This is a genomic window from Deinococcus cellulosilyticus NBRC 106333 = KACC 11606 (assembly GCF_007990775.1).
GTDB classification, from domain to species: Bacteria; Deinococcota; Deinococci; order Deinococcales; family Deinococcaceae; genus Deinococcus_C; species Deinococcus_C cellulosilyticus.
The window spans coordinates 57109-172451 of sequence record NZ_BJXB01000007.1; the positions used below are offsets into that span (position 1 = coordinate 57109).

Sequence of the window (115343 nt, forward strand, 5' to 3'; positions counted from 1 at the left end):
GAAAAGGGCCTGGGTGATGCGTTTCAGGGGCTGATTCATGCTTCCTCCATAAGAAAAAGAACATTGGTGATTGGGGGTTTTCAGGTGGTGCTGCGCTCAATGAGCCGGATGGGCAAAGTCACCTGCTGCACGGGAAGATTGGGGTGCTCGATGCGGTCCAGCAGGAGTTTTGCAGCCACCTGTCCGGAGTCGTAGAGGGATTGACTGATGGTGGTGAGGCCCAGAAAATCTGCAAATTCCATGTCATCGAAGCCGATCACTGCGAGGTCCTCTGGGACTTTCACGCCCAGGGCTTTTGCGGCTTTCAGGACACCTGCGGCCTGGTGGTCGCTGTAGCAGAAGATGGCATCTGGAGCCTCAGGCAATTGAAGCAGTTCAAAAGCCTGTTTCATGGCCTCACGAACCCCGAACTGTCCAAGTGAGATGTACTTTTCAGGAAGTCCAATGCCTGCCGCTTCCAATGCCTCACGGTAGCCTTTCAGTCGCTGGCTGCTGAGAATGATGTTGGATTCTGCAAATTGCTGCTCCCCCAGAAAGGCCAGTCTTCTGCGGCCTTTTGAGAGCAGGTGTTCTGCGGCCAGCCATCCTGCTTTTTCGTTGTCCACCTCCACACTGCAGAAATCCGGGTGGTGGGTCTCGAGCAGGATGGTGTGCAGGTGGCGGTCTTTTAAACGGTCTGCGACCTGTTGACTCAGTGGGAGGGACATCACGATCAGGCCATCGAGGTGTCCGGTGATCGGAAGTTTTGCGAGGTGCTCCCCTTCCCGCTGGGGGTCCTTCTGGTCGTACAGCACGGTCTTGAAGTGGTGCTGCCTGAGCACATCGAGCACTCCGGCAAGGCGTGTGTAGAAAGAGGCATAGGTGGTGAACATCCCGACCACGCCAATGCTGTTGTAACTTTTGCGGCTGCGGGTGTGGCTGTCTAGCGGCGTGTAGTGCAACTGGTCGATGGCCTCCATCACCCGCTTGCGGGTGTTCTCGTTCACTTTGGTGGGCGTGTTGATGACATTGGAGACAGTGGCAGCACTGACCCCAGCCTGTTGAGCCACGTCATAGATGGTGGGCCTGGTCATGGGGAATCCATTCGGTCTCGGTTTGTTTTCTGGGTTTCAGTATGTGCCCACAAGCCCAAATTGTCAATCCCTTTTTTTGAAGCAGTTTAAGTATCAACTGAATTCAATTTTGTCTGTGAACTCTCATGCCAGATTCACAAAATATGCTGTTCTGATCATTGTTTGAAAGGGTAACAAACAAAGAAATCTGCTGCATGTTCTTGCGATTGCAGAAGATAAAGATACAGGACTGATGATTCTGAGCTCAAAAACCATTGAAAATTGAACTGCTTCAAGTAATCTGTTGACAAGCAGAGCGGTGAGGTGCATACTGATGGCACCCAGGTGAAATCAGACGACCAGCATTCCGAATGCATTTTGCTCAGCACTGGAAGGTTGAATTTTGCCTGGGTCTGGACCCCTGACCCAACAATCCATCATGCATCCCCAGAGCTTTTTGCTGGTCAGGGACTGCAGAGCCATACACCCCTTTCGATCCATTCCATTTCCTTTCTTCCGAAATCCACCTGGGCAGGGTGGATTTCTTCTTTGTCCCTCTGTGTGGTGCCTGTGCTCTTGTGCTGGCCCCCGGGGCCAGGATTACCATGCTTTCAGGAGAAGCAAGAGCATGCGTGACCTGATCCCCAGTGGGCGCTTTGCCCAGATTGCCCGCCTGACCCGCAAGGCCCTGCGCATCTATGCCGAAATGGGCCTCCTGAGACCCGTCCACACCGATCCTGGCAGTGGTTACCACTACTACAGCCTGAGCCAGCTGGAAGAAGCGCGGCGCATTTCGCGCCTCAGGGATTTCAACATGCCTTTGGAGGAGATCAGAGAGGCCCTCAGGTCCTGGCATGCTCCTGAGCTGTCCAGCCTGCTGCAGGAACAGCAGCGCAAACTTCAGGCCCAGCAGGAGCACATCCAGAACCTGCTCAAAGACCTGCATGCCTTCATGCAGACCGAACAGAGCCTGTACCCGGTCAGCACCAAAAGTGTGCTTCCCCAGCGCTGCATCTCCAAACGGGCCAGATGTGCACCTGAGCATTCCTGCGCTTTCATTGATGCCACCCACGCCGAGTTGATGCAGGCCCTGAAAGCTGCAGATGCCCATGCTGCCGGGGCCAGCATCGTGCGCTACCACGACTCGGGACCGGAAGACATGTGGGATGTGGAGGTCTGTCAGCCCTTCACGGTGGATGGCCCCATGCTGCTGCCTGAAGGTCTGGACGTGCAGACCCTGCCTGGAGGTACAGCCGCCTACACCCTGCACGCCGGGGAATGTGGTGGAGACTTTGGCATGCAAGGCGCATACGAAGCGGTCTGGAACTGGATTCGGACCCACGGGCATGAAACGGTGGGTCCCCCTTACGAGGTCTACCTGTTCGAACAGGGCAACACCGAAAATGCGGCAGATTACCGCACCGAAATTGCCTGGCTGATCCGTTAGAACGCTTCACGTCAGTTTTCACACCACACGCATTCACACACTGCACCGCCTGATCTGCAACATCAGGTGGAAGGAGGTTTTCATGTTCACAAGACAGCTGGGAAGAAGTGGCATTCAGGTGAGCGCACTGGGTCTGGGCGGATGGGCCATTGGTGGCCCCTTCAAAGGCGGGCAGGAGGAGTGGGGGTATGGTCCCACAGACGATCAGGAATCCCTGAAAGCCATCCAGGCAGGAATGGACCACGGGGTCACCCTGCTTGACACTGCAGCAAACTATGGCGCAGGACACAGCGAGAAGCTGATTGGGCAGGCGATCAAAGGCCGGCGGGACAGGGTGGTGATCTCTACCAAGTTTGGTTACCGGGTGCTTGAGGACCAGAAACTGGTGGATGGTCTGGAAGTCTATCCAGAGGCCATCCGGGCATCCTGCGAGGCGAGCCTCAGGCGACTGGGCACAGATTACATTGACCTGTTCTTCTTTCATGTGGGGGACCACCCGGCAGATCAGGTGGATGATGTGCTGGAAGTTCTGGAAACGCTGGTTCATGAAGGAAAAATCCGCTCTTACGGCTGGAGCACCGATGATCTGACCCGTGCTCAGGCTTTCGCAGGGGGAAAGCACTGCACTGCCATCCAGCACCAGCTCAACCTCTTTGAGGACAACCCGGAGATGCTTGCCCTTTGTGAAACGGAAAACCTGTCCAGCCTGAACAGAGGCCCTCTCGCAATGGGGCTGCTGACGGGAAAATACAATTCTGGAGCACATTTTCCTGCCACCGACCTCAGGTCCAGAAACCACCCCTGGATGCATTACTTCAAGGACGGGCAGCCCAACCCTGAATGGTTGAAACGCCTTGCAGATGTGCGGGACATCCTCACCTCCGGTGGCCGCACCCTCTCCCAGGGGGCACTGGCATGGTTGTGGGCCAGAAGTCCTGCCACCCTCCCCATTCCAGGGTTCCGCACGGTGGCACAGGCCATCGAAAATGCCCGTGCGCTGGAGTTTGGTCCCCTCACAGCGCAGCAGATGAAGGAGATTCAGCACATTCTGGAAGGGGCATCAGAACCGTGGCCCAGTGAATTTGCATCCGTCAGGTCATTTCTGAGCTGAAGATTTAAAAAGTGTAACCTTTCTTACCAGATCAGAGGGATGAACTCACAGAAGCTCTGCACAATGAGAGCCGAAATGAAAATCATCCCTCATGTGTTTTTGACTGGCGTTTTTTCACTTTCCGCTGCTGTTGCCACCCCCTATCAGGATGCCCTCTCGGCCTACAACCAGGGCAAGACCGATCAAGCCCTCAAACTCGCACTGAACCTGAAATCTGCCGAAGGGTACACCCTGGCAGCCCGTTCTTTGCTTACCGAAGTGACGTTCAAGAAACTGGACCCAGAGCAGTCCGGCCCGCACCTGGAACAGGCAGAGGCTTACATTGCAAAAGCACTGGACATGAATCCGAATTCTGCCCTGGCCTATTACCAGCTTTCAGGGATCAAGGGCACCCAGTTGTTGCAGGGCGGCCTGCTGGATCAACTCGGTGGAGCCAGAGAGGTGAAGCGCCTGCTGCTGAAGGCCCTGGAACTCGATCCCAACCTTGCCCAGGCCCACAGCATGCTGGGCGTCTGGCATGCCACAGGGTCCATGGCTGGACTCATCGCCAGCACCGCCCTCGGGGCCAGTGAACAGGAAGCCCTCTCTGCTTCACAAAAAGCAGTGGATCTGGCCCCCACAAGCATTTCCATGCGACTGAACCATGCAAGTGTTCTGTTGATGCTGGCCCAGAAAAACAAACGCCTGACCAAAAAATACCAGGTGCAGGCTAAAGCAGAACTGCAACAGGTGGCAAAGCTCAGGCCCGAGAGTGTTTACGAGGAAGCCAGCCAGAAAACCGCCCAGACCCTGCTGCAAAGCCTGAAGTGATTCTGGAGCAAACCAGCACCAACCCCTGCAAGATGCCTTGCAGGGGTGAGGAAGAGGAAGCCTGCCATTCAGGCAGAACGTGGAAGGTGTGTTTAAGCGTTCCGCACAGACTGAACCCACTCGGAGGCCAGCGTCACACTGAGCTGGACTGTGAGGTTTGCACTGCTCTGGCCGATCAGGAGGTGGAATTCACCTGCATCTGCAACCCAGGCATCGCGGGTGTCATCGAAGTAAGCAAAGGAACGCATGTCGATGGGCAGGGTCACGGTCTGGGATTCACCTGCATCCAGCGTGACCTTCTGAAAGGCTTTAAGTTCTTTTTCTGGACGTTCCAGCGAGGTCTCCACATCATGCACGTACAGTTGCAGGACCGTCTGGCCTCTGCGCTGACCGGTGTTTCTGACCTCCACAGTGACGTTGACAGTTTCTCCAGGCTGCACTTCTTCCGTGCTCACCTGTACAGAGCCAATTTCAAAGGTGGTGTAACTGAGTCCATGCCCGAAGGGAAAAAGTGGGGTCAGGCTGTGACGGTCCACATGGCGGTACCCGATGAACAGGCCTTCCTGATACTCCACATGGCCGTTCTCTCCGGGGTACTGGAGGTCCGGGGTTTCAGGATGGGTGGGATCGTCTTCAAGGCGGGCAGGGAACGTCTGGGGGAGGCGTCCTCCAGGCTCTGCCTGACCGAGCAGCACGTCGGTGATGGCAAAGCCTGCTTCCTGGCCGGGAAACCACGCCTGCAGGACCGCAGGAACGTCAGCGAGCCAGGGCATCAGAACAGGGCCTCCGGTCTGCAGCACCACGATGGTGTTGGGGTTGGCTTTTGCCACTTCCCGGACCAGTTCGTCCTGGCGTCCGGGGAGTTCCAGGCCCCAGCGGTCCACCCCTTCGGTTTCCCACTCGCCGTTGGTGCCAATGCAGACCACGGCGTAGTCGGCCTCTGAGGCAAGTTGTGCGGCTTCCTGAACGCTGGTTTCCGGAAGGGGTTTGCGGAAGCCAAAACGCACGGCGCTCATTCCAAAACCGTGGGGCACATCAGCGGTGCGGTACTCAATGAGGACCTGATGCTCCCCTTCGGTCAGGTGGATTTCGCCACGCACCTCATCGCTGCCAAAGCCGAAGTAGGTGTCTCCCTGACGGAAGTCTTCCCAGTTGTTGACCACAGCTTCACCGTTCACATGCAGTCGGGTGAGGCCGGCACTGGCGAGGCTCAGTTCATAGGTGCCTGCTTCGGTGATGTTCAGGGTGGTGGTGAGGGTCGCCTGGAACGCCCTGGGGATTCCAGCAGGCAGCTCAAACCACATGATTTCCCCCAGCGGACGGTGTTCACGGGCAAGCACCTCTTCTCCGCCGAGTGCCCTGTATTCAATGTTGAAGCCACCCGCAAAGATGGGCAGGAATTTGTCGTTGTAGCAGCCAATGTGGTACGTGACCTGTTCTTCTGCAAGTGCAGCCTGCAGGCCTTCAAGGGGAGAAACCTGACGGTGGGCATTCATCTGGGCACTGCCTCCGCCCATCACCTGACCTTTTGCCCCGTTGGGTCCGATCACTGCAACTTTTGCCCCTGCGGGAAAAGGCAGCAGGTCACCCTCGTTTTTGAGCAGCACAATGCTTTCTGCCCCTGCACGGCGAATGAGTTCACGGGTGTCTGCGTATTCTTCATCCCGTTCGTTTTCATCCCTGACATCCAGAGGGCTGTCCAGCACGCCTGTGCGGACAAGCAGGTTCAGGACATTGCGGGCTGCTGTTTTGACGGCCTCTCTGGTGGCTTCATCGTTCTGGGCTTCTTCCAGCAGACTGGCACGAGCACGGGCAGGTCCGGGCATCTCCAGGTCGAGCCCTGCACGAACCGACTCACCCGCACTGTGGCTGCCGAACCAGTCGCTCATCACCAGACCGTTAAAACCCCATTCTGTTCTCAGGATGTCGGTCAGCAGGCGTTTGTTTTCGCTGGCAAAAATACCGTTCAGTTTGTTGTAGGCACTCATCACCGCAAGGGTCTTGCCCTCCTTGACGGTCATTTCGAAAGGGACCAGATACAGTTCCCGGAGGGCACGCTCAGGGATGTCACTGGAGATGGTGTTGCGCTGGTACTCAGATTCGTTGCCCACAAAGTGTTTGACGGTGGCTGCCACACCCCGTTCCTGCAGCCCCTGCACGTAGGCCACCCCGAGTTTCCCGGTCAGGAAGGGGTCTTCGGAGTAGCTCTCGAAGTTGCGCCCGTTGAGGGTGCTGCGGAACAGGTTCATGGTGGGGGCAAGCAGCACCGCAGCGCCTTTGTCTTTTGCTTCTCGAGCAAGGTGCTGCCCGATTTCACGCAGCAATTCCACGTTCCAGGTGGACCCAAGTGCGATCCCAACAGGGAATGCGGCGGTTTTCTTGCCGCCCACCAGGGGGCCACCACCCCGGACTCCTGCAGGTCCGTCACTGACTTTGAGTTGAGGGATGTTCAGGCGCTCTACAGCGACAGTGCGCCAGAAGTCGGCACCGGAGAGCAGCGACACCTGTTCTTCAAGGGTGAGTTGTTCGAGGAGGGTTTCAACGGTTCTCGTCTGGGTCATGGGTGCCTCACAGGGGTCAGGGGACAGGGCTATTTTTTAAAGGTAGATTTATTAAATCAAGCCTAGTAAAATAGGGTGAGATTGTCAAGGGCATGAAATCCATCTAGAATTCCTGAGAAAGCTGCGAGACCTCCCCCATCCTGAAAGGAAGGCCATGACCACCCCACCAGAAACCAGATCTGCCAGAGAACGGGTTTTTGACGCCCTCAAACAGGGGTCTGCCACCCGGCCAGAACTGGCCCAGCGCACAGGTCTCAGTGTGGTCTCGGTCATTGCAGCGACAGATGAATTGATCGAAACGGGCCTGGTTGCCCTCGACGATACCCCTCCCCCAACTGGACGGGGCCGACCTGCAGCGAAGGTCAGGCTCAGGCTGGACGCCCACACCATCACCACCATCGACCTGGGCACCCCCGAGGTGATCGCCGGGCGCTACAACCTGCTCGGGCAGCGCCTTTTCACAGATGCTCCCAGGGCACATGGATCACCTTTCACCCTGTACGATCAGAGCCCAGAAAAGAATGTGGACCGGCTGTACCAGTGGCTTGCCGACCAGGGACCTGCCCAGCTTTCGGTGATCAGTGTGCTGGGCGCAGTTCATCCCCGAACCCGCAGGATTCACAGTTACCCTTTGAACCTGAAAGACCACCCGCTGGAACACGAACTGTCACAGCGGCTCGGCTGGCCTGTGCTGGTGGAAAACGACGCGAACCTGTCGGCATGGCAGATGTGGCACACCCTGAAACTCTCAAAAGATGATCCCCTGGTGTTCCTGAATTTCAGTGCAGGCATCGGGCTGGGCATGGTGCTCGGAGGCCAGATCTATTACGGCTCCACAGGTGCTGCTGGAGAGGTGTCCTATGCTGCTGACCCTGAAAAACGGGGCCGCCATGACATCCTGGCCCGAAAGCTGCTGAAACACCTGCACAGCGTCCTGCCCCACAGCAACACCTCCCAGGTGGCCGCTCTGGCCGCAGAAGGAAACAAAGCCGCATTGAGGGCCCTGAAACGCTTCAATCAGGACCTTGCCAACCACCTGACCGCTGTGGCCGCCGTGCTGGACCCCACGGTGATGGTGCTGCAGGACCTGCCCCATGCCGCCGGACCCCTGCTCGAAGAAGTGAGGCGGGCACTGACAGACCTGGACCTGCCCACAAAAGTGATCATCAGCCCTCTGGGACCTTATGGAGGGCTGGACAGTGCCGGAGCCTACGGCGCAGCGTGGCTGGAAAGGGTGCGGCTGGGTCTGGCTGAAGGGCCTGTGACCCGCCCAGAACCCCTGTGATGCCCAGCCTCAAACCCCTTGTGCCTCCATCCCCGGAGGTTTTCCAGGGATGGAGGCACCACCCATCTCAGGGCATGTCCCTGAAGATGTCGGGCTGGGTGCTCTCCCCTTCCCAGTCCTGGCGCATCCACTTGAGGGTGGGATCATCCACCGCCTGACTGCTGGCGCGGGATTCTCCAGCCAGATAATTCAGGTAGTAGGCCCAGTTGCCAGGGGGGGCAACCACCGGATGGTATCCTCTGGGCACCAGCACGGTGTCGTCGTGGCGCACCAGCATCACCTCGTCCAGTGAGCCATCATCGGTGTAGACCCGCTGGATGGCGTAACCGTCTTGCGGTTCGATGCGGTAATAGTAGACCTCCTCCAGATATGGGCTGTCCAGGGCGTGGTCGTGCCTGTGGGGGGGCCAGCTGCTCCAGTTGCCGCTCGGGGTGTACACCTCGAAGAGGACGAGCCTTTCTGCCGGGAGGTCCTCCCCGAGGATGTGGGCAATTTTGCGGGTGGCATTGGCCCCTCCGCGAATCTCCACCCGGATTTCCTCAGGCTGGATCAACCTTGCAGGGTGGTGGCCTTCTGCTGGTGCGAGCCCAATGGCAAATTCAGCCGTTTCCAGTGCTTGCACCTCTAGGTGCTGTGCTGGAGGGAGGTAAAGCACATGGGGCACCTCGGCGAAAACACTGGCTCTTTTGAGGGTGAATTCCCCCAGCGTGCAATTCACCTGCAATGCACCTGACAGTGGAACGAGGGCAAGTTCCTGGCCTCCGGTGTCACAGGTCCAGTTTTCTTCAGGCTGCAGTTTGACCGTGTGGAATTCCAGGTATTTCCAGCCTGCACTCTGCGGGGTGACGTGGGTTCCCTCTGTGGAAGAGGGAAGGTGCAGTTTCATGCCGGGACCCCCTCCTGAATCTCCATGATCTTGACCGGGCGGTTTTCACGGTAACTGCGGGTCGCGGCAATTCCCACCTTCAGGGACTCCAGCGCATCAAACGTTCCAGGGAGGGTTTCACTGCTGCCCTGCATCACCCGGAAGAAGGCAGCAAGTTCTGCACGGTAGGCAGGAGCGAAGCGGTCCATGAAGAAGTGGTAGTGGTCCATGTGGATGCCGTGCGTTCCGTAGTGCTGCACAGGCGTTTTGGGGAGGGCTTCAATCACGTATTTGCCCTGAGATCCAAACACTTCGGTGCGGATGTCGTAGCCGTACACGGCGCGTCTGGAGTTCTCGATCACCCCGAGGGTTCCGTTCTTGAATTTGAGCAGGGTGGTCACGGTGTCCGCGTCTCCCAGCGCACCAATTTCAGGGTTCACGCGCACGGCACCCCAGGCCAGCACCTCCTCCACCTCTCCGACCAGAAAGCGGGCCGCATCGAAATCATGGATGGCCTGGTCCAGAAAAATGCCGCCCGAGACCTTCAGGTACTCGATGGGGGGTGGGGCAGGGTCACGGCCCACGGCACGGAACTGCTCCAGATCTCCAAGTGTTCCCTGCTGGATGGCTTCACGGGCTGCCATGAATCCCACGTCAAAGCGGCGCTGGAAGCCAATCTGGAAAAGCACCCCTTTTTCCTCCACCACCCTGAGCACCCGGGCGGTTTCGGTGAGGTCGAGGGCGACAGGCTTCTCGCAGAAGATGGCCTTGCCACTGCGGGCAGCATGTTCGATCAGACGGGCGTGGGTGCTGGTGGGGGTCACGATCACCACGGCGTCCACATCCTGGCGCTCAATGGCTTCCTCAGGGGATGACAGCACATGTTTTGCCCCAACCAGATCCGCCACCTTCTCGGCAGAGGGGGTGTGGGGGGCAGCGACCACCAGGGTCTGCACACCAGGGAAAGAGCGCATGTTGAGGGCGTGTTCACTGCCCATGCGGCCTGCGCCGAGCAGGGCGACATTGATGGTCTTCATCGGGTTTTCTCCAGTCGGGCCACCTGAATTTTTTCTTTTGCGACACTGCGGATGGCCTCCCTCGCAGTGGCGTAGACATTTCTGTGGTTTGGGTGATCCCTGTGGCTGTCCCACACCCCTCTGAGGGCACGGTACAGGCTGGAACCAATGTTGATCTTGACCACCCCGAGGTTGCGGGCTGCAGCCAGATCATCGGGGCTGACCCCACTTCCACCGTGCAGGACCAGGGGGAGGTTCACCCGGCTCTGGATCTCGGAAAGCAGTTGCAGGTCCAGTTTTGAGGCCTGCCCGTGCTCACTGCCCACACTGACCGCAAGGGTGTCTGCTCCAGCGTGTTTGAGCTGCAAGGCCCGCTCGGGGGTGGTTTTGACACTGAAACCCTGGTTGAAGCTTTCAGCACTGACTTCCAGAGCGGCCCCCATCTGGGAAGTGATGCGGTGCAGGTACTGGGAAGCTTCCAGGGTGTCTTCGAACTGCAAGGCCTCCCCATCGAACATCACGCTGGAAAATCCTGCACGCAGGCATTCCAGCACCATTTCCACACTTTTTCCGTGGTCCAGGTGGGTGAGGACGGTGGCACTCGAATCCCAGGCCATGCTCTCCACGAGTTTCTGGAAGTGCTCTGCCGGGAACTGCTCCAGATCCGTGGGGTAGGCTTGCAGGATGATGGTGGCTTTGGTTTCCTCTGCGGCCTCGATGCACCCGCGAACCATCTCAATGCTGCACACGTTGAAGGCAGGGATGAGTTCATGGCGCTCAAAAGCCTGCCGGTACACCTCGCGACCATCAGGAACAAACGGCATGGAGGCCTCCCTGGCGTTCTGCAAGGTCCTGCACTTCTTCCCAGGTGGGATTGAAGTTGGCGCACCCGTGGCGGGTCACCACCAGAGCACCGCAGGCGTTCCCGATGCGGGCGGAGGTGTACCAGTCAAATCCCTTCACCCGGCCATAGATCAGGCCACCGGCAAAGGCGTCTCCTGCACCCAGCACGTTTTGCACCTCCACCTGAAAGCCAGGAACGGAAAGGGGAAGCTGGCCCCTCTGGTGGATCACACAGCCTGTTGCACCACGTTTCACCACCACCACCGGAACGAGTTTCAGCAGGACCTCAATGTTCTCCGCAATGTTCCCACGGATTTCGGGGGCAGAGATCTGCTGGTCCCGGATCACGATGTCTGCAGGGTGTTGCAGCATGGCCGCATTGATTTCCTCTTCGGTGCCAATCGCCACATCCACATTCGGCAAAAGTGCCCGCACCGTGAGCCCGAAAGCCCGGGGGTCATGCCACTGGTCCGCCCGGAAATCCAGGTCCAGATAAACATGGGTTCCGTGCTTTCTGGCCTGCTCCACAGCGAAGAAATGGGCACTTCTGGAGGGTTCTACCGCAAGTCCTGTCCCGGAGAGTTCCAGCGCTGTGAACTTTCCCCACGGCAGTTTCAGGACATCATCAATGCTGATCTGCTTGTCGGAAGCGTTGTCCCGGTAATACACCAGCGGGAAACGGTCCTGCTCGATTCCGAGCACCACTGCACTGGATCGGGTGCCAGGTTTGATGGGGGTGTACCGGGTGTCCACTCCCTCTTTGTGCAGAAAATTCAGGATGAAGTCTCCCACCTGGTCCTGCCCAACTGCGGTCAGGAGGGCGGTTTTCAGGCCCAGACGCTGGGCTCCCACCGCGATGTTGAGAGGGCTTCCTCCCACGTAGGCGGCGAACTTCGTGATGTCGATGAAAGGTGCCCCGAGGTCCAGCGAGTACAGGTCGATGCTGGACCGTCCAAGGGTGATCAGGTCGAAGTCCATCTCAGAACACCCGGCTCCATTCCTTGGGCCAGCGCTCCACCACCACTTTGGTTTCGGTGTAGAACTCCACGGCGTGCTTCCCCTGGGCGTGCAGGTCCCCGAAGAAGCTGTCCTTCCATCCACTGAACGGGAAAAAGGCCATTGGCGCAGCGATCCCCACATTGATGCCGATGTTCCCTGCCCTGGCCCGGTGGCGGAAAGCCCGCGCGGTGGCCCCGGAGGAGGTGAACAGGCAGGCCTGATTGCCGTATCTGGAGCGGTTCACCAGATCAATGGCGTCTTCCAGGGTGCTGGCCCGCATCACCGAGAGCACCGGGCCAAAAATCTCGGTTTCGGCCAGTTCGCTGCCAGGAGTGACATTTTCAATCACGGTGGGCCGGATGAAGTACCCGTTTTCATGGCCTTCCACCGTGGAGTAAGGGTCGCGGGTCAGGCACTCTGCACCAGCACTCAGGCCCCGGTCCAGCAGGCCCTTGATGCGGTCCTGGCTTTCCTTGCTGATCACGGGCCCCATGTCCACCCCCTGATCTGAACCAAAGCCCAGTTTGCGGGAGTCGGCAGCATCGGTGATCAGGGGCTTGAAGGTGTGGTACGCCTCTCCCACCGTGACGGCAATGCTGGCAGCGAGGCAGCGCTGTCCTGCGCACCCGAAGGCACTGTCTGCCAGGATGCGGGTGGTCATGTCAGGGTCGGCGTCTGGCATGATGATCACCGGGTTTTTGGCTCCCCCCTGACACTGGGCACGTTTGCCGTTGGCACTGGCACGGCTGTAAATGTACTTCGCCACCGGAGTGGACCCCACGAAAGACACTGCCCGCACGTCTTCATGGTCCAGCAGGGCATCCACAGTTTCCTTGCTGCCGTTCAGGAGTTGCAAGACCCCTGCTGGAAATCCAGCTTTCTCAATCAGTTCAAAGATCTTCTGGCTGGTGAGGGGCACTTTCTCGCTGGGTTTCAGGATGAAGCAGTTTCCAGTGGCGACCGCATAAGGCAAAAACCACAGGGGAATCATGCCCGGGAAATTGAAGGGCGTGATGGCCGTGACCACCCCCAGAGGCTGCCGGAACAGGTGCTCGTCGATGCCGCGCGCAATGTCCTCGTTGTTGTACCCCTGGATCATGGTCGGCATGCCGCAGGCGGTTTCCACGTTCTCGATGCCGCGCCGCATCTCCCCCACCGCCTCTGCGTGGGTTTTGCCACACTCCAGGGTGATGGTGCGGGCCAGATCCTGAATGTTCTCTTCAAGCAGGAATTTCAGTTTGAAGAGGGGTTGCACCCGATCCACCACCGGAGTGGAGCGCCAGTCCCACCAGGCGTCCACCGCGTGTTGCACGATGCGGTTCACCTCAGCCTGTGGGGTCACGGGGGTCTGGCCGATCACCTCGGCGGTGGCGGGGTTGTATATGGGGAGGGTCTGCTGGGTGGAGGCATCCTCCCACTGTCCATTCACGAAATTGCGCACACGGTCTTTCACCAGGGTCATCTTGTTACCTCTTCTTCTGCTGTTTCTGAACGTCCTGCTCGTACTTTTTGCGGGCTTCCTGCACTGAAGGTCTGGAACTGACCTCCGCTGGAGGCACATCCCACCACGAGTCATGCTCGGGAAGGCGTTTGTAGGGATCGACCTCTGCCACAATGGCGGTCACGCCCTGATGGGCTCTGGCGGCAAGCAGGGCCTCTGTGAGTTCGGCATGACTGGTGACACGGGTGGATTTCGCCCCCATGCTCTCCAGATGCTTCACGTAATCGACCTTTACAAAGTCACCGGAGAGCCTGCCTGTTTCATCCCGGTGTCTCAGTTCATTGGTGAAACTGGGCACCCCCACGCTCTTTTGCAGCCCGTGGATGCTCTGGTACCCGTGGTTGTCGAGCAGCACCACGGTCAGTTGCAGACCTTCCATGCAGGCGGTGACGATTTCACTGTTCATCATCAGGTAAGTGCCGTCTCCGACCAGCACCACCACTTCCCTTTCAGGCTCTGCCAGTTTGACCCCGATTCCTGCTGGAATCTCGTAACCCATGCAGGAAAATCCGTATTCCAGGTGGTAGGCTTTTGGGTCTTCGGGACGCCAGATCTTGTGCAGCTCTCCGGGCATGCTTCCTGCTGCGTTGATCACCGTGGCTTGGCCGCCAAGGGTTTTGTTGATGGTCCCGAGCACCTCGGCCTGAATGAGGGTTTCACTGTCGGATGCAGAAGTGGCCCTGTCCACGTAATCGTCCCACTGGTGCCTGAGTTCCGAGACCTGGGCTTTCCATTCCGGGCTGCTCCCTTTCCAGTGGACCAGGGCTCCCTGCAGGGCCTGCAGGGTCACCCTGGCATCTCCGACCACTGGGAGCCCCTGCAATTTGATGGCGTCCATCGGGGAAACGTTGATGCCAATGATCTGCGCCTCACTGTTGAAGGCACTCTTGGAGGCCGTGATGAAATCTCCAAGGCGGGTTCCAACCGCCAGAATCACATCTGCCTCAGAGAGAGCACGGTTGGAGGCGAAGGTTCCAGTGGCCCCTCCTGCTCCAGTCACATAAGGGTGTTTCCAGCTGAGGGCTCCTTTTCCAGCCTGGGTTTCCACCACGGGAATGCCGAAACTCTCACTGAAGTCCGCAAGTTCCTGCCAGGCCTGGCTGTACTTGACCCCTCCTCCACACACAATCACTGGTTTTTTTGATCCAGCGAGGATTCTGGCCGCTTCTGCAACCTCCATCAGGTCCGGCTGGGCACGGCGGATGCGCCACACCCGCTTCTCGAAAAAGCTTTCCGGGAAATCCCAGGACCAGGACTGCAGATCCTGTGGCAGGGCAATGGTCACGGCTCCGGTTTCTGCCGGGTCGGTCAGCACCCGCATGGCCTCGGGAAGAATCGACAGCAGTTGCTGGGGGTTCTGGGGCCGGGCAAAGAAGCGGCTCACCGGGCGCAGGGCGTCGTTCACGCTCACGTCATGCTCGGTGGGGTGTTCGAGTTGCTGCAGCACCGGGTCAGGAATGCGGCTGGAAAAGTAGTCTCCTGGGAGAAGCAGCACGGGCAGGCGGTTCACGGTGGCGAGGGCTGCAGCCGTCACCAGATTGGTGGCCCCCGGTCCGATGCTGGTGGTCACAGCCATCGTGCTGGTGCGCAGCCTGTGCTTTGCGTAGGCAATGGCAGCATGGCCCATCGCCTGCTCGTTCTGGCCCCGGTGGGTTCTGAGGCCCACCTCATCCCCGAGTTCCTCCAGGGCCTGCCCGAGTCCGTGCACGTTCCCGTGCCCAAAAATCGCCCACACTCCGGCAATCAGGCGTTCCTGCTGCCCATCTTTTTCGCTGTACTGGTTGGCCAGAAAGCGAACGATGGCCTGCGCAACGGTCATGCGGGGCATGGTGGCCTCCGCCCTGAAATGGATTCAAAAGTCTCTGTCATGGTCTTCCTCAGATGCCTGTCACAGACCGCAGGTGCTCGCGGTTGCGTCTGGCGCTTTCTTTCGGGGCACCCATGCCGGGCAGCACGTCCTGCTCGACCGTCACCCAGCCTGAATACCCGAGGTCCTGCAAGGTCTGGTGGACGGCAGCAAAATCAATGCAGCCCCTGCCCAGTTCGCAGAACACCCCACGTCCGATGGCCTCCTGGTAATGGAAGCCCCGCACCCGCACTTCTGCGGCCACTTCGGGTTGCAGGTCCTTGTAATGCACGTACCACAGGCGGTCCCTGAAGCGCCTGAGTCCTTCTTGCACCTGATCAGCGACGTTCGTTCCGGTGCCAAACAGGTAGTGTCCGGTGTCAAAGACCAGACCCAGGATGTCTGCTGGTGTGCCTGCCAGGAAACGATCCATCTCTTCAGGGGTTTCCACGTAACCCGCGCTGTGATGGTGAAACACCGTTTTGAGTCCCGTCTCGTTCCAGACAGCACGGGCGATTTGCTCTGCGCCAGCGCAGAACACCTGCCACTGTGCTTCTGAAAGGCTGGAATCTTGATTCTGGTGCCCGGCGTTCTGGAAGCGTTCAGGGTCTTTGCTGTGCTCATCGGCCAGCACCACGAAGGGTTGCCAGGCGGGGTCCCCCAGGTCGGCCACGCTTTTCAGCAGCCTTGCTGTGCGAAGCACACGGGTTTCTCCTTCTGCGTGGGCAGTTCTGTCTTTCAGGAACACCCCTTCGTAGGCCCCGAGCATGGTGAGGTTTCGGTTCGAAAGCTCCGTCCAGAGTTTTTCGGGATCAGTGGGCATGTAGCCGTAATCGCCGAGTTCAGTTCCGGTGTATCCAGCCTCCACCAGTTCATCGAGCATGGTGGAGAAGGGAATCCCCTGTCCCCAGCCTTCAATGGTGCCCCAGGAACATGGGGCGTTGCCGTAAGTGATGGTCATGCGCGTCCTCCAGTGGTTGCGACCCTGACGGGGTCTGCGGTTTCGAGGGCCTGTTGTGCTGCGAAAGCAAGGCGTGATCTGTGTCAGGAAGCAGGGCTTGATCGTTCAAAATCCTGTGGACGAAAGTCTGTTTTTTCTGAGCATAAGGCACAAGACAGGATTTCGCAGCATTACGTCCGTGCGTGGTTGCTTCACGACACCACACCCCGCTGGTCCACCCGCGCAATTTCCGAAAGTTCCACTTCCAGACGGCTGAGTTCTTCGCCCCCGGCCATCATGGAAAGCAGCTTTTCACAGGTGATGTCCTCTTTGCGGAAGGTTCCGTAGCTCTTTCCGCGCTTCAGCACCGTGAAGGTGTTCCCGACAGCCCAGGCGTGATGCACGTTGTGGGTGATGAAAATGACCCCGAGGCCCTTTGCTCCCGACTGGGCCACGTACTTGAGCACCACGCTGGCCTGATTGACTCCAAGGGCAGAGGTCGGTTCGTCCAGAATCAGCACACGGGCACCAAAATACACCGCCCTGGAAATCGCCACGCACTGCCGTTCACCACCGGAGAGCGTTCCAACAGGCTGGTTGGGGTCCCTCACGTCGATGCCCATTTTCTTCATTTCCTCACGGGCCACCCGCTCAGCGAAATGGTGGTCGAAGACCTTCAGGGGCCCCACCTGCCTGCGGGGTTCGCGGCCCAGAAAGAAGTTGCGGGTGATGCTCATCAGGGGCAGCATGGCGAGGTCCTGAAAGACCGTGGCAATCCCCCGGTCCAGCGCGTCACGGGGACCTTTGAAGGTCACAGGCTGACCATCGAGCAGGAACTCCCCTTCACTGGGTGCGTGCACGCCCGAAAGGATCTTGATCAGGGTGCTCTTCCCTGCCCCGTTGTCTCCGAGCAGGCAGTGCACCTCTCCAGGGTACACCTTCAGGTCGATGCCACTGAGGGCAACCACCGGACCGAAGTGCTTTGCAACCTGTTTCAATTCAATGATGGGCTCTGTCCCCTGACCTTTCATCACTTCACCCCTTTCATCACTTGACCTCTGTGGCTTTCTTGCGCAGGTGGTTGTTCAGCAGCACCGCCCCGAGCAGCATGCTGCCCATGATGGCCTTGAACCAGTCGGTGTCGATGCCGGTGAAGAAGATGCCCTGCTGGACCATCCCGAGGATCAGTGCCCCGATGGCTGCACCGATCACACTGCCGAAGCCTCCGGTGAGCAGGGTCCCGCCGATCACCGCAGCGGCAACAGCTTCAAGTTCCTTGAGTTCGCCGCGCAGCACGTCTGCCGACCCGGTGTTGAGGATCTGGATCACGGCAAGCAGGGTGGCACTTGCAGCGGTGAGCATGAACAGACTGATTTTCACGCGGGCCACCGGAACCCCCACGTTGCGGGACGCATTTGCATCTCCCCCCACCCCGAAAATCCAGTTGCCGTAACGGGTCTGCAACAGCACCCAGCTGAGGATGAGGGTGAGCAGCACCCACCACCACACCGACACCGGAAGCCCGAGCAGGCTGCCACTGAAAAGCAGGGCCAGAGGGTCTCCAGCTGCAGCATCTTTCAGGCCAGACACGCGGGTGGAGCCTGAAACCATGCGGGTGAGGGCCAGGGTGAGGCCCCGCAAAATGAACATGCTGGCCAGGGTGACGATGAAAGACGGCAGTTTTGTGCGCATCACCAGGAAACCGTTGAGCCATCCAAACAGCAGCGCGAACACGAAGGCCAGCACGATCCCCAGCCACACGGGAAGCCCGAACTGGGTCACAGAGATGGCCATCACCATGCCTGCTGCTCCGATCATGGAGCCGATGGACAGGTCAAATTCGCCTGCAATCATCAGCAGGCTGACCGTCACGGCCAGAATGCCGAGTTGTGCTGCAACTTCCAGGTAATTGACCGTGCCAGAAACCGTCAGAAAGCCCTGGTTCCCTGCCGTCAATGCAAAAAACGAAAAGACCAGGATCAGACCTGCCACCGAGCCCAGTTCCGGGCGGGACAGCAGTTTCTTCAGTGGACTGATTTTTTTCAGCCGTTCATCTTGAGGTTTTGACATGCTCGGGTTCATGCATCTCCTGAATGGGTTTTGATTGAGGTCTGGCCCTGTAGCGCTCAGAGACAGGATGGGGTGAAGGGCAGCTGACTGCCCTTCACCCCCTGAACATCAGCGAATGCCTTTTTTGGAGAGGTCCATGACCTGTTTTGCATTTTTGGGGGTGACAAAACCGGGTCCGGTCAGCAGGGTGTCGTTGGCGACCAGGGTGCCGTATTTCTTGAACAGGGACAGGGTGACCACGGGCAGGTAACCTTGCAGGTACTGCTGCTGGTCAATGGCGAAATCCATCTGGTTCTTGTCCAGTGCACCCAGCACGGTGGGGGAAAGGTCAAAGGTGCCGAGTTTCAGCTGGTTGCGCAGTTTGCCCTGTTCGACGGCCTGCAGCATGGGTTCTGCCCCCACAGGTCCAAGGGCGAGCATGCCGTCCACGTTCTTGTTGCGTTGCAGGTAATTGCTGATGGCGTTGCGGGCCTCGGTGAAGTCGGTTTTGACATTCAGGATGCTGACTTTGCTGCCCAGACCGTCCTGGAAGCCCTTGCAGCGCTGTTCCAGTCCGCCGTTTCCGGCCTCGTGGTTGATGCACACCCCGTTTTTGACCCCCATGGATTTCATGCGCTCCCCGGCTTTTTTCCCTGCGAGGTATTCTTCCTGTCCCACATGCACCAGCACCCCGAGTTTCTGGTAGACATCCGCTCCGGAGTTGATGCTGACCACGGGAATTCCGGCTTTCACGGCTTTCTCAATGCTGTTGCCCAGTGCGTCGGCGTCAGGGATCGACACGATGATGCCGTCGGGTTTTGACGCCACGGCTGCATCAATGAGCTGTCCCATCTTGACCATGTCAAAGGTTTCCGGGGCACGGTATTCCACCTTGACCTTGAGGTCCTTTGCAGCCTGATCTGCACCGCGTTTCACCACACTCCAGAAGGGGTCGCTGGCCTGACCGTGGGTCACCATCACGAATCGGGGGGTCTGGGCGTGGGCCAGAGAAGCAAAAGCAAATGTGAGCGCAACAAAAGCCAGGGATTTTTTCATGGTCTCCTCGAATGGCCTGCGGTCTGGGCAGGCGACTGGATTGTTTCAGATGCCTGAAGTATAAGCCCATCTTCTTTCGAATGTCAACAGATTCGCAAGGTTTTCTTTTGATTATCTTACGTTTAAAGCCAGTCCAAATTTCTTCATGTTTCGGACCACCTTCAAAATGCTAGACTGGAGTCCAGATCTTTCATTTGAAAGGTTTGCTGGAATACTTCTGGCTTCCAGCGTCCCCTTCTTTCCACCCTCTGGCCTGGTGTGACCCTTCTCCTCTTTCAGGCCACAGTGCAACCACCTTCAGGGCTATAATCAACAAGTGTGAACGGGAGAGCCAACATGAGCACGGCAGAGCGTCGCGGAAAAATCATCGAACTGCTAGAGGTGCAGGGCAGTGTCAAAGTCGAAGAACTCGCAACCCGCTTTCAGGTTTCAAGTGTAACCATTCGTAAGGACCTTGATGAACTGGAGCGCCGGGGGCTGGTGCGCCGAAGCCACGGCAGTGCCGAAGCCACCAGCAAGAGCCTCTACAACCCCAGCATGGGTGAAAAAATCGCAATCCACAACGAAGACAAGTTTCACATTGCCCTCGCTGCCGCCGAACTGGTGGAAGAGGGGGACACCGTGCTGCTCGACTCTGGAAGCACCACCCTCACCCTGGCAAAAGTGCTGAAAAACCGCTTCCAGAAGCTCTACATCATCACCAACTCCATCCCCATATCGCTGGAGTTCTCCGACAGGAACTGGGAGGTGGTGCTGCTCGGAGGCACCCTCAGGCCCCACAGTGGAGCCGCAATTGGCCCCACCACAGTGGACAACCTGCAAAAATACTACGCAGACAAGGTGTTCCTGGGAACCACCTCCATCTCGGTGGATCGGGGGTACGCCACCCCCAACATCATTGAAGCCCAGACCAAAGAAGCCATGATCCGGGCCGCCAGAATGCGGGTGGTGGTCTCGGATTCCAGCAAGATCGGGCGGCACACCCTGGCTTCCTTTGCCGCCCTGCAGGACATTGATGTGCTGGTCACCGATCCCCAGGCCCCTCCAGGGTTTCTGGACAAGATGAAAGACCTTCAGCTGAAAGTGGTCTTCTCCAGTCCCATTGACCCTGCCAACCATGACTCCCCTCAGGCCAGCCTCCCCAGACAGAATTGACTGAGGATTTTCACGTCCTGCAAAGAAGACCATCCTCCTCTCAGGCCCTGAAAAGACAACCATCTTTCAATCATGGTGGTCCCTGTACAGTGCCAACAGGTCAGCAGAGAACTCCGGAATGGAAATCAACTTCCCTGCAAGAAACCTGAAGGACCCCCATGAAAAGAAACCTTTCAAAACTGATGGCCCTCACCCTGATCTCCCTGCCCCTTGTTGCCCACACCAGCACCGCTTTTGCTGCATCAGGGGCGGTCACTGCCCAGCAGAAAGTCAAAAAAGGCTTTGTCACCGGAAAAGTGGTCAATGCTGCAGGTCAGCCCATCGTGCACGCCACCATCTACGCCGACAACACCCTGTATTACAACACCAACGTGATCGGGTACACCAACGAGAAAGGCGAATACAGCCTGGACATCCGTCAGCCTGCCGGGACCTGGAACATCACCGCAAAAATGATGCTGAAATACAACGGGGAATCCATCGAAATCGACCTGATTCCCCAGAATGAAGATGTGGTGGCAGGTGCAGCAGGTGGCGTGCGCAACTTCGTGTACAAACCCTCTGAAACAACGTACGGCAACCTCGGGGTGGTGAATGTGCGGACCGCGCTGGGCTTCTTTCCCGACATCAACAAAGTGAAAGTCACCCTGAAACCCGTGGGCAAACTCGCAGACGGTACAGCAGGAAAAACCTTCACCTCTGGCCTCACCAACACCGCCGATGGATACATCATCAAAAATGTCATGTATGGGACGTATGACGTGACGGTCACGCTCGATGGCAAGCCCCTCTTTGTCAAGAAAGCAGCCAGTGGAGGACCGGACACCCCTTTCCAGAAGAGCTTCAGAGGGGGGTTCTGGAAGGACTTCTATTCCATCAGGCCTGTGATGTGGCTGGAAATCAGCGACGACGACTGCCCGGACATCCTGCAATCCTGCCAGGGGAAATGAATGGCTGAACACAATCCATCAGTGAACCTTGCACCTCCCTGGCTTGCATGGTCCTGGGCCAATTGGCACAACTACTGGATTCAGCCTTGCTCTCCAATCAGTGCACCTGTTTCCTCATCGAAGATCAAGGTTCGAAGCTCTTCAGGATTTGTTCTGGAAGACACTTTCACCAGCAAAGTCTTCTGGGGTTCTTCTGACGCAGCCTTCACCAGCGGGTTCACTCCTGTGGCATTGTATTTTGGCTTCCTCTCTGTCTGATGTGCAATAAAATCAGCACGGATCTCGGTTTCTGGTGTGGTCTCCACGACTTCAAATCCAGGCTTTGCTGCACTGACCAGTTGTTGCAGTTCTTCAAGTGTTTTTTTCGTCATGCTCTCCCCTTTCCCTGAAGCGCTCCAACCAGCAGGGCACTGGCTGAACGTCTGAAGTCGTAAAACGCAACACATTGCAGCCTGAAGGGATAAAAATCCGTCATCTCTTCAGGCATTTTCATTTGCATTTCACCATCCTAGCCCCAAGCATGAGTATTGCCACATGCACTTGCGGTAAATGTTTCTACGCATGGGATCAAATCTGAATTGCTCTACAAACTCCTGCTGGTACTTTTGTTTGGCACGAAACAGTGCCACTGCAGGCACTTCTCCTTGTTGGAAGTAAGTCCAAAAATAGTGGTGGATAGGAATGGCAAAATCAAAAACATCAGCCCGATCTGATGAATAGTGGGTTCCTGAACAGCCAACAAAAGCCCTGGCACCCTCCATCAGGAATTTTAAACCAATCAATTCGTCGGGTGTACGGTCGATGATGGGTGAGTCGACCCTCGCCTTTTTTCCACTGAGCAGTGATCCCCAGCAGCAACCTGTAAATACCACCTGTCCAGCTGAACCCTGGATGTTCATCAGGGCAACGGTCTTTTTCTGGGACCCATCAGTCATTTCTCCCAGGTAAAGCTTCCCATCAAAATCGGTGCCATGAAGCATGATGTAGACCCTTTGGGCCTGAAATCTGTCATAAGGTATTTGAGAATGGAAAATGGGACCAGAAGCTTCCAGCTGGGCATTCGGATCGATCAATTTGAAGACCTTGTGAGCAAATGGGCGGTGCATGTTGTAAATCCCAAAAGGGATCTGGGTCATTTGTGTGTCTGGAGTTGCCAGGGCTTTCAACACCAGTTCACTGGATTTGCCATCTGGGATGCGGGACACGGGAAGGCCCAGAGGGCCTTTACCATCTGGATCTGCATAGACATCATCAGACCAGACAATAAAATGGTCTATGTCGCTTTTTCGCTGTCCATCTGGGTCTTGCACACCAGTGTGATCAAAGGTGTCCACCCTGGCAAAGGGCACAACCATGTGACCACCAATCAACACCACCCCCTGGTAGAGCCCTGGATGGTTTTGTAAAGCAGCCAGAATCTCGCCAGAACAACTCTGATAATCACTTCCCTGCACATCCAGCAGCTCCTGTCCAGCAGCTGCAATCATTTGAACCACCTGTGCCATGCCATCAGCACCTATTCTGTTTTGCAATCGTGCTTTGCTGGTCACAAACAGCAGATGTGGCAGTTGTCTTCCGTTCGCAAGCACGAAGCTCTCTTCCATGGCTGCCAAATCACTCTTTTTTCCTTGTTTTGTTGTCGTCCCGAGACGCACAGCGGTATGATGGCTGAAAACCTTCTGGTCTATGTCCAGACCACCTGCATCTGAAGTCGCCCGGAAAAGGGTCCGGTCGTTGAGGTTGCCTCTAGAGGTTTGCAGCTGAACCCCAGATCCAACCTGTTTTGTGGCAGTCACCCAGCCGTTGCAAGACGTTCTGGCCCAACGGACAGCGGGTTGCTGGCTGAGCCATTCCAGCACTTCTGCATCTGGCAGTTCTCCCCTTCCCAGACCTCCAGAAATCAGAAAGGTTGTGCAATTCAGCGCCTCACCAACCTCCTGGTTCAAGGCGGTTTTGCTGCCGTGGTGACCCAGTTTGACCAGATCAAAAGGTCCATGTTGTCTGATGTTGTCCAGAAGTGCAGCCATGGAATTCTCCAGGCTGCCCACACCAGGCTCAGCAAATTGCATGTCTCCTGAAAGCAACACCTTGAAATCAGGATGGTGCAGGACCATCACAATACTCTGGTTGTTCACCGCAGCGCCAGGCCGATCTGCGGTTCCAGCTGCCAGCAAAGAAAAACCTGCCGGGCCCGAATCTGCATCCAGAGCTGGTAGGACCTGACGTTTTAAACGGTCAATACGATCTGCACAGATCTGAAGCTGGTGCCCATCTGGACCAAGTATTTTCAGGTAATGCTGTTCGAGGATGTCTACAAGTTGCTCCAGCTTTGCTGAGTCTTCTGGTCTTCCATAATGCACCATGATCTCCGTCTGGCTTCTGAGGGCAGTAAGCATGGTTTCATAACGTTCCCTGTCTTGCAGTGACTTTCTGGCCATGGCTGTCATTTCTGCTGCATCTGCCACAAGCATGTCATCGTTCACTTCTTCTCGAAAACTGAACCGCAGGAGGTCGGCATGGTCCACCACGGAAATAGAGCCTGCATCTGTTGTCAGGGCAGATGGAGTCCAGGCAGGCCATCCGAGCTCAGGATCACTAACCAGGGCATACTTCACCTGTATCGTTGAGTGAGCCACCAGTTCTGGAAGACAACCTATGTGGTCACTGTGGGTATGGGTGACGATCAGACAATCAATCCGAACTGGAGCAGGCTCTCCCAGCAGTTTCTCAAGCTGTTCTGGAATGGAGACGTCCGAGGATGAAGCAAAGTTGTGCTGGTGTCCTCCATCTATCAGTACTCGAAACGACCCGATTTCACACAGCAGACAATCTCCATATCGGGTGGACCCCACATCCAGCATGTGAATTTTAATGTCTTGCACAGGGATGATCATTGGTCTTCCTCACTTTCCTCTTCCTGCAATAGAGAGACTGCCGATGGTCTGTCCTGTCAACTGGGCACCAGCACCTGCCAGAAACAGTGCAAGATAGTCGCGATAATCTGCACCGAAAACAGGATTTGAGTCGTAATTGTTGGCAAAGACCACCATGCTCAGCAGGCAAACAAAAACCAAATACAACAAGAAACGCATCCAGAGTTTGGGGGTACTGTAAGGCACCACAAGGAGGTTCGCCATCACTCTGGTGAGGAAGATGCCCATGGAATTGGGCGGCTGGAGCTGTTTCCCTGCCTGCTCACCTTGCACAGCTCCGTCTGCTTGGAGGATGGGGCGTGTCATCAGGTGGTCGATCATGTTGTTAATGTCATTCTTGATAAGCACCTGGTCAGAAAGCAGAAGGTTTAGAATCTTGTTGAGCTCTGTAGGGTAATCTGTGATCTTGTCGCTGCTCTGATGAACTTTAACCAGTCTTGAGAACATTTCAATGCGCAGTGCGATCTGCTCAATCAGTGGGTCCACCGTTGTCCTATCATGTTCTTCAACCAGCATTCGGGCAAACTTGAGGCGGTCCAAAAGAGTTGCAAGCATTTCAGGTGCCCTCAATTCTTGAGGCAGATCCTGGGAGAAAAGCGCAGTCATCTGGCGCTCCAGTTGATTGATTTTCAGATCACGTTCAGCTGCAGGCGAAGCATCATATGCCTTGAGATGACTTGCCACAATGGCGATGAGAATTCCAAGAGCCAGAATCAGGCGGGCAAGGCCAGGACCATCTTTGATCGAGGCTTCAAAAGGCAGGGTGACCAGCGAACTGGATCCTACCACCCGAAACTGCATTTCACCTTTGTACAGCCCTGCCAGAAGATGCTCACCCTGATTTGAATCGAACAACAGGTGGGCAGCTCCCATCTGGCTGCACACTTGACCACTCGCACAAGCTGCTGTTTCATCTGGCAATGCGGCCACTTTGATCTCTGGAGGAGGCTGAGGCCCTTCCGAATGGGACCTCGCAGTGGTGGTTTCTTGGGTCAACGGTGAACGAGTTGTGGATTGTTGAGCCAGAGCACAGGCATCCTGAGAGGCTTTGTCCTCAATTTCTGCGAGACAACCGCGCAAAACCACATGTTTCAAAGACTGCTGGTGCATCAGAGACAGGGCAAGTGCAGTGACTTTGAAGTCCTGGCCAGTACTGCTGGTCAAAGGGAGACGCAACTGGAAATCCTCCCCTTCTTTGAACTGGTACTTGACCTGCGATTCAGAATTCACCAGCAGCTTCAAGTTGTTCTGCGAAAGCAGACGAACAGGTAAATTTACTGTCTCTGTACCCTGGGTGAAAGTAAGTAGTCCACAATAAAGCCCCGCAGTCGGGAAAACACCTGTGATTCGGTAAATGGTATGTTCTGAAGTGTTCTGGCCTGGATCAAGCATCAATTTGACTTTATCCAGTGCTGCGCCTGCTTTGCTTTCCGATACCGCGAGGCAATCAAAAGGTTCCAGGGTTTCCATCCTCTGCAGAGCAAAAGTGCTCTTGATCTTCATGGGATTGGCTACACCGCTGATCTCGATTGAGACATCAAGGTTTTCACCCACACCACCTCGGATGCTTAAAGAGTGGGTCTGGAGAGCTAGTTTCTGCGCAACTGTACTGGAAAAACCCAACAGAAACAACATGCAAAAAAAGAGCTTCTTCAAGTCTACCAACACTTCAAATCCTCCCGATTTTAGTTGGCATTCAAAGTGTCAGTGTAAGGTGCCTTTCTCAGGCTACCCCAAAAAAAAGAGCTTTTACTAAGGGAAAAGCTTTGAAGAAGATCAGGAAAGCACCCTATTGAATTTTAAGGGCTGATCTTTTCAAAGTCCAAATGCAAGCCTTCAAATGTCGATTTCATTTCGAAATCCCTTCCATCTGGTGGTTGCTCTGTGTACAGCAAGGCCTGAAAAGTGCCTATTCGTATGGAAATCGATTCGATGCTGGAGGTCCCAGATCGTACACTCATGGTGTTTTTATCGCTAAAACCAGGTCAATTGTGGCCTGTGCTGAAAGGAACCCATGACACACCCCACCCCGCAGGACCTGATTTCCCGCATTGACCGCCTGAATGTGCCAGAAGGGCAGCTTGCCCTGTGGTCGCTGGGGCAGTCGGGTTTTGTGATCAAAGGTGGCAACACCATTTTTTACATTGACCCCTACCTCTCCGACTCCATTGAAGACATTGGAGGCCCCAGAAGGCGTTTCCCGATCCCTGCCGACCCTTCACAGATTCACCATGCCAGTGCGGTGTTTGCCACCCACGAGCACATGGACCATGCAGACGGTCCCACCCTTGGGCCCCTGATGCAGGCCTCACCGCAAGCCACCCTGGTGACCTCCTGGGAAGGTCGGGACGTGGCCTTGCAAGCTGGAGTCCCTGAAGACCGCATTGTGGTTCCCGTTCTGGGCGAAGCCCTGAAGCTGGGAGACCTGACCTACACCGCAATTCCTGCCGCCCATTACCAGCACGAATTGCGTGAAACAGGGCACGCCCGCTGGATGGGGTTTCTGATTGAGTGTGGTGGCGTGACAGTGTACCACTCGGGGGACACCATCGTGATTCCCGAGTTGCTGGATGCCCTGAAAGGCAAACACATTGATCTTGCCCTGCTGCCCATCAATGGACGGGACTTTCACCGGGAAAGCCAGGGACTGGTCGGCAACCTGTGGCCCGGAGAGGCCATTGAACTGGCCGTGCTGATCGGAGCAAAAGTGCTGATCGGTACCCACAATGACCTGTTCGATGGAAACCGGGTGAATCCGGGCATGCTCTTTGATGAACTCGACAGACGCGCTCCTTTTCAGCGCTGTCATCTGCTGCAACCCGGAGAACTCTACCTGTTCGCAGAGTGAGGCTTCAGAGGGCCTGGCACAAACTGGTCTTTCCAGTGCGGGTCAGGCCCACCACCACCCCACCGTCTGGGAGGTGCCGGACATCCAGTTTCAGGGACCCGATGTTCTTCTGGCGGGGAATGTCATGCTGGATCAGCCAGAACTTCAGGAAGGCCCCCAGCTCACCCTGTTGATCTGCGCCCAGCTGGTAGCAGGTGCGCGCCACCCCGGACAGCAAACCACTGATGCGAATGGCCTGCTGGTGGGTCATCTTGCGTCCAGCAAAATAAAACTTCATGACCTGGATGCGTGCAGCCCCCGTGGGAATCCCCAGACTCAGTGAAAAATCCCGGTTGTCGAAAACAAAGCGGGCCTTCTGCGCTTCCACATCAAAGTAAGCCGCCTGTTGCCTGCGCAGCACCTGACTGAGGGGCAGTTCGGCAGCGTGGGACAGCATCAGGCCCCCCGCCAGGGTCAGGATCAGGGTCCTCAACACAAAGAAGAATTTTGATGCGGGTCCATCAAACATAGAGTGACTGAATTATTACAGAAATGACCCTCTGGTGTTGTGATGGTGCCGTCAACCGCCAGAATGCTTATCTGGGATGAGAGAAAACAAAGACACTGGCAAAGGTGCTGTCTTCTGACTGCACCCTCTGGATGGGCCACCCGAAACGCTCCTCGGGCGGCCCACTGAGAAAACTTACCCTCTGGTCATCCAGCGTTCCAGCACCAGTTGACGCTCAGGATGTGGATCTGAGAACACCTGTGGAGGAAGATTCAATTCCATCAGGGTCCCCTGGCCTCCCTCCAGCCGAGGCCACACTGGAAGTCCTTCATGGTTGGGATCATGGTTTCTGGCGAAATGCACGTAAACCCGCTGCATGAGTTTAGAGAGTTCGAAGTCTTTTTCCGTCCAGGCGTACACCGGGTTTGAGTCCAGATTCCCCATGAAGTACTCGATGTCCGCAGAGTGCACCGCCCCTTTTGCAGGAGGGACCATTTCGGCTGCTGTGGCCTCACGGGTTCCTCCGGCAAGACCTGGCACCTGGCCTGCAAAAGATTCGGTCATGTGGGGTCGGGGATGGCTGTACAGGTAACGGAAAACAGGGTGTCCTGCCAGACTGTGCAGCTCTGCCCATTTCCCAGTGCTGTACCCGATGAAGAGGTCTCCGGAGAGGGCAGTGGCAGCGTCATCCACCTCCTGGTCCGTCTGGGCGGGATACACCCTGAAAAGGTCATCTGCAAGCTCCCCGAATCTGCTCTGCAGGGTCTTCTGGTACTGTTCCACCGTGTAGGGTGGAGGTCCAAGCAAGAAACCGGCGTCCATCTCCTGGCTGTTCCAGCCCACCAGCAAGGGCACCGGGGCCTGCTGTTTCTGTGCAAACGTCTGCAGAGGCACTTCCCTGAAGAAATGCCCATCCACAACCGCAGGGAAGCCTGGGATGCCAAAAGGTTCTGCGTGTTTCAGCAGGACCTCTGCAGGAAGCTGGCGCAGGTCTTCAAGGGTTGCCCCTCCTGCGGCCTCCATGAATTTCTGTCCTGTTCGCTGTCCCTCCTCAAGGGGCATGGCGGAGAGGGTCCCCAGCAGGGAACCGCTCGATCCGATGGCCGCAGAGAACAGATCCCTGGACAGAGGGGATGCCATGTGCGCACTGACCGAGACCGATCCGGCGGATTCTCCTGCAATGGTCACCCGTTCCGGGTTGCCCCCGAAATATCGGATGTGCTCCTGCACCCACCTTAGGGCCAGGTTCTGGTCCAGGTAACCGAAGTTTCCCCCTTCAAGCTCAGGGTGACTGAGGAACCCAAACACCCCCAGGCGGTAATTCACCGTCACCACCAGCAGTCCCTGCTGTGCCAGTGCCTCACCATCGTAGCGGGGTTCGGAGCCATCTCCAGCCACATGCCCTCCGCCATGGAAGTACACCAGTACGGGCAGGTTGGCCTGTGGCTGGGGGTCAGGGGTCCAGACGTTCAGGTAGAGGCAATCTTCGGACACTGCAGGGGAACGAAACTGCATGTCTCCAAAAACCGGGAGCTGCATGGCCCTGGGGCCAAACTGGGTGGCGTCCCTGGTGCCCTCCCAGGGAAGTGCGGGCTCAGGTGCCCTCCAGCGCAAAGGCCCCACCGGAGGCTGCGCGTAAGGAATGCCCAGATAAGCATGAATGCCTGACTCTTCGTGATACAGGCCCTTCAGGGCGCCCTGTTTCGGGAGGTTGAAGTGAGAACGTGGATTTTGCATGTGGACCTCCTGGATTTGGACTGCATCCTGATTGTATTCCTCTGATGAGGAGGAACACAGGGTCAGGATTCACCCGAGCTCAGCAGGGCCAGACATGCCCGTTGGAGCACTTCAGGAAGCCATCCAAAAGCATGTCCCTCATGCACCCTTTCCCATTTCTGATGGTAATCCCTGCCCCAGGGACCGATGTTGACCACCGGACAATTCAGGGGAACATCTGGAACAGTCCAGCGTTCTGGAACAGCGGCGTTTTGTGCCCAGGTCTCCAGGTCCTGAGGTCCAAGCCGTGGCGCAATGAAACTCATGTCCGAGATTCCAGGGTAGAAAGAGCGCACCTTGAGGGAAAGTCCGTCCTTTTGAAGACCTCCCACCACCTCTTGCATGCAGGAGCGCACATGGATCTCCTGTTCGCTGTCGCCCAGCAGGGTGCTGGGGTAGAAAGGTGGGGCGAAACCCACCACATACGCTGGCCCGGAAATTCGGGCCAGTGCGGCAAGGGAGGTGCAGCATTCCCGTGAAGCTGCCCTCGCGTCCAGTTTTGGATTCTGTGACAGGGCGTCACGGGTCCCTTCAGGGTCGCACTGGGATGCCCTTTCCACCAGTTCCTGAAAAGTCAGCACTGTGGCCTGATGGTCTGGCACGAACTGGAACTGGCGTCGGTGCAGCGTCTGGAGCGCATCTGCAAAGGACTGTATGCAGGCCTCCTTCAGAGAATTCAAAACATCGGCAGGCCTCCGGTGGTGGGTGAGCACGTTGAACACCGTCCAGGCCTGTGCTGGTGTGGTCACGTCGTAGCGGGAGCGGATTTCACTCTGGTAGAGCACCGTGATGGGGGGTGCAGGGTCTTCTCCTCCTTCCCCGAATGCAGGGTTCCATTCCAGCAGGCGCACCAGTTCACTGGACAGGAAAGCTGCGTTGATGCCGTCGATGGGCGCTCCGCTGTGGGTAGGACAGCCCTGTATCCACACGAAGGGCAAGAGTTTTCCAACGCTGCCCAGAAAAATGGCCTGTCCATCTTCTCCTGTTTCCTGATCGGTGGTGGCATCCAGGTTGATGGCAGCCACCAGAGTCAGGTCATGCTGTTTCAGAACCTCTGGCAACATTTGCACGGCACTGCGCATGCCAAGTGAGGTTTCCTCTTCATCCGGGACAGCAATGAAAAGCAGGTTGCCCTGTGTGGAGGGGTCCCATTCGTGCAGGACGGTCAGTCCTGCTGCCAGACCACTTTTCATGTCCAGCATGCCCCTGCCTGGCAAAAAGCCCTGCTGCAAATCCTGTTCCACTTTTGCTGGAAGTGCGCCAGAAAGCAGGGCTTCTTTCAGGGCTTCAGGGTGAAAGGCAAGGCTGGACAGATGGCCGAAATTCTCGGTGCCCACCACATCGTAATGTCCAGTCAGAATCACCGTTTCTGGTCCCTGGCCCCGAACCAGCGCAAACAGAATTGGACGCTCGCAGGTGTCGTTCAGGGTGGGCATGAGCCACAGGTGGTGGGAGTGCCTCTGAAAACAGGTCCACTGGGACAGTTCCTGCATCAACCACGGTGCAAAACAGGCTTCTCCGGGCGTGCCTGTGATGCTGGGTTGCTCCACCATTTTGAGGGTGAGGTCACGGGCAAGGGAGAACCAATTTGAGGCACAGTCTTCTGCAGGCTGTCCAGAAGGGGCCGAAGTTGTTTTTGACATGGACCCATGCTAATGGGGGTGGGAATGCACGCTCAACCGAATGCGTTCATGGCGTGACATGTGGTATGAATGTTTTCGATGGCTTTCCAGCCCACCCTTGCACAGCTTCGTGCCTTCACTGCCGTGGTCGAGCACCAGGGCTTCAGCCGTGCGGCAGCTGCTCTGGGGGTCACCCAGTCCAGCCTGAGCCACAGTGTGTCCAGCCTGGAACAGGGGCTGAATGCTGTTTTGTTGACCCGTCACGCCAGAGGCATCACACTGACCCAGAAAGGGACGCTGGTTTTGATTCGTGCCAGGACCATCTTGCAGCTCACAATGCAGCTTGTGGAGGAGACTGCAGCTGAAGAGGTTCTGTCTGGAATGGTGAGCATTGCCTGTTACCGCAGTGTGGCCACGCACCTGCTTCCAGTGGTGATGCAGCACCTTTACAGCCAGCATCCCGGCATCAGGCTGGACATCTTTGATGGGTGCCTGAACCGCGAGGACGCCTCCAGAGAGGTGCTTGAAGGCCACTGCCAGCTTGGCATCGCGCACCTGCCTGCCGACTCCCGTTTGCAGGCTTTTCCGATCCTCACCGATCCTTATGTGCTGGTGCTGCCATCAAACACACCAGACATCCAGAACTGGGAAGACCTGAAAGACCTGCCTTTCATCCGTTTTGGCCGGGAAGCCCACGCAGATGAACCGTCCTGGACCCACCTGAAGCCGGTGCTCAGCCTGCAGGAAGAAAGCAGTGTTCTGGCGATGGTGGCCTCCAGAATGGGATTCTCGATCCTGCCCAGGCTCACCACCGAGCCTCATCCGGCAGGGGTGCGTTTGCAGGGCTTGCCTGTGTTTGCTGCACGCACCCTCGGGGTGGTGACCAGAGCGGAGACCCTCCTGCTGCCTCATGTGCGGGTGGTGCTGGATCTGCTGTGCAATCCGCAGGTCCTGAAGGCGTCCACCCTGCATCAGGGTCCGGTCCATCGGGTTTGAAGAGGTTCATTTGATGCATGGACTGTTCTGCACGTTCAGGCAGGACCCTCTTCTGAAAGTTTTCTGAGGAGGGTCTGCAGGAGTCTTCGCAGGTCCTCCAGTTCTTTTTCACCCAGAAGTTCGGACCAGTGGGCCTCCACCTTTTCACCTGCCTGCATGGCGGTGGGGCGCACCTGTTTGCCTTTTTCGGTGAGGAACACCAGACGGCCCCTTTTGTCACTGGGATCGGGGTGACGCTCAATGTAGCCGCGTTTTTCGAGCTCTTCCACGGCCTGTGCCATGGTCTGTTTGCGCACCCGGGCGAGCGTGGCAAGTTCACTGACCTGAATGCCCTCTTCGGGCACGAAGGTGAAGACATTGGAATGCATCTGGCCGAGGTCGCCAAATCCGGCCTCTGCGAGGGCCTGCCCAACGTGCATGGAGAAGTTCTGGTTGAGGAGCCTGAGGAGCACACCGATGGAACTGGGAAGGTCAGGGGATTCAGACATAAGTAGACAGGTACCTGTCTATCTAGTATATTGGACAGGTACCTGACCATCATAGCATGGTCGTGGCACAGGAGGTGTTTCATGCCCGAAATTCAGGTCCTTGATTCCACCCTTTTCTACCAGGATGCAGGTGCAGGGACCCCGGTGGTCTTTCTGCACGGCAGCCCCGTTTCCTCCCACCTGTGGCGCAATGTTCTGCCCCAGATCCAGAACGCGAGAACCCTTGCCCTGGACCTGATCGGCATGGGGAAATCTGGCAAACCCGACCTCCCCTACCGGTTTGCTGACCACGCCCGTTACCTGGATGCCTGGATGGATGCCCTGCAACTTGAAAACATCATTCTGGTGGGCATCGACTGGGGAGGGGCACTGGCTTTCGACTGGGCCAGGCGTCACAGTGAAAAAACCAGAGGCATCGTCTTCATGGAAACCATCCTGAAACCCATGACCTGGGAGGAATTCCCTCCTGCAGCGAAAACACGCTTTGAAGCCATCCGCACCCCTGGAAAGGGCGAAAAAATGATCATGGAGGACCTGCAGTATCTGGAGACCGCACTCACAGCAACGGTGCTCACCCCTCTTGCTCCAGAAGATTTTCAGGCGTACCTGCAGCCCTTCCTGACCCCGCCAAGCCGCCGTCCCCTGCTGGAATGGCCCAGAGCAATGCCTCTGGAAGGTGAACCCCAGGACGTGATCGAGCGCATTAAAGCCTACAACCACTGGCTGAAACACAGCATAGACGTACCCAAACTGCTGCTGACCTTTGAAGGCTCTCCCACCCTGATGGTGACTCCGCAACTGGTGGAATGGTGCAGAGAAAACATCAGCCATCTGGAAATCCAGCACTGTGGACCTGCAGGACACCTTGCCCCGGAAGACCAGCCTGAAGCCATTGCGGCTGCCATCAATGGATGGATGAAACGAAACTCCCTTTGGACCTGACCCCTCAAACAGAGTCACCTGCCAGAAAAGGCAGGTGACTCTGTTGCACTTCCAGCAGCAGTCAACTGGGACGCTCGGCCCCCCTGCGACCATAAAAATACCAGTTGAAAAAGATGTTGATGACGAAAAACAACGACATCAGGTAAAAAAACGCCACCGGGCTTCCTGAGAGGCTGTTGGAGAGGTTGATCAGCATGGAGACAATGAAAGGTCCATATGCAGCAATGGCAGCCGTCCACCCGATCACCCCTGCAGCCTGAGTGGGAGGAAAGATGACGGGCATCTGGCGGAACGTGGAGGCATTGCCAATCCCGGAGAAGAAGAAAATGGCCAGCATGCCACCCACAAAATAAGGGAATTCTGCCATGCTCTCAGGGGTCACGTAGAAACTGGTGAAAATTGCACTGGCCAGCATCCCTGTTCCCGAAATGGTGGTGAGGATGGCCCCACCTGTTCTGTCTGCAATCATCCCAAAAATCACCCGCACTGCACTGCCAATCAGGGGACCGTAAAAAGCATACGCAAGAGGAAGGGGAGGGTTCTCAAAACCACCATAAAGGGTTTTGATCATCAGGGGAAAAGCGCTCGACAGGCCCGAAAACACCCCGAAGGTCATCAGGTAGATGCTGGTCATCACCCAGGTGTGTTTCTCCTTGAAGATGGTGAAAAGCTGCGAGGCTCCAGCTTTCAGGGGCACGCTGCGAATCAGCATCCAGGCGAGCAGTGCACCGAACACAATGAAAGGAATGTAGACCCAGGCGGCATTCTGCAGCCAGATCGTCTCGGTTTTCCGGGCAAAAGTCCAGTTCTGGTATCCTCCAGGGGCAAACCAGAACAGGTTCACCCCGACCACCCAGGGGGTCAGGAACTGGGCCAGCGATACCCCGAAGTTGCCAATCCCGGCCTGAATGCCCAGCGCTGTCCCCTGCAGCCTTTTGGGAAAAAACAGGGTGGTGGAGGGCATGAAACTCGAAAAATTGCCTCCACCCAGACCCGCCAGGAAGGACAGCAACAGCAGCACCCAATATGGCGTTCCGGGGTCCTGCACGGCAATGCCCCAGCCCAGCACCGGAATGAGCAGGCTCAGGGTTGCCCAGGTGATGGTGTGCCTTGAACCGAAACGGGGAATCATGAAGGTGTGCACAATGCGCAGGGTGCCCGCAGCAAGGCCAGGCATGGCGGTGAGCCAGAACAGTTGTTCGGTGGTCAGGTTGAATCCAACCCCCTGCAAGCGGGTCACGATGGCCGACACCATGAACCAGGTGGCAAAGGCGAGCACCAGATTGAAGGTGGTGATCCACAGGGTGCGCCACGCCCTGGATTTGCCTTCGCCCTCCCAGAACTGCGGATCTTCAGGCGTCCAGGACTGCAGATAGGTGCTGGGGTTTCGGTTGGTGGTCTGCATGGCTCCTCCTTTCTACTGGCGCACCATGCTGACCAGTTTCACATTGATGAAAGCCAGCACCAGAGATGAAAGGGCAAGCGGCCACAGGATGTCGGTGTCCCCCCCCAGGTAAGCATCGAGAGCGGTGATCAGGAGGAAAAGCTGAATCGACCACAGCACCAGAATGAAAGACAGGGCAAGGTCCAGCATCACCCCTTTCTGCTGGCTGCGCCCCCTCATTCCCCACCTCCACCAATGGCGTAGATTTTGCCATCCTGAACTTCCAGGTCAATTCTGGAAAGGCCACGCTGGGGAGGCCCTGCAAGCACCTCTCCGGTTTTTGCATCAAAGAAGCCCTCATGGCACGGGCATTCCAGCTTCTTGCTGTGCTCTTCATAAAAAACATGGCAACCCAGGTGCGGGCACTTCTGGGAAAAGGCACTGAAACTCCCGTCCTCGTGCCGGACCAGCAACGCAGGCAAACCATCATCCGGGTATTTGAAAGCCATCTGACTCCCATGCTTGATCTGGTCCACCGACCCAAGTTCCTTGCGGACATGGTGCTCCTGGGGGCGCTTTCCCATCCCGGCCACAGCAATCAGGGTGGTTCCCACTCCCAGTGCCGCACTGGACAAGGTGAGGAATCGGGTGAATTCACGTCTGGTGATGTAACTGGTCTGGTCCCAGTCCACCGAGAAATCGGTCTTCCAGTGGGGTTGGGCTTTTTCGTTGTTCCAGTCGTCTTTCACACCCCGCCCCCTTGCATGGGAAGGGGCTCCAGGTGCCCGAAAGGATCGATGTGGTCAAAAGCGTCACTGTCAAAGCGGGCATCCATGTGGGCAATCACATCCATGCGCAAAGACACCTCTTCTTCAGGCAGCACCAGAAACACCCGGGTGGTGATCTCCTGCTCTCCGAACTGAAAGGAGTTCACCGGGCGGCCTTTGCGTCTGGACTCGAATTCCTCCAGAGTTCCATAAAAGAGGGCCTCACTGGGGCACACGGTGGCGCACATGGGTTTCAAGCCCACCGAGGTGCGGTCATAGCACATGTCGCACTTGAGCATCTGGTCAATTTCCGGGTAGTAGCGGGGCACCCCGAAAGGGCAGGCCAGCACGCAGTTCTTGCAGCCAATGCAGCGCTCTTTCAGGGAAGACTGCACAATCTGGTCTTCGGTGCGCTTGATGGCATCTGCAGGGCAGACTTTGGCGCAGGTGGGATTCTCACAGTGCATGCAGACCATCGGGACCGTCTGGGTGGAAAAACCCCGTTCCACGAATTCCAGGTGGATCATGGGTTTCCCACGGTGGGTGGCGCATTCGCTGCAGGCCTGCATGCAGCTCTTGCACCCGATGCAACGGATGGGATCAACAAAAAAACGCTGGTCAATGGCATTTCTCAAAGTCATTGGCAACACTCCTTGCCCGGCATCAGCGGGTCAGTTCGCTTCTGCGGTCATCGAGGCCGTAACGCTCCGGCAATCTTTCAATGTGGCTGGTCCAGCTTTCGGCCTCCACGGCCTCCCGGATTTCGTCTTCGGTGGCTTTGCGCACCTTGCAGGCACTCACCTTGAATTCGGGAATCTTGCTGGTGGGGTCCAGGGCACGCTGCGTGAGCATGTTGATGCTCTGCTTGCCGGCCCAGTGGTACGGCACGAACACCGTGTCGGGGCGGATGGTGTTGACCACCATGGACCTCAAGGTGATTTTGCCCCGCCTGGTTTCCAGCGTCACCCATTCTTTTTCGGCAATCCCGAGTTGCCGGGCCATGCGGGTGTGCATCTCGATTCTGGGATGGGGGTACTGGTCCACCAGAGGTCCGATTCTGCGGGTCTGGGTGCCAGAAAGGTACTGGCTGATCACCCGTCCGGTGGTGAGCCACACCGGGTATTCACTGTCCACCACTTCTGCCGACTCACTCCATTGGGTGGGCGTGAATCGGGCCTTTTTGTCCATGTGGTAGAACTGTCCCCCTTCAAAGAGCCTGGGAATGCCGGGGTGCAGGCTGTCCAGTTCAGAGGCGTCCAGGGTCTCCTTGCCTTTCTCGCTGACCTGCGGACACGGCCAGAACACCCCATTTTCCCTTTCCACCCGCTCCCAGGTGATGCCGGAGTAATCTGCAGTTCCCCCTCTGGAGGCGAGGCGCAACTCGTTGAAAATCTCCTGGGCGTTCTGGTACCTGAAGTATTTTCCTCTGCCCAGACGTTCTGCGATGTCCAGCAAAATGCGCCAATCCTGCCATGCTTCTCCTGGGGGGTCAATGGCCTGATTGATCTTGATGACCCGCCCCTCACAACTGGTGTTGGTGCCCTCGTCTTCCTCGTGGAGGCTGCCTGGAAGCACGATGTCGGCGTGCTGGGCGGTTTCGGAGAGGAAGAAATCAATCACGGTGTAGTGCTCCAGTTTGCCCAGCGCTTCACGGGTGAAGTTGGCATCAGGGAGGCTGACCAGCGGATTGAAGCAGATCGAGAGCAGCCCTTTGATGTTCCCGGCGTGGATTTCATTCATGATTTCCTGCGCAGAGAGGCCTTTTCTGGGAATTTCACTTTCATCGCAGCCCCAGACTTTTGCGATGTACGCGCGGTGCTCAGGGTTTTCGATGTCGCGGGCTCCGGGGAGCTGGTCACACTTGTGGCCGTGCTCCCGGCCGCCCTGACCGTTGCCCTGTCCGGTGATGGTGCTGTGACCGCAGCCTTCCCGACCAATTTTTCCCGTTGCCAGTGCGAGGTTGGCACAGCAGAGCACGTTCTTCACCCCGTTCACCTGATGCTCCAGTCCTCTGGCATGCAGGATCATGCCGGTTTCGGCCTCGCCGTACCACCGGGCGGCTTTCTCGATCTGCTCTGCCGGGACCCCGGTGATTTTTGCGGCCCACTCGGGGGTGGCGTCTTTGACCTCCGCTGCTGCCTTTTCGAAATCCACGGTGTGCTCTGAAATGAATTTCTGGTCGGTGAGGCCATCTCTGATGATCACATGCAGCATCGCCATCAAGAGCGCACTGTCACTGCCGGGTCTCAGGGGCAGGTAAAGGTCTGCCGTGCGAGCCATCGGGACCATGCGCGGATCGGCGTAGATCAGCTTTGCTCCGTTGTCTCTGGCCCGCCAGATGTAATCGGTGGTGATCGGGAAGCACTCGGCGATGTTGGTGCCGATCACGAAGATCACTTTGGCTTTTGCAATGTCCTCCCAGGAACTTGAAGCCCGGTCAATGCCGTAAGCTTTCTTGTTGGCCGCTCCAGCGCTCACCATGCAAAGCCTGCCGTTGTAGTCCAGATTGGCGGTCTGCAGGGCAAGGCGGGCAAATTTGCCAACCAGGTAGCTTTTTTCGTTGTTGAGGCTCACACCTGAAAGCATCGCAAAGCTGTCTCTGCCGTACCTGTCCTGAATCTCCCGGATTTTGCTTACAGTTTCTTCCAGGGCCTGGTCCCAGCTGATCCTGACAAAACCTTTTTCGGTGCGCTTCATGGGATGCAGCAGGCGGTCCGGGTGGGAACCTTGCAGGTAGCGTTTCACCCCTTTGGGGCAGAGTTTGCCTTTGTTGAAGGGAAAATCGGTGCGGGGTTCAAAGCCCACCACAGCATTGTCCTTGACTTTCAGGTGGATGCCACACTGCTGCCCGCAGAAACAGCAGTGGGTGGGAACCAGTTTTTCGTAATCGTCCTGCTGGTCGAAGCCTCCCGGGGGGCGGTAACGGAGGGTGGGACCGAATTGCTCCAGCAACTCTTGTCGGGACAGGGGAAGGTCAGACATGGGGAAGGTCCTCTCTTTCAGGTCACATGAATTCGCGTCCGGTCACCCGGAATTGATTGAGGGTCATCAGTTTTCTGCGGCAGGACGGGCACAGGTTCTGCCAGTTCTCGGCCTGTTCATGCTGATAATTGAAACCCAGAGGGGGCAGGATTTCCTTGAGGTCGTTTTGCTGCATCAGGCTGATGTATTCCTCACCACAACGGGCACATTTGCCTTTTTCTCCAGCTTCCCCGGCAGCCTTGTAGAACCACACGCCAACGTTGGCAATGCGCTGGAAGATGTGGAAGAACTTGCCGAAAGGGAGGTACAACAGCCACAGCATCACGGTCACGGCGTGGGTGGTGGTGATCCAGTAGTAAAACTTTCCCTCCATGAACATGTTGGAGACCGTCAGCATCATGCCGGTCACGCTGACTGCGAACAGCAGGATCAAGGGAATCATGTCGTTGTCGAAACGCTGGGTGGTGATTTCGGCCTCATCCCGCATGCGGCGACCCACCGCCAGAATGACTCCAGCAATGCACAGCACAGCGGCGATGTTGAGCATGTGAAAGTAAATCCAGCCGATGAAACTGCGGGCCGCAAAGGCGGTGAAGGTCAGGTCCATCCCGAACAAAACCATGTAGTAGTGATCGGGCCTCTCAGGAAGGCTTGCGAAGTGCAGCCAGCCAAAAGAAAGGGGGAAGGTCACCAGAATCGCCAGGACGCATCCCCAGAAAATGAGCTGGTGGGCCAGCCAGCGTTCTTTTGACCTTCTGCGAATGAAACGCTGTTCCAGCAGTTTCTCCCAGGCCAGGGCAAAGAAACGCCCGGTGTTTTGCAGGCGGTGACCCTTCTTCCAGAACAGTTCCCATCCGCGTTTCCAGTACTGCTGGGTTGCAGGCCGCTGAAGCCACACAGCATAACGGTAGACGATGCCGAACAGGGCAAAAACTGTGCAGAAGCAGTACCCGGCGAGGGCACCATCGAAGTTGCGGAGCTGGTTTGAACCAAAATACACCAGCACCAGCAGCACAACCGAGAAAATCACTCCAGCAACGACGCCACGTCGGTCCAGCGTGACATCCATCAGGGGAACGGTGATGGAGTCCTGCACCTGAATGGGGGTGGTCTGCATGCTCTCCTCCAGAAATCAAGATCAAAAATCCAGGGCTTTCCCAGAGGGTGCTCTGGGATACGGTTGGGGTTCATCTGATCTTGACTTTGTGCTCTGGGTGACACATGGAGATCAATTACAGTTGCAGCAGTTTCACCTTGAGCTGGGTTTAAGGCAGAACTCAGGTTTTATTCATGCAAAGGAAATGCACATTACAGCTTCCAGCATTTCACAGGCCATTTCAGATCATTTCAGATCCGTTCCATACCATGAAAGACGTTCAGCATCTTCACTTGCATCCGGAACCCCAGACGGCGGCTGGGGTGGGTTTTTCTCTTGACTCAACGAGGAGCACATGTCCAAGATCCGCACCCTGTCTCTGGGCCTCACCGCCCTGCTCAGCCTCGGGCTGGTGGCCTGCAACAGCACAGAAGTCCAGAACGCCACCCATCAGGTTCTCCGTCAGGCCGACCTCTACACTGCCCAGGTGGGCACCACCAACACCTGGCAGGGGGGTTATCAGGCTTTCGTTCGTTTCACCAACGTTTCGGGTGAGGCCGCAAAGTCCTTCAAGATCAAGTTCAAGCTGAATTCTGCAGTGACGCTGGGCTCGGTGTGGAACGGGACCATCACAGGTCCCGATGCCCAGGGGTATTACACCGCCACCTCGCCGGATTACCTGCTGTACAGTCCGGTGGGGGCTGGGGGCACCTATGAACTCGGGTTCACCGCAAACGGGTCTTTCACCGGAGCTGTGGCCTCTGTGTCCGAGGTGAACGGCAAACCCATCGGGCCTGTGGACAGCACCCCTCCAACCACACCCGGAACCCTGACCTCGGGTGCTGTGACCCACGACAGTGCCACCCTGACCTGGACGGCCTCCACGGACAATGTGGGTGTGGCAAAGTACGAGGTCTACAGGGGCAACACTTTGCTCACCTCGGTGGCCGGGAACCTCACCACCAGCAAACTCACCGGACTCACCCCTGAAACGGCCTACACCCTGAAACTCCGTGCAGTGGACGCTGCCGGAAACGCCTCTCCCTACAGCAACACCGTGACCTTCACCACCACCAAAGCCCCGGTGGACACCACGGCCCCCACCGTGCCTTCCAGCCTGAGGGCCACCGACGCCACCACCACGACCCTGACCGTGGCCTGGAATGCCTCCACGGACAATGTGGGCGTGAGCAAATACGAGGTGTACCTCAACAATGTGCTCGCTGGAACCGTCGGTGGCAGCACCCTCAGTTATCAGGTCACAGGGCTCACAAAAAACACCGCTTACAGTTTCAAGGTGCGTGCCCTGGACGCTGCAGGCAATGCCTCGGCGTTCAGCACGGTCCTGACGGCAAGCACCCTCGCCACCGATCCGCAGCCGGTGGTCGGCCAGAACCCCTGCGCAAGGTTCCCTCTCAGCAAGGTCTTCACTGGGCCCTCGGTGGGCACCCCCTCCACAGGGAAATTCAATTACGGTGAGGCCCTGCAGAAAGCCATCCTCTTTTATGAAGCCCAGCAGGCAGGGCCTCTGCCCACATGGAACCGGGTGTCCTGGCGTTCGGACAGCAGCATGCAAGACGCCATCACCGGAGGCTGGTACGACGCGGGAGACCATGTGAAATTTGGCTTCCCGATGGCCGCGAGTGCCACACTGCTCGCCTGGAGTGCCATTGACTTCAAGGCCGGGTATGAGAAAGTGGGCCAGAGTGGACACATCAAAAACAACCTGCGTTTCGTGATGGATTACTTCCTGCAGGCACATGTGGCCCCCAGCAAACTGGCCGGGCAGGTGGGGAACGGCAGCATCGACCACGCCTACTGGGCCGCCCCGGAAACCCTGGACACCCGGCAGGCCGGACAGCGGCCCACCTATTACATTGACGAGAGCAAACCGGGATCGGATCTGGCAGGCGAAACTGCTGCGGCCCTCGCTGCGGGAAGCATGGTCTTCAAGGACAGTGACCCCACCTACGCCGCCACCCTTTTGAACCACGCGAAACAGCTGTATGCCTTTGCTGACCAGTACCGGGGCAAGTACAGCAGTTCGATCACTGACGCCTCCGGGTATTACAACTCCTGGAGCGGTTATCAGGATGAACTGGTGTGGGGCGCAGCATGGCTCTACCGGGCCACCGGAGACACCACCTACCTGAACAAGGCAAAAACAGAGTACAACAACCTCGGAAAAGAAGGCCAGACCAGTTACCGCCCCTACAAGTGGACGCACGGCTGGGACGACAAAACTTACGGAAGCTACGTCCTGATGTACCAGCTCACCAGAGACCCCATCTACCAGGCGGATGCAGAGCGCTGGCTGGACTACTGGACCGTGGGCTTCAATGGCGAGAAGATCAGGTACGTGGGCAAACTCGCGTGGCTTGACCAATGGGGTTCCCTGCGCTACGCGGCCAACACTGCCATGGTCGCCATGATCTACAGCGACAGCATTTCGGATGCCACAAAGAAAGCCCGCTACAAGAATTTCGCCATCGACCAGATCAATTACATGCTTGGAGACAACCCCAACAGCCGTTCCTACGTGGTCGGGTTTGGCGTGAACCCCCCGAAAAATCCGCACCACCGGGGTGCACACGGCACCTGGGCCGACAACCTGCAAGGACCACCTGCACAGAGCCGACACACCCTCACCGGAGCCCTGGTCGGTGGACCGGACTCCAGCGGCAATTACACCGATGACCGGGGCAATTACATCACCAATGAGGTGGCCACCGATTACAACGCAGGTTTCACCGGAGCCCTGGCCCGCATGGCCCAGGAATTCGGCGGGCAGTCCCTGGCAAACTTCCCTGCCGTGGAACAACCCGATGGCCCGGAATTCTTTGTGGGCACCAAACTGAACGCCTCGGGAGACAGATTCACCGAGATCGCAGGGTGGGCCACCAACAAGTCCGCCTGGCCTGCCTGCCCGACCAGCAATGTGTCCTTCCGTTACTTCGTGAACCTCTCGGAAGGTTTTGCCAGAGGATTCAAGCTGTCGGATTACGTGGTCACCATCCGCGGAGGGACAGCATCCGGCCTGCAGCTCTGGAACAGCACCCAGAACATTTACTTCGTGGATGTGACGGTCCCCGGCACCATCTACCCTGGCGGGCAGCAGTATTTCCGCAAAGAAGTGCAGTTCCGCATTGGTCTGGCGGATTCCATCAACGCTCCAGCAGGCTCCTGGGACCCCACCAATGATCCCTCCTACGCGGGCGTCACCAGTGTGATGGGCTCAGAGGAGAAACCCAACGAGAACGTGCCCTTCTTCGAGAAAGGCGTGCTGGTCTACGGCAAGCAACCTGCGAAATAAAGTGTTTGCCAGAGGGCACTGAGGGATATGCAGTTCTGAGAAGTTTACAGTAGACAGTTCACAGTAGACAGTTCACAGCGAGATTTTGAGTGTTTACCCAGATCAAGGACAAATGTGTAAAGACCTCAAAGAGAAAGGGAGCGGTTGCCGCTCCCTTTCTTCTGTCTCAGGTCCCTGGCCTGATCCTGAGCCGCCCTCTGAAGGCAGGGCTTTGCAGCAGGACCACCGCCAGCAGGAAGAGCCCGCGAATGACGGTCTGCCAGTAGGAGTTGATGTTGATGTGCCCGAGGCCGTTCTCGAAATTCAGGACCGTGAAGATCATGCCCAGCAGAATCACTCCCACCAGAGTGTTGAGGACACTCCCCCGACCCCCCGTCAGCAGCGTTCCTCCCACCACCACAGAGGCAATGGCGGTGAGTTCCCAGCCGACCCCTTCGGTGGGTTGACCTGCACTGAACTGGGAAGCCAGGATCACTCCTGCAAGTCCCGCAAGAGCACCGGAGAGGGTGTAGACCAGCAGTTTCACTTTCTCGACGGGAATTCCCATCAGTCTGGCGGCTTCCTCGTTGCCTCCGATGGTCAGGGCATAACGGCCATAAGGGGCTTTTGCCAGAAAGAGCGCCCCCACGGCAAACAGCACGAGCAGCATCCAGGCTGGAATCGGGAGCCCCAGAAAATCCCCCTGTCCGAGGTTCCCCACCCCACCTTCGGTGTTCACCAGCACGGTCTGCTTCCCGGAGGCAATCAGGGCAAGACCCCTTGCGATCAGGAACATCCCGAGCGTCACCACGAAAGGCATCACTTTGAAACGGGAGATCACAAATCCATTCAGGAATCCCAGAGCGGCGCAGAGCAGCACCGGGACCAGCAGGGCCAGCCACACCCCATGTGGGCTGACCAGGGCCGCGATCACGCTGGCAAATGCAGCCATGGAACCCACCGAGAGGTCAATTCCTCCAGTGATGATCACGAAGGTCATGCCCAGTGCAATCAGGCCAAACATGGCGTTGTAGCGCAGGAAACTCTCCAGGTTGTATTCCCCGAGGAACCCCTGGTAACGCAGTCCTGCAAACAGGAGCAGCAGCACCAGGGCCACCAGGGCACCGTGTTGTCTCAGCAGGTTCTGCATTCAGCCCCTCCTTTCTTTCTGCAGGGCCACTGCGCCCACAATGATCAGGCCCTTGACCACCAGGGCCACCGCATCGGGCACCCCCTGGGCCAGCAGGGTGTAGCGGATGAGCTGGATGATGAGTGCCCCAATCAGCGTTCCGATGATGGTGGCTTTTCCACCTTCCAGCAAGGTGCCCCCCACCGCAACCGCTGCAATGGCGTCCAGTTCCATGTTCTGCCCCACCTGGTTGGCGTCACTGCTGGAGTTCACGGCAATGACAATCAGGCCAGCAAGTCCGGCCAGCAGTCCACTGAGGGTGTAGACCATCAGTTTCACTTTTGAGACCGGAATGCCTGCGAGCTCTGCAGCACGGGCATTTCCACCCACCGAGAGCACCTGACGCCCGAAAACGGTGGATTTGAGCAGGTATGCTGCAAGCACCACCACCAGCACCATCAGGTACACCTGGATGGGGAGGCCCAGCAGTTTGCCCTGCCCCAGCACCGTGAATCCAGGGTTGGTGAAGGTCTGCAGGTTGCCCCCACTCATCACCTGGGCAATGCCGCGCCCGGCAATGAAAAGAACCAGAGTGGCAATGATCGGCTGGATCTGGAAACGGGTGACCAGCATCCCATTGAACATCCCGAAGAGGCCTGCCAGCAGCACCGGAAAGACCATCGCCATCAGGTTGGCTGCTGCCGACCCACCCAGGGCAGGATGCATGAAGATGATGGGAGCCAGCGCACCACTGATCGCCATGAGGGACCCGACCGAGAGGTCAATGCCTCCGGTGGCAATGACCAGGGTCATGCCCACCCCCACAATCACGATGGTCGCCACCTGCGTCAAGTTGATGTTCAGGGTCTGCATCGACAGAAAATGCGGCGTAAAGATCGCATTGAACACGAACAGCACCAGCAGGGTGATCACCCCACCGTATTGCTGCAGAACCTGCTGCCAGTCCAGGCGGTTTTTCGGGCGGTTGTTTTTGGGTTTCATGGTGTTACTGCCCAGCATGCTGTGCTCCTTCCGTGCCCGCCATGGCATGCATGATCTGCTGCTCTGACAGGCTGCGGCCTTCGAGTTCTGCGGCGGTCTCCCCTTCCCGCAGAACCACCACCCGGTGGCAGCCCTCGGTGAGTTCCTCAAGTTCTGAAGAGATCATCAGGACACCCAGGCCGTCTTCGGCCAGTTCGCTGATGAGCTGCTGGATTTCGGCTTTCGCTCCCACATCGATCCCACGGGTGGGTTCATCCAGAATCAGCAGATCGGGATTCATGCAAAGCCAGCGGGCCAGCAGCACTTTCTGCTGGTTCCCTCCAGAGAGTTCGCGGATGGGTTGCTCGGGAGAGGAGCACTTGATGCCCAGCCTGGAGATGAACCTGTCCACCACCTGCTCCTGCTGTCTGCTGTCGATGATGCCGGCTCTGGAAATGCGGGGGAGCAGGGCCAGGGTGAGGTTTTCCCTCACCGATAGGTGCGGAATGATGCCCTCATGTTTGCGGTCCTCACTGCAGTACCCCATCCCCAGGCGGATGGTTTCACCGGGAGATCTGAACTCCACAGGCTGGTTTTTCCACTGAAATTGACCAGAGTCTTTTCGTTCGGCCCCGAACAGGGCACGGGCGGTTTCGGTGCGTCCAGAGCCCAGCAGTCCGGCCAGACCCACGATTTCGCCCTGCCTCACCTTCAGGCTGATGTCTTTCAGGCGCAGTCCCTGCCTGAGGCCCTGCACCTGCAGCACGTCCGGTCCAGCGGTGTAGGGTTTTTTGTGGAATCCGGTGCGGCCTTCCCTTTCCACCTCATCCAGTTCACGCCCGAGCATTTTGGCGACCAGTTCAAATTTGCCCAGTTTGTGGATCGGCCCTGTATGCACAGTGCGGCCATCTCTCATCACCGTGATCTGGTCTGAAATGGCGTAGAGCTCATCCAGATAATGCGACACAAAAATCACGGCGACATTTTCACTTTTCAGTTTGCGAATGACATCAAACAGGGTTTCCACTTCGGATTCATCCAGCGAACTGGTCGGTTCGTCCATCACCACCAGTTTTGCCTTCTGGGAGATGGCGCGGGCAATCGCCACCATCTGTTGTGTGGCAATGGGGAAGTTCCCGAGTTCCTCCCGGACATTCAACTTCAGGCCCATTGAGCGCACAATGTCTTCGGCCTGGCGGTGCATCTCTTTCCAGTCAATGAAACCAAAGCGTCGGGGTTCACGACCCAGCAGGATGTTCTCGCTGACACTGCGCTCCTGCACCAGGTTCACTTCCTGGTAGATGGTGGCTATGCCCCCTTGCTGGGCTTCGAGGGGAGAACGGAAATGCACCTCCTGCCCATCAAAGAGGATTCTTCCCCGGTCTTTGCGGTAGGCTCCGGTGAGGACTTTGAGGAGGGTTGATTTGCCTGCACCGTTCTGCCCGATCAGGGCGTGCACCTCTCCAGCACGCACCTGCAGGGACGCTTCACTGAGGGCGCGGGTGCCCGTGAATGTTTTGGTGATGCCTTCCATGCTGAGCAGCACGGCTTCCTGTTGGGTCACTGCATTCACCCCTTTCTGGGCACACACCCACCTGCCTTTCAGCAGGTGAGTGCATGGGTTGGGTGTTGGAGGAAAAAAGGTTCAGTACGCGTCTGCGAGGTACTTCTTGGCGTTGTTCTTGTCGTAGAACTTGTCGGGGTTGATGACCTTCAGAGGGATCTTCTTGCCCGCAGCAAAGTCTTTGAGGGTCTGGAAGGCTTTCACACCGAAGCGGGGATTGCATTCCACCGTTGCCCCGAGTTTCCCTTGCAGGATCAGGTTCAGGGCTTCTTTCTGCCCGTCGATGGACACGATGATCACGTCTTTGCCGGGTTTTCTGCCTGCAGCTTCCAGGGCAGTGATGGCCCCAATCGCCATTTCGTCGTTGTGGGCAAAAACGGCGGTCACTTCCGGGTGGGCCTGCAGCAGGGTTTCCATCACTTTGCGGCCCTCATCGCGGGTGAAGTTCCCGGTCTGGGCAGCAATCACCTGCATGCCAGGGAATTTTTTGATGTAGGTGTGAAAGCCGTTTTTGCGGTCGTTGGCCGGGGAGGAGCCAGTGCTTCCTTCGAGCTCGATGATCTTGGCGTTCTGTTTGGTCGCCTTGACCAGCCATTCTGCGGCCCGTTTGCCTTCCTCGACAAAGTCAGACCCGATGAAGGTGATGTAGTCCCGTCCTGCTTTGGCAATGGAGTCATCGACATTGCGGTCAATGATGATCACCGGGATGCCTGCTTTTTTGGCTTCGAGCACCACTGGAGCCAGGGGTTTTTCCTCTCTGGGTGAGATGAAGATGGCGTCCACCCGCTGGGCAATCAGGGACCTCACATCTGCCACCTGTTTGGCTGCAGAGCCGCCCGCGTTGGTTTCCACCAGGGTCCAGCCCAGGCGCTTGGCTTCATCCTGCATGCTCTTGCTGAAGGCCAGACGCCACGGGTTGTCCGATTCCGTCTGGGAGAAGCCAATGCGGTATTTGTCTTTGACGGCGAGTTTGGGGAGCTCCTGGGCCCCTGCAGTCACCAGAGAGGATGTGATCGCTAACACGGAAAAGCCCAGCACAAAAGACTTCATTTTCATAACAAGCTCCTTTGAAGCATGATTTCGATGCTGTCATTCGGACCTGCAAAGCCCTGAAAGACAACTCAGCCGCACATGATGTGAGCGTTCTCAAAATTGTGGGTACAGCCTTCGATAAATGCAGTAAAGCACGGATCACAATAATGTGTCAAGTCTGTTACAAAGAATCCCCTGTACTGGACACGAGACCAGGGGTGGGTCCGTTGATGACTTTGTCCATGCTGGAAGTCAAAATGCTGTATGCATGGAGGTCTAAATAAGGGATGAGCGCTCACATGCTGGATCAGGCTTTTGTCTGTTGAATGGGCTCGCAAAGACAGGACATCCTCAATGAAGGTTGATTTCACTGTTCAAAAAGGCCACCAGCGACTGGGGTTCTCACGCATGAGTCTCCTGGCCTCTTCACTGTCCAGTTTCAGAAGCCCTCCACAACCACATTCTGGGCATTCATCCACGTAACGTATGGGAAGTTCCACGTCGGCCAGAAGCCCAAAAACATCATATTCGCTGTACGTGAAGCGTTTCTCTTTCAGCCCTGAGACCTGCTTGCGAACCACCTCGGGTTCGACCTTTTTTTTGCAATGGCGGCAATACATGGGCATGATTCAGTTTACTGCTGGTGATGATCCTGTTTGAAGGTTCTTCCAGAGTGAAAAAGGGACCCTCGATCAGTTTCCAGGGTCCCAATCATTGGCAAAGTCAAACAGAGACAGGTCCAGTTGGTTTCTGTCATTCCCCGGACATCAGGTCCACAAAAATGTGGGCCAGTTCAGGATCAAAATGGCTCCCACTGGTGCGCAGGATCTCTGCCAGGGCCTCTGCTTTGCTCCACGCCCGCTTGTAGGGCCGCTCATCGGTGAGGGCGTCATACACGTCGATCAGGGCGAAAGCACGGGCAGCCAGGGGGATTTTGTCCCCTGCCAGGGCTCCGGGGTAACCGGTGCCATCCCAGCGCTCGTGGTGGTAAAGCACCACATCGAGGGTCAACTGCGGCAGGGTGGGGATGTTTTTCAGCAGCTCAAAACCGATCACGGTGTGACGCTTCATGATGGCCCACTCGTCTGCATCCAGCTTTGCGGGTTTGAGCAGAATGTGGTCCGGAATGGAGATCTTCCCGGTGTCGTGCAGGTAGGCCCCCCAGCGCAGGGCATCCAGTGCATCCCCATCGAATCCCAGCACACGCCCGAGGCGCTCGGAGAGTTGCACCACCCGGTCGGTGTGCCCTTTGGTTTCGTAATTGCGGTACTCCAGCATCACGCCCATGGCTTTCAGGGTCTCTTCACGGGAGGCCTGCAGGTCATGCAGGTGGGCGGTGCGCTGTTGTTCGATCAGGCGCTCGGTCTCGATGCGGGCCGTGACATCCCTGCTGTTGATCACCACACCATCAAGGTCGGCGTCAACATCAGAGAACATTCCTGAGGTTTCCAGCCACACCCAGTGCCCATCTTTGTGCCGGAAACGGTAGGTGGCCTGAACCATCTGTCCAGGGTTCATCAGGGCCTGCTGAAAAACCTGCACCATCGTGGCAAGGTCATCTGGATGCACGTCCTGAAAAGCACTTCGCTGGTTCAGGTCTTCAGGGCTGTACCCCAGAATCGACTCAATGGAGGGGCTGACAAATTGCATGTTTCCCTGCACATCCATGATGCCCACAATGTCATGGCTGTGCTCGGTGAGCTTGCGGTAACGCCTTTCCTGGCCTTCCAGCCTTGAATGCAGCATGGCGCGTTGCAGGGCTTCTGCACAGCGCAGGGCCATGTCCCTCAGGAATTGCCTTTCGGTTTCACTGAAAGCCTGATTGCCGTCATAAGACAGGGTGAGGGCACCCAGGGTCTGGCCTTCCACCTGAAGGGACAGCACGGCATGGCTGCTGGATTCTGCCCCTTCGATGTGCTGCATGTGGGGGTACTGGATGGCCCAGTCATCGGTGCTGAGAAAGAGGTCATGACCGTTGCGGATGGCGTCTCCTGCAGGTGTGGGTGCAGCCAGGGGGAAACGGCGCCAGGGTTTTTCCAGGTTCTCTGGATAACCCATGCTCCCCAGAATTTCGATCTGTCCTCTGGGCACATCTGTCCACATGACCGAGCCTGCTCTGGCGCCCATGGCCTCCATGCCCTGAATGAGCATCACCTGCACCACCTCTTCGGTGGTCTGCACTGAAGAAAGCGCATGGGTGAGTTGCAGCAGGGACCGGGTGCGCTGTTCCATCAGCACACGGTGGCTCACATCCCGCACGGTGAGCAGGATGCCCCGGATCTGGGGATCATTCAGCAGGTTGACGGTGGTGCCTTCAAACCACAACCATTTGCCTTCCCCATCCTGCACACGGAAGGGGGGCATGGGCATGGGAATTCCATGCAACTGTGGACGCAGGCCATATTGCTGGATCACCGTGTGGTCTTCAGGATGAACCATTTCAAGCACATTCATCTGGGTCAGGCCAGACCTGCCAGACCGTTGCAGGTGCTGTTCCACCACTGCATTGTGCTCCAGCAGACGGCCCTGCGCATCCATCAGCACGATGGCATCGGTGGTGTGGTGCATCAGGGCACGAAACAAGGACATCTGGTTGTGAATGGAAGCATCAGGCATGGTGACCTCTCCGGGCCTGAAACCCTTCCGGGTGGAATTGGTGCGGCAGGAGGCCCCTTGATGTCAGGATAGGGGATGGGCTGTCACGGCTTCCTGAAAACCTGTGTTAAGAAAGGCTCACAGCAAGATGAACAAAACACAAATGAAAAAGTCTGGCTTCTTCACCAGACTCTTTCATCACCTGTAAACGTTTTCGAACATCTCAAAGCAGGGTCTTCTACAGCTCCACCAGGTACAGCTGAACCCGACCACCCTGATCCGAGGCATACAGGATGCGCTTTCCATCCCAGCTGAACGTCGGATGGCAGTGGCTCTCCTGGGTGTGCCAGGAGGTGCCGTGTGAGAGCAGCACTTCCAGTTTTGCCTCCTCTGAAGCGATGTCGATCAGGACCAGGTGGTCCAGATCATCCCCGACCAGCAGGGTGTTGTCCGGGTTTGAATGGTAATGGTTGCAGTAAAAAGGCATGTCGATGCGGCGCACTTCCTGACCATCCGGGTGCATCAGGGCCACGAAAGGCCGCATGCTGTTCTCATTGATGGCGACATGCTGCGCCACCGCCTGCGTGCGGTCCGAGGTCACCGTCCCGTCGTGACCCGGTCCCCGGTTGTCCAGAAAGATCAGACCGTCCTGCGTCCAGAATTCATGCCCGATGGCATCATCAGCGTCCTGGCGGAAACAGGGCCTGACTTCACGGGACACAGCATCGAGCACCCAGACCCGCTGGTTCACCAGGTTCCAGGGGCCTTCATGGCAGTACATGGCCAGGGTGGGGTCCACGGGGCTGAACTGAAAATGCCCCACCCAGTGGGTGTCCTGCTTCACATCAAAGTGGCCTGAACCATCGATCTTCGCGAAGGTGATGCGTCCATCCTTGCTGCGGTAAAAACCGTCTTTGAAGCCCGAGTAGTTCGCCCCCACCCCCTTGATGACCTTCTCGTTGCGGCAGAACCCCACGTACCTGCGGTTGGCACTGATGGACGGGGCCAGCAGGCCATAATTTCCGTGCTCCTCGTACAGGGTGGTGATTTCTCCGGTGCGGGTGTCGAGCTTGCGCACTTTGTTTCCCGCCAGATACACCACCAGTTCACTGTCCGGGGTTTTGGTGACCCGGGTGACCGACTGCTCCTCGTCGGTCAGGCGCACGGTTTCTCCAGTCTCGTAATTCATGCGGTACAACTGGTAATGGGGATTTTCGTGCGGGGCAAGGTCATGACCAGAATCCCGATCTGAACGAAAGTAGATCTCCGGTTTGCTGGAATCAAAAGCATTTTCGGTGAAATAAAGGTGCACATTGTTGCCAGAGTCGGTCAGCTGACGGATGGTGCGCCCGGTGTCCGGGTCCTTGAATTCCCTCATGACCGTCCTTCCAGGGCATACAGGTGCACCTCGTCCAGCAGGTCCTTTCTGACCGGGGTGAACATGTCGAGCAGTTCGCCAGCCTCCAGGGCCAGCGCCTCGTGCTCGATGCCTCCCGGAATGTGCAGGCTGTCCCCTGTCCGCAGCTCATGCTTCTGGGAACCCAGCGTGAACACGAAGCGTCCAGAAAGCACCAGGGTCAGTTGCTCGTGGGGGTGGCTGTGGCGGTTGCCTTCAGCACCTGATTCAAAACGCACCTGCATGGCCATCATGTGGTCACCGAGGGCCACCAGTTTGCGGATCACGCCGGGTTCGGCGCTCTCCCAGTCTCCTCCAAGTTTCATTGTGGGCTCCTAGGGTGGGGAAAGAGGGGAAGTTGGTCTGCCGGGAGCAGGGGGCAGGGGGCCGGCGGCCCAGCGCGAAACGTGCCGCCACGTGAGCGCGTGGTGGGGCCAAGACAGACCCGAGAGCCGAGGACAGAAGGCAAAAGGCGGGCCGTCTTACTGCCCCGTCCAGAGGGAAAGCCCAAAGAAAAACCCATCACTGCACCTCCAGATGAAAGGCACCAAACAGGTCTTTCGGGGGAATGGCTCCTCTGAAAGCGAGCTTCCTGGCTGCCACCCGATGGGCGAATTGAATGGCTTCTGGAAGAGGGGTGCTTTGCAGAAAACGGGTCAGAAAAGCCCCGTTCCAGCAGTCCCCGGCTCCTGTGGTGTCCATGACCTGGTCCACGGGAAGTGCGGGGATGTGCCCTTCTGCTCCTGCATGGTGGTAGAAAGCCCCGTCCTCACCGCTTTTCAGCACCACGAAAGGATGCAGGGCAGAAAGGACGTCAAGGGCCTGATGCTGATTCTGGACGGATGGTTCCAGAAAGGTGAGGTCTGCCGGAAAACTGGGAAGCAGGAGGTCCACCATCGGCAGCACCTCCTCGAAAGCGGTCCTTGCTGCCTCTAATCCTCCCTGGCTTTCCCAGAGCCTGGGGCGAAAATTGGGGTCATAAACCACCTGCACCCCGAAAGACCTTGCCATTTTCACTGCTTCCAGCACGGTCTTTCGGGCACTTTCACTGATGGCCTGGGTGATTCCAGACACCAGCAGCATGCGTGCGGAGGCCAGATAAGAAGGGTCGAGATGCTCAGACTGGAGCTTGGAGGCAGCGCTCCCTGCGCGGCGGTAGGTGAATTCCCGTTCTCCACCTTCCAGCAAACTGATGAAGTAAATGCCGTTCTCACCGGGAACCAGGGGGGCATGTGTGGTATCGATGCCTTCTTCTTCCCAGGAGGCAATGAGCCCTGGGCCGAAAGGGTCATCCCCCACCCTGCTGACAAAACCGGTTCTGAGGCCCAGACGGCTTGCCGTGACCAGGGTGTTCAGCACATCTCCCCCAAAACTGCGCTTCAGAGTGGGGGTGGTTCCCAGAGGCTGGTCTGCGTGACACTCCACCATGCACTCCCCAATGCCGATCAGGTCCAGGGCTTTCATGCCAGACCTGCTGCCTGCAGGGCTTGACGGGTGGCGGCTGTGACCGCTGCAGCATCTCCGGTTTCCACAGCAACTTTCGGGAACAGGTTGGAGCCCAGTCCCACCGCCAGAGCCCCCACAGTGCGGTATTGCACGACATCTTCTGGTCCCACCCCACCCGTGACCATGCACTTCAGGTCAGGAAAAGGCCCGAGCAGGTCTTTGAGGTAACCGAGACCTCCACTTGATCCGATGGGAAAGAGTTTCACCACCTCCACCCCCAGGCGCATGGCCCGCTGGATTTCGGTCGGAGTGATGACCCCCGGAACATAAGGCACCCCATGCTCCAGGGCCACCTCCAGCACATCGGTTCCCAGGTGAGGGCTCACCAGAAACCGGGCTCCAGCGGAGGTGGCCTGCAACGCCTGCTCTGCGTCCATCACCGTGCCTGCCCCCAGCAGGAACCCCTGGGGCACCTGCTCACGAAGTTGCTGCAGGGCAGAAGCAGCATCTGGTGTGGTGAAGGTGACCTCGATGGCTTTCAGGCCCCCTTTTGCAGCTGCTAGGGTCGCATGAACTGCCCTGTCTGCAGAAGAGGCCCTGAGCACCCCCACCACCCCGGCCTGTTGCAGCAGGAGTGAAATGGACATGGGGTGATCAGCGACTGAGCCAGCCACCATCCACCACCAGCACATGACCGTTCACGTAATCTGCAGCACTCGAGGCCAGAAACACCGCCGCTCCACCCAGATCCGCAGGACTCCCCCACCTGCCCGCAGGAATCCGGTCCAGAATCGCCTTCGAGCGCTCCGGATCTGCCCTGAGGGCAGCGGTGTTGTTGGTCGCAATGTACCCGGGGGCAATGGCGTTCACATTGATGCCTTTTGAGCCCCACTCGTTGGCCAGGGCCTTGGTGATCCCGGCCACCGCATGCTTGGAGGCGGTGTAAGACGGAACCCGAATGCCCCCCTGAAAGGACAGCAAAGAAGCAATGCTGATGATCTTCCCGTAACCCCTCTGCAGCATGCCTGCCCCTGCTGCGCGGGTCATGCGCCAGGTGGCATTCAGGTTGATCTCAATCACCTCGTTCCAGTCATCCTCCCCGAACTTCTCGGCGTCCTCACGGCGAATGATTCCAGCGTTGTTCACCAGGATGTCGACTTTCCCGAGGTCCCGCTCCACATCACGCACCAGGTCCTGCATGCCCGACAGATCGAGTTTTGAGAGGTCACAGGAGATGGAAGCGAAATCCTGTCCAGCTTCTTTGACCTGTCTTGCCGTTTCCCCATCGGTGTTGCCGAAGGCCGTGATGGCGACATTGGCTCCTGCCTGCGCAAGTGCAACAGCGATGCCCTGACCGATGCCCACCGTGCCTCCGGTAACGAGGGCTGTTTTGCCTTCCAGCGAGAAAGGGTTTTTAAATTGGGTCTGCACGTGGGTCATGGGGTACCTCTTTTGGCCGAGGGCCGAGGGCCGAGAGCCGAGGGCGAAAAGCCATTGCTCAGGCCTTGCCGTGGGTTTGCTGACGGCTGATGGGTGATCGCTAACCGCTTCATACCATCCCCACGGTTTTCTGCACCCAGCCGACCTCGGGATCGAGTTTCACCCCTTGCACCCGGCCATCTCCAGCCAGGAACCACAGGTAGTAACTCTGGTAGCCGGGTGCGGAAGTGTAGGTGTGGTAGCCATGAGGGATGGAGAGCAGGGTGTCATCCCGCACCTGATACGTCTGGTCGTACCCCCGTTCCGGGCTGTAGTGGCGCGTCAAACCCCAGCCTTCAGGAGAAGACACCCGGAAGTAGTACATCTCCTCATGGAATTTCTCCGGGCCGTTTTCCTCTTCGTGCTTGTGGGGCGGGTAGGTGCTCCAGTTGCCAGAGGGGGTGATGGTCTCTCCCACCATCAGCTTGCTGGCCGGGCGGCCATCGGGCTTCACGAGGATTTCCCGGAAGTTTCTTTTGTAATTCAGGGTGCCCCAGGTTCCGGTGTTCACCTGATCAGGACGGATCTCGTAAGGGTCGGTGTCCAGATCACTGGGTGCAGATGGAAGGGCAACTTCTATGCGACTCAGGGCAGTGATGGTGTAGGGGCTGTGCCTGGGCAGGTACACGCTGTGGGGATTTCCAGCAAAAACATTGGGCCTTCCCCCAATGCCTGAAAAAGTGTGGTCTCCCACCTGCACGTCTGCTTTGCCTGACAGCATCACCAGCAGGATTTCACGGTCTGCGGTTTCCCCGCTGTAACTCTCACCAGGGTTCAGGGTGAGTTTGGCAAACCTCAGCAGCTCACAGGCCTGATCTTCCAGCGGATGGAAGCCTTCTTTTTTCTCGATGGTGTGGAAATACTGGGTCATTGGATTCCTTTCAGGTGGGGCGTTCAGGGTCTCTGGGTTTCTGGCCCTGGGCGAGGCATGTCTTGACCACAGGTGTCGACTGAATTTTCTTGCAAGGGGTGAGCCATCGGCCCACCCCTACTTGATAAATCCCGTCTTCTGCAGCACACTGCGGGCGTTTTGTTCGTACTGGTCAAATCCCACACCCCGCAGGCCATTCAGGAAGCTGGTCCAGTTGGCGTCATTGAGGGGGCGCTGGCCCAGCACGAACTGCACCATGCTCTCGGAAACGTAACGCTCAATGTCAGCCTGGTTGGGTGCAGACGGGACCGCAAGGTCTCCGGTGCGGTCAATCCAGGGGGATTTCCTTGCCACAGTCAGGAAATCGGAATACAGGTTGTAAGTTCTGCCATCTGCGGAGGTGATGGGACCGTAACGGCCTTTCAGTTCGGTGGTGTTGCCGTTCATGGCAAGCCAGCGCATCTGGGTGTACTGTCCGCGTTCGCTGGGGTTGTTGGTGGTGACGGTGGGGACGCCTTTCACCAGGTTATAGTGCACACCTTTCTTGCCCCAGGCCAGCTGGTTGTAACCCTCACCGGAGTTGGCCCATTCCAGGAACTTGGCGATGGCCGGGCCTTTTCCCTGGTCCAGGGCTTTTCTGGAGACTGCAAAGAGCCATCCTGCACTGGCGAAAGTGCCTGTGGCGTTCTTGCCTCCCGGACCTTTGGGGGCGAGGATGTAGCGCACTTCGGCCTTGGGGTTGTTGGCGTCGAAGTTGCGGTATCCAGCGAGCAGGCCCCCGACACTTTCGAAGAACATGCCGTATTTGCCCTGCTGCCAGCGGGTCCTGAGGTCGGAGCGTTTCATGGTGGCCCAGTCGGGGTCCATCACTTTCGCTTCCACCATCTTGCGGATGAATTCGGTTGCTTTGCGGTAGTTGGGGTCTTTCACGTTGGCCGCAAATTTGTTCCCGGCTTTGTAATTCCAGGTGCCTGCCACCCCGTAGGCCCCATAAACCCACTGGAAGTGGTTGCCAAGGCCCAGACCGGGCAGGATGCCTGCGGTGTCAAAATCAATCACACCACCAAAACCGTAGGTGTCCTTCTTGCCGTTGCCGTCCGGGTCACGTTCGGTGAAGGCTTTTGCCACCTCCAGGAACTCATCCAGGGTGGTGGGGGCTTTGAGCCCCAGTTTGTCCAGCCAGTCCTGCCGGATCAGGATGCCGTACTGGCGGCTGAGGTTCACGGGGTCCTGCAGGCCCATCACCTTGCCATTCACGGTGACCAGCACACTGCGTTTCTTGTCGCTGTAACGCGCCCTGGTGCGTTTGGGCATCAGGGAGAGGATCGATTCCACAGGGGCCAGCTGACCCTGCTCCTGCAGTTTGAAAAAGAGGCTGCGGTTGCGAATCTCGAACAGGTCGGGCAGGTCGTTGGCGGCAGCCAGAGAACCCAGTTTGTTGTCCCCATCCACCCCTGGAGGCAACATGGAAAAGGAAAGGTCGATGCCCAGCCGGTCCTTGACCATCTTGTAGGTGTCCCAGCTTGCGGTGGGTGCTGGCGCTTCGGGATTCGCCGCCACCAGCATCACCTCGATGGCGTTCCTGTTCTGGGCGAAGGCACTTGAAGCAACGAGGGCCAGCGAAATCAGTCCTAAAGTTCTTTTCATGACACGTCTCCTTATCAGGCTGTCTGCAGGGGCAGCAGCTGCTCTGGGTGGGTTTTTGGGGATTCTGGGGGTTTTTCACAGGGCGACCTGTGGCACGCCCCTAATCTGGCCTTCTGCCTTCTGCTTTTGGCTCTGGGCCCTCGGCCTTTATTCCTTCACCCCCCCGGTCAGCGTTCCCCTGGTGAAATACTTCTGAATCCAGGGGTAGATCAGCAGCATCGGGAGGGTGGTCAGGACCACTGCAGCCATCTTGAGCGCCTCGGGGTGGGAGGTGGTGTTCGAGGTGCTTTCGGCGTAATCAGCGCTGTTGAGCCCGGTGAGGATGTCGCGCAGGATCACGGGCAGGGGCATCATTTCGCGGTCCGAGAAGAACAGGATGGGATCAAAGAAGTTGTTCCAGCTGGTGACGGCGTAAAACAGTCCAATGGTGAGCAGGATGGGTTTGGAGAGGGGCATCACGATGTGCCACAAAATCTGCAGCTCTGAGGCCCCGTCGATCCGTGCGGCTTCTTCCAGGGAGTCTGGCAGGTTCTCGAAGAAGTTTTTCATCACGAAGAGGTTGTACACGCTGACTGCACCGTTCAGCAGCAAGGCCCAGTAGGAGTTGATCAGGCCCAGGTCGCGGATCACCAGGTAAAGCGGAATGAGGCCTGCGTTAAAGAGGAAGGTGAAGAGGATCAGGCCAGAGATGATCTTGCGTCCGGGGAGGTCCCGTCTGGAAAGGGGGTAGGCGGTCAGGACGGTGACGATCATGCTGACGAGCACCCCGCCCACCGTGATGATCACGCTGTTGAGCCCGGCCCTGAGCATGGCGGGTTGCTTGAGGAGTTCAATGTAGGCGCTGAAGGACCACTGGGTGGGAGGCAGAAACAGGCTGCTTTTTTCGCCCATCGGGGTGACGGACACCATCACCACGTAAACCAGGGGAATCAGGGTGACAATCAGCACGAACAGCAGGATGCCGTTGATCAGGCCGTCAAAGAGCAGGTCGTCGCGGGTGCGGGGTTTGCGGGAGGTCAGGGTGTCTTCCATGGGCTTACCTCAGTACAGTCCGCGCCCGCTGAATCGCTGGGCCATGCGGTTGGCGGTGAGAATGAGGGCGAGTCCGATCAGGCCTTTGAACAGGCCCACCGCTGTGGCCAGAGAGAACTGGAAGTTCTGGATGCCCTGGCGGTAGACCCAGGTGTCAATCACATCTGCCACCGAGTAGACAGGCAGGGAGTACAGCACGAAGATCTGTCCAAATCCGGCGTCCAGAATGTGCCCGAGGCGAAGCAGGGTCACCAGGATGATCACGTCCAGCATGCCGGGAATGGAGATGTGCCAGATGCGCTGCCAGCGGGTGGCTCCGTCCACTTCAGCGGCCTCGTAGAGGGTGGGGTTGATGGAAAGGAGCGCTGCGAGGTAGAGGATGGCCCCCCATCCGGTTTCCTTCCAGATGTCGGAAAGCACAATCACGCTGCGGAAGAACTCCGGTGAAGTGAGGAAGGGAATGGTGTCTCCACCAAGGGCGCCGATGGCCTGATTGACCAGACCTTCACTGGGAGACAGCAGGGCCAGCAGCACCCCGAACACGATCACCCAGGACAGGAAGTGTGGGAGGTAACTGACCGTCTGTGCCCCTCTGGCCAGCCATTTCAGCCTGGCTTCGTGAATGGCAATCGCCAGGATGATGGCAGGAGGAATGCCGAGCACCAGTTTGGCCACCGAAATGATCAGGGTGTTGGTCATGAGCTGGCTGAAGTAAAACGATTCGAAAAACTGAATGAAGTACTTGAAACCTGCCCAGGGACTGCCCTCCACCCCGAGGGTCGGGTTGAAGTCCTTGAAAGCAATCTGGGCATTCCACAGGGGCCAGTAGCGGAAAACCACGAAGTACAGCAAGCCTGGAATCAGCAGCACATACAGGGCCTGGTGCCGCATGAGGCGTTTGAGGGTGCTGGTTTTCGGCCTGGGCAGTGGGGTGTCCTGGGGGGGTTCGGCAGTCAGGTCAGGTTTCATCGTCTCTCTCCTGTGGGCGCAGTTGTCCCTGCTTTGCTGGGAGGCCCAGAAAGCACATGCAGATGGGGGTTCAATTCAGGCTTTGCGGGGTCCGGTGGACTCGCGGACCACCAGGCTGCTGGGGAATTCAATCAGGGTGTCTTTGTGGGATTCACCGTCAAGCATCTCGCAGATCAGGCGCACTGCGGTGCTGTTCATGTCTTCAATGGGGTGAGAGACGGTGGTGAGGGTGGGATGGATCTGGCTTGCGGCCAGCACATCGTCGAATCCGACCACGGAAATGTCGTCTGGAATGCGCAGCCCTCGGTCTTTGATGGCATCGATCACCCCGAATGCGGTGGCGTCACTGGCCGCAAAGATGGCGGTGGGGGGTAAAGCATGGTTCAGGAGGTCCTGTCCCGCCTCGAAACCTCTGCGCTGGGTGAAGTTGCCCTCTGCAATCAGGGTGGGATCGAGCAGGCCCCTGGCCCCGAGGGTGTCTTTGAAGGCGCGCAGGCGCTCCTGGGCCTGTGTGGATTCTTTTGCTCCGGTCACAAATCCGATCCGCTCATGACCGAGGGACAGCAGGTGCTCGACGGCAGCCCTGGCCCCGTGGTAATTGTCTGCGCACACGGTGGGCAGGTGGGTTTTTGCCCCGAAGTGGTTGATGAGCACCACCGGAATCTTGCTTTTTTCCAGCGAGACCAGAAAACTGGCGGAGTCGCTGGGGACCACGATCAAAAGCCCATCTGCGAGGCCACTTTGCAGCATGCCGATGCGTTCCTGTTCGCGTTTCTGGTCCCTGCTGGTGGTGAAGACCCCCACATCAAGCCCCACCCGGCTTGCTGCTTCTGCCGCTGCACGGGCCACATCGGTGAAATACGGACTAATGAGTTCAGGGACCACCATGCCGAGCAGGTTGGTGCGGCCACCACGCAGGCTGCGGGCGGCGTAATTCACGGTGTACCCGAGGTCTTTTGCGGCTTTCAGGACCCGTTCACGGGTTTCCTGGGAGATGCGCCCCGAGTTGTTGAGGGTCTTTGACACCGTGACTTTGGACACCCCGGCAAGGCGTGCGACGTCGGCAATGGTGACAGATGCTTGCTCCACTTGAGCTCCTTTGGCAAACGGCACGACCTGATCGGCTGGATCAGGGGAACCGTAAACCCAGTCTGATCTGCTGGATCATTTCGGGTGGATCTGGATTCTGGTTAATCGTTAACCCAATGTAGCACCGGATCTCTGGTTCGTCAAGAGAGGGTAACCGTTAACCCAAAGCCTGAATGGTTCTTTTTTGACCGATTTTTATGGATGGGTAACCGTTAACCCTTGCAGGGGTTGTGTCTTCTTGAAAAGGGCTGATCCCTGCTCAGGACCCCTCTGCGACACAACTTGTCGTTTCAGGGCTGTACAGTCAGAACATGGGCCATTCCGCACTCCCCAGAGCCAAAAGGCTGCAGAAAATTCTGGAACTCCTCCGCCTGAAACCCCGCACCTGCCAGGAACTCGCAGAACGCTTCAACAGAAGTGTGCGCTCGATTCAGCGGGACATCGAGGTCCTGAAAGACGATGGAGAGGGCATCGAGGACCTGCCAGGAGACCGGTACTTCATCCCCTCGTTGCCCTCCTCCCTCAGTGCAGTGGAGGCACTGGCAGTTTACGCAGCCGCCAGACTGCTGTACCACCACGCCCCGAATTCGAAACGCTCCTACCTGACGGCCATGGAAAAGGTTTCTGCCCTGCTTCCCGAGAACATCCGGGCACAGTACCTGAACAGCACCCCTCCCCTGCAGGACCCCCGTTTTTCTGAAGGGCTGCTCGAAGACGTATCAAGGGCCTGGAAAGAACGCAGGGTGCTGTCCTTCCAGTACTGTGCACCCAACAAGAAACCCGAAGAACGCAAACTGGAAGTGTGGTTTCTGGAGGTCAGTCGGGTGAATCTGGACATCTATGCGATGGGACGCGACCCGGACAAGGACAGTTTCCGCACCTTCAAACTTTCCAGAATGCAACACACCCGACTGCTGCAGGAGAACTACACCATCCCCCCGGATTTTGACCCCAGCAAGGTGCTGAACCACGCCTGGGGGGTGGTGGGCCTGAGTGGAGGGGGCCTCACCACCATCCACCTGAGGTTCAAACCGGAAGCAGCCTACCGCATCCGGGAAGGGGGCTACCCCTCTCTTCACATCGAACAGGAATTGCCCGATGGCGGCCTCGAAGTCTCCTTGCAGGTCGGTACGGACACCGACCGCTTCCCACTGGAACTCATCTCCTGGGTGCAAAGCTGGGGAAGCCGGGTGGAGGTCCTCTCCCCTGCCAACCTGAGAGAACGCTGGCTGAATGAGGCCAGAGAGGTGGCCCGCTTAACGAACGACCCTGTTTGACGCAAGGGTGTTTTAACCTCTGGGCAGGGCAAGTGTCAGTTCACAGTTCACAGTCCAAAGCCCTTCTCAGGCGTTCACAGACCTCAGGAATGGATCGGATCTGGATCAATTCAGGTCCTCTGTGATACCGCGTCAGAAAGGATCAACATGGCAGAGTTCTGGGCACACACTCCAACCAACACCACTCCACCCCATTTGCTGAGAGAGCACCTGAGGACCGTCACAGACCGCACCTTGCAACACGTCAGGCATTACCGGGTGCCACATGTGCAGGATTACGCCCGCATCATTGGGCTTTTGCATGACCTGGGGAAATACAAGCTGGAATTTCAGACTTTAAGGCTCAATTACGACCCTCGCACAGGCCAGAGAACCACCAACCCTGAAGGCAAAGTGGACCATTCCAGTCTGGGTGCCTTTGTGACCAGACACAACTACAAAGCAACGGATCAAGGTTTCAATGTGATGTCTCAGGTGATCGCTGCCCACCACGCAGGTTTGCACACCCTCAGCCATCTCGAAGGACGCATTCAGGAATGCAGCAGAGACAGAGAGGGGTTCACAGAAGCTTTCAAAAACGCCATTCACGAACTTCCAGAGATCAACCAGCTTCCCAGGCAAGTCCTGCCTGCCCCCTTCAAACGCCAGCTCAGCAATGAGTTTTTCACCCGCATGCTGCTGAGTGCACTGGTGGATGCCGACTTCATGGACACCGAGGCCCACTGCAGCCCCCAGAAATCCAGCCTGAGGACCCATCCACAGGCCAGCCTGGAGGTGCTGAATGCACGCCTGGAAGAACAGCAGCAACAGTTCCAGCCCAATTCCAGCGTCAATGTGCTCAGGCAGGAGATGTACCAGAAGGTGATCGCTCAGGCGAAACTGCCCACAGGGTTCTTCAGGCTCTCCATGCCCACTGGAGCAGGAAAAACCCGCACTTCACTGGCTTTCGCCCTGCAGCACGCCCTGCACCATGACCTCTCAAGGGTGATTTATGCGATTCCCTTCACCAGCATCATTGACCAGACTGCACAGGTCTTCAAAGACCTCCTGAATCAGGGCAATGAAGAAAACGTGCTGGAGCACCACAGTGCCCTGGACCCCAAAAACATAGATGCTCTGGACACCCGCAGCTGGATCAAGCTCACCAGTGAAAACTGGAATGCCCCTGTGGTCGTGACCACCACCGTGCAGCTTTTTGAGAGCCTGTTTGCAAACCGCACCAGCCAGCTTCGCAAACTGCACAACATCGCTGGATCGGTGCTGGTGCTGGACGAAGTGCAAACCCTCCCTGCAAAACTGCTGAAACCCATCATGGACACCCTGAGTGAACTGGTGTCCTGCTATCAGGTCACCGTGGTTTTCTGCACAGCCACCCAGCCTGCTTTTGATGCAGCAAGTGGTCTGAACTTCACCGAATTGCAGCAGGCCAGGGACCTGCTTCCAGACGCAGCAAAATACTTCGAGGCCTTAAAACGGGTGAAGTACCATCTGGACACCGAAACCCCAAAAAGCTGGGAAGACATTGCCGAAGAACTGAAAGAGCATCCTCAGGTCCTGTGCATTCTGAACACCAGACCCCAGTCCAGAGAACTTTTCGATGCCCTGCAGGACCCTCAGGCCATTCAACTCTCCACCTGGCTTTTTCCAAAACACCGCAAAATGCTTTTGAAACGCATCCGCAGGCAGCTGCAGAAAGGACTTCCCTGCAGGGTGATTTCCACACAGCTGATCGAATGCGGGGTGGATGTGGATTTCCCGGTGGTCTACCGGGCCCTTGGACCGCTCGATGCCCTGGTGCAGGCCGCTGGGCGCTGCAACCGGGAAGGCAAGATGGCAGATCTGGGGCAGGTGGTCATCTTCCGACCCGAGGTCCCCAACTACCCCAGAGATGAGTACTTCATCCGGGTGCAGGAAACCGAGAAACTCCTGAAACGCAGCATCGATCTGGACGACCCGCAGATTTTTCAGGCTTATTTCACCCAGGTGCACCGGAACGTCGAGCAGAAAAAAGACGAGCACGGCAAAACCATCCAGGATTACCGCCAGCAGTACGACTACCCGGCAGTGAAGCAGATGTTCAGGATGATCGATTCAGACATGGTGTCTGTGGTCATCACCCGCATGCATGCCAGAAAGCACACCGTGGAACTCAAACGACCCCAGGAACTGCTGAAAACCCTGGAACACGCAGAACACCCAGGCAAGGACCTCTGGCGCGAACTGCAGCAGTACACGGTCAGCATTTACGTGAATCAGGTCCCGAAGCTGCAAAGGCACCTCAGGCAGATCACCCGGACCGTCACAAACAGGGATGGCAGCAGCAAAACCATCGAAATGCAGCTTTATGAGTGGAGGGGCATTTACGACTTTCAGAAAGGACTGGTGGCCGAAGATGACTTGAGCCTGTTTGTGAATTAAACACAAAATTGAAGGTCTGGGATGGCTCCCAGACCCCACTTCAAAGCCCTGTTTTGACCCTCTTAATGTTTCAATCCTCAGCAGTTGGCTGGACTCCCATTGTAGCAAGAGAGCTGCGACACCTTAAGAGGGAGAATGCTGATGTTTGTTTTTACACCTTTAATGAATAGTAAGAATCAAAGAAAGGAGCCAGAATGTGTTGACCCTCAAAGTGTGGGCAGAACACGCATGTTTCACGCGCCCGGAAAACAAGGTGGAGCGTGTCACTTACGACGTGATGACCCCGAGTGCCGCCCGTGGGGTGCTCGAAGCCATTTTCTGGAAGCCCCAGATCCGATGGAAGGTGCGGGAAATCTGGGTGCTGAAACCCATCAGGCATCACTCGATCCTCAGGAATGAGGTGAACAGCACAGCCTCTGCCAGCAGTGCCAGAAAATGGGTGCAATCTGGAGGGGGGTACTTCGCAGAGGAGGACCGCGCCCAGCGTCACGCTCTGATCCTCAGGGATGTGGAGTACATCATTCACGCGGATCTTGAACTTCTTCCCCATGCCACCGATCCCATTCAGAAGTACCTGGAGATGTTCAGGAGGAGGGCAGAGAAAGGGCAGGCCCACCATCAGCCTTATCTGGGGAACCGGGAATTCACAGCGTCCTTCTCCCCCATTGAGGGGCACGAAAAGCCCATCGATGTGACCGACGATCTGGGGAGAATGCTGTTTGACGTGCAGTACAGCCAGAGCAGCAAGGGAAAAATCAAATTCATGCAGCACGACGCGCAGGGGAGCAGGGTTGCTTCTGGCGTTGCCACCCCCAGGTTCTTTCAGGCCCGTCTGGAAAAAGGCATCCTGCACGTCCCACAAGAGCTTTATGGAGGTGCGTGATGCTGCTCGCTGAACTCGTGAAGCTCTCGGAACGCATGGAGCAGGAAAAGGCCACCCTGGAAGATGCCCAGACGGTACCCTCTGGATACCAGATGCAGGCCATCAAAGCTTTTATTTCTCTTGATCTGGATGGGAATTTTATTGAAGTGAATTTCACTTCAGGGCAGAAAGGCAAGAAGGATCTGGGTCAATCATATGCGGTACCACATGTGATGAGGTCTTCCGGGACCAGGGCAAAACTGCTGAGCGACAATGGAGAATATGTCCTCGGGTATCCCAAAAAAGAGGGAGATCCGAAGGTGGTAGAGCGGCATCAGGCTTTTGTGCAGACCCTGCAGGCCTGCTTTGAGGCCACCCAGAATCCACATGTGGAAGCCATCCTGAAGTACCTCAGGGCTTTCTCTCTGGAAGACCTGAAACCCCATCTGACAGATGCCTACCTGCCCGACATGAATGTGAGTTTCGAGGTGGGCGGCATCCGGCCCTTTGAACTGCCTGAAATCCAGCAGTTCTGGAAAACCAGGGTGATGGGTGGAAGCACTGACACTCCAGATGCTCATGATGACCCTTCTGGTCTGCAGTCCCTGATTTCAGGGAAAACAGGCACCATCATGGAGCGGGAACCCGTCAAGATCAAAGGGATTCCTGATGGACAGACCAGTGGCATGAATTTCATCTCAGCCAACGCTGGAGCTTTTGAGTCCTATGGTCTTGAGGCCTCCCAGATTGCTCCTGTGCTGGTGCAGGAAGCCGAACAATACGCCAATGCCCTGAATGCCCTGCTCAAAGACCCGAACACCTGCCTCAGGCTCGGAGGCATGGTTTACGTGTTCTGGACCAGAGAAGGCACCACACCTCCTGTGGGCCTGATGCTCAGTCAGCCGTCAGATGCACTGGGAGAGGGTTTTTTTGATGCCTTCCTGACCGAAGATGTGACCTTCAAAGCCACCAGTCGCCCTGAGCAGATTCGGGATGCCCTGAAAGGCGTGTTCTCAGACGGCCAGAAAAACCTGGATCTGGAAAAGACCGATTTTTTCGCGGTGGGCCTCTCCGCCAGTGGGTCCAGGGTGGTGGTCCGGCACCACATCAAGACCTCGGTGGCTGCATTGCTGGGCACCCTCGGATATTACTACGCTGCCCAGCATGTGGTTTCTGGCTGGTCCGGTCAGGGAGAAATACACGGAATTTACAGCCTGATTGCCAGCATGTACCGGGATGCCCGCAAGGAAATGACCCGCTTTGATGCAGACCACCTTTTGGCTTTTGCCTTCAGCAAAGAACCTCTGCCCTACACCTTCCTGCAAAGGGCCGTACAGCGGAACCGGGCTGAGAAGCGCGTCACCCACCCCAGAGCGGCACTGCTGAAAACCACCTTGATTTCCAGAGGGAGACTGAACATGGGAGAACTTGAACAGCTGGACACCACTTTCGCAGACCCCGCCTACCACCTTGGGCGACTGCTCGCCGTGCTGGATGACATTCAGGGGGCCGTCATGCGGGCCAATGCCACCCTGGTGGACCGTTATTACGGCTCCCTCAGCACCACACCTGCCAGCGTGCTCGGCAGGCTCCTGCAAGGCACGCAGCACCACCTGGCCCGGCTCAGGAAGGACAAACCCGGCGTGTACAACCTCAAACAGCGCCAACTCGAAGAAGTGCTGCAGCACCTGAAACCCGGCACCATTCCCAGGGTGATGACCCTGGAAGGACAGTCCCTGTTTGGTCTGGGGTATTACCACCAGAAAGCCCAGATCAGTCAGGCCATTCAGGAAAAATCAGCCCAGAAGAAAGCCCAGAACCCCCAGAATCCCCTCTTCGATGAAAAGGAGTCCAACGATGAGTGACAGACCCTACACCAACGCTGCTGTTCGCCATGAGTTCGTGCTGGTTTTCGACGTGCAAAATGGGAACCCCAACGGCGACCCGGACGCCGGGAATCTTCCCCGCATCGATCCAGAGACTGGACGGGGCATTGTCACCGATGTGGCCCTGAAGCGCAAAGTGCGCAACTACATCGACGCCCTCAAAGGAAACGAGGAGCGCTACAAGATTTACGTGCAGCAAGGGGCCATCCTCAACGAGCGCAACATGCGGGCCTACAAGGAACTGGGGAAAGATCCCAAAAAGGCCACAGGGAAGGACATCTCAGACACCCGCAGGTGGATGTGTGACAACTTTTATGACATTCGCACGTTCGGGGCCGTGATGAGCACCGAAATCAACTGTGGTCAGGTGCGCGGACCCATCCAGCTCACTTTTGCACAATCCGTGGACCCGATTCTGGGCATGGACATCCCGATCACCCGTGTGGCCCTCACCAACCCTGGCAAGAACACCGAACAGGTGGAAGGGAGTGAAAGTCAGGCCACCCACGGGACCATGGGCCGCAAAGCTTACGTCCCATATGGACTGTATGTCGCCAAAGGTTTCTTTGTGCCCAGCTTTGCCACAGACACCAAATTCAACGATGAAGACCTTGAAGTGTTCTGGCAGGCCCTGATCAACATGTGGGACCTGGACCGCAGTGCCTCACGCGGGATGACCAGTTGCAGGGGTCTTTACGTGTTCAGCCATGACAGTGCCCTCGGGAATGCCCCTGCCCACAAACTGCTGGACCGCATCCAGATCAGGCGGCAAGACGGCACCGAAGCTGCACGCAGTTACAACGACTATCAGGTGGATGTGCAAGGTGAAGGGCTGCCCAATGGTGTGACCCTGACTGTGCTGACCGAGGGATGAGGGCATGCAGGTGGTGTCCCTGTCGGCCCTGCAGCATTATCTGTTCTGCCCCAGGCAGTGCGCCCTGATCCACGTGGAACAGGTGTGGGAAGACAACCTGTACACCGAAAGGGGCAACAGACAGCATCAGAAAGTGGATGTTCCCCGCAGTGAGAAACGGCCAGGGGTGCGGCAGGAATACGCCATGCCCCTGTGGAGTGAAAGCCTGCAGCTCTCCGGGAAAGGGGACCTGATCGAATTCCTGAAAGACGGCACCCCTTACCCCGTGGAGCACAAAGTGGGCCGCAAACTCAAGTTGGCTGATCAGATCCAGCTCTGCGCCCAGGCCCTGTGCCTTGAAGACATGTTCCAGCGCCCTGTTCCCAGCGGGGCGCTTTTCTACCACAGCATCAGGACCAGAAAAGAGGTGGAATTCACCCCGGAACTCCGGCAACTCACCCTGGACACCATTGACCAGACCCGCAACCTGCTGGAAAACCTCCTGCTTCCCAGAGCCCAGTACGATGAGCGCTGCACCCACTGCTCTCTGATCGACCTGTGCCTCCCGGAAGCCCACCAGGTCTTTGAACCGGAGGACCCATGCAAACCCTCCTGAACACCCTCTACATCCAGACACAAGGCACTTACCTGAATCTGGACCACGAAACCATCAAAATCCAGCTGGAAGGACAGACCCGACAGCACGTTCCCCTGCACCACATTTCGGGGGTGTGCGTGTTCGGGAATGTGAGCATCAGCCCGTTTCTGATTCACAAGTGCGCCAGGGAAGGCAAAACCATCACCTGGCTCACCGAAACCGGGCGTTTTCAGGCCCGCACAGAAGGCCCCATCAGCGGGAATGTGCTGCTCAGGCAGGCGCAACATCTGGCCCTCAGCAACCCGGAGCAGACCCACCGAATTGCCCTGCAATTCGTGCTCGGGAAACTGCAGAATTCCAGGGCTGTCCTGCAAAGGCACAAACGCGATTACCCTGACTCGGAACTTGAAGCACCCATTCAGTCCCTCCAGAGCAGCATCCGCAGCCTGCAAAACTGCAGCCATCTGGACACCCTGAGGGGCATTGAAGGAAACGCAGGTGCAGACTACTTCTCGGTCTTCCCTGTGCTCATTCGCAACGGGCAATTTCATTTCACAGACCGCAACAAACGCCCACCCCGCGACGCCACCAACGCCCTCCTGTCCTTCATTTACGCCCTCCTCACAAGTGACTGCAGCTCAGCCATTCAGGCTGTTGGTATGGACCCCCAACTGGGCTATTTGCATGTGCTTAGACCCGGCAGGCCCGCACTGGCCCTTGACCTGATGGAAGAATTCCGCAGCTGGTTCGCGGACCGACTGGCCCTCAGCCTGATCAACCGCCAGCAAATTCAGCCCCAGCATTTCGAAGAACGGCCCGGAGGTGCAGTCCTGCTGAACGACACAGGCCGCAAAGAAGTCCTGATGGCCTACCAGAAACGCAAGCAGGAATCCCTGCTGCACCCTCTCTTCAAAAACCCCATCCCCATCGGACTGATTTTTCACGTGCAGGCCAGGCTCCTCGCGCGGCACCTGCGTGGAGATCTGGACCTGTATCCTCCATACAGGTGGAAATGACATGGATGTGCTCATCACCTACGATGTCAACACCCAGACCCGTGAAGGCCGCAGACGCCTCCGCAAGATCGCCACCGCATGCCAGAATTACGGCCAGCGGGTGCAGCTCAGTGTCTTCGAATGCACCATCAACCAGATGCAGCTCGAAACCCTGGAAGCAAAACTGCTTGGCATCATGGATGTTGAGCAAGACAGCCTCAGGATTTACGTCCTCAAAACAGGACGCGAGAAAGCCCTGAAGGTTTACGGACTGGACCACTATGTGGACTTCCAGGACCCCCTGATTCTGTAAGTGCGAACCACAGGCACACGGTAAAATGCAGGGGTGTTCGCACAGAGCAAAAAGCTGCTCGGGTTGTTTGAAAACCAGATCGCAAAGCACAAAAACAGGCTCCAGGGAGGTCTTGCAAAGCAGGTTCGCGCAAAGCATAATAGAAATGCCGTGCAGGACATTAAAATTCTGATCGCGGTTTCTCCCAGATTCCTGTCTGGGAGCGGATTGAAACTTCAGGTTTTGCAGCACAACGGTGCTCTGGGTCTTGTTTCTCCCAGATTCCTGTCTGGGAGCGGATTGAAACGGTTTGTTGTCCATGCCACCCAGACCCATTTGTTTGTTTCTCCCAGATTCCTGTCTGGGAGCGGATTGAAACTGGTGTCCACCCGTGACGCCGTGTACGACCCGAACGTTTCTCCCAGATTCCTGTCTGGGAGCGGATTGAAACCAGCACTCTGGGCGTCTTGCAGGAGGCGCAATTGCTCCGTTTCTCCCAGATTCCTGTCTGGGAGCGGATTGAAACATCACTGGAATCCAGCAAGCCCTGCAGTGCTCCCTGTTTCTCCCAGATTCCTGTCTGGGAGCGGATTGAAACAGCGCTTGCGCTTGCCGTCTAAGCCCTTGTGATGAGTTTCTCCCAGATTCCTGTCTGGGAGCGGATTGAAACTCCAGAGCCCAGAGCATGGAGCGCCTGTCCGGTGCGTTTCTCCCAGATTCCTGTCTGGGAGCGGATTGAAACTCACGGTAGATCAGGCTGTTGTTGGTCAGGACGGCGTTTCTCCCAGATTCCTGTCTGGGAGCGGATTGAAACACGGCATCGGTGTACCGAAAAAACACCCCATCCGTTTCTCCCAGATTCCTGTCTGGGAGCGGATTGAAACATCTGGTGCCGCCTGCCTCACCCGGAGGACGACTGGTTTCTCCCAGATTCCTGTCTGGGAGCGGATTGAAACCCGATCCACCGCACATCCCGGAAAACCTCCCATGGGGGTTTCTCCCAGATTCCTGTCTGGGAGCGGATTGAAACGGAATGTTTGCCGAATCTGTCATATCTGAATTGTACGTTTCTCCCAGATTCCTGTCTGGGAGCGGATTGAAACAAATGAAAATTGCGAAGAGTCCTGAAAAGAATGCACCGTTTCTCCCAGATTCCTGTCTGGGAGCGGATTGAAACAAGTGCTCCTGCCATGTTTCACCTCCTTTTGGTGGTTTCTCCCAGATTCCTGTCTGGGAGCGGATTGAAACAGGGTGTTGTTGAACACCTTCACGGCAATGTCGGCCGTTTCTCCCAGATTCCTGTCTGGGAGCGGATTGAAACAAAAACTCCACCACTTGGACTGGGGCAGGGAAGTACGTTTCTCCCAGATTCCTGTCTGGGAGCGGATTGAAACGAGGACTGGGACGCCGCCAAGACTGGCGTGAAGCACGTTTCTCCCAGATTCCTGTCTGGGAGCGGATTGAAACACGCAGGACGTGATCGATCTGGAGCGGGCCTCGGATGGTTTCTCCCAGATTCCTGTCTGGGAGCGGATTGAAACGAGTAGGTCGCGCCGACCCCGGTCCCGAGCCGGACCGTTTCTCCCAGATTCCTGTCTGGGAGCGGATTGAAACGGTTGGCCTGCACGTGAAGTGGATGTGATCACCCCTGTTTCTCCCAGATTCCTGTCTGGGAGCGGATTGAAACTTCCACAACCTCGGGGTCTGCCACCACAGTGGGATGTTTCTCCCAGATTCCTGTCTGGGAGCGGATTGAAACCAATGTGTAAGCAGTCCAGCCAGAGTGTTTGGCGGTTTCTCCCAGATTCCTGTCTGGGAGCGGATTGAAACCTTTGTGGCCTGGGCAGAACTCAGTGTGCTGAAGTTTCTCCCAGATTCCTGTCTGGGAGCGGATTGAAACACCGTGCAGGTGGACGTTTACGCCCTTGAGGACCCCATGTTTCTCCCAGATTCCTGTCTGGGAGCGGATTGAAACCTTTCAATCTGTTCAAGTGTGCCATCACGAGGCTCGTTTCTCCCAGATTCCTGTCTGGGAGCGGATTGAAACATCGGGGCGTACCACACCACCCTGAAAGGCATCCTGGTTTCTCCCAGATTCCTATCTGGGAGCGGATTGAAACCTGCAGACCGGGCCCCCAAAATCCAGCAGGTCAAGAAGTTTCTCCCAGATTCCTGTCTGGGAGCGGATTGAAACAACATCTGGGAGGATCAGACCTCTGGGCTCCCACATCGTTTCTCCCAGATTCCTGTCTGGGAGCGGATTGAAACCTGGCGTATGCCTGAGCATGGTGAGTCCTTCCGGTGGTTTCTCCAAGATTCCTGTCGGGGAGTGGATTGAAACGACGCTCTGGCTGCCGATGTGGCCGATCTGGGTGGTTTCTCCCAGATTCCTGTCTGGGAGCGGACTGAAATATCGGGGACCACCAGCAGATGCCTCCGGTGGAAGGATTCTCTCAGTTTCTTACATGAAAAAGCTGATTTTGCGAGCGAGCCCGAGGCACTTGCTGAAATCATAAAAATGCAGTCCAGACCACTTCCCAGCGTGAAGATTCTGAGTCCTGCCCAGCGCACCCTTGAATGCAGGTTCATGGTTTCACATATCTTACCGTTCTGAAAAAACTCGCCCTTTACACTCTGCCCATGAAAGCACTGGGGATTTTTTTCTTGTTCAGCACAGCATCAGCAGCACCACAGCTGGTGACTTTGACGGGCATCCAGCATGAGTACCAGGGATACAACAATTGCGGCCCCACCACCCTGGGCATGTACCTGTCCTACTGGGGCAGTCCTCTGAGGCAACAGAACATCGCTCCGATCCTCAAACCCAACACACAGGACAAAAACGTCAGTCCGCAGCAGATCGTGAAGTACGTGCAGTCCAAAGGCTTCAAGGTGCATCACGGTCTGGCAGGCAACAGTGGAACCCTCAAACAACTGCTGGCAGCCAGAATTCCCGTGATGGTCGAAACCTGGATGGAAGACCCCACAGAGGGCGGAATGGGCCATTACCGATTGCTGGTGGGCTACAACGACAAAGCGGGGCACTTTCTGGCCCACGATTCCTACCTGGGTCCCAACCTGAAGCTGCCGTACCGCCAGTTTGACCAGCGCTGGCAGGTGTTCAACCGCACCTTTCTGGTGGTCTACCCCAGAAGTCAGGCGAAGAAAATCGAGACCTTGCTGTCCTGGCGCACCTCCAGCATCAGGACCAGGAAGCATGCCCTGAAAGTCGCCCTGACAGAAACACGCAGCACTCCAGGCAACCCTTACGCCTGGTTCAATCTGGGCAGCACCCTCACCCGCCTGAACAGCCCCATTTCTGCCCTCAAAGCATTCAGGAAAGCGGAGAAACTGGGACTGCCGGAACGCATGCTCTGGTACCAGTTTGAACCCTTCCAGGCGTACAGCCAGCAAAAACAGCCCCAGAAGGTTCTGCAACTGGCCCGTCAGGTGCTCAGGAAAGCCCCGGACCATGAAGAGGCCCTGTACTGGCGGGGACAGGCGCATCTGCAACTGAACCAGAAATCAGCAGCAAAACAGAGTTTCAGGCAGGCCCTCAAATTCCGTCCCACTTTTGGCCGGGCTCAGGAAGCCCTGAAAGGAACGGAGGGATGAAGCTCAGGCCAGGTCAGGTCCACCTGGGCTTGTGTATGCAATGATTCAGACACACGAGAACTTCGGATCAGGGATGGGGTTGGGGTTCAGGCCTCCTGTACAGTGGAAAAATGCTCAGACTGTCCCTGCCTTCCAGTTTCGGGGTGGCCACCTATCCCCCCGGAGCGACCTTCGGCCCGAGGCACCTGCAGGATTTTGAATTCGTGTGGGTGCTTGAGGGCCATGCCCGGTATGTTGCAGATGGGTTGGAACACCCTCTGCCTGCAGGAAGCCTGCTGCTCTGCAGGCCATGCAACACGGATTTTTTCAGCTGGGACCCCATGCACCACACCCGGCACGCTTACTTCCATTTTCAGGTGCACCAGACCCCCGACCACTGGCCTGTCATGGAGTATTGGCCTGTGGTGCGTTTGCTGGACGGCTCCAGTGTGCTCTCTCCCCTGTTTGAGCACCTGCTGGCCTGCGCGGAGACTGCCCCTGCAGAGCACCTTGAGCACCTCGTCAGCCTGATGCTGACGGCTTTTGTGGATGGGCACACTGCCACCAGGCGTTCACAGGAGCAGTGGCCCCGCACGCTGGAGCAGGTGATGCGGCACGTTCAAGTGACACTGGACACGGATTCCAGGCATGCTTTCTCGCTGGAGGAATTGTCTGGTGTGGTGTCGGTGACCCCGGAATACCTGTGCCGCCTGTTCAAAAAACACACAGGCCATGCCCCTCTGGAGTGGGTGCGCCTGCTCAGGCTGGACCGTGCCCTTTCGCTGGTCACCCGCACCAACTACACCTTCGGTGAGATCAGTGACCTGATGGGGTTCGCGAGTCCCTTTCATTTTTCACGGCGGTTCAAACTGGCATATGGCCTCTCTCCCCGCGAGGTGAGGGAAAATGCCCGTGCAGGAAGACCTGTCCCTGCTTCACGTCTGGTGCTGGTGAAGCACTGAGGTCAATTTCAGGCATGTTTTCCGAAATCCGGGACATTCCTCCCGGATTGAAAAAGGGTCACAATGCGTTCATCCAACTTGTTGCACGCAGGAGGCCCCAATGACTGTGACCCTCACACCCACCCACCAGAAATACACCGTTTCTGTCGATGAATTTCGCACCTTCCGGGAACAGGGCTTCCTGGTGTTGAAAGGCCTGCTTTCCGAAGAAGAAGTCCTGGAACTGAGGCAGCACACCGAAGATTTGATGCAGGGCAAGCTTCCAGAGCAAACAGGCCAGGCAGCCAACTGGACCCCTGGCATGGAGACCGGGACCACCGAACAGACCCTGGCTGCCCCTCCAGAACACCTCTCCCCAGAGGAAAAAGCGGCGTTTTTTCTGCGCATCCACATGCTGCACCGAAAGCTCTCCCTGCACGAGCGTTACCTGCTGCACCCTCGCGTGCTCGATGTCCTTGAAGCATTGATCGGTCCAGATGTGCTGGCCCTGCAGAGCATGCTGTTTATCAAGGGACCGGGCAAACCCGGTCAGGGGTGGCACCAGGACAGCTATTACATCCCCACCGAGCCCGACACCCTGTGCGGGGCCTGGATCGCCATTGACGACGTGGACGAATACAACGGCGCAATGTGGTTTGCAAAGGGAAGCCAGCAGGAGCCCATTTATCCTCCGGTGTCCGGTCAGTATGGATTCGGGCAGCACAACCTGCAAGGCACCGTGGAAGTCGCAGGTGTGAGCAATCCCAATGACGAGGAAAACGACCTGTCGCGCATTGCGGACCGTTACGATCAGCTTCTGGTGTCTGCAAAGGCCGGGGATGTGGTGTTCTTCGGGGGGCACGTGCTGCACCGCAGCAAGAAGAACATGACCCTGGACCGCTTCCGCCGCTCTTTTGTGGGCCATTACTGCAATGCCAGATCCTTCACCCAGTGGGGCGAAGATGAGACGGTGGGCCTCAAAGACCCCACCACGGGCATGACCAACAGTTCCCACATCCTGGCCCGGGGGGACACCCACCTGCCTTTTGCAAAACCCCGTTTTGGCACCCCCTGTGCAGCCCTCCTGAGCCCTGAAGAGCGCAAATCTGCGTCTGGAACCAGCACCCGCATGATGGGTGACATGGACGGCGGCATGATGGGTGAGATGCCCATCGACCCGAACCTGAGGGACGACGATTGATGCACCTCAAAACCTACCGCCATTTGTGGGGGGTCACAGACCCCCTTCCTGAAGCTTTTGCCCATTTTGCAGCACAGGGATACAGCGGAATTGAGGTCTTCCCGAAAATGATCGGGGATCTGAACCTGCTGCGAAACCTTGTGGACCAGCACCATTTCGAGGTGATTGTGCAGGTGCTCACCGGAGTGGGGGCCACAGTCCCAACACCAGAAGCCCACCTTGAAGCGTTGAAAGCACAGGTGCGTGACAGTCTCTTTTTCCATCCTGTGCTGTTCAATGTGCAGGGTGGACTCGACTGCTGGTCTGAAAGCGAACAGGACCGTTTTTATGAAGCGGCTCTTGAATTTGCAGCAACCCTCGACGTTCCTGTGGTCTTCGAGACCCACAGAGGTCAGCCCACCTTTACCCCCTGGACCACTGCCCGGATTTTGCGGACGTTCCCGGATCTGCGCCTCACCTGCGATTTCAGCCACTGGGTGAATGTCTGCGAGAGGCTTCTGGAGGATCAGGAAGACCACATCCGGCTTGCTGCCCGGCACTGCATTCACATCCATGCCCGGGTGGGATATGAAGAAGGGCCTCAGGTCACCGATCCCCGTGCCCCTGACTGGGAAAGGCACCTGCTGGCCCATGAACGCTGGTGGAACTGGGTCTGGGATGCCAGACGGGAACAGGGGGCAAAGTGGGTCACCCTCACCCCGGAATTTGGCCCGCCCAACCACCAGCACACGCTGCCTTACTCTCAGGAACCCGTGGGAGACCTTCAGGAGATGTGCGACTGGATGGCCCACAGGCAAAGGGAACGCCTGAGTGCTCTGCTGCAAAGCAAGTGAGTGATCTGCAAAACATCAAACCTGAAGTGTCTCCAAAAACTGCGGGGGCACTGAAAAAGCACGCTGTTGAGCGGTCGGCAGCCCGGCATCACGCTGAGTCTGGTCTGCGCGCTCTCCTGAACAGGTGAACGCTCTGTTGACCGTGGAAGGATAAACTGGCTTTTGAACAAAGATTGTGCACAATAGACTCTGGTGCACCCCTCTTTTCAAAGCGGTTTGATGGACTTCCAGGTCTCCCTCCACCCCTCCAGATGCGACCCTCCTCTTTCAGGTGAAAAATGAAAACTTATGGCATTGCCCTCCTGACCGTCCTTCTTGCCTCCTGCAGCAGCACACGACCTCCTTCACCCACACCCACAAAACCGACCACTGCCCTGCCACAGCTGCTCGAAATTCAGGTGGAAGGCATTGGCACAGCAAAAATGAGCAGCAGTGCCCGCATCCTTGCACCCCAGAACACCCTTGCCCGACAGGCCCTGGTGCCCGTACAGGGTCGCCTGCAATTCAAAGCCCTGGGAGCCAGCAGTTTTGACATTGAAGCCACCGGAAAGCGTTACATCAGTGCGGTGTATCAGGTGACCAACAACACAGGTCATGACCTGAACAACCTGAGTTTTGTGGGGGTCAACCTGGACGACACCGACGGAGACAGCAGCAACAATGCCATGCAACCCACTGCAGGAAACACCGCTTTTGCAAAACTGAAGTTTTTCAATGGATCAGATGCCTCCAGCAAAGCAGATCTGCTTTCTCCCGGTCCTCTTTACAGCTATGACATCCCCAGCAATCAGGCAGTGCTGAATCCCGCTGGACCCACCTTCAATCCTGCGGTGGACACCAGCAAGTTGATTCCAGAGACTCCAACTGGCCTGAGCATGAATGTGCTGAATTTCGGCTGGACCCTGGAGGGGAATTTTCCTGCTGGAACCTCCAGAAATGTCACTTTCTCCATGAGCTTCGATCTTGCAGAAGACCCCCACGATGACCCGTACAGTTTCTCCCTGATGGCGGCTTTCGCAGAGGAACCCGTCGATCCTTTCAACATCACCCTGGATTTTTCCGGCGACACGGTCCTGACCGATGCCCAGAAAGCCACCATTCGGCAGGCTGCAGACCGCTGGGAACAGGTGATCACCCACGGACTCAATGACGTTCAGGATGGGGAAACCCTCATCGACGATCTGGTGATCTCAGTGAGGGCCTATCCTTTTTCCAGCCCCGGATTCCTGGCGCAGGCTGGAGCAACCCACAACCGGGCAAGCAACATGTTGCCTTTCCGGGGCATCCTTGAAATCAACCAGCTGAACCTGGAAAAAATGATGACCCAGAACACCCTCAAAAACGTGGTTCTGCACGAGATGGGACATGTGCTGGGGTTCAACACCGACTGGAACAGCCCATTTGTCGCAAAGATGACCTACAACTGGTCCTGGTGTGGGGGCGCAACCAGCATCGTCTTCAATGGGGTCAGGGCCATGCAGGAATATCAGGCTCTGGGAGGATCAGGAGGGGTGCCTGTTCAGCAGGATGGTCGCCCGGGCACCTGCGCCCACTGGCAGGAATCCAGCCTCGGGGATGACATCATGACCACTTTCCTGACGGGCTCCGGTCCCCTGAGCCGCATCACCGTTGCCACCCTCGGGGACATCGGTTACCGGGTGAATGTGGCCGCAGGTGATCCACTGACCCTGCCCGGCACTGGCCTGCTTGCCCCAACCCAGCAGGAAAAGGGGCTGGAGTTCAAAGAGCACATCATCAAAGGCATTGTGGTTCCAGGAACCTGATGAGCAACAGTAGAGGCCAGTTCTCTTCACTCTGGCCTCTTTTCACCTTTCATGGGTGTGGAGGGATGGAAGGTGTGCCCTGAAGGCCTTCGATGAGACCCAGCAAATAGGTGGTGCCCAGCGCCCGGTCATACAGGCCATACCCTGGCTTCCCGGTCTCCCCCCAGATCATCCGTCCGTGGTCCGAACGGATCGGACCCGCAAACCCCACCTCATCCAGGGCTCGGAACACCTCCAGCATGTTCACATCCCCATAAGGTGAGGGGTGCTCCGTCTCATAAAAGCTCCTGTCCCCATGCACCTTCACATTCCGGGCATGCACAAAATGAATCCGACCTTTGAACAGGCGGACCATCTCCGGCAGCTTGTTCTGCGGGCTTGACCCCAGCGACCCCGTGCAGAAGGTGAGTCCATGACTCGGACTGTCGATCACCTCCAGAATCCGCTGCATGGTCTGCTGGTCTCTGACGATGCGCGGCAACCCCAGAATCGACCAGGGCGGGTCGTCTGGGTGCACCGCCATCTTCACCCCCACCTCCTGTGCGATGGGCACCACAGCCTTCAGAAAGTAGGCGTAGTTTTCAAACAGGCCTTCCTCTCCGAGCTCCCGGTACTGTTCGAGCAGGCGCTGGAGTTCTTCCGGGGTGTACACGTCGGCCCAGCCGGGGAGACCGTGGGTGCCCAGTGTGAGGTCGATGCGGTCCAGGTCCTGCTGCACGAATTCCAGGGTGGTGCTGCCGTCTTGCATGGCTCTGGACAGGTCGGTGCGGGTCCAGTCGAAGACCGGCATGAAGTTGTAACACAGGGTTTCAAGGCCCACCTGTGCCATGTTGCGGATCGACTGCTGGTAGTTCTCGATCAACCGGTCCCGGTCTTTCAGGCCGAGTTTGATCCCGTCTGGAACAGGAATGCTCTCAATCACATCCCAGCGTAGGCCTGCTGTTTCAATGTGTTTCTGGTGTTTCTGCAGGAGCTCCACAGGCCACACTTCTCCCACTTCCACGTTGTAAAGGGCACTCACGATGCCCGTGACTCCGGGAACCTGCCGAAAATGATGCAGGGGAATGGAGTCCTGCGGTCCGTACCAGCGCATGGTCAGTTTCACGCTTCACCTCCTGTGAACCTGTAAGTGGTTTTGGCGAGCCCATAAGCCAGTTGGGCTGCCATCTCCCGGGCGTCTTCAAAGTCAATCAGGCCGCGCACCACCTGTGCAGCAAGCCAGTTGCAGCTCACCCTGCGCCAGACATCGTGCCTGACGGGAATGGAGGCAAAAGCGCGGGTGTCGTCGTTGAATCCTGCAAGGTTGTGGATGCCTGCGGTTTCCACCACCTGATCGAGGTAGCACTCCATCCCCTTTACACTGTCAAAAAACCACCAGGGGGGTCCCAGCCTGAGGACGGGATAATGTCCAGCCAGGGGGGCAAGTTCTCTGGAGTAGGTGCTTTCGTCGAGGGTGAAGAGGACCACCGAGAGCCTGCTGTCGTTGCCCACTTCATCCAGCAGGGGCCGCAGGTTGCGGGTCCACTCTGTGGCCCGGGGCAAATCTGCTCCCATGTCCCTCCCAAACCGCTGGAACACCTGCGGGTTGTGGTTGCGCTCTGACCCGATGTGGAGTTGCATCACCAGGCCATCTTCTGCGCTCATGTGGGCAAACTCGATCAGCATGTGTCCGGTGAACCTCCGGGCATCTTCTGCGCTGGCCTGGCCTCTCAGGGCACGGTTGAAGATGCTGCCCCGTTCATTTTCCCCGAGGCGCCCGGTGTGGGCGGTGGGGGCTGCATGGTCTGTGGCGGTGGCCCCCAGGGTTTTGAAGTGCTGCCTCCTCTGGCGCAACGCCTCCAGAAAAGTGCGTTCATCCACGACCTCAATGCCAGAGGCGTCCGAGAGGCGCTGGATGTTCCAGGTCCAGCCCTCGGTGTCAAGGTTGACCACGGCATCTGGCCGGAAGGTGGGCCTCACCGGAAATCCATCCTGCTGGATGGTCCTGTGCAGGTTCAGGGGGTCTGTCGCAGCATCTGTGGTGCAGAGCACCTCGATGTTGAACCGCCGAAACAGGGCCCTGGGGCTGTATTCTGGTAGAGAAAGCTGTTCCACAAGCCTGTCGTAGATGGCACCTGCGTTCTCCTGGCCCAGTTTCTGGTGAATCCCAAAAATGGACTGCAGTTCATCTTGCACCCACAGGCCTGTGGGTGTGCCCCGGAAGAGGTAAAAGTGGTCTGCAAACCGCTGCCAGATCTTGCGGTGGTCGGTTTCCACTGCTGTTCCATCTTTTGTGGGCACCCCGAGGCTTTCCATCGGGACCCCCTGGCTGTACAGCATCCTGAGGATGTAATGGTCCGGGATCACAAAAAGCTCGGCTGGAGAGCCAAAACGGGCCTCTGGATCGGCAAGCAGTCGGGGGTCCACATGCCCGTGTGGGCAGATGAGGGGCAGGTCCCGCACCTGCGAATAGAGTTGCAGGGCGACCTCACGCTGGCTGGGCTCTGGATCGAAGCAGCGGTATGGGGAAAGCACAGGGTTTTTCTGCTGGGAGGCCACATCACACCCCACTGAAGGCGGAGAAACCGCCGTCCACGGGCACGGTGATGCCCGTGATGAATTGGGATTCGGGGGCCAGCAACCAGAGCAAGGTGCTGCTGAGTTCGTCAGGAACCCCGAAGCGGCCTGCAGGCGTGTGGGAAACGATGGACTGCGCTCTGGGAGACCAGGCTCCATCGGGCTCGACCAGCAGGTAGCGGTTCTGTTCGGTGAGGAAAAACCCGGGGGCAATGGCATTCACCCGCACCTGTGGGGTGTGCTCCTGGGCAAAGTGCACTGCAAGCCAGCGGGTGAAGTTTTCCACGGCGGCCTTGGCTGCGCTGTACCCCACCACCCGGGTGAGGGGCCGCTGGGAGGCCATCGAGGAGATGTTGACGATGGCCCCCCTCCCCTGTGCTGCAAAGTCTCTGCCGAACACCTGACAGGGCAAAATGGTGCCAAGCACATTCAGGTTCATCACCTGCTCAATCCCTTCGAGACCCAGATCAAAGAAAGACTGCTCCTGGGAGGTGCTTGCCGAGGGGTGGTTCCCTCCTGCACAGTTCACCAGAATGTGGAGGGGGCCAGTGGTGTCATGGATGGTTTTTCGGGCCTGTTCCAGGCTGCTTCTGTCCAGCACATCTGCCTGCACCCCGAAGGCCTGTCCTCCCAGAGCCTCGGCTGTCTGGTGGGCTTTTTCGGCATTTCGTCCGAGCACCGCCACCGTGGCCCCTGCCTGCACCAGGGCTTTGCTGAGGGCCGCACCCAGCACGCCACTTCCTCCGGTGACCACCGCCACCTGTCCTTTCAGGAATTCTGTGGTCATGTCACGCCCCCGCAAATGGAGCCAGGTGGCGAATGAAATGCTCCCGCAGGCCCTGCAGGTGCAGCGTTTCATGCTGTTCCATAAGCTGCATCAGGGGTTCACGGAACTGCTGCAGGAGGGTCCCGAAGGTCACATGCAGCACCTGCCTGGTGTCGAAGTGGTCGAGCAGGGCAGGGAGGTTGCCGGGCTGCACAGGCACACGGTCCAGCTTTCCAGAGATGTGGTAGGAGGCCCGGTCCTCTTCGAAGTGCTGTTTTGCCACCTCCAGCATCTCTGTGAACAGGTCCGGGGCGGTGACGGCCACCACCCTGAGGGCTTCAAGGTAACTGGTGCCAGCGGTTTTCAGGTGCACCAGGCCCTGGGTGTGGTGCATGGCAATGGGGTAGATGGAGAACTTGTCAGAGCCGGAGTGCAGGCTCAGTTTGTAGGGTCCGAGCCTGCGGGCAATGAGGGCATGGTCCTGCATTTCCAGGTTCAGCAGGTCCACATCTCCGATGTAATCCACCCCTTTTTCAAAAGACCCGATGAAACGCGGGGCCAGACTGACCCAGCTCACCCCAAGGCGTTTCAGTTCACTGGCCAGGAACACATGTTCTGCAGGGGTGGTGGGGGCGTCACCTTCATCCACGGAGATTTCCAGTTCAAAGGGAATGTTTTTGCCCTGCAGGTGCTGGAAGAGCGCCTGGATCTGCTGAACTGCAGGCAGGTATTTCACTGCTGCGCGGGTGATGGCCTCTTCATCCAGGGTCAGGGTGCGGTGCCCGAGGTCCAGCCTGAGGGCACGGTACCTGCGTTGCAGGTCTGTCTCGGACGTGTCCAGAGCCGCCCATGGAAGCTGTCCCAGTTTCTCCTGCAGCACCGCTGCTGAATCCCTTCCTGCGGCATTGTCCACGTGCCCGCTCGGGTCGAGGGTGAAAAAAGTGAATCCTGCTGCGGCACAGCGGTCGATGTCCTCAGGGGTTTTCAGGTGGTCTGCATCTGCCCCCAGGGTCCCTGTCCAGCCTGCCTGGAATGCGCCCCACGTGGCATCGTCGAGAACCTGCTGTGGGGTTCTGCCGGTGCGGGCCATCTCGCGGATGCTCTGCTGGGCGAAAATCGGCCTGATTCTTCCGCCCACCGCCTGCAGGGCCTGCACGTGTCCTGGTGTTGCCACACCCAGACGGTCCCCAAAACCTGCCGAGGTGGCAAGGCCCAGCGGTTGCGGTTTCAGGTTTGGCAGGATTTCGCGCAGGACTTTTGCATTGTGGCTGCTCAGGGGGCATTGCAGCACTTTCAGGGGGCCATGCTGCACAGCGTCTCCCTGAAAGTGCTGGAGGGGATGCTCAGGCCCCTGTACGAAAAGCTGTTTTTCCCCTGCTGCCTGTCCCATCCAGACGGTGAAATCGTGCAGGGTGCGTCTGGATTCAGGGTAGGGGTCGGTGGGGGCCGGAGGGGGAGGCTGGGTTTCTCGGGTCATGGATCTCCTTGAGGCAAGACGGCCTGCACTCCCACAGGGAGTGTGCTGGCAGCGAAGAGGGCTTGAAGGGGAAGATTCAGGATTTCAGGAAGAAAATCAGGGGGCGCTTTGCCGGACCACCAGTTCCGGCCTGAGGGTGACGGTGCGGCAGGGCTTCCCCTGAATCTGGCCGAGCAGCATTTCCATGGCCATCTGGCCCAGCACATAGCGGTCAATGCGAATGGTGGTGAGGGGTGGAGTGGCGAGGGCCGCCATGCGAATGTCATCGTTGCCGACCACCGCGAGCTGCGTGGGCACCGCAAGCTGTTTTTCCTGTGCAGCAAGCAGGGCACCGAGCGCCACCAGGTCATTGAAGGCCACCACCCCATCAAGGTCCGGGTGGCGTTCCAGCAGCCTGAGCAGGCCCACATGGCCGCCGTGTTCGTTGGGATCGCAGGTTTCAATCAGGGTGGGGTCAAGGCGCTGTCCTGTCGCGGCAAGGGCGGTTTCAAAGCCCTGCACCCTCAGTTGCCCGGTGCGGGAGTTGGGGGGGCCTGCCAGGCACCCGATGCGGTTTCGTCCGGAGGCCAGCAGGTGGTGCACCGCCCGCATGCTGCCAAACAGGTCATCGTTGACCACACTTCCAGCCAGTTCCAGGGGCACTTCACGGTTGATGACCACCACATGTCTGTGGCGTTTCAGAAGGGGGTGGAGCTGTTCACCGGGCTGTCTGGGGGCGCAGAGGATCAGGCCATCGACCATGCTGGATTCGAGGCGCTCCATGACCAGGGCTTCCCGGTCGGGTTTTTCGTCGGTGTTGGACACGTACAATGTGTAGCCTTCCCGGTAGGCCACGTCTTCTGCCCCGCGCACAATGTCCGGGAAAAACGGGTTGGTGATGTCCGGGACCACCAGCCCCACCGTCTGGCTTTTCTGGGTGATCAGGCTTCTGGCCACGCTGCTCGGGCGGTACCCGAGTTCCTCAATGACCTGCAAGATGCGCTCGCGGGTTTCGGGGTGCACTTCGCCCCGGTTGTTCACCACCCGGGAGATGGTCATGGTGGAAACCCCGGCTCTGCGGGCCACATCGCTGATGGTCACTCTGGTCATGGGGTCACCTCAAAAAAACATTCACTTGCCGTTATCGATAACGTATTATGTGGCCCGCTTGCCCGCAGATGTCAAGCCATCAAGACAGGTGTCCTCGTGTCTTGTTGACGGAGCAGGGATGGGTGTGCTAGCTTCAGATCAGATCTCAACAACTCAAATTTCACACTGCGACTCAGTTTGAGATGTTATCGATAACGACCAGCCACAAATCCGGCGGTCCCCACAGGCTTTTGTCGGCCAGGTTCCCCATGGAATGCCTGTGATTGTTATCGATAACGGAGGTGGGACCCTTCCTGAAAGGAGTACACACCATGCACCACACCAGACTTTTCGCTGTTCTTGTCACCCTCACACTCGGCACCGCTGCCGCCCAGCAGAAGATCATCCTCAAGGCCGCAGACATCCAGCCCGAAAACTACCCCACCGTTGCCGGCCTCAAGTACATGTCCGACTACCTGAAAAGGGCCACCAATGGACGCATTGAGTTGCAGGTCTTCGCAGGGGGTCAGCTTGGGGACGAGCGCTCCACCATCGAACAGACCAAACTCGGGGTGATCGATCTGGTGCGGGTTTCCAGTGCACCTGTGGCGCAGTTCTATGCCCCTGTCGGGGTGTACAACATGCCCTTTCTGTTCCGGGACTCCAGCCACATGTGGAAGGTGCTGAATGGGGAGGTGGGCAAGGAAATTCTGAGCGGGCTGAACAGTGCAGGATTCATTGGGCTGGCTTACTACGACTCGGGCACCCGCAACTTCTACACCACCAAGAAAGCCATCAAGAGTGTTGCCGACATGAAAGGCCTGCGCATCCGCACCCAGCAGAACCAGGTGGTGCTCGACATGATGGAAGCCCTGGGAGCCAAACCCGTCCCGATGGCGATTGGCGAGGTGTACAGTGCCCTGCAGACCGGAGCCATTGACGGTGCAGAAAACAACTTCCCCTCTTACGGGTCTTCCGGTTTCCGACACTTTGAGGTCGCCAGAAACTACAGCCTCACGGCCCACTCCGCCGTTCCCGAACTGGTTTTGCTCAGCAAAACCACCTGGGACCGCCTCTCGAAGTCCGACCAGATGTACATCCAGAAAGCCGCGCAGGCCAGCGTGGAGGTGCAGAAGAAAGCCTGGAAGGCCCTCTCCGACCAGAGCAAAAAACAGGTGCAGAAAGACGGAGCAAAGGTCATTTCTGTGAATGTCTCTGAATTCCAGAAAGCCATGGCTCCGGTCTACACCAAATACAAAAAGGATTACGGGAACCTGATCGAGCGCATCCTGGATGTGAAGTGAGCTGGGCATGAAAGACCTCAGCCCGACCCGCAGTGCAACTTTGCCCTTCCGGCAACTGGAAGAGGGTTTTGCCTGGCTGCTCAGGAGCATCACCGGAATTCTGCTGGTGACCATCGTGCTGGTCATCACCTGGCAGGTGCTGGCCCGTTACCTCCCGGGTGTGACCAGCCCCAACTGGACCGAGGAAATGAGCCTGATGCTTCTGGTCTGGCTTGGCATGCTGGCGGTGGGCCTCACCATCCGCGCGGGTGAAACACTCGCCGTGCAGATCGTGGTGTCCCGCTTGCCTCACGCCTTACAGCATGGGGTCTACCGGTTCGTGTGGGTGGTCAGTGTGCTCTTTGGCCTCTACCTGATCCGTTACGGCAGTGAACTGGTTTCAGGCACCATGAACCAGACCTTTTCCACCCTTCCCGTCGCGGTGGGCTGGATGTACCTGGCCCTCCCGGTGGGGGGCGGGGTGATCGTGCTCTATGCCCTCAGGAACCTGCTGTCCCGCTGGGAAGCTCCGGAAAGCCTGGAGCAGGAACCTCCCCGGCGATCGGCAGGCCAGAAGTACATTGTGGGCATTTTGCTGGTGCTGCTGGCAGGTTTTCTGCTGTGGCTGGGACCGGCTTCCCTGTTTTCCCCGGTGGGGCTGCTGGTGCTGGTTTTTGTGGTGCTGCTCTTTCTGGGCACCCCGATTTCGGTGGCCATCGGCATGGCCTGCATCGTGGCGGTCATGCGTCTGGGCCTCCCTGAACTGATTGTGGCGCAGCGCATCGCCAGTGGCATCACCGTCACTCCGCTGCTCGCGATTCCCTTTTTCATTCTGGTGGGTCAACTCATGTCTGAAGGGGGCATTGCCCAGCGACTGGTGGATTTCGCCCGCATCCTGGTGGGTCCCTGGAAAGGGGGCCTGGCGATGGTCAACGTCATGGACTCCATGCTGATGGGTGGGGTTTCGGGATCTGCAGTTGCGGATGTGAGCGCAACTGCGGGCGTGGTCATCCCGATGATGAAGAAAAAAGGCTATGATGCCGATTTTGCGACAGCCCTGACCGTGGCCAGCAGCGTGCAGGGGGTGATCATTCCTCCGAGTCACAACATGGTGCTGTACAGTCTGGCCGCAGGTGGAGTTTCCATTGGGACGCTGTTTCTGGCAGGTTACCTGCCTGGAATTCTGGTGGGTGTCTCCCTGATGATCGCCTCTTTCATCATTGCCGTGAGGCGCAACTATCCCACCGAGCCCCGCCCACCTTTCAAAGAGAGCATGAAGGTGGTGCTTGGAGCCATACCCAGTTTGCTGGTCGGTCTGGTGGTGGTGGGAGGCATTGTGTTCGGCTGGTTCACCGCCACCGAGTCTGCAGCCATTGGGGTCCTGATGGCCCTGATCGTCAGCATGCTGTTTTACCGTGAACTCACCTGGCAGAAGCTGTGGCAGGGCATCACAGCCTCTGTCTTAACCGTTTCCATGGTGATGCTGATCATCGGAACAGCAAGCGCTCTGGGCTGGCTGATGGCCTACCTGCAGATCCCTGCACAGCTTTCTGACCTGATCCTGTCTGTCAGTGACAACAAGTTTGTGTTGCTGCTTCTGATCAATGTCTTGCTGCTGCTGCTCGGCACCATCATGGACATGGGACCCCTCATCATCATCCTGACCCCGGTGCTGCTGCCCATCGTGACAGCAAATCCCATCAACATGGACCCGGTGCACTTTGGCATCCTCCTGATGCTGAACCTGGGTCTGGGACTGACCACACCACCTGTCGGCACGGCCCTCTTTGTGGGGTGCGGGATTGCCCGGATCAGCATCGAGAAGGTCAGCCGAGCCCTGTGGTATTTCTGGCCTGCAATGTTTGTGGTGTTGATGCTGGTCACCTATGTGCCCTGGATCGTGCATGTGGTGCCCGATTTGCTGGGCCAGCACTGACCGCCTGAAAGTCTGAACGCCCGATGGGAAGGGTCCGTGCTGCTTGCCCTTCCGTCGGGCGTTCAGACCGGGCATCACGGCGGACCTCTCTCCTGATCTGCACACTGTTTCTCTCACGCAGGGCTGATCCGATTTCTGGGCAGAACTTCATGGTGGCCTGGGTTCACGGGTGCAACACGGGATGGGACGGGTTCACCTGCTGTCTGTTGAGCCCGGACAGGAGGCCCGTTTCTGCCATCTGCAGTTGCTCAAGGGTCACCTTCCAGAGCCTGTCTTGCAATTCCGGATTTTGGGTGAACCTTGCGGTGGGCCTGAACCGGGTTTTGTCGAAGAACTGCCCGGTGATGCCCTCCACTTCTGCTGCACTGGCAAGGTGCAGGGATGGAAAAGCTCCCGTCTCGGGGCTTTTGCGCAGCGGTTGCAGGAGCACCTGAATGAGCTGGTTGAGCCCCGTGGAGCCTCTGCCCAGCCCAGTGTCAATCATGCCCGGATTGACCGCATTCACGGTGATGCCACTCCCCTCCAGCCTGCGTGCCAGGGCGTAGGTGAACAGGATGTTGGCCAGTTTGGATTCCAGGTAGGCCACCCCGGCGTGGTATCCCCTTTCACGGGTCAGATCCTTCCAGGGGAGGTTTCTGGAATACCACCCGGAGGCCACATTGACGATGCGGGCAGGACGGCTCTGCTGCAGAACTGGAAGAAGTTTCAGGGTCAGCGCAGCGTAGGCGAGATGGTTCAGGGCCCAGGTGCGCTCAAAGCCTTCTGGGGTCAGGGCTCTGGTGCTGAATTGACCTCCGGCATTGTTGATCAGCACATCGAGTCTCTGGTGCTGTTCCAGAAACCGATCTGCGAGCCTTTTCACTTCAGAGGTGAGGGTGAAATCTCCGAGCAGAGAGGAGATCTCAGCGTTTCCGGTGGCCTGCTGGATTTGCCTCACTGCGGTTTCTGCGCGGTTCCGGTCCCTTCCGGTGAGAACCACCTGGTACCCTTTGCGGGCCAGTCCTTCGGCGGTGGCCCTTCCGATGCCAAAGGTGCCTCCGGTGATCAGGGCCACTTTGCGTGCTGAGGTGGGGGATGGGGTGCGGGTGAATGACATGACAGCCTCCTGGAACAGGTGGTTCCTTTTTGTTCCTACGTACAGTATGATAACCAGAGTCAAGTTTAACAAGGAGGCACATCTATGTTCCCTGGTGACACCCCTGAAACCCCATCAAATCCCTGTGAAGCCCCCCGGTGTCCCACCCTGCTCGAAGTCCTCACCCGCATTGGAGACAAATGGAGCCTTTGTGTGATTGGCAGGCTTTATCAGGGACCCATGAGGTTCAACGCTCTGAAGCGCAGCATCGGTGGGGTGTCCCAGCGCATGCTGACCCTCACCCTCAGGGGTCTGGAGCGGGATGGCCTGATTCAGCGCACCGTGTACCCGACCAACCCCCCCAGTGTGGAATACCAGTTGACCGAACTCGGGCACACCCTGATCGGTCCGGTGAAGGCCATTTTTGACTGGGCAGAGGGTCACCGCTTGGACATCCAGCAGGCCAGAATGCAATTTGATGCACAACAACCCGGAGCTTTGCAGGACATCTGAGAGTGCAGGGGCAACGTTTGTGGAGAAAAGGGTCAACACCAAGTCCACGCCTGATTCGTGAGATCAGCGCAGATTCTTGCTGCCTGAAGGGATGTTTTGAACCTGCACTTGATACCTACCTACAAGTAGGTATACACTCTGGGCATGTCAGAGAAAGCCGACACCTACAACCTCATTCTGGATGTCGCCCAGCATCTGGTGCAGGAACGCGGCTTCAACGCCTTCAGTTACAAGGACATCAGCCAGGCCCTCGGCATCAAAAACGCCAGCATCCACTACCATTTTCCCGGCAAAACCGACCTCGGTGTTGCGCTGGTGCGCCGTTACCGCAACCGTCTGCATCAGGTGCTTTCCCAGCTGCAACAACAACCCCAGGGTGCACCCCAGATGCTGGAAGTCTATCTGGTCGGTTACCGCACGGTGGTGCATGAAGATGGCCGCATCTGCCTGTGTGCTGCACTGGCAGCAGACCTCAACACCCTTCCTGAAAGCATCCAGACCGAGGTGGCTGCATTTTTCCAGCTCAATCAGGACTGGCTCAGTCGGGTGATGGAACAGGGCTCTGAATCTGGACAGCTGAAGTTCTCTGGCTCCCCGCAACACGCTGCAGAAGTCTTTCTGGCCACCCTGGAAGGTGGCATGCTGCTGGCACGGTCCTACAGGGACATGGGGCGCTTTGAGCAGATTGGCCGCCTGGCCATTCAGGGTCTGCTGGCACAGTAAGGGGGTCTTCTCTTCTGTGAGGGATTGTTGTGGTGTTTCTCTACCTTCATGTAGGTAAGTTCAGTGTTTGTTCGTCCGCCCTTTCCTGCCCTGCTTCAAGGAGAATCCATGAAAAAAGTGCTTTCCACCCTCACTGCCCTGCTTGCCCTCGGCGCGCCTGCCCTGGCCGAGAACACCTCTACCACCACCCCCACCGTGCTGCTGGTTCACGGGGCTTTTGCAGACGCCTCAAGCTGGAGTCGGGTCATTGAAGAACTTCACAAAGCAGGCATTGAGGCCCAGGCGGTGGCCAACCCCCTGCGTGGTCTGCAAAGCGACGGGGACTATGTGGCCAGTCTGGCCCAGCAAATTCCAGGTCCGGTCCTGCTGGTGGGGCACTCTTACGGCGGACCCGTCATCACCGTGGCAGGCAGTGAAGCAGACAATGTGAAAGGCCTGGTGTACGTGGCTTCTTTCGGTCTGGACCGGGGACAGAGCATTCAGGACACCCTCGCAGGGTTCAAAGAGCCCCCGCTGAACTCAGCCCTGCAACCCCTGAGTTACCCCAATGGAGCAGCAACAGCCACCGAATTCCTGATTCAGAAAGACCGGTTCCATGAGGTGTTCAGTGCAGACCTGCCCCACAATGTGACCGATGTGCTCAGGGTCAGCCAGCGTCCGGTGGCCGCATCCGCCTTCGGTGAAAAACTGCAGGTGGAACCCGCCTGGAAAAAACTGCCCTCCTGGTTTCTGGTGGCCACGGCAGACCAGGCCATCAACCCGGACGCCCAGCGGGCCGCCGCACAGCGCATTCATGCCACCACCATCGAAGTGGAAGCCTCACATGCCGTGGCGGTCAGCCGTCCTGCAGAAGTGACCGGGCTGATTTTGCAGGCCCTGAAGAGCCTGCAGCCCTGACCCCCATGAGATGCCCCTCTGGTCCGCAACAGGCCAGAGGGGTTTTTCACCTCCGGGAACGGTGCCAGACTTTTCCGCGTATCTGAAAGCATGTCAGACCGCATGAAAATCACCGATTCTCGCACCCATGGCAACACCTGCATTGAGCTTTTCGAGTACAGCACCCTGGGAGGAAACGCCAACATCAGTACAGCACAGGGACTGTATTACGCCGAAAAACTGGGCATGCGCCTCAAACGCCTGAAAATCACCCTGGATGGCACCGATGAACTGATCACCGAGGCTGGAGCCCTGCACTTCATGAAAGGGGACATTCAGATGAGCACCCCCAGTGGAGGGGGCCTCGGAGGCTTCATGAAACGGGCTGTGCAGGGGGTCGCCACCGGAGAAAGCATCACCAAGCCCCGCTATTCCGGAAAAGGGGAAATCTGGCTGGAACCCACTTTCGGACATTTCCTGATGGTGGAGATCAGCAACGACACCCTGGTGGCCGACCGTGGCGCTTTCGTGTGCTGCACAGGAGGTCTGGAAGTGGGCGTGGCCAGACCCGACGACATTGCCTCTGGACTGCTCTCCGGTGAAGGCCTGTTCCAGACCCGCATCAGTGGCACCGGAATTGTGGTGTTGCAGAGCCCGGTGCCCTTCGAGGAACTGGAAGTCATCGAGATGCAGAACGACACCCTCAAGGTGGATGGAAACTTTGCTTTTGCCCGGGTGGGCCAGTTCACCATGAAAATCGAGCGTTCCTCCCGAAGCCTGCTGGGGAGTGTGTCTTCTGGAGAAGGGCTGCTGCAGGTCTTCCGGGGAAGTGGAACCATCTGGATTGCGCCTTCAAGCACGGCCTATGACCGGATGCACGCCGGGGTGATGGCTATGGGTCAAAAATAGGGCTGCTCTGCATCCTGCACATCAAAATGGGCACCCTTGAGGAATGCCCATTTCATGGATGTGCTGAAATCAGGCGCTTTTCGCCCGGTTGCGTCTGGATTCCTTGCGGGCCGTGTTTGCCGCCTCGGTCATCTGGTTCTGCAGTTTCTGTTCAGCGGAAACCTGCAGGTCCTGCAGTTGTGCCGCTGTGGCTTGACGCAATTTCTGGCGTTGTTTCAGGGAGTAGATGCACATGGCTCCCACGAACTTTCCGTAGAGGATGCCCAGTTTGCGCATCTCCTCAAGGGTGGCGCGGGTTTCGGGCAACTCCAGATGCAGTTGCTGCGAAGTGCTGTAAATGGTTTCAGACCTGCCGTGGCTGAACCAGTGCTCCAGACGGTCAAACCACTCCCGGTGCACCAGACTTGCATCGTGCCCGTAGGTTCTCAGGATGTAGCGGGTGGTGTTGCGAATGGAGGGGGCCACCTGCAGCAGCCCTAGGCCCATCAGGTCCTCCAGAACCTGGTGTGCAGAAACAGTGGTGCAGGACAGCACTTCACGCACGTCACTGCCTGATATCGATTCCAGGGTGTCAAAAAGGGAAATCACAGAATCCCGGTGCTGTTGGGTGGTGGTCCATGTGGCCGTCAGGGTCATGGTGCTCCTTGCAGTGCTGCACGAGATTGCACAAAATTGAATTTCAGGGAAGTCTGGTGGAGTGAAGGGTGGAGGCAACAGCTGAGATGGCCTGCTTCGTCCTTCGAGGAAAATTTCATTGCTTGCCCCAGGGAACAGAACCATGGGATGAATCATGTTATCACGGCTTCATGAGGGCCACCTGCAAAAAAGCCAGTCTCCTTCGCTGAAGTCATGACTTTTTCTGCATGCCACAACCATATTTTCAAATCTGGGCTGGCAGATCAAAATATCATGTGGGTCAGGTCACATTATGTGCCTCCATCTGTGCTATACTGGTTTTCTTCCAAGGACGCAAATTGAAACAGCGCACATGGTTTTGCAGTGCGCTGTTTTTTGTTTTTGGAGGGAAGGAAAAGAACATGGCTTCAGGAAAAGTAAAGTGGTTCAACGCAGAAAAAGGATTCGGATTTATTTCTCACGAAGGACACCCTGATGTTTTCGCTCATTACAGCGCCATCAAATCCAACGGCTTCAAGAAACTGAACGAAGGCGACGAAGTCGAATTCGAAGTGGAAGAAGGCCAGCGTGGCAAGGGCCCACAAGCCAAAAACATTGTGGTGACCAAAGCAGCACCCGAAGGCTCATACGACAGCCGTCCCCAGCGCCAATCCCGCTGGTAAGGCCACACTTGACTGAAGAGGACCCCTGTGGTCCTCTTTTTTTGGCTTCTGGAAACCCGTTTGCCAGAAAATGCAAGGCAGGAAAGGGAAAAATGAACCAGACCTATCACTTCCGGGTTCAGTTGCATCAGACAGAAACCTCATCACCAGTGCTGCTGGAATGGCTGCAAACCCTCACTGGCATGATCATCACCATTGACAGTTTCAAACCCAGATCCATCTGGCAACCCCTCAGAACAGGCACCTGTGATCTGAGCATTCACTCCAGCCGTGATGAGGCCATTGTGTTCTACAATCTGGTCCAGCAGCATCATCCCATTGATGCCCTGCAGACCCTGTAACCGCAGCTCATCAGAACCGTCACCATGAAGTGGACCAGGCACCTATACTGATGCATGGCCCAATTTGTGCTGGTACAACTCAGTGATGGTTCAACCGCCCACCTCAACATCGACCAGGTGCGCATGGTGTGCGTCCGTCACACCGGAAGTGCCTATGTGGCCACCCTGCATTTTGCCGATGGCACCCGCCAGGACTGCGGTAAATTTGACACAACCGAGGCTGGAGACCTGTGGGCGTCCAGCATGCTTGGCACCCGGACCAACGGACACGCCTGAAGATCTGGCCCATCAGCATCCAACATAAAAATCCCAGTTGAGACCCAACTCAACTGGGAGAAGCTGCTTTTGTGAATGCTCTTTGGAACGGGCTTTTCTGCTGCTGCGGGTTTGCGTGGCACACAGAAAAGGAAACAGGCTCAAATGGTGCAGGGGCTGATCGCAGTGATTGTCGAATGACTCAGCCTAGCAGACCCCTCTGAAACCACCCTGAAGGGTATCTGTCATTTCCGTTCGGTTCTGGGGCGCCCCACTTTCTTGCGGGTCACCGGGGAGGCGGTCTTGCGGTCTGCCTCTTCGTCTCTGCAACGGTCCAGACACAAGGACCACTCTTCCACCGTTCGCAGGCCGGAGGAGATCAGCAGGGCAGGGCTGCTGTATCCGGTGTTTGCCAGGAATTCTCTTTTGGCCCGTGCAAGGACTGATTCAATCATGGATCACTCTATCATGCCCTGCCCTGTTGCATGTGAAGACTGTTCAGCACTGGCCTTGTGGTGGGCAGGAAAGGGCATTTTCAGGGTCAGAATTTGTAAAATGCCATGCACAGCTTTGACCTCTCAGCAGAACCTTTGTGCCTCGGGTCAGTCTATTGCATGCAATTACAGATCAAGCAACAAACATTCACACAAAGCCAGCACTCTTCCATTGTTTGAAAACACACAATGGCTTTGTGGGCATGCCCTCATTTTATTGCTTCTGGCCTCTGCCTTAATCAAACCTCTCTATCATATTTTTATCACCATCCCACATTAGGATGAGGTCATCAAAGTCAGACCCTGTGGGCCTCACCCAGGTGCTGTGCCCTGTTTTTGAACAGAGACAACTGAAGCCAATGCCCTTCTGTCTTTGTCGTGCCCTTTGAACGGTCCCAACGCATCCATTTCAAAAGCCTGGTGGTCCTGGAGAGGACTTTCCAGGTTCCTTGCTTCACATCCTTTCAGGAGGTCTTATGAACATTCTTCCCACACTGCACTCCAGACGCCTCCTGCTCAGACAGCGCAGCGTTCAGGACCTGCCTGGCCTGATCAGCATGGGCATGGACCCCGAAGTCATGCGCTTCATAGGAGACGGCACCCTGCCTGATCCCGATGAGCACCGGGATGTCCTGCTTTCACGAATTGAACGGGATTTCGGTGAGGGACTGGGTTACTGGAGTGTCTTTCCTGCAAACGACCCTTACGGATTTCTGGGCTGGGTTTACCTGATTCCCTTTCCCGGGAGCACAGACCTGCAAGTGGGATACCGCTTTCGCTCGGACAACTGGGGCAAAGGGTATGCCACCGAGGCCGCCGGGCGGGTGGTGCAACACGCTCTGGAAGACCTCAAGGTCAGGGAAGTCTTTGCTGTCATTGATCCTGAAAATGTCCCTTCCAGAAAAGTCATTGAAAGGCTGGGCTTTAGACCCGTCGGTGAGCGTTACACCTACGGAAAAAACCATCAGCTGTTCCACACCACTGCCGTGCCTGCATGGTCCGCAGAGCACCCCATCTCAGCACCTGCAGACTCCCCCGACAGGGTCCAGAACCCCTGATGGTGCTGCAGGTACAGCCACAGAAAGGACCAGAAACATGCACAACCAGGAGCTGCTTTTTCTTGTGCAAAGAGACCTTGCTGGCGTGAAGGCCACACTGGATCTGGCAGAGGAACATCCAGATCCAGATGGCCGAAGCAACCTGCTTCACCGGGCACAGATGCGCCTGCAATCAGCAAAACAGGCAGCTGAAAAACACCAGATTTCAGACCTGCAAGGTGAGGTTCTGGAATTGCATCAGCGTCTTGAAAACCTGCAGGCTGCAGGAACCTGCACTTTGACCCCTTGAATTCCTGCAACAACAAAAGAACCCGGTCATGCCGGGTTCTTTCAATCAATGGGTGGGTCTGGGGTTATCTGCGGCGGGTGCCGTCTTCGTTCAGACGTTCGGTGTCCGTCAGGCTGGTGTCCTTGCGGCCCAGGTCATCTTCCAGATCCCGGGTGCTGTCCCGCAGGGAGCCCGTGGCAGTCTGGTCGGCACGCACGTCCACTTCACCGGTCTTGTTGACTTCCAGCACTTCCTTGCCAACCTGTTCGGTGAAAGTCTGGCGTTCGGTTTCGGTGCGTTTGCCCACCTCAACCTCTTCGGTCACGTAGGCGCGTTTTTCCACATCGGCGCGCTCGGCTTCAAGGTCCACGCGGATGGTTTCGCGGTCAGACCCCAGTTGCACGTTGCCTTCCACAGGGCGTTCGCCTGTGACAGGGTGGCGCTCGATCACCACTTCTTCGCGTTCCAGCTCAACGTTCACATTCTCGGTGCGGGTTTCCACCCGCTTGCCGACTTCCACGGTGCCTGCACGGTAACGTTCTTTTTCCACTTCCAGACGCTCTTCGTGCAGACGCAGGCGGGCAGCTTCATCCAGATCGGTGTCACTGACGGTGCGGTCAGAGAAGTTCTGGGTGCCCCGGTCGTGTTCGAGCAGGCGGCGGTCGGACTCGGCAGAGGTGGAGTATGCGCCGTAATCGGAGGTGCCACGGGTGGTTTCACCATCGAAGTTTCCGGTCGCCGTGCTCAGACTGGCGCGTCCTTCGGTGCCATTGGCATTCCAGCCACGCACGGTGCCGCCGTTGCGTTCCACCACATCCACCACCTGCTGACTGGAGACATGGGCAGGGGGTTCAATGGCGACCAGCACGCCCCCTTCGTTCAGGCGGCTTTCGTAGTATTCGGCTTCAGCGCGGTCATAACCAGCGTCTGCCAGGGCACCTGCTATGGTCCCCGTTACGCCACCAACGATGGCTCCTGCGGCTGCACCACCTGCTGCGGCTCCCAGTGAGGTGGCAAGGAAGCCTGCGGTGATGAAGGGTCCCACACCGGGGATCAATGCAGCGGCGAGACCGAACAGGGCACCAGCACTGGCCCCAACGGCCAGACCACGGGCGGCGCCCTTGCCGTCATCGTGATGGTCCACGCGCTCGGTGGTCACTTCATTGTCACTGTGGCGGGCAATAAAGGACAGATCAGACTCGTGCACACCGAGGGTGCGCAGTTCACTCACGGCCGCTTCGGCCTGGGACTGGGAAGGGAAAATAGCAGTAATGCGGTTGTTCATGTTAGACCTCCTGTTGGAAACGGCGTCATCCCCAGGTGCTGGGAATGATCCGTTTTCAGTGTCTGACTCAATTTAGGGGGAACAACTCCGAAAAAAAGCGGGATTTTTTGCACTCTTCAGGTTTTTTACAGGTGTTCGCGGGTGAATGAGATGTTTTCAAGCATCTTCTGAGAGATAAAACACCATTCTGGTCTGATGGGGGTCAGAAGCCCCTGCTCTGGGGAGCAAAATGCTGGTTGATCAGCACACAATCCCCAAGGTCAATGGCTTCTTTGAGCCCCTCACAGCGCAGTCGGAAAGCATCGGCACCTTCACGGAGATGCACCTGCAACTGCAGGCCCTCCTGCTGAAAAGTCACCCTGCACCGGGTATCATCTCCGTCAATCCAGGCGATGTCCCGGAGGCGCAGGGTGGTGATGCTTCCATCGTGTTTCACCACCAGGATGAAATCTCGGTCTTTCACGCGGGATCGAGCAACGGTCTGTGCTGGCATGGTTCCTCCCTTGCTGCGGTCTTACCCGTCACTGTAGCCATGAAAACAGGGGAATCACCGTATCAATTCCTGAAAACAATTTCAGTTTCAGCTAACCTTTGAAACAATCCTGAAAAGCCAGGCCTTCACTCGTACCTGAGGGCCTGTACGGGATCAAGGGAAGCTGCCCGTGCAGCAGGAAGAAAACCAAACAGCACTCCCACGACCAGTGAAAACAGAAAGGACACCGCCACACTCCACCAGGTCACGAAAACCGGGCTCCCTGCAAACTGGTGGGCAATCCAGGTGCCCAACAGACCCACCAGAATGCCCAGTGCCCCTCCAGACAGGGACAGCACCACCGCCTCGATGGTGAATTGCAACTGGATGGAGGCAGGGGTTGCTCCGATGGCTTTCCTCAGGCCAATCTCGCGGGTCCTTTCGGTGACACTCACCAGCATGATGTTCATGATGCCGATGCCCCCCACCAGCAAACTGATGCTGGCAATGCCGACCAGCAGCAGCATCAGGCTGCGGTTCACCTGGTTGAAGGTGGCGAGGGCGTCTGCCTGGTTGAAGATGCTGAAGTCATCGTCCTCTTCGACCTCCAGGGTGTGGCTGCTGCGCACCACCTGTTTCAGCTGGACCTCGAGCTGCTTGAGGGTGCCTCTGTCCTTGCCCTGCACGGTGATGCTGTCCACTCCGTCCCTGCGGGCCTCGCTGCTGCGTCCCAGCCTTTGCTGGTAGGTCTCAATGGGGACCAGCACCTGATCGTTCATGCTGAAAAAACCATCTCCCCCCTGATCCGGCAATGTCCCGATCACCTCGAAACTGATTCCAGCAATTTTCACGCGTTCGCCCAGCGCATTTTTCATGCCAAACAGCTTGCGGGCCACATTCAGGCCGAGCACGGCCACCCTGCGTCTCCCTTCATTGTCCTCTGCAGTGAAAAAACGCCCCGACTGCAGGGTGATGTTTTTCAGGGCCTGCAGTTCAGGCCAGCCTCCGATCACGGTGGCAGAGACGTTTTTCTCTCCATTGCGCACCTTCTGGTTGCTCTGGATGGTGGGGGACACGGCCACCACCTGTGAAGCCAGTTGCTGCTGGATCTCTGTGGCATCCCTGAGGGTCAGGGTGGAGGTGCTTCCCATCTGCGGGGTCACAGTGAGCTGGTTGCTGCCCAGTTTTTCCACCTCGGCCTGAATCTTGCGGGAGGAGCCTTCCCCAAGAGCAGTCAGGATGATCACCGAGGACACCCCGATGATGATCCCCAGGGAGGTGAGCACACTCCTCAGGCGGTTGCCCAGAATGGAACGCACCGCCATCTGGAGTGCAGACATCGGGCCACTCATGCCTGCACCTCCTGCACCTGACCGTCCATCACCCGGACAAAGCGGTGGGCGTAGCGGGCGATGTCCTCCTCGTGGGTGATCAGCACCACGGTGTGCCCCCGGGCGTGCAGTTCGCTGAGCAGGGTCATGATGCTGTGGCTGGTTTTGCTGTCGAGGTTCCCGGTGGGTTCATCCGCGAGCAAGAGAGGGGGTTTGTTGATGAGGGCACGGGCAATGGCCACCCGCTGCTTTTGCCCACCAGAGAGCTGGGTGGGAAACACATTCTTTTTGGAGAGGAGTCCGAGGGTGTCCAGCACCTGCGTGGCTTCTTCAAGCTGCACTGTTTTTTTCACTCCGGCGTATTCCAGTGGCAGGCACACGTTTTCCAGCACGGTCAGCCTGGGCAGCAGGTGGAAGGCCTGAAACACAAACCCGATGGTCTGGTTGCGGATGCGGGCCTGAATGCGGGAATCCAGGGCGGCGGTGGGACGGCCCTGAAGCAGGTACTCCCCGGAGGTGGGGCGGTCCAGCAGGCCAATCAGGTGCATCAAGCTGCTTTTTCCACTCCCTGAAGGTCCCTGAATGGCCACAAATTCTCCCTGCTGAATGCTCAGGTTGACGTTTCTCAGGGCATCGAAACGCTCCCCACCCAGCACATAACTGCGGGTGAGGTCCCGCAGTTCAATCAGGGGGGTCATGGGGTTCCCCCTGGAAGTTGCACCTGATCCCCCGGGGACAGGCCCTCCTTGACCACAACCCGGTCTCCCTCCTGATCCCCAAGCACCACCGGGAGGTACTCCACCTCACTCTGGCGTTTGACCTGCACGTAATGGCGACCATTTACGCTCTGCACGGCCTGTGCTGGAATGGTCAGCACCCCTCTGGCTTCCCGGACCACCACATCCACATCCGCACTCATGCCGGGCTTGAGGGTTGTTGGGGGATCGGTGAGGCTCACCTGCACCTCGAACATCGGGATGTTCTGTTCGCTTCTGCCCACCGGAGAAATCCCCGTGACCCTGCCCTGCAACGTCACCCCTTTCAGGGCATCCAGACGCACCTCCGCCCTTTTTCCGACCCTTACCTGCTGGATCTGGGTTTCGTCCACGCTGACCCGCACCAGCAGTGTGGAAGTGTCCTGCACGGTGACCAGCGTTCCTGCACTGACCGTCTGCCCCACCACAGCCCTCACCTCAGTCACGGTCCCTGAGAGGCCTGCCTTTACGGTGGTCTCCTCGCCTTTTTTCAAACGTTCCAGTTTGCTGCGGGCATGGTCCAGTTTCAGGCTGCTGTCCTCCACGCTCTGCTGCAAGGTGGATTTCAGGCGGGTGAGGGCCTCACGGGCATCTTGCAGACTCTGCGTGGATTCCTGCAGGTTCTGGGTTGCTGTGGTCACCCCAAGCAGGGCTTCTTCCTCTTCAGCACGGCTGATGGCCCCCACCCGGTAAAGTTCCTGCTGAACTTTCAACTTTTTTCTCTTCTGCTGGAGGTCCTGCAGGGCTTTCTGCACGGTCTGGGTCTTTTGCTGGATGGTGTCCTGCTGCTCTGCCAGCTTGACCTGCAATTGCAACTGCGCCCCCTGCAATGCCAGTTCGGCTTCACGCACCTGCGCCTGCACTTCCTGAAGCTCTCCCTCTTTGCTGCGCTGGTGCAGTTTTGCCAGCACTTCCCCTGCCCTGACCTGCTGCCCGACTTTCACCACCTGCTGCACTTCTCCAGCCACAGGGGTGCTGTGATCCAGCACCTTGAGGGCCTGCAGGGTCCCGATGCCATTGATGGTCTTTTTCACGTCCTGCAAAGTGGCACTGGCAAAGACCGGGGCTGCAGCTTCCGGGGTTTTTTCCCGGCCCTGGTACCAGAAAAACCCTCCGGCACCGCAGGCCAGCACCACCGTGATTGTGGCGATCCAGCGTTTCACTGGCTTTTCTCCTGGGGATCAGCCATGGGCTGGTTGAGGGCCACGGCCAGAGAGGCCCAGGAATCCGCCACCTGCTGTCTGGCCTCCAGCAGTTTGCGGCGGCTGTCTCTCAGGGAAGCCTCGCTTTCCAGAAGTTTGATCTGGGCCAGGATGCCCTGCTGGTGTTTCTGCTGGTCTTTGCTGTAGGTGCTTTCCTGTGTTTTCAGCTGGTCTTCTGCCAGAAACAGTTGTGACACGGCCTTCTTGAAGTCATCGCGGGCTTTCTGGATGTCCCTGCGGGCTGCAGCTTCCGTGCTTTCCAGGGAGGTTTTTGCACCCTCCAAAGCCGCCTGCCTTTCTTCCTGGTCCCGTCTGGAATTGAAAATTGGATCGAGCAGTTTCAGTTGCAGTTCTGCCTCGGCCACGTTCTGCTGCGCTTCCAGCACATCCACACGGAACTCGATCTGCACCTTGAATGCCGGGAGGGTGGTTTTCACTGCAGGCTCGGTGAGGGGGGTGTTGGGCTGGATTTTCAGGCCGGTCTGCTGGGAGAGTTCCTGACACAACTGTTCCACCTCAAGCACCGTCTGATCTGCTTCTGCTTTGAGGCTCCTGAGGTCCTGTTCGGCCTGTTGAACCTCCTGCTGGGTGCCTGCGCCAGTGGATTTGCGGGTGCGGGCAATGTTGAGTTTTGTTTCTGCCAGCTTCTGCTTCCAGGGAAGCTCCTGCAGCATGCGGGTTTTGATGAAGAGTGACCAGTAACGGTCGGTCAGGGACTTCTGGGAAGTGAGGACAGTCTGTTGCAAGCGGGCCTTCAGGCGGCTCTGCTTGTGGCTGGCTTTCAGTCGCTCAAAGGCCAGGGTGTCCGGGTCCTGTTCGGTGCGTCTGAATTCTGCCTCTGACTGCTGCAGGTCCTGTCTCGCCTGCAAGACCTCTGGATGATGGGATGGATAGGCTTTCAGAAGGTCGGGCAGAGAAAGCGCGTGGGCTGAGGGAACAGTGAGCAGCACAGCAATCATCAGGGTTTTCATGGGTTTTTCCTTTCCAGGAGGGCCTGCAACTTGAGGCACTGCAGGTACAGGTCCACTCGGGTTTTTTCTACGTCCAACCGGGATTTCTGAAGCCCGATCTGCAGTTCGACCTGTTCGGCTTCGGAGATGAGGCCGGCCATCAGGCGCTTCTGGGCGAGCTTTTGCGACTCTTCAGCCTGCCGCAGGGTGAGGGTCTGCAGGCGCAGGTGTTCTTCGAGGAGGCGTTTTTTGCCCAGTTCATCCCGGAGCTTCTGCACCTGGGCTTGCTCTGCCTCCTGCAGGTGGGCACGGGCCTCATGGACCTTTTGTGCAGCCAGTTCAAGGTTTGCTCCCTGGGAACCCACCAGGGGAACACGCAATGTGGCAGAGGCTTTCCAGCCACTCCCCTGCCCTGTGGACTGCACGCCAATTTCTGAAGAAACGGTGCCTTTTTGCAGGTTGAATTGCAGCTGTCCAGAAAAGTTCCCCTGAAAAACACTGCCCGAGACCTGCAGTTCCGGGGCGCCGGATCTCTGGGCTTCTTCAAGCTGCACCTGGGCCTCTTCAAGCTGAAATCTGGCCTCCTGCACTGCAGGTTTGTTTTCGAGGGCTTTCAGGAGGTCTTGTTCGTCTGGTGAAGGGAACACCTCTGGCAAAGGGTCTGTGGGGTCACCTTTGCCCCCGAGGGACAGGGCGTCGAAGTGGGCGGCCTGCAACTCGGCCTCTAAAGTGATCTGCTGGACCTCTGCTTCGGTTTTTTTGCGCAGCACCTGCTGCACTTCTGAGAGTTTCATGTTTCCCAGGCGGTGCTGTTCGGTGGCCGCAGCATGGAGTCGGGAGCGCAATTCCGCTTCACGGGTTGCGGCAACCACCTGCTGCTGCAACAGGTGCAGACGGAAATACAGTGAGATGGCTTTGAGCCTGAGTTCTTCCCGTTCTTCCTCAAGCCTCAGCAGGACAAGGCGGCTTTTTCGCCCTTCACGGGACAGATTGCGCTGGCTTTCGCTCCACGGCAGCACCCCGAGTGACAGTTGCAGCGTCGAATGCAAAGTCCCTCCAGCAGGGGTCTGGTCCCATCCTCCGGTGCCTGACACCTGCCACCCTGAAGCTTTTTCTGCAAGCTTCAGGGCAAGCACACTGGACGCTTCTTCCTGCAGGTTCCGCTGGTAGGCCGGGCTCTGCTCCAGCCCCTGTAAAAATTCGGGGAGGGGCACTGCCCCCGCAGCAGACAGCAGTCCACCCATGATCCACAGGCCTAAAATTCGCTTCATGGCTTCAAGATCGTCTGCGGAACTGAAACCACCCAGACGCAAAACCTTACACCAACCTGAATCTGGTTTTTATTGTCCAGAAAGTCAAAAGCATGAAATCTGCCTGGGTCTTGCCGCAGATTTCTTCCGATCAGCAGCCTGGATTTCAGGTTCACGAAAGGTTGACGGGGTTGGTGACCTCAGGCTGGGTGGGCAGGATGGACCCCATGAAAACTGCCTTTTCCCAGAACAAATGGCTCAGAATCCTCTGTTTCTCCGCCCTGCTTTCTTTGACCCCTGCACTGGCCCAGGGGCCTGTGCGGATTGCCATTCCTGCAGGTCAGGCGGCAGGGCTCGAAGAGGACATGAAACTGCTGAAAGCCTACCAGCCTGTGATGGAATTTGTGCCGGTGATCCTCACACTCAAAGAGGAAATCCAGAAGGGCCGCATCAAACTGAGCGACAAACAGAAAACCGGGCTCATCGGACTTCTGGAGACCCTGCGCACCACCGAGAACCTCACGGTGGAAAAAACCGGGCAATTGAAAAAGCAGCTGGAAACGAAAATTCTGACTGCAAAGCAGCTCATGCAACTGGACACCGCCATCCTCAGAAAGCGCCCGGCCATGCCGCAAGGGGCCGGAGATGGGGTGATCATGGTGTCCGGTGGGGTGGGCACTGCAGGAGGGATGCCCGAGAATCCGGCAGAGAAACTCAAGCGTGGGGACCCTTTTTCTCCTTTCCAGAATCCTGAAACCCTGCGGGAATTGCAGGCTTTCATTCAGGACCTCAAACGGAATTGATACGCTGAGAGCATGCCGTCAAGTCCTCACCTGCTGCTGATTGAAGATGACCCTGGCGTCAGAGAGGCCCTCTCTCTGGCGCTGGAACTGCATGGCTACCGGGTCAGCTGTGCCCCTTCGGGAAACCAGGGCCTCAAGCTCTTAAAGCAACAACCCGACCTTGTGGTGCTCGATGTGCTGCTCCCGGACCTCAATGGTTTTGAGGTGCTGAAATCCATCCGCAGCCAGACCGACCTTCCGGTCCTGATGCTCACCGCCCTCGATGAGGTGGAATGGCGGGTGCGGGGCCTCAAAGGTGGCGCGGATGACTATCTGGTGAAGCCCTACGCCCTTTCGGAATTGCTGGCCCGCATTGAGGCGGTGCTCAGGCGCACCCGCAACCAGCTCAGCCGTGACTTTCTGGCCTACGAGGACCTGACGCTGGACCGTGAGAAAATGCAGGCCACCCGTCAGGGCAGGCCCCTGGACCTGAGCTTCAAGGGCCTGAAGTTGCTGGAGGTGTTCCTGCAGCACCCCGAGCGGGTTCTGAGCAGAGAGGCCCTGATGCAGGGGGTGTGGGGTGAGGACGTTGAGAACAACACCCTGGAAGTTCAACTCTCCGGGCTTCGCAGGGCACTGGGGGACCCCCCCCTGGTGCACACCCTGCGGGGGTACGGTTATGTCCTGAGGAAACCATGACCCTGAAATTGCGCATTCTGCTGTGGCTGACCCCTTCTCTGCTGGTGCTGTTTCTGGTGCTGTTTTTCAGTGTGCAGCGGGTGCTGGTGGCCAGTCTGGAGCCCTTGATTGCACCCTCCAGCATGCCTTTCACCCTTCCGATCATGTCCACCCTGGCCAGTGAGGACACTGGAGCAATGCAGCCGGGGCAGGCCATCGACGTACGCAAGCCCACGGTCGGGCCGGTTGCCATCCTGACCACGCAACCCCTGCAATACCAGAAGGCCATTCCTGCTGCAGTGGCCACACGTCTGGAACAGACCACGGGGCTCACCCAGGGGGCACCTGCCTATTTCGTGCGTGCCGATGGAGACAACCTGGTGTTCCAGGCGGTGCCGTACCAGACGGTGCTGGAACTCCCGTGGACCCTCACCTCCAGCCTGATTTTGTGGGGGGTTCTGGCCTTTCTGCTGGCGTGGGGGGTGGGGGCGTGGGGCATTCTGCGTTCCCTGAAGCCCCTCCTGGACCTTGGGAGTGAAATCAGCACCCGCAGTGCTGAGAACCTCAGGCCACTGAAGGCCCCACTCATTCCAGAGCTCAAGCGATCCATTGACGCCCTGAATGGACTTTTTCAGGAGATGCATCACACCCTGGAACGACGCAAGCAGCAGGAGGAGGCCGCCCGGCGTTTCGCTTACGGGGCTTCCCATGAACTTCGCAATCCGCTGGCTGCCCTGCGCCTGTACCTGGAGGTCATTCGTGCCAGTCCCCATGAGAAGAGGGCCTGGGACGGCATCGAGGCCCAGACCCAGAGAACCGAGAAGCTGCTGGACAGCCTGCTGTTCCTGGCCCGTCTGGAAGGTCAGGCTGAACCACAGGTGCAGCAGGTGGACCTGAGGTCCCTGATCAAGGAGGCTTTTCAAGGCCCTGTGCAGGGGGACGCCAGGGTTCAGGCGGACCCTGCTTTGCTTGAACTGGCCCTGAGAAACCTGCTGGAAAACGCAAAGCGGTATGCCACTGGCGCACGCCAGATTCAAATTGAACCTTTGCCCCATGAGGTGTGGATCTGGGTGGAAGATGAAGGTCCAGGCATTCCTGCAGAACTGCGAGATCAGGTGTTCGAGCCTTTTGTGAAGCAGTCCAGCGGCACTGGTCTGGGTCTGGCCCTGGTCAAGGCCGTGGCCCAGGTGCACCGGGGCCATGCCAGGGCCGAAAACACCCGCACTGGGGCAAGGGTTGGGTTTTCGGTGGGCCGCAGCTGACCTGCCCCAGAAAACAAGCCCTGCACGGATGCACAGGGCTTGCCAGAAATCCAGAATCAGAGGAAGGTCACAGCGTATGGGGCCACAAACTGTCCGCCGTTCATTTTGATGGTGAGGGTCCCTTTGATTTCGGTCCCCGCAGCAGGCACCTTGCCTTTCAGCTTGAAGACCACCTGCAGGCAGGCAAAAGCCTGGCTCTGGTTGAAGGCCTTGTTGAAGAGGTCATTGAGTTGAGCGGCCTCGGTCACCTTGGAGTACAGCCCTCCGGTCATCTGGGCCGCTTTCTGCATGTCCCTCTCGTCGATCTGGCCTTTGGCCAGGCCAACCATGAAGAGTTTCACATTGGCTTTCTGGGCTGCGGCAATGGTGGTGTCCACATTTCCCGTGCCGTTGGCCTGGCCGTCGGTCAGCACCAGGGCGATTTTGTTGTTTCCTGCAGCTTTGCTCAGGAGGTCGGTGGCCTCGACCGTGGATTCCCACAGGGGCGTACTGCCAGTTGCTTTGGTGGCATCGTCAATGGCTTTGTTGAGGAGGGCTTTGTCTGCAGTGAAAGACTGGTAGACGTGCAAATCTTCATATGGGTCTTTTCCGCCTGCTCCAAAGTTGGCCACGGCGACCTGGTCTGTGCTGGAGATTCGACCCACGAATTGTTTGGCGGCTTCACTGCGTTTCTCGTCGGGATCGGTGCTGGTCATGGATGAACTGGCATCCAGCACCACAGCACAGGTGATGGGTCCTCCTGCAGAGGTGTACTGTCCGCAGATGGTGGTGGTGGCGGTCACATCTGCTGCATTGTTGCTTTCTGGGTTGCCGGTCACCTCATCCACTTTCACAGTGAAACTGTCGATCTTGCCGTTCAGGATCACTTTGCCCCCATCGTCCAGGGCACTGACATTGAATTTGATGGTGTCTTTGTTGGTGGCATCAATGGTGTAGCCGTTCACCGTGCCCGTTTTGGGTGGGGTGTAGGTGACGGACGGGGTTGGGTTGCAGGCACCCAGCAGAACACCAAGGGCAACGCATGTGGTGAGAGAATACATTTTTGCAGTCATTTGAACCTCCGAAACATGACAGGACTCATGCCCAGCCAATTTTGACTGAAGCAGCGCCAGGACAGATTTTTCTTTCCTTTGCACTTGCATCATAACCCCCAGGAATTCTGGCCTTGCGGTGGTGATCACAGACAGATGTAACGAAAGTGTTTAGAAATGCATCCTGTCAAAATTCAGCTTCAATTCAGCCTGAATGCCCTCTGGGTGCTGTACGCGGACTTTACCGCAACACACCAAATCTGGCTTCTGCCAACCCGGTCAAAGCTGAAGCCTGAATAAAGGTTTCATGAAGAAACACACTTTTAGAAAACTGAAATACACCTGAAGTTAAGATGAAATCCAGGCTTGAAGCCATCTCAAGGGAGCACCATGACCGGACCCATCGACACCCTCTTCATCAACCTGTGCATGGTGGTGGCCCTGTCATACCTGATCAGCCTCACCTACACCCGCTGGAAAGTGGTGGAAGACGACTGGCGGCTCAAGGTGGCCCGTTCCCTGATGGCCGCCCTGTGTGCAGTCCTGCTGCTGATGCACGGCCTGAAATTCCAGGAGACCATCATTCTCGATCTCAAACTGGTCCCCATTTTGCTGATTGTGTTGCGCTATGGACCACTGTATGGACTGCTCTCCAGCCTGCCTCTGCTGATGGTCCGCCTGACGGTGCTGCAGGACCTGCCTCCACAACTCTTTCTGACGGGTTACACCCTCTTCATGCTGACCCTCCTGGGGGTTCACAAAAGCATCACACAGGATGTGAAACCTTACCTGAGGGCCTGCGCCCTTTCCCTGTTTGCGTACCACCTGCCGTGGGCTTTCTCGCCCAGACGGGCAGAGTTGCTGCTGGTGATGCTGCCGAGTGTGCTTTTCAACATGCTGGGCTTTGCCATTGCCATGATGGTGATTCGCAGCCGCATCCTGTACCTGAAGGCCACCCACCACCTGCGAACCGAAGCCCAGACCGACCCCCTGACGGGCATTTACAACCGCAGGCAGTTCGAAATGGACATGCCTGGCCTCAATCCAGGAGATTCCCTGCTGCTGCTGGACCTCGACCATTTCAAGCAGGTCAACGACCGGCATGGGCACCAGACCGGAGACCGGGTGCTGCAGGAATTCACTGCCCTGCTGCAAAGCTGCACCCGCAACAGGGACCGGGTGTACCGGATCGGCGGAGAGGAATTTCTGGTGGTCCTCCGCGCTGTGACCCCTGCTGGATCGGCCCGGATTGCAGAGCGCATCCGCTCACAGGTGGCTGCGCATGCTTTTGAAGCGGTGGGACAGCTCACCGTGAGTGGTGGATGGTGCATGCTTCAGCAGGACAGGGCCGTTGAGGACACCCTGCAGCAGGCAGACCACTTCCTGTATCAGGCCAAGCAGCAGGGACGCAACCAGATGTGCTGTTGCCTGGACCCGCAGCAGGCCCTTCCCAGCCTGGAGTAAGTCCCACGCAGCACCATTGCTGTTGTGGCAGAGTGAGAACATGCCTTCTCAACTCAACGAATTTTTCACGCCAGCTGGAATTCATGTGCTCTCGACCCCATCCTCAGACCTGATTCCGGTGGTTTTTCTTGGAGGCATCTGCTGGACAGCAGAAACGGCCCGGAATGAACTGTTGAGGTACAGGCCGCATCAGGCCATCGCTTTCAGTTACCGGGGTCATGGTCAGAGTGCTTTTCGGGAAGGGCTGGGGATTCATGAGCTGAAAAAAGACCTGCTGGAGGTCGTCGAAACGATGGCCCTTCAAAAGTTCTGTCTGGTGGCCTATTCCTTCTCTGTGCCTGTTGCCATCCTGTTTTCCAGAGCACATTCTGATCTGCTGAAGATGCTGGTCCTGATGGATTATCCTGCAGAGTCCAGAGAACGTCCTCTGTCCTGGGTTTCAGAAGTCCAGGCTGCCCTGCCCACAATGGACATCCGCACCATCGAGGGTCTCCAGCAGGACATCACCCAGCAGGAATTCTGGAAGGACCTTCAGGGGCTTCCATTTCCAGTGCTGCTGCTGCATGGAACGCAGGAAGACAGCCGAATTGCTCCAGTGCACCTGCAGAAATACCATCAACATGTGGACAGGCTTCTGGTGGAAAAGATGGAGGGGTCCGGTCACAACCTGTGGCAACCCGATCCAGAAGCTCCTTCCAGAAAGGTGCTCCAGCATCTGCACAACATCATGCGTCCTGAGCAGTCAGGAGAATTTTCAGTTCCCTTTCCAGACGATGCCTGATCTGGTGGTCTCCAAAACCTCCAGAGCTGCCCGCACAGCAGGTTTGTTGAAATAATCCTGCTGATGCTCTTCTGGAACATGCAGGGGCACCCAGTTTTGCAGCCAGTCCCTCATGCGTTGCAGAACATCACAGTCAGCCTTGCCAGCAGTCACCTGAATCTGGTGCTGCACCATCAAAGGAAGCAGGGGATCTTCGAAAAGATCAGGAGCTTCAGGTTCCATCACACGGGCAGAAAGCTGCCGCGCAGTGTCGTGTTCCCCGAGTCTCAGGTGGGCCTGTGCCTGCAGGGTCAGCGCCCGCATTTGCAGGCCCTGTGACAGGCGGGGCAGGTTCAACACACGGTTTGTGAGCTCCAGGCTTTGAGCAGGTGCGGCCTTCTCGGCCTGCAACAGAAGAAATCTGGCCTGACCTTCAGGAAGGGGCACACGGCCCAGAAAATTTCCAGCTTCCCTGAAAGCAACCTGGGCCTCCTGCGGCTCACCTTTCATGCCCAGCACCTGCCCAAGCCGAATCCACGCCAGGCCCCAGCCTTCATCAAGGGGCTCAGGGTCCTGCAGAGCAGCAAGGGCAGCCTTTTCGCTGAGCTCCCATGCACCAAGCGCGCAGTACAGGTCTGCAAGTGCTCGTTCCAGCAGGCCAGCAGGCCGACCCACCTCCGGGAGCAGCACCCGGGCCTGTTCCAGATGCTGCAACGCCTCACGGTAACGGTGCTGCCCTGTCAGGTTGATGCCCAGTTTCACCAGATTGAAATACTGCACCGAACCCCGTTTCTCGGTCTGGCTGAGGCGGGCGTCCACCTGCTGGCGGACCTGTTCTGCCTGTGTCTGCTTCCCGGCTGCTTCCAGCATGTGGGCAGCAATCAGGCGGGCATAAGAAGCTCCGTACCCATCGCCCTGTTGCTCAAACAGCTGTGAGGCCTTCCCAAGGTGCTCGAGGGAGCGTTCATCCTGCCAGAGCAGCAAGTACGCCGCTCCGATGGACATGTGCAGGGCGGCCTGACTTTCAGCAGGCAGGCTTTCGAGCAGGGGCTGTGCCTGCTGCATGGCTTCCAGGGTGCTTTCTGGATGCTTCTGGTGGGTGCGGGCCTCAATCAGCAGACGCAGCAGCTCTGCACGCACAACAGGGTGCTCCCCACCTGTGGACTTCAGGCCATGGAGGCCGCACAGGGCAGCCTCTTCTGCCCCTGCAAAGTTGCGGTACAAAACCAGCTGGGTGATGGAAGCCGCAGCTGCAGCCCGCGCCTGCTGAAGGCCTGTGTGGGCCAGCCTTTGCAGGGCTTCCACGCCCGTGTCCAGCAGGCTTCCCAGATCATGCAGCCACAATCGCTCAAAGACCGCCGCGTGCCCTTCAAAGGCCTCTTCCCGTTTCCCACTGTCTTCATGACAACGTGCCCCCTGCTGGTACAGCTTTGCTGCATCCTGAAATTGCAGAAATCGGGCAGCTTCCCTGGCAGCCTGCACAAACAGAGGGGCAGCACGTTCTTTTTCTCCAGCCTGCAGCCAGTGTCTGGCCTGTCTGAGGGGCTGCTCTGCTCCCACCACCAGAGCAGCCCGACGGTGAAGCCATGTGCTGATGGCCTCGGGGAGCCCGGAGAGCACCGCTTCCCTCAGCAGGTCATGGCTGAAACGGTGCCCCTGCACAAACTGTGCAGCATGAAGTTTTTCCCAGGCGTCCAGCACGTCCAGCAGCGGCTGCTGCAGCACATCCGAGAGCTGTTCCAGGGTGATGTCCTCCTCCCAGATGGCTGCAGCCTGGGCCACCCTGAGGGTGGGGGCATCGAGGCGTTCCAGGCGCTTTTCGATGATCCTGCTGGCCCGACCCGACAGCAGTTTTGCAGGCAGAGTCTCGTCTTGCAGCCCGGTTTCCAGCAGGTGCCGGACGGTTTCCACCACGAAGAGTGGGACTCCGCCTGTGTAGCGGGTGATCCTGCGAACAGAAGCCTGTGGAAACCCAGCAAGGTTCAGCGAATCCAGCAGTCTGGTCACCTGGCTTTCGGTCAGGGCATTCACATCAATGATCCCTGCATCGTCTGTTTCCTGTGCCCTTTTGAGAAGGTGCAGCAAAGCAGCTGAGGCTTCATCTGTGCGGAAGGTGACGAACAACGGTGTGAGGAGCTGTCCACTGGAAAGCAGGTGACCCAGAAACTCCAGGGTGGCCCGGTCTGCGCACTGCAGGTCATCAAGCACCAGAATGCTGCTCTGCAGCAAAGCGAGGGTTCCCTGCAGCAGGCCATCAAGGAACCTCAGGCGTTCCAGGTCCGAACGGATGGAGGGCTGGACCTCCTTTCCAAGTTCAGGCACCACCCGCGAGAGTTCCTGCGCCATCCAGGGGTGCAACAGGGTGTTTGGCTCGGATCGATGCTGGATCAGCTTGCGGATCAGGCGGGCCAGGGTGGCGTAAGGCACCTCACGGTCCCCGGGGCGGACTTCCAGCAGCAGCACCTCCCCTTTGCTGTGGGCGAAATCCAGGGCCAGTCGGGTTTTGCCCGCCCCTGCTTCACCGCGCACAAAAATCACCTTTCTGTTTTTCCAGGCTGCTTCCAGCAACCCCCACTGTTCTTCACGCCCAATCAGGGCAGGCGGACGCAGCACCGAAAGCGGAATGTCTGGGGCAGCAGGCTTTTCCACAGGCACCTGAAGGCTGCCCTGCTGGATTTCCGCCAGCAGCTTCAGGGTGTCAGGCAGAGGGCTGGTGTTCAAGAGCTCCCCGAGAAGCGTCTGGCAGCGTTCAAAGGTCGCCACTGCAGCCCCTCTGTCTCCGAGCAGGTACTGCAGCCGCATCACGGTGCGGTACCCTTCTTCACTTAAAGGCTCGGTGTGCACCACCTGCCAGGCGTACTCCAGGGCCGATGCCCAGTTGCCCTGCTTTTCCAGCAAAGCCGTCTGCTTTCTGAGGGCACGCAGGTGCAAATCGCGCAGGGTTTCCCTGGCCCCGGTCAGCCATTCTGCAAAATCCGGGGTGTCGTCGTAATCTTCCCCTTCAAGAAGTTCCCCTTCATACTGCAACACGGCCTCTGCATTTCCCTGGTGGAACACTTCACGCAAGGTGCCCACATCCGAGGTGACCTCTGGTTTCAGGCGGATCTGCCCCACCCCTTCGATCAGGTCCGTTCCCGTGAGCACCCTCAAGCGCCGCAACAGTTGCCGCATGTTGCCCCTGGCAGTCTCCTCGCTGGAGTCCGGCCACAGCAGGCCTGCCAGTCGGTATTTGGGCGTTTCCCCTTCCAGGGCAAGGTAGGCCAGCACTGCAGCCGTCCGGCGTTCCAGGCGGTGGTGGGTGTCTGCCCCTTGCAGGGATGCACCCCCCAGCACAGAAAGGTGCCATCCGGCGGGGTTGGAGCTGTGTTCTGGCATGCTCCTGATTGTACGGAACATGGGTCAGCAATCCTGTGATGGAGGGGGCTGTTATTTTTTCAGGCGGGTGACCTCCAGCGTCTGCTCCAGCGTCACCTGTCCATCCACCCGCACCTGCACCTGAATCAGGTTGAGGCCATCTGCAAGCATGACGCGCTGCACAAATTTGCCGTTGCGCAAGACAGCCTGCTGACCATTGATGCGCAACTCCATGTTCTCACCGGGGCCGAGCCGTTCCACCTCACCTTGCAGCACCACGTGTCTGGCATCCACGGTGCTGCGGTGTTTCACCCCTTCAAGCTGCATGCGCACAGCCCGCACCGGGTCTCCCACCTGAAACGCCTTTGCCAGTCCCTGCCGTTTGCTGCGGCTTCCAGAAGCGTCCAGTGCAGAGAGCACAAAGCCTCCCCGGGGAATCAGGCTGTCGTTGTCCTGCGGGCTCGCGAAATTCCAGTCCCTGGCCTGCTGCAGGTTCTTGCCTGAAACCACCCGGCCCTGTGCATCCACAGTGACCTCGACCCCGAACTTTGTGGTGGAGGTGCTTGCCCCGTAAGCCTGGGTGTAAAGCACCAGTTGCCCCGTTCCTCTTGGCACGTTCACCCCGTCCAGGGTCAACGGGACACCAGAGGGGGTGCTCACCGAAATCCAGCTTTGCCGGGTGTACTGCTGGTCTGCGAGACCTGCCCGGATGGTGTCCAGGTTGGCGGTGCTGTACTCAAAAAGCAGGATGCCACTGCTGTAGGTGCGGTGCAGTTGCAGCAGTTCACGCAGAAGGTCAGGGTCGGAGAGGTTTTCGAGGCCCACCCCGCCAAGCAGGGGTTTGTGGTCCTTTGAGACGATCCCGGCAATGGTGAGGTCCTGCAGGACACTGAAAGGATCGTTCTGGTAGGTCCCCAGCATCACGAAATCCAGAGCTGGAAGGTAACCGGTCTGGCTGTACTCGGGGGTGTAGATCCGCCCGTTGACCAGTGAGAGGCGCGGATCGTACTGGAATTCCGGGCTGGCCCAGTTGATGCCCACCTCATACAGGTTGTCGTAGGAAGGACCGACGTACTGGCCCAGTTGCAGGTCCCGGCCCTTTGCCTTGTAACGGTCCACCACAGTGCGAACTTCTTTGACAAAGCTGCCAATCACCCCTGCACGGAACGTCCACCAGTCGTTGTAAAGGGGACCTTCCTGGCGGGCAAAACTGCCATCCGGTTGCTGCACCCAGCGGTACACATCGTCCGGCCAGCGGGACACCGCCTTCCCAAGAGGCTTCAGGTGCCCATCGAACGCCTCACGGGTGTAGGTGGAGAAATCTGCAAAGCCCCCATCAAACCTCGTGCGGTCCAGAATCAGACCGTCCACATCGTAATTTTTGAGGATTTCCTCGATGGTTTTCAGCTGCATGTCCCGCACCTGATGGTGCACCGGGTTCACGAACAGCACCACCCTGCCGGGACCTTTGCTCTGCCGGACCGGGAGGATCTGGCCTCCGTCCTCCGGGCGGTACACCTGCTCTTCCCAGGTCGGATGCTGCTGGATCAGGGCACTTTCCTGCATGCTGCCCTCCCCGAAGGTGTTGATGGCGGCGTACAGTTTGAGGCCCAGCAGGTGCGCCCCACGCACAAATTCAGCCAGCAAATCCAGGTTGGGGTTTGCCCCCTGGCGGGCAGCAGACACCATGCTGCTGACGTGGGGCCTCCCGGTCAGGTCGTTTTTCAGGTAGCTGACAAAACCCTCGTAGCCTTTCACGTCCAGCGCAATGTGGGTGATGCCGCTGTTCTTGGCTTTCACCAGGTACTGGTAGATGTCTTCCCTGCTGCGCAGACGCATGCTGGTGTACTGCTCCATCCACATGAAGACAGGCTGGGAGACCTGTGGGGCGGGCTTCACCTGCCGGATCAACTGGCTGCGTTCGATTTTCTGTCCGGCCCTGAGCAGGGTGAAGCCCAGTTCATTCAGTCCGGGTTTCAGGCTGGCCTGCACCGTGAAAGATCCGTCCCCCTGCACTTCCACAGGCTGACCCTGGAAGGTGATGGGCATCGGCTGATCTGGCAGGTAAGGATAGATTCTGCCCCCCAGCACCACCTCTTGATCGGTGGTGCTGAAGACCTGCGCTCCTTTCAATTGCAAGATGGGCCTGACGGTGTTTCCTGCAACACGCTGCACCGTGACCTCCTGTTGATCGGCCAGCAGGTGCACCCGGGCTCCGGGTTTCATGCGGGTTGCCACGAATTTCTTGAAGTTGTGTTTCTGGTAGCTGGTGTCAAAAGCCAGCACCACGTAACCCCCATCTGGAATGGGCAGTGGCGTGGGCTCCTTCTCCCACACCGGAACCTGCCCTTCACTGGAGGGGTTCACCACACCTGTCACCTGTCCAGCGGCATTGACCTGTGCTCCAACGGCAAATCGGGGAATGGTCACCGAGTCCCCGAACACCCGTGAAAACAGCGCAAGGTAATTGGAGGTGTTGTGGGCGAAATCTTCCATCACGGCTTCATTGACGAACCCAATCCTCTGCCGTTCCACCGGAGGGTCCAGGGTTTCAATTTCCAGCACAATCTGAGAAGGGTCAATGCCAGCACCCGGGGTGGCATCCTGGGCAAATGCAGGTGCTGTGAGCAGCAACAGTCCCAGGGGGATCAGGGAGATGCGGACCTTGTGGTTTTTCACGATGAAGCCATTATAGGGGGGCAGGTTCAGCCTTTTTGTGTGAATCCATGGACTGTACACAGCTCAGGTTTTTGGAGCTTCAAAAATCCAGAGCTGCAAGAGAATTGCGTGTTTCGTCATCTCTTGAGCTGGAAACCCTGTGCAACAAAACGGTCCAGCCACTCTGGCAGGCCAACCAGCGGACAGCTCACCTGATCCTGGCAGATGCCATTCAGGTAAGGCATGTCTCCCACCTGAACGGCGTGACCTGCGGCCTGCAGCATTTCCAGGTCGTTGTCACTGTCCCCAAATGCAATGGTTTCATCCATCGACACCTGCAGCAATTCTGCGATGGTCTGCAAGGTCAGGTGTTTTTTCGCCTGACGTGCATACAGGTTCACACAATCGGTGTAAGGAGGAATCCCTCCGGTGACATTGAGGTCTGGCAGGGCTGAGAGCAGGCGTTCCCGCATGATTGGCGCATCCTCACCCATGAACATCACATGCAAAACGTCATGGTCTGCCATGTCCGTAAGGGGGAGGATGTGCCCTCCTGGCCGCCCCGGGTCCCATCTCGGGTCATCACAATCGAAAACAAAATTCACAGGACGGTCTGTGATGGCAGATCCCACCACGGTGAGTTTCAAATCCCCCAGCAAATCCAGCGCGGTCTGCACTTCAATTTCTGAGAGAAAATGCCGGGACACGCATCTGTCAGCCACAAAAATGCGGTTGCCGTTTCCCAGAGCCCAGGCATCAGGCTGAACAAGGTCCAGAATCTGTGGAGGCAGCACAAAACGACCCGTGATCAGTGCGATCTTGCATTCTTGCTGCCTGAGGGTCTTCAGTTGTTCTGCAAGCTGGGGGGCATGGGTTTTGGTGGATTCGTCGATCAGGGTTCCATCAAGGTCAAATGCAAGAAGAGGCATACTGCCCAATATAGTGGGCCTCTTGCACCTCTCGTGGTGGTGACACAGACATCTGGGTCCAGACCTGCCACAAAAAATCCGGGTTCGACGCACCTGTGTCACCCGGAAAAGGAAAGGATTGCAGGTCACGTGGGTCTGCGACCTGCTGCTCACCGACATTGTGAGCCTCTTCTGTCAAGTTCAGGTCAGAATGCAGGCCAGTTTTTGGAGCTCTGAAAATCCAGAGCTCCAGAGATTGCAGGGCCAGTCTAAAACAACTCTCCTTTTTCCCACGCTTTGAACACCAGACCCCTGCCCTGCTGAAAGTCTTCAAGCTGGGAAAGGGCGTCCATGGCTGCCTCAAGCAGCAGCACTTCGGTTTGCAGCATTTCCAGAGATTCACCATCCTGCTGAAGGTGCCTCTGGTATTCTTCAGGAGAAA

At 57.6% G+C, this 115343-nt stretch carries 102 protein-coding genes, 1 pseudogene and 1 CRISPR repeat array (2 of these 104 only partly in view); of the genes and pseudogenes, 40 read left to right on the forward strand and 63 right to left on the reverse strand.

Features of this window, described 5'->3' with window-relative positions; translation table 11 throughout:
* Both DC3_RS09265 and DC3_RS09270 read right to left on the reverse strand, forming a co-directional pair.
* Positions 1–39, reverse strand: the start of a protein-coding gene (locus tag DC3_RS09265; protein ID WP_146884077.1) for an ABC transporter substrate-binding protein. 1287 nt of this gene lie to the left of the window's left edge; the window shows 39 of its 1326 coding nt (coding positions 1–39); its start codon is at positions 37–39; its stop codon lies beyond the left edge, outside the window.
* 41 nt (positions 40–80) lie between these two features.
* Positions 81–1073 (reverse strand): LacI family DNA-binding transcriptional regulator, encoded by a 993-nt coding sequence (locus DC3_RS09270; protein ID WP_146884078.1) that lies wholly within the window; start codon positions 1071–1073, stop codon positions 81–83.
* A gap of 607 nt (positions 1074–1680) precedes the next feature.
* Here DC3_RS09270 and DC3_RS09275 point away from each other — a divergent pair.
* From DC3_RS09275 to DC3_RS09285, 3 genes are all read left to right on the forward strand, one after another.
* Positions 1681–2499: a MerR family transcriptional regulator gene (locus DC3_RS09275; RefSeq protein ID WP_186815935.1), complete on the forward strand. Its 819-nt coding sequence runs from the start codon at positions 1681–1683 to the stop codon at positions 2497–2499.
* A gap of 82 nt (positions 2500–2581) precedes the next feature.
* Positions 2582–3610 (forward strand): aldo/keto reductase, encoded by a 1029-nt coding sequence (locus DC3_RS09280; RefSeq protein ID WP_146884080.1) that lies wholly within the window; start codon positions 2582–2584, stop codon positions 3608–3610.
* A 75-nt stretch (positions 3611–3685) separates the two neighbouring features.
* The gene (locus tag DC3_RS09285; RefSeq protein WP_146884081.1) at positions 3686–4420 is read left to right on the forward strand and encodes a tetratricopeptide repeat protein; all 735 of its coding nucleotides are present in this window, start codon (positions 3686–3688) and stop codon (positions 4418–4420) included.
* Positions 4421–4512: 92 nt separating this feature from the next.
* On the opposite strand, the gene DC3_RS09290 is transcribed toward DC3_RS09285, so the two are convergent.
* Complete coding sequence (locus tag DC3_RS09290) at positions 4513–6981, reverse strand: beta-glucosidase (protein WP_146884082.1); 2469 nt, start codon at positions 6979–6981, stop codon at positions 4513–4515.
* Between the two features lie 154 nt (positions 6982–7135).
* Here DC3_RS09290 and DC3_RS09295 point away from each other — a divergent pair, with 154 nt between their 5' ends.
* A complete protein-coding gene (locus DC3_RS09295) occupies positions 7136–8266 on the forward strand; it encodes an ROK family transcriptional regulator (RefSeq protein WP_146884083.1) in 1131 nt (376 codons plus the stop codon).
* Between the two features lie 67 nt (positions 8267–8333).
* On the opposite strand, the gene iolB (DC3_RS09300) is transcribed toward DC3_RS09295, so the two are convergent.
* The 10 genes from iolB (DC3_RS09300) to DC3_RS09345 form a co-directional block, all read right to left on the reverse strand.
* Positions 8334–9152 carry a 5-deoxy-glucuronate isomerase gene (gene iolB, locus DC3_RS09300; protein WP_146884084.1) on the reverse strand — a complete coding sequence of 273 codons (819 nt, stop codon included), beginning with the start codon at positions 9150–9152 and terminating at the stop codon, positions 8334–8336.
* Entirely contained in the window at positions 9149–10168 is a 1020-nt protein-coding gene (iolG, locus tag DC3_RS09305; protein WP_146884085.1) for an inositol 2-dehydrogenase, read from the reverse strand. The genes iolB (DC3_RS09300) and iolG overlap by 4 nt, the downstream gene beginning before the upstream one ends.
* Positions 10165–10971: a class II fructose-bisphosphate aldolase gene (locus tag DC3_RS09310; protein WP_146884086.1), complete on the reverse strand. Its 807-nt coding sequence runs from the start codon at positions 10969–10971 to the stop codon at positions 10165–10167. Before DC3_RS09310 ends, iolG begins: the two co-directional genes overlap by 4 nt.
* Positions 10955–11968, reverse strand: coding sequence for a 5-dehydro-2-deoxygluconokinase (iolC, locus tag DC3_RS09315; protein ID WP_146884087.1), 1014 nt, complete (start codon positions 11966–11968; stop codon positions 10955–10957). The genes DC3_RS09310 and iolC overlap by 17 nt, the downstream gene beginning before the upstream one ends.
* Before the next feature lies 1 nt (position 11969).
* Positions 11970–13451, reverse strand: a complete 1482-nt coding sequence (locus DC3_RS09320) for a CoA-acylating methylmalonate-semialdehyde dehydrogenase (protein WP_146884088.1) — start codon at positions 13449–13451, stop codon at positions 11970–11972.
* Positions 13452–13455: 4 nt separating this feature from the next.
* Positions 13456–15318 carry a 3D-(3,5/4)-trihydroxycyclohexane-1,2-dione acylhydrolase (decyclizing) gene (gene iolD, locus DC3_RS09325; protein ID WP_146884089.1) on the reverse strand — a complete coding sequence of 621 codons (1863 nt, stop codon included), beginning with the start codon at positions 15316–15318 and terminating at the stop codon, positions 13456–13458.
* 49 nt (positions 15319–15367) lie between these two features.
* Entirely contained in the window at positions 15368–16297 is a 930-nt protein-coding gene (locus tag DC3_RS09330) for a TIM barrel protein (protein ID WP_146884090.1), read from the reverse strand.
* A 191-nt stretch (positions 16298–16488) separates the two neighbouring features.
* Entirely contained in the window at positions 16489–17307 is an 819-nt protein-coding gene (locus DC3_RS09335; protein WP_146884091.1) for an ATP-binding cassette domain-containing protein, read from the reverse strand.
* Positions 17308–17323: 16 nt separating this feature from the next.
* Complete coding sequence (locus tag DC3_RS09340; protein ID WP_222594732.1) at positions 17324–18358, reverse strand: ABC transporter permease; 1035 nt, start codon at positions 18356–18358, stop codon at positions 17324–17326.
* Between the two features lie 96 nt (positions 18359–18454).
* Entirely contained in the window at positions 18455–19381 is a 927-nt protein-coding gene (locus tag DC3_RS09345; protein WP_146884092.1) for a sugar ABC transporter substrate-binding protein, read from the reverse strand.
* Between the two features lie 318 nt (positions 19382–19699).
* Here DC3_RS09345 and DC3_RS09350 point away from each other — a divergent pair, with 318 nt between their 5' ends.
* A complete protein-coding gene (locus tag DC3_RS09350) occupies positions 19700–20536 on the forward strand; it encodes a DeoR/GlpR family DNA-binding transcription regulator (protein WP_222594733.1) in 837 nt (278 codons plus the stop codon).
* Between the two features lie 158 nt (positions 20537–20694).
* Positions 20695–21486 (forward strand): carboxypeptidase-like regulatory domain-containing protein, encoded by a 792-nt coding sequence (locus tag DC3_RS09355; RefSeq protein WP_146884093.1) that lies wholly within the window; start codon positions 20695–20697, stop codon positions 21484–21486.
* An 80-nt stretch (positions 21487–21566) separates the two neighbouring features.
* On the opposite strand, the gene DC3_RS09360 is transcribed toward DC3_RS09355, so the two are convergent.
* From DC3_RS09360 to DC3_RS09370, 4 genes and pseudogenes are all read right to left on the reverse strand, one after another.
* Entirely contained in the window at positions 21567–21857 is a 291-nt protein-coding gene (locus DC3_RS09360) for a hypothetical protein (RefSeq protein WP_146884094.1), read from the reverse strand.
* Positions 21858–21986: 129 nt separating this feature from the next.
* Positions 21987–23345: a hypothetical protein gene (locus DC3_RS29725; protein WP_246130615.1), complete on the reverse strand. Its 1359-nt coding sequence runs from the start codon at positions 23343–23345 to the stop codon at positions 21987–21989.
* A 702-nt stretch (positions 23346–24047) separates the two neighbouring features.
* Positions 24048–24380 (reverse strand): annotated as a pseudogene (locus DC3_RS30135) (MBL fold metallo-hydrolase); the annotation flags it as partial.
* Between the two features lie 9 nt (positions 24381–24389).
* Positions 24390–26087, reverse strand: a complete 1698-nt coding sequence (locus tag DC3_RS09370) for a hypothetical protein (protein WP_146884096.1) — start codon at positions 26085–26087, stop codon at positions 24390–24392.
* 346 nt (positions 26088–26433) lie between these two features.
* Between DC3_RS09370 and DC3_RS09375 the strand changes: the two genes are divergently transcribed.
* The gene (locus DC3_RS09375; RefSeq protein WP_146884097.1) at positions 26434–27267 is read left to right on the forward strand and encodes an MBL fold metallo-hydrolase; all 834 of its coding nucleotides are present in this window, start codon (positions 26434–26436) and stop codon (positions 27265–27267) included.
* A 4-nt stretch (positions 27268–27271) separates the two neighbouring features.
* On the opposite strand, the gene DC3_RS09380 is transcribed toward DC3_RS09375, so the two are convergent.
* The 3 genes from DC3_RS09380 to DC3_RS09390 all read right to left on the reverse strand — a co-directional run bounded on the left by DC3_RS09380 (position 27272) and on the right by DC3_RS09390 (position 31173).
* Entirely contained in the window at positions 27272–27742 is a 471-nt protein-coding gene (locus DC3_RS09380) for a hypothetical protein (protein ID WP_146884098.1), read from the reverse strand.
* 207 nt (positions 27743–27949) lie between these two features.
* The gene (locus DC3_RS09385) at positions 27950–29491 is read right to left on the reverse strand and encodes a carboxylesterase/lipase family protein (protein WP_146884099.1); all 1542 of its coding nucleotides are present in this window, start codon (positions 29489–29491) and stop codon (positions 27950–27952) included.
* A 62-nt stretch (positions 29492–29553) separates the two neighbouring features.
* Complete coding sequence (locus DC3_RS09390) at positions 29554–31173, reverse strand: M20/M25/M40 family metallo-hydrolase (protein ID WP_146884100.1); 1620 nt, start codon at positions 31171–31173, stop codon at positions 29554–29556.
* A gap of 69 nt (positions 31174–31242) precedes the next feature.
* Here DC3_RS09390 and DC3_RS09395 point away from each other — a divergent pair, with 69 nt between their 5' ends.
* The gene (locus DC3_RS09395; protein WP_146884101.1) at positions 31243–32148 is read left to right on the forward strand and encodes a LysR family transcriptional regulator; all 906 of its coding nucleotides are present in this window, start codon (positions 31243–31245) and stop codon (positions 32146–32148) included.
* Between the two features lie 35 nt (positions 32149–32183).
* Here DC3_RS09395 and DC3_RS09400 read toward each other — a convergent pair whose 3' ends face one another.
* Positions 32184–32636, reverse strand: a complete 453-nt coding sequence (locus DC3_RS09400; protein WP_146884102.1) for a MarR family winged helix-turn-helix transcriptional regulator — start codon at positions 32634–32636, stop codon at positions 32184–32186.
* Between the two features lie 81 nt (positions 32637–32717).
* Here DC3_RS09400 and DC3_RS09405 point away from each other — a divergent pair, with 81 nt between their 5' ends.
* Positions 32718–33578: a haloalkane dehalogenase gene (locus DC3_RS09405; RefSeq protein ID WP_146884103.1), complete on the forward strand. Its 861-nt coding sequence runs from the start codon at positions 32718–32720 to the stop codon at positions 33576–33578.
* A gap of 61 nt (positions 33579–33639) precedes the next feature.
* Here DC3_RS09405 and DC3_RS09410 read toward each other — a convergent pair whose 3' ends face one another.
* Genes DC3_RS09410 through DC3_RS09435 form a run of 6 tightly spaced genes read right to left on the reverse strand, consistent with a single transcriptional unit; the run spans position 33640 to position 39828 of the window.
* Positions 33640–34983 carry an MFS transporter gene (locus DC3_RS09410; RefSeq protein ID WP_146884104.1) on the reverse strand — a complete coding sequence of 448 codons (1344 nt, stop codon included), beginning with the start codon at positions 34981–34983 and terminating at the stop codon, positions 33640–33642.
* A gap of 12 nt (positions 34984–34995) precedes the next feature.
* The gene (locus tag DC3_RS09415) at positions 34996–35202 is read right to left on the reverse strand and encodes a DUF6755 family protein (RefSeq protein WP_146884105.1); all 207 of its coding nucleotides are present in this window, start codon (positions 35200–35202) and stop codon (positions 34996–34998) included.
* Positions 35199–35711 carry a QcrA and Rieske domain-containing protein gene (locus DC3_RS09420; protein WP_146884106.1) on the reverse strand — a complete coding sequence of 171 codons (513 nt, stop codon included), beginning with the start codon at positions 35709–35711 and terminating at the stop codon, positions 35199–35201. Before DC3_RS09420 ends, DC3_RS09415 begins: the two co-directional genes overlap by 4 nt.
* A complete protein-coding gene (locus tag DC3_RS09425) occupies positions 35708–36370 on the reverse strand; it encodes a 4Fe-4S dicluster domain-containing protein (RefSeq protein WP_146884107.1) in 663 nt (220 codons plus the stop codon). The genes DC3_RS09420 and DC3_RS09425 overlap by 4 nt, the downstream gene beginning before the upstream one ends.
* 22 nt (positions 36371–36392) lie before the next feature.
* Positions 36393–38711, reverse strand: coding sequence for a molybdopterin oxidoreductase family protein (locus tag DC3_RS09430; protein WP_146884108.1), 2319 nt, complete (start codon positions 38709–38711; stop codon positions 36393–36395).
* Between the two features lie 22 nt (positions 38712–38733).
* Positions 38734–39828, reverse strand: a complete 1095-nt coding sequence (locus DC3_RS09435) for a respiratory nitrate reductase subunit gamma (RefSeq protein ID WP_146884109.1) — start codon at positions 39826–39828, stop codon at positions 38734–38736.
* On the opposite strand from DC3_RS09435, the gene DC3_RS09440 reads away from it, so the two are divergent.
* Together DC3_RS09440 and DC3_RS09445 are read left to right on the forward strand one after the other, a co-directional pair.
* Positions 39827–40147, forward strand: a complete 321-nt coding sequence (locus tag DC3_RS09440; protein ID WP_146884110.1) for a hypothetical protein — start codon at positions 39827–39829, stop codon at positions 40145–40147. The genes DC3_RS09435 and DC3_RS09440 overlap by 2 nt on opposite strands.
* 15 nt (positions 40148–40162) lie before the next feature.
* A complete protein-coding gene (locus DC3_RS09445) occupies positions 40163–43120 on the forward strand; it encodes a glycoside hydrolase family 9 protein (RefSeq protein ID WP_146884111.1) in 2958 nt (985 codons plus the stop codon).
* A 166-nt stretch (positions 43121–43286) separates the two neighbouring features.
* On the opposite strand, the gene DC3_RS09450 is transcribed toward DC3_RS09445, so the two are convergent.
* From DC3_RS09450 to DC3_RS09525, 16 genes are all read right to left on the reverse strand, one after another.
* Positions 43287–44249, reverse strand: coding sequence for an ABC transporter permease (locus DC3_RS09450; protein WP_146884112.1), 963 nt, complete (start codon positions 44247–44249; stop codon positions 43287–43289).
* On the reverse strand, positions 44250–45248 hold the full coding sequence (locus tag DC3_RS09455) for an ABC transporter permease (protein WP_146884113.1): 999 nt from the start codon (positions 45246–45248) through the stop codon (positions 44250–44252).
* Positions 45235–46773 (reverse strand): sugar ABC transporter ATP-binding protein, encoded by a 1539-nt coding sequence (locus DC3_RS09460; protein ID WP_307724736.1) that lies wholly within the window; start codon positions 46771–46773, stop codon positions 45235–45237. Before DC3_RS09460 ends, DC3_RS09455 begins: the two co-directional genes overlap by 14 nt.
* Before the next feature lie 81 nt (positions 46774–46854).
* A complete protein-coding gene (locus DC3_RS09465; protein ID WP_307724737.1) occupies positions 46855–47829 on the reverse strand; it encodes an ABC transporter substrate-binding protein in 975 nt (324 codons plus the stop codon).
* Between the two features lie 350 nt (positions 47830–48179).
* A complete protein-coding gene (locus tag DC3_RS09470) occupies positions 48180–48431 on the reverse strand; it encodes a hypothetical protein (RefSeq protein WP_146884114.1) in 252 nt (83 codons plus the stop codon).
* Between the two features lie 127 nt (positions 48432–48558).
* On the reverse strand, positions 48559–50421 hold the full coding sequence (locus DC3_RS09475; RefSeq protein ID WP_146884115.1) for a PAS domain S-box protein: 1863 nt from the start codon (positions 50419–50421) through the stop codon (positions 48559–48561).
* Positions 50422–50638: 217 nt separating this feature from the next.
* Positions 50639–51778, reverse strand: a complete 1140-nt coding sequence (locus DC3_RS09480) for an oligogalacturonate lyase family protein (protein ID WP_146884116.1) — start codon at positions 51776–51778, stop codon at positions 50639–50641.
* Positions 51775–52122 (reverse strand): cupin domain-containing protein, encoded by a 348-nt coding sequence (locus tag DC3_RS09485; RefSeq protein WP_146884117.1) that lies wholly within the window; start codon positions 52120–52122, stop codon positions 51775–51777. Before DC3_RS09485 ends, DC3_RS09480 begins: the two co-directional genes overlap by 4 nt.
* 196 nt (positions 52123–52318) lie before the next feature.
* On the reverse strand, positions 52319–53260 hold the full coding sequence (locus tag DC3_RS09490; RefSeq protein ID WP_146884118.1) for a sugar kinase: 942 nt from the start codon (positions 53258–53260) through the stop codon (positions 52319–52321).
* Entirely contained in the window at positions 53257–53889 is a 633-nt protein-coding gene (locus DC3_RS09495; protein WP_146884119.1) for a bifunctional 4-hydroxy-2-oxoglutarate aldolase/2-dehydro-3-deoxy-phosphogluconate aldolase, read from the reverse strand. Before DC3_RS09495 ends, DC3_RS09490 begins: the two co-directional genes overlap by 4 nt.
* Before the next feature lie 7 nt (positions 53890–53896).
* Positions 53897–54682: a 2-dehydro-3-deoxy-D-gluconate 5-dehydrogenase KduD gene (gene kduD / locus DC3_RS09500; RefSeq protein ID WP_146884120.1), complete on the reverse strand. Its 786-nt coding sequence runs from the start codon at positions 54680–54682 to the stop codon at positions 53897–53899.
* Between the two features lie 109 nt (positions 54683–54791).
* A complete protein-coding gene (iolB, locus tag DC3_RS09505; RefSeq protein ID WP_146884121.1) occupies positions 54792–55592 on the reverse strand; it encodes a 5-deoxy-glucuronate isomerase in 801 nt (266 codons plus the stop codon).
* A gap of 117 nt (positions 55593–55709) precedes the next feature.
* Positions 55710–57239, reverse strand: coding sequence for a type 2 periplasmic-binding domain-containing protein (locus tag DC3_RS09510; protein ID WP_146884122.1), 1530 nt, complete (start codon positions 57237–57239; stop codon positions 55710–55712).
* A gap of 147 nt (positions 57240–57386) precedes the next feature.
* Positions 57387–58271, reverse strand: a complete 885-nt coding sequence (locus DC3_RS09515) for a carbohydrate ABC transporter permease (protein ID WP_146884123.1) — start codon at positions 58269–58271, stop codon at positions 57387–57389.
* Between the two features lie 9 nt (positions 58272–58280).
* Positions 58281–59240 (reverse strand): ABC transporter permease, encoded by a 960-nt coding sequence (locus DC3_RS09520; protein WP_146884124.1) that lies wholly within the window; start codon positions 59238–59240, stop codon positions 58281–58283.
* Positions 59241–59315: 75 nt separating this feature from the next.
* On the reverse strand, positions 59316–60329 hold the full coding sequence (locus DC3_RS09525) for a LacI family DNA-binding transcriptional regulator (RefSeq protein WP_146884125.1): 1014 nt from the start codon (positions 60327–60329) through the stop codon (positions 59316–59318).
* 311 nt (positions 60330–60640) lie between these two features.
* Here DC3_RS09525 and DC3_RS09530 point away from each other — a divergent pair, with 311 nt between their 5' ends.
* From DC3_RS09530 to DC3_RS09590, 13 genes are all read left to right on the forward strand, one after another.
* Positions 60641–61606: a helix-turn-helix transcriptional regulator gene (locus DC3_RS09530; RefSeq protein ID WP_146884126.1), complete on the forward strand. Its 966-nt coding sequence runs from the start codon at positions 60641–60643 to the stop codon at positions 61604–61606.
* A 147-nt stretch (positions 61607–61753) separates the two neighbouring features.
* Positions 61754–64024: a CRISPR-associated helicase Cas3' gene (cas3, locus tag DC3_RS09535; RefSeq protein ID WP_146884127.1), complete on the forward strand. Its 2271-nt coding sequence runs from the start codon at positions 61754–61756 to the stop codon at positions 64022–64024.
* A gap of 196 nt (positions 64025–64220) precedes the next feature.
* Positions 64221–64907: a type I-C CRISPR-associated protein Cas5c gene (cas5c, locus tag DC3_RS09540; protein ID WP_146884128.1), complete on the forward strand. Its 687-nt coding sequence runs from the start codon at positions 64221–64223 to the stop codon at positions 64905–64907.
* Complete coding sequence (cas8c, locus tag DC3_RS09545; protein WP_246130618.1) at positions 64907–66751, forward strand: type I-C CRISPR-associated protein Cas8c/Csd1; 1845 nt, start codon at positions 64907–64909, stop codon at positions 66749–66751. The genes cas5c and cas8c overlap by 1 nt, the downstream gene beginning before the upstream one ends.
* Positions 66744–67646 carry a type I-C CRISPR-associated protein Cas7/Csd2 gene (cas7c, locus tag DC3_RS09550; protein ID WP_146884130.1) on the forward strand — a complete coding sequence of 301 codons (903 nt, stop codon included), beginning with the start codon at positions 66744–66746 and terminating at the stop codon, positions 67644–67646. Before cas8c ends, cas7c begins: the two co-directional genes overlap by 8 nt.
* Before the next feature lie 4 nt (positions 67647–67650).
* Entirely contained in the window at positions 67651–68241 is a 591-nt protein-coding gene (gene cas4 / locus DC3_RS09555; RefSeq protein WP_146884131.1) for a CRISPR-associated protein Cas4, read from the forward strand.
* A complete protein-coding gene (gene cas1c, locus DC3_RS09560; RefSeq protein WP_146884132.1) occupies positions 68226–69239 on the forward strand; it encodes a type I-C CRISPR-associated endonuclease Cas1c in 1014 nt (337 codons plus the stop codon). The genes cas4 and cas1c overlap by 16 nt, the downstream gene beginning before the upstream one ends.
* Position 69240: 1 nt before the next feature.
* Positions 69241–69531: a CRISPR-associated endonuclease Cas2 gene (gene cas2 / locus DC3_RS09565; RefSeq protein WP_146884133.1), complete on the forward strand. Its 291-nt coding sequence runs from the start codon at positions 69241–69243 to the stop codon at positions 69529–69531.
* 177 nt (positions 69532–69708) lie between these two features.
* A CRISPR array of direct repeats spans positions 69709–71922; the repeat unit is 37 nt; unit sequence GTTTCTCCCAGATTCCTGTCTGGGAGCGGATTGAAAC.
* Positions 71923–72150: 228 nt separating this feature from the next.
* Entirely contained in the window at positions 72151–73125 is a 975-nt protein-coding gene (locus tag DC3_RS09570) for a tetratricopeptide repeat protein (protein WP_146884134.1), read from the forward strand.
* 110 nt (positions 73126–73235) lie between these two features.
* Entirely contained in the window at positions 73236–74066 is an 831-nt protein-coding gene (locus DC3_RS09575) for a helix-turn-helix transcriptional regulator (RefSeq protein ID WP_146884135.1), read from the forward strand.
* Positions 74067–74166: 100 nt separating this feature from the next.
* Positions 74167–75246, forward strand: coding sequence for a phytanoyl-CoA dioxygenase family protein (locus tag DC3_RS09580; RefSeq protein ID WP_146884136.1), 1080 nt, complete (start codon positions 74167–74169; stop codon positions 75244–75246).
* Positions 75246–76079, forward strand: a complete 834-nt coding sequence (locus DC3_RS09585; RefSeq protein ID WP_146884137.1) for a sugar phosphate isomerase/epimerase family protein — start codon at positions 75246–75248, stop codon at positions 76077–76079. Before DC3_RS09580 ends, DC3_RS09585 begins: the two co-directional genes overlap by 1 nt.
* A gap of 278 nt (positions 76080–76357) precedes the next feature.
* A complete protein-coding gene (locus tag DC3_RS09590; RefSeq protein WP_146884138.1) occupies positions 76358–77863 on the forward strand; it encodes a leishmanolysin-related zinc metalloendopeptidase in 1506 nt (501 codons plus the stop codon).
* A gap of 49 nt (positions 77864–77912) precedes the next feature.
* Here the strand turns inward: DC3_RS09590 and DC3_RS09595 are convergent, their stop codons facing one another.
* From DC3_RS09595 to DC3_RS09615, 5 genes are all read right to left on the reverse strand, one after another.
* On the reverse strand, positions 77913–78968 hold the full coding sequence (locus tag DC3_RS09595) for a mannonate dehydratase (RefSeq protein ID WP_146884139.1): 1056 nt from the start codon (positions 78966–78968) through the stop codon (positions 77913–77915).
* The gene (uxaC, locus tag DC3_RS09600) at positions 78965–80401 is read right to left on the reverse strand and encodes a glucuronate isomerase (protein WP_146884140.1); all 1437 of its coding nucleotides are present in this window, start codon (positions 80399–80401) and stop codon (positions 78965–78967) included. Before uxaC ends, DC3_RS09595 begins: the two co-directional genes overlap by 4 nt.
* Position 80402: 1 nt before the next feature.
* Positions 80403–81206, reverse strand: coding sequence for an SDR family oxidoreductase (locus DC3_RS09605; RefSeq protein WP_146884141.1), 804 nt, complete (start codon positions 81204–81206; stop codon positions 80403–80405).
* A 1-nt stretch (position 81207) separates the two neighbouring features.
* The gene (locus DC3_RS09610) at positions 81208–82662 is read right to left on the reverse strand and encodes a tagaturonate epimerase family protein (protein WP_146884142.1); all 1455 of its coding nucleotides are present in this window, start codon (positions 82660–82662) and stop codon (positions 81208–81210) included.
* A gap of 96 nt (positions 82663–82758) precedes the next feature.
* Positions 82759–83751, reverse strand: a complete 993-nt coding sequence (locus DC3_RS09615) for a LacI family DNA-binding transcriptional regulator (protein WP_146884143.1) — start codon at positions 83749–83751, stop codon at positions 82759–82761.
* A gap of 311 nt (positions 83752–84062) precedes the next feature.
* On the opposite strand from DC3_RS09615, the gene DC3_RS09620 reads away from it, so the two are divergent.
* The gene (locus DC3_RS09620) at positions 84063–85034 is read left to right on the forward strand and encodes a TRAP transporter substrate-binding protein (RefSeq protein WP_146884144.1); all 972 of its coding nucleotides are present in this window, start codon (positions 84063–84065) and stop codon (positions 85032–85034) included.
* 7 nt (positions 85035–85041) lie between these two features.
* Positions 85042–86949 (forward strand): TRAP transporter large permease, encoded by a 1908-nt coding sequence (locus DC3_RS09625; protein WP_146884145.1) that lies wholly within the window; start codon positions 85042–85044, stop codon positions 86947–86949.
* A 163-nt stretch (positions 86950–87112) separates the two neighbouring features.
* Here the strand turns inward: DC3_RS09625 and DC3_RS09630 are convergent, their stop codons facing one another.
* Complete coding sequence (locus DC3_RS09630) at positions 87113–88045, reverse strand: SDR family oxidoreductase (RefSeq protein WP_146884146.1); 933 nt, start codon at positions 88043–88045, stop codon at positions 87113–87115.
* Between the two features lie 84 nt (positions 88046–88129).
* Here DC3_RS09630 and DC3_RS09635 point away from each other — a divergent pair, with 84 nt between their 5' ends.
* The 4 genes from DC3_RS09635 to DC3_RS09650 all read left to right on the forward strand — a co-directional run bounded on the left by DC3_RS09635 (position 88130) and on the right by DC3_RS09650 (position 91045).
* Entirely contained in the window at positions 88130–88537 is a 408-nt protein-coding gene (locus DC3_RS09635) for a winged helix-turn-helix transcriptional regulator (protein ID WP_146884147.1), read from the forward strand.
* Positions 88538–88681: 144 nt separating this feature from the next.
* Positions 88682–89260 carry a TetR/AcrR family transcriptional regulator gene (locus DC3_RS09640; protein WP_146884148.1) on the forward strand — a complete coding sequence of 193 codons (579 nt, stop codon included), beginning with the start codon at positions 88682–88684 and terminating at the stop codon, positions 89258–89260.
* Positions 89261–89368: 108 nt separating this feature from the next.
* The gene (locus tag DC3_RS09645) at positions 89369–90157 is read left to right on the forward strand and encodes an alpha/beta fold hydrolase (protein WP_146884149.1); all 789 of its coding nucleotides are present in this window, start codon (positions 89369–89371) and stop codon (positions 90155–90157) included.
* A 90-nt stretch (positions 90158–90247) separates the two neighbouring features.
* Complete coding sequence (locus DC3_RS09650) at positions 90248–91045, forward strand: AIM24 family protein (RefSeq protein WP_146884150.1); 798 nt, start codon at positions 90248–90250, stop codon at positions 91043–91045.
* Between the two features lie 69 nt (positions 91046–91114).
* On the opposite strand, the gene DC3_RS09655 is transcribed toward DC3_RS09650, so the two are convergent.
* Complete coding sequence (locus DC3_RS09655; RefSeq protein ID WP_146884151.1) at positions 91115–91681, reverse strand: hypothetical protein; 567 nt, start codon at positions 91679–91681, stop codon at positions 91115–91117.
* A gap of 401 nt (positions 91682–92082) precedes the next feature.
* Between DC3_RS09655 and DC3_RS09660 the strand changes: the two genes are divergently transcribed.
* From DC3_RS09660 to DC3_RS09670, 3 genes are all read left to right on the forward strand, one after another.
* Complete coding sequence (locus DC3_RS09660; protein ID WP_034335902.1) at positions 92083–92343, forward strand: cold-shock protein; 261 nt, start codon at positions 92083–92085, stop codon at positions 92341–92343.
* 92 nt (positions 92344–92435) lie between these two features.
* Positions 92436–92684, forward strand: a complete 249-nt coding sequence (locus DC3_RS09665; RefSeq protein ID WP_146884152.1) for a hypothetical protein — start codon at positions 92436–92438, stop codon at positions 92682–92684.
* A 54-nt stretch (positions 92685–92738) separates the two neighbouring features.
* Positions 92739–92960 (forward strand): hypothetical protein, encoded by a 222-nt coding sequence (locus DC3_RS09670; RefSeq protein ID WP_146884153.1) that lies wholly within the window; start codon positions 92739–92741, stop codon positions 92958–92960.
* A 224-nt stretch (positions 92961–93184) separates the two neighbouring features.
* On the opposite strand, the gene DC3_RS09675 is transcribed toward DC3_RS09670, so the two are convergent.
* Positions 93185–93394: a hypothetical protein gene (locus tag DC3_RS09675; RefSeq protein ID WP_146884154.1), complete on the reverse strand. Its 210-nt coding sequence runs from the start codon at positions 93392–93394 to the stop codon at positions 93185–93187.
* A 515-nt stretch (positions 93395–93909) separates the two neighbouring features.
* Between DC3_RS09675 and DC3_RS09680 the strand changes: the two genes are divergently transcribed.
* Positions 93910–94491, forward strand: coding sequence for a GNAT family N-acetyltransferase (locus tag DC3_RS09680; protein WP_146884155.1), 582 nt, complete (start codon positions 93910–93912; stop codon positions 94489–94491).
* Between the two features lie 37 nt (positions 94492–94528).
* Complete coding sequence (locus tag DC3_RS09685; RefSeq protein ID WP_146884156.1) at positions 94529–94780, forward strand: hypothetical protein; 252 nt, start codon at positions 94529–94531, stop codon at positions 94778–94780.
* A gap of 64 nt (positions 94781–94844) precedes the next feature.
* Here the strand turns inward: DC3_RS09685 and DC3_RS09690 are convergent, their stop codons facing one another.
* The 7 genes from DC3_RS09690 to DC3_RS09720 all read right to left on the reverse strand — a co-directional run bounded on the left by DC3_RS09690 (position 94845) and on the right by DC3_RS09720 (position 102025).
* Positions 94845–96044: a YsnF/AvaK domain-containing protein gene (locus DC3_RS09690; protein WP_146884157.1), complete on the reverse strand. Its 1200-nt coding sequence runs from the start codon at positions 96042–96044 to the stop codon at positions 94845–94847.
* Positions 96045–96246: 202 nt separating this feature from the next.
* Complete coding sequence (locus DC3_RS09695) at positions 96247–96537, reverse strand: hypothetical protein (RefSeq protein WP_146884158.1); 291 nt, start codon at positions 96535–96537, stop codon at positions 96247–96249.
* A 125-nt stretch (positions 96538–96662) separates the two neighbouring features.
* On the reverse strand, positions 96663–97868 hold the full coding sequence (locus tag DC3_RS09700; protein ID WP_146884159.1) for an ABC transporter permease: 1206 nt from the start codon (positions 97866–97868) through the stop codon (positions 96663–96665).
* The gene (locus DC3_RS09705; protein WP_146884160.1) at positions 97865–98545 is read right to left on the reverse strand and encodes an ABC transporter ATP-binding protein; all 681 of its coding nucleotides are present in this window, start codon (positions 98543–98545) and stop codon (positions 97865–97867) included. Before DC3_RS09705 ends, DC3_RS09700 begins: the two co-directional genes overlap by 4 nt.
* Positions 98542–99765, reverse strand: coding sequence for an efflux RND transporter periplasmic adaptor subunit (locus DC3_RS09710; protein ID WP_146884161.1), 1224 nt, complete (start codon positions 99763–99765; stop codon positions 98542–98544). Before DC3_RS09710 ends, DC3_RS09705 begins: the two co-directional genes overlap by 4 nt.
* A complete protein-coding gene (locus tag DC3_RS09715) occupies positions 99762–100775 on the reverse strand; it encodes a TolC family protein (RefSeq protein ID WP_146884162.1) in 1014 nt (337 codons plus the stop codon). The genes DC3_RS09710 and DC3_RS09715 overlap by 4 nt, the downstream gene beginning before the upstream one ends.
* Positions 100772–102025 carry a TolC family protein gene (locus tag DC3_RS09720; RefSeq protein WP_146884163.1) on the reverse strand — a complete coding sequence of 418 codons (1254 nt, stop codon included), beginning with the start codon at positions 102023–102025 and terminating at the stop codon, positions 100772–100774. The genes DC3_RS09715 and DC3_RS09720 overlap by 4 nt, the downstream gene beginning before the upstream one ends.
* A gap of 206 nt (positions 102026–102231) precedes the next feature.
* On the opposite strand from DC3_RS09720, the gene DC3_RS09725 reads away from it, so the two are divergent.
* From DC3_RS09725 to DC3_RS09735, 3 genes are read left to right on the forward strand one after another with little or no spacing between them, the layout of a single operon-like run.
* Positions 102232–102807, forward strand: coding sequence for a hypothetical protein (locus DC3_RS09725; protein ID WP_146884164.1), 576 nt, complete (start codon positions 102232–102234; stop codon positions 102805–102807).
* Between the two features lie 12 nt (positions 102808–102819).
* On the forward strand, positions 102820–103485 hold the full coding sequence (locus DC3_RS09730) for a response regulator transcription factor (protein WP_146884165.1): 666 nt from the start codon (positions 102820–102822) through the stop codon (positions 103483–103485).
* Entirely contained in the window at positions 103482–104726 is a 1245-nt protein-coding gene (locus DC3_RS09735) for a sensor histidine kinase (protein WP_146884166.1), read from the forward strand. The genes DC3_RS09730 and DC3_RS09735 overlap by 4 nt, the downstream gene beginning before the upstream one ends.
* Positions 104727–104782: 56 nt before the next feature.
* Here the strand turns inward: DC3_RS09735 and DC3_RS09740 are convergent, their stop codons facing one another.
* Entirely contained in the window at positions 104783–105778 is a 996-nt protein-coding gene (locus DC3_RS09740) for a vWA domain-containing protein (protein WP_186815937.1), read from the reverse strand.
* 369 nt (positions 105779–106147) lie between these two features.
* Here DC3_RS09740 and DC3_RS09745 point away from each other — a divergent pair, with 369 nt between their 5' ends.
* Complete coding sequence (locus DC3_RS09745; RefSeq protein ID WP_146884168.1) at positions 106148–107221, forward strand: diguanylate cyclase domain-containing protein; 1074 nt, start codon at positions 106148–106150, stop codon at positions 107219–107221.
* Between the two features lie 40 nt (positions 107222–107261).
* Complete coding sequence (locus tag DC3_RS09750; RefSeq protein WP_146884169.1) at positions 107262–108002, forward strand: alpha/beta fold hydrolase; 741 nt, start codon at positions 107262–107264, stop codon at positions 108000–108002.
* Here the strand turns inward: DC3_RS09750 and DC3_RS09755 are convergent.
* From DC3_RS09755 to DC3_RS09770, 4 genes are all read right to left on the reverse strand, one after another.
* A complete protein-coding gene (locus DC3_RS09755) occupies positions 107976–111356 on the reverse strand; it encodes an ATP-binding protein (RefSeq protein ID WP_186815938.1) in 3381 nt (1126 codons plus the stop codon). The genes DC3_RS09750 and DC3_RS09755 overlap by 27 nt on opposite strands.
* A 51-nt stretch (positions 111357–111407) precedes the next feature.
* Positions 111408–114014 (reverse strand): family 10 glycosylhydrolase, encoded by a 2607-nt coding sequence (locus DC3_RS09760; RefSeq protein ID WP_146884171.1) that lies wholly within the window; start codon positions 114012–114014, stop codon positions 111408–111410.
* Between the two features lie 116 nt (positions 114015–114130).
* Complete coding sequence (locus DC3_RS09765) at positions 114131–114922, reverse strand: HAD hydrolase family protein (protein ID WP_186815939.1); 792 nt, start codon at positions 114920–114922, stop codon at positions 114131–114133.
* A 248-nt stretch (positions 114923–115170) separates the two neighbouring features.
* Positions 115171–115343, reverse strand: the 3' portion of a protein-coding gene (locus DC3_RS09770; protein ID WP_146884173.1) for a hypothetical protein. It continues 94 nt past the right edge of the window; only the last 173 of its 267 coding nucleotides appear in the window; its start codon lies off the right edge, out of view; it ends in the stop codon at positions 115171–115173.

Excerpts from the sequence above, each read along its gene's own strand:
- DC3_RS09485 (WP_146884117.1), bottom strand. The coding sequence starts at position 52,122 with ATGAAACTTGGAGGAGACTGGGAGAGCGCCGAACCCGGCGTGATCCGC.
- cas3 (WP_146884127.1), top strand. The coding sequence starts at position 61,754 with ATGGCAGAGTTCTGGGCACACACTCCAACCAACACCACTCCACCCCAT.
- DC3_RS09570 (WP_146884134.1), top strand. The coding sequence starts at position 72,151 with ATGAAAGCACTGGGGATTTTTTTCTTGTTCAGCACAGCATCAGCAGCA.
- DC3_RS09465 (WP_307724737.1), bottom strand. The coding sequence starts at position 47,829 with ATGAAAATGAAGTCTTTTGTGCTGGGCTTTTCCGTGTTAGCGATCACA.
- DC3_RS09725 (WP_146884164.1), top strand. The coding sequence starts at position 102,232 with ATGAAAACTGCCTTTTCCCAGAACAAATGGCTCAGAATCCTCTGTTTC.
- DC3_RS09470 (WP_146884114.1), bottom strand. The coding sequence starts at position 48,431 with ATGCCCATGTATTGCCGCCATTGCAAAAAAAAGGTCGAACCCGAGGTG.
- iolC (WP_146884087.1), bottom strand. The coding sequence starts at position 11,968 with ATGGACTTCGACCTGATCACCCTTGGACGGTCCAGCATCGACCTGTAC.
- DC3_RS09455 (WP_146884113.1), bottom strand. The coding sequence starts at position 45,248 with ATGCTGGGCAGTAACACCATGAAACCCAAAAACAACCGCCCGAAAAAC.
- DC3_RS09340 (WP_222594732.1), bottom strand. The coding sequence starts at position 18,358 with ATGAACCCGAGCATGTCAAAACCTCAAGATGAACGGCTGAAAAAAATC.
- DC3_RS09645 (WP_146884149.1), top strand. The coding sequence starts at position 89,369 with ATGAAAAAAGTGCTTTCCACCCTCACTGCCCTGCTTGCCCTCGGCGCG.
- DC3_RS09510 (WP_146884122.1), bottom strand. The coding sequence starts at position 57,239 with ATGAAAAGAACTTTAGGACTGATTTCGCTGGCCCTCGTTGCTTCAAGT.
- DC3_RS09310 (WP_146884086.1), bottom strand. The coding sequence starts at position 10,971 with ATGCCGTTTGTTCCTGATGGTCGCGAGGTGTACCGGCAGGCTTTTGAG.
- DC3_RS09445 (WP_146884111.1), top strand. The coding sequence starts at position 40,163 with ATGTCCAAGATCCGCACCCTGTCTCTGGGCCTCACCGCCCTGCTCAGC.
- iolB (WP_146884121.1), bottom strand. The coding sequence starts at position 55,592 with ATGACCCAGTATTTCCACACCATCGAGAAAAAAGAAGGCTTCCATCCG.
- DC3_RS09640 (WP_146884148.1), top strand. The coding sequence starts at position 88,682 with ATGTCAGAGAAAGCCGACACCTACAACCTCATTCTGGATGTCGCCCAG.
- DC3_RS09415 (WP_146884105.1), bottom strand. The coding sequence starts at position 35,202 with ATGAGGGGGCGCAGCCAGCAGAAAGGGGTGATGCTGGACCTTGCCCTG.
- DC3_RS09515 (WP_146884123.1), bottom strand. The coding sequence starts at position 58,271 with ATGGAAGACACCCTGACCTCCCGCAAACCCCGCACCCGCGACGACCTG.
- DC3_RS09620 (WP_146884144.1), top strand. The coding sequence starts at position 84,063 with ATGCACCACACCAGACTTTTCGCTGTTCTTGTCACCCTCACACTCGGC.
- DC3_RS09580 (WP_146884136.1), top strand. The coding sequence starts at position 74,167 with ATGACTGTGACCCTCACACCCACCCACCAGAAATACACCGTTTCTGTC.
- iolB (WP_146884084.1), bottom strand. The coding sequence starts at position 9,152 with ATGAAACTGCACCTTCCCTCTTCCACAGAGGGAACCCACGTCACCCCG.
- DC3_RS09585 (WP_146884137.1), top strand. The coding sequence starts at position 75,246 with ATGCACCTCAAAACCTACCGCCATTTGTGGGGGGTCACAGACCCCCTT.
- DC3_RS09745 (WP_146884168.1), top strand. The coding sequence starts at position 106,148 with ATGACCGGACCCATCGACACCCTCTTCATCAACCTGTGCATGGTGGTG.
- DC3_RS09670 (WP_146884153.1), top strand. The coding sequence starts at position 92,739 with ATGGCCCAATTTGTGCTGGTACAACTCAGTGATGGTTCAACCGCCCAC.
- DC3_RS09345 (WP_146884092.1), bottom strand. The coding sequence starts at position 19,381 with ATGAAAAAATCCCTGGCTTTTGTTGCGCTCACATTTGCTTTTGCTTCT.
- cas8c (WP_246130618.1), top strand. The coding sequence starts at position 64,907 with ATGCTGCTCGCTGAACTCGTGAAGCTCTCGGAACGCATGGAGCAGGAA.
- DC3_RS09275 (WP_186815935.1), top strand. The coding sequence starts at position 1,681 with ATGCGTGACCTGATCCCCAGTGGGCGCTTTGCCCAGATTGCCCGCCTG.
- DC3_RS09335 (WP_146884091.1), bottom strand. The coding sequence starts at position 17,307 with ATGAAAGGTCAGGGGACAGAGCCCATCATTGAATTGAAACAGGTTGCA.
- DC3_RS09660 (WP_034335902.1), top strand. The coding sequence starts at position 92,083 with ATGGCTTCAGGAAAAGTAAAGTGGTTCAACGCAGAAAAAGGATTCGGA.
- DC3_RS09270 (WP_146884078.1), bottom strand. The coding sequence starts at position 1,073 with ATGACCAGGCCCACCATCTATGACGTGGCTCAACAGGCTGGGGTCAGT.
- DC3_RS09495 (WP_146884119.1), bottom strand. The coding sequence starts at position 53,889 with ATGTCCATTTCACTCCTGCTGCAACAGGCCGGGGTGGTGGGGGTGCTC.
- DC3_RS09450 (WP_146884112.1), bottom strand. The coding sequence starts at position 44,249 with ATGCAGAACCTGCTGAGACAACACGGTGCCCTGGTGGCCCTGGTGCTG.
- DC3_RS09715 (WP_146884162.1), bottom strand. The coding sequence starts at position 100,775 with ATGAAAACCCTGATGATTGCTGTGCTGCTCACTGTTCCCTCAGCCCAC.
- DC3_RS09530 (WP_146884126.1), top strand. The coding sequence starts at position 60,641 with ATGGGCCATTCCGCACTCCCCAGAGCCAAAAGGCTGCAGAAAATTCTG.
- DC3_RS09735 (WP_146884166.1), top strand. The coding sequence starts at position 103,482 with ATGACCCTGAAATTGCGCATTCTGCTGTGGCTGACCCCTTCTCTGCTG.
- kduD (WP_146884120.1), bottom strand. The coding sequence starts at position 54,682 with ATGACCCACGTGCAGACCCAATTTAAAAACCCTTTCTCGCTGGAAGGC.
- DC3_RS09680 (WP_146884155.1), top strand. The coding sequence starts at position 93,910 with ATGAACATTCTTCCCACACTGCACTCCAGACGCCTCCTGCTCAGACAG.
- DC3_RS09730 (WP_146884165.1), top strand. The coding sequence starts at position 102,820 with ATGCCGTCAAGTCCTCACCTGCTGCTGATTGAAGATGACCCTGGCGTC.
- cas1c (WP_146884132.1), top strand. The coding sequence starts at position 68,226 with ATGCAAACCCTCCTGAACACCCTCTACATCCAGACACAAGGCACTTAC.
- DC3_RS09765 (WP_186815939.1), bottom strand. The coding sequence starts at position 114,922 with ATGCCTCTTCTTGCATTTGACCTTGATGGAACCCTGATCGACGAATCC.
- DC3_RS09425 (WP_146884107.1), bottom strand. The coding sequence starts at position 36,370 with ATGACTTTGAGAAATGCCATTGACCAGCGTTTTTTTGTTGATCCCATC.
- DC3_RS09375 (WP_146884097.1), top strand. The coding sequence starts at position 26,434 with ATGACACACCCCACCCCGCAGGACCTGATTTCCCGCATTGACCGCCTG.
- DC3_RS09435 (WP_146884109.1), bottom strand. The coding sequence starts at position 39,828 with ATGCAGACCACCCCCATTCAGGTGCAGGACTCCATCACCGTTCCCCTG.
- DC3_RS09520 (WP_146884124.1), bottom strand. The coding sequence starts at position 59,240 with ATGAAACCTGACCTGACTGCCGAACCCCCCCAGGACACCCCACTGCCC.
- DC3_RS09685 (WP_146884156.1), top strand. The coding sequence starts at position 94,529 with ATGCACAACCAGGAGCTGCTTTTTCTTGTGCAAAGAGACCTTGCTGGC.
- DC3_RS09615 (WP_146884143.1), bottom strand. The coding sequence starts at position 83,751 with ATGACCAGAGTGACCATCAGCGATGTGGCCCGCAGAGCCGGGGTTTCC.
- DC3_RS09605 (WP_146884141.1), bottom strand. The coding sequence starts at position 81,206 with ATGACCACAGAATTCCTGAAAGGACAGGTGGCGGTGGTCACCGGAGGA.
- DC3_RS09440 (WP_146884110.1), top strand. The coding sequence starts at position 39,827 with ATGCTCTCCTCCAGAAATCAAGATCAAAAATCCAGGGCTTTCCCAGAG.
- DC3_RS09430 (WP_146884108.1), bottom strand. The coding sequence starts at position 38,711 with ATGTCTGACCTTCCCCTGTCCCGACAAGAGTTGCTGGAGCAATTCGGT.
- DC3_RS09650 (WP_146884150.1), top strand. The coding sequence starts at position 90,248 with ATGTCAGACCGCATGAAAATCACCGATTCTCGCACCCATGGCAACACC.
- DC3_RS09700 (WP_146884159.1), bottom strand. The coding sequence starts at position 97,868 with ATGAGTGGCCCGATGTCTGCACTCCAGATGGCGGTGCGTTCCATTCTG.
- DC3_RS09690 (WP_146884157.1), bottom strand. The coding sequence starts at position 96,044 with ATGAACAACCGCATTACTGCTATTTTCCCTTCCCAGTCCCAGGCCGAA.
- DC3_RS09285 (WP_146884081.1), top strand. The coding sequence starts at position 3,686 with ATGAAAATCATCCCTCATGTGTTTTTGACTGGCGTTTTTTCACTTTCC.
- DC3_RS09740 (WP_186815937.1), bottom strand. The coding sequence starts at position 105,778 with ATGACTGCAAAAATGTATTCTCTCACCACATGCGTTGCCCTTGGTGTT.
- DC3_RS09390 (WP_146884100.1), bottom strand. The coding sequence starts at position 31,173 with ATGTCAAAAACAACTTCGGCCCCTTCTGGACAGCCTGCAGAAGACTGT.
- DC3_RS09320 (WP_146884088.1), bottom strand. The coding sequence starts at position 13,451 with ATGACCCTGGTGAAAGACCGTGTGCGCAATTTCGTGAATGGACAGTGG.
- DC3_RS09575 (WP_146884135.1), top strand. The coding sequence starts at position 73,236 with ATGCTCAGACTGTCCCTGCCTTCCAGTTTCGGGGTGGCCACCTATCCC.
- DC3_RS09400 (WP_146884102.1), bottom strand. The coding sequence starts at position 32,636 with ATGTCTGAATCCCCTGACCTTCCCAGTTCCATCGGTGTGCTCCTCAGG.
- DC3_RS09490 (WP_146884118.1), bottom strand. The coding sequence starts at position 53,260 with ATGAAAGCCCTGGACCTGATCGGCATTGGGGAGTGCATGGTGGAGTGT.
- iolD (WP_146884089.1), bottom strand. The coding sequence starts at position 15,318 with ATGCCCCGCATGACCGTTGCGCAGGCCATCGTTCGCTTTCTGGCCAAC.
- DC3_RS09395 (WP_146884101.1), top strand. The coding sequence starts at position 31,243 with ATGTTTTCGATGGCTTTCCAGCCCACCCTTGCACAGCTTCGTGCCTTC.
- DC3_RS09475 (WP_146884115.1), bottom strand. The coding sequence starts at position 50,421 with ATGCCTGATGCTTCCATTCACAACCAGATGTCCTTGTTTCGTGCCCTG.
- DC3_RS09360 (WP_146884094.1), bottom strand. The coding sequence starts at position 21,857 with ATGACGAAAAAAACACTTGAAGAACTGCAACAACTGGTCAGTGCAGCA.
- DC3_RS09295 (WP_146884083.1), top strand. The coding sequence starts at position 7,136 with ATGACCACCCCACCAGAAACCAGATCTGCCAGAGAACGGGTTTTTGAC.
- DC3_RS09720 (WP_146884163.1), bottom strand. The coding sequence starts at position 102,025 with ATGAAGCGAATTTTAGGCCTGTGGATCATGGGTGGACTGCTGTCTGCT.
- DC3_RS09385 (WP_146884099.1), bottom strand. The coding sequence starts at position 29,491 with ATGCAAAATCCACGTTCTCACTTCAACCTCCCGAAACAGGGCGCCCTG.
- DC3_RS09610 (WP_146884142.1), bottom strand. The coding sequence starts at position 82,662 with ATGACCCGAGAAACCCAGCCTCCCCCTCCGGCCCCCACCGACCCCTAC.
- DC3_RS09280 (WP_146884080.1), top strand. The coding sequence starts at position 2,582 with ATGTTCACAAGACAGCTGGGAAGAAGTGGCATTCAGGTGAGCGCACTG.
- DC3_RS09290 (WP_146884082.1), bottom strand. The coding sequence starts at position 6,981 with ATGACCCAGACGAGAACCGTTGAAACCCTCCTCGAACAACTCACCCTT.
- DC3_RS09635 (WP_146884147.1), top strand. The coding sequence starts at position 88,130 with ATGTTCCCTGGTGACACCCCTGAAACCCCATCAAATCCCTGTGAAGCC.
- DC3_RS09705 (WP_146884160.1), bottom strand. The coding sequence starts at position 98,545 with ATGACCCCCCTGATTGAACTGCGGGACCTCACCCGCAGTTATGTGCTG.
- cas7c (WP_146884130.1), top strand. The coding sequence starts at position 66,744 with ATGAGTGACAGACCCTACACCAACGCTGCTGTTCGCCATGAGTTCGTG.
- DC3_RS09480 (WP_146884116.1), bottom strand. The coding sequence starts at position 51,778 with ATGAGGGAATTCAAGGACCCGGACACCGGGCGCACCATCCGTCAGCTG.
- DC3_RS09665 (WP_146884152.1), top strand. The coding sequence starts at position 92,436 with ATGAACCAGACCTATCACTTCCGGGTTCAGTTGCATCAGACAGAAACC.
- DC3_RS09675 (WP_146884154.1), bottom strand. The coding sequence starts at position 93,394 with ATGATTGAATCAGTCCTTGCACGGGCCAAAAGAGAATTCCTGGCAAAC.
- DC3_RS09355 (WP_146884093.1), top strand. The coding sequence starts at position 20,695 with ATGAAAAGAAACCTTTCAAAACTGATGGCCCTCACCCTGATCTCCCTG.
- DC3_RS09405 (WP_146884103.1), top strand. The coding sequence starts at position 32,718 with ATGCCCGAAATTCAGGTCCTTGATTCCACCCTTTTCTACCAGGATGCA.
- cas4 (WP_146884131.1), top strand. The coding sequence starts at position 67,651 with ATGCAGGTGGTGTCCCTGTCGGCCCTGCAGCATTATCTGTTCTGCCCC.
- DC3_RS09625 (WP_146884145.1), top strand. The coding sequence starts at position 85,042 with ATGAAAGACCTCAGCCCGACCCGCAGTGCAACTTTGCCCTTCCGGCAA.
- DC3_RS09630 (WP_146884146.1), bottom strand. The coding sequence starts at position 88,045 with ATGTCATTCACCCGCACCCCATCCCCCACCTCAGCACGCAAAGTGGCC.
- DC3_RS09330 (WP_146884090.1), bottom strand. The coding sequence starts at position 16,297 with ATGACCATCACTTACGGCAACGCCCCATGTTCCTGGGGCACCATTGAA.
- cas2 (WP_146884133.1), top strand. The coding sequence starts at position 69,241 with ATGGATGTGCTCATCACCTACGATGTCAACACCCAGACCCGTGAAGGC.
- DC3_RS09655 (WP_146884151.1), bottom strand. The coding sequence starts at position 91,681 with ATGACCCTGACGGCCACATGGACCACCACCCAACAGCACCGGGATTCT.
- iolG (WP_146884085.1), bottom strand. The coding sequence starts at position 10,168 with ATGAAGACCATCAATGTCGCCCTGCTCGGCGCAGGCCGCATGGGCAGT.
- DC3_RS09410 (WP_146884104.1), bottom strand. The coding sequence starts at position 34,983 with ATGCAGACCACCAACCGAAACCCCAGCACCTATCTGCAGTCCTGGACG.
- DC3_RS09755 (WP_186815938.1), bottom strand. The coding sequence starts at position 111,356 with ATGCCAGAACACAGCTCCAACCCCGCCGGATGGCACCTTTCTGTGCTG.
- DC3_RS09590 (WP_146884138.1), top strand. The coding sequence starts at position 76,358 with ATGAAAACTTATGGCATTGCCCTCCTGACCGTCCTTCTTGCCTCCTGC.
- DC3_RS09695 (WP_146884158.1), bottom strand. The coding sequence starts at position 96,537 with ATGCCAGCACAGACCGTTGCTCGATCCCGCGTGAAAGACCGAGATTTC.
- DC3_RS09750 (WP_146884169.1), top strand. The coding sequence starts at position 107,262 with ATGCCTTCTCAACTCAACGAATTTTTCACGCCAGCTGGAATTCATGTG.